Source organism: Arthrobacter sp. HLT1-20, from assembly GCF_054510895.1.
Map to the genome: position 1 here is coordinate 1 of NZ_JBTNDR010000012.1, position 106,123 is coordinate 106,123.

Consider the following 106,123-nt stretch of genomic DNA (forward strand, 5'->3'; position numbering starts at 1 on the left):
AGCAATTGCGCCCTTAGCCATCTTGTTCATATCAGATCCCCTTGTTCGTGTTCTCCTCAGCAGGCCTTCCTGCCGATGAGTTCAACAATGCCGCCCCCAACTCAAGAAACAGCACCAAAAACCCGGAAGATTACAACAAGAAAAACACAAGATTAAGGTGGCTCTTGTGGACGCTGCCCCAACTCAAGAAACTCTCAAGCTGGCGGGAGAAATATGCCCCGCTAGGAGGGTGTCACCGGTTACAGTGGGGCTCTAAGAATCATTGGATCGCGTTTTTTGGGGGACTGCGAATCATGCCATTTCAAGGACTGCCTTTGGTGAGTATTGCCGTGCTCCACGAGCTTGAAGAGTCTCTGGACGGGGAGATCTCACTGTGCCAGGGCTTTGTGGTTACGTTCATCAGCATGTGGGGCCCTCGGTTTGATCGGCTGTCCACGGCCATTGCCGAGCAGGACACGGACCGGGCCATGGATGCAGCCTTGAGCCTTTGCACCTCCAGCCACATGGTTGGTGCCCAGCGACTCAATCTCTTGACCCTGGATCTCATCCAGGTACTCAAGAGCAGCCAGCCGAATCAGGCAACAATGGCGTTGCCTACCCTAGGACATTGCGGGGAGCAGACCATGGGGGAACTTTCCAGGTGCTACCTCAAGCCCCAATGAGCTGGCCCAAGCAACCCCCAGGCTGGTCACTAAACTTCTCATATTCCCAAATATGGCATTATCGGTACATGCAACGCGATGCCTGACGGTTGCCATGTTGAAGGATGGAAGCCCCCATGAGCAACCCCGGTAATCCGCAGAGACCTTTCCGCTTCTTGGGCTCGCTGCAGCCCCTGCGCCGGCGGGTGTTCCTCACCCAGTTGCCGCTGACACTTGTCATGGTGGTTTCCGTAGTCATTGCCGCAGTCTTCTACCCTTCTTCCTTCCGTGAGCCTTTGTTCATCGCCTCCTTGGCCATGCACGTGTTATTGTTGGCGGCAGCCTTCGGAGTCCCGTGGGAGAGGCTGCCGCGGGGGGCTTTTTTGATCATCCCGTACCTTGATTTTGTGGCGATTGGCCTTTTCAGGGGCGGCAACCAACAATTCCTGACAGCCGTGGGCTTGTTGATCTTCTTCCCCGTGTTCTGGCTCGCTTCCTCGGGGATCGCCCGCAGAACCGCCGTGGTGGTCAGTGTGACGGCAGCGTTGCTGATCGTGTGGCTTCCTGTGCTTCTGACTCCTGGTGGTTTCACGCTGGAGCAGTTGGCCAAGCCTCTGCTGTTTCCGCTGGTGGTCCTTGCTTACGCCACCACTGTGGTTGCCGTGACCAACACAGTCAACGTGCAGCGCAAGGCATTGGAAGCCAAGGATGTGGAATTGCGTGCAGCCTTGCATGCCAGCCAGCAGCGCGAACGGCTGCTGGCAACAGTTGTGGACACCGTGGCCGTTGGTGTGGTGGTGGTTGACGCCGAGGGCAATGACATGCTGATGAACGCCACCCAAAAAACTCTGCACACCCATGCACTTCCTGCGGATATTGCCGATCCGGAGGAAAAGGAGCTGCTGGTATTCTCCGTGGACGCTGTCACCTCCTTGGAGGCAGAGGAGCGCCCCGTTCGCCGGGCTATTCGGGGCGAGGCATTCACCAACTTTCAAGTGTGGCTGGGCACGGGAGACAAAGCCAGGGCAGTCTCCACCGCCGCTCGGCCCATCCTGGATGAAGATGGCTCCTTCGACGGCGCGGTAATTGCCTTCCATGACATCACTGAGATGATGGCAGCCTTGGAGGCCAAGAATGACTTTGTGGCGAACGTTTCGCACGAATTCCGCACTCCGCTGACGTCCATCCAGGGCTACTTGGACATGGTGTTGGAGGAGCCGGAGCAGCTCTCTGCCGAGGTACGCAGCTACCTGACCGTCGCATCACGCAATGTGGACCGCCTCAGTTCGCTGGTCTCTGATCTGCTGACCACGGATTCGGTGACGCTTCAGCTGAGCCGGACGGATTTTGCATCACTGATCTCAGAAAGTGTGTTCTCCGCGGCACCGGCTGCGGAGATGAACAAGCTCACGCTGCGATCGGAGGTGGAAGGGCCGCTGGAGGCTTTCATCGATGTCAGGAGAATTGGACAGGTCTTGGATAACTTTGTCTCCAATGCCGTCAAGTACTCCCCCGACGGCGGAACAATCACCGTGCGTGCGTGGGCCGATGGTGCGGATTTGTGGTGCCAGGTTCAGGACACTGGCATGGGCATGAACACCGAGGAACAGGCCGAGGCTTTTACCAAGTTCTTCCGGGCCAGGTCCGCCATGGCGCGGTCCATTCCGGGCATTGGGTTGGGGTTGATGATTTCCCGAACCATTGTTGCCAAGCATGGGGGCACCATTAGTCTGCACAGTGAGCCAGGATCGGGTACCACCATCGGCTTTGTACTGCCAGGAGCCCTGTCAGTGGGGAAGGGCACTCGTGGCATGCAGACAGGCTATGTCCCCCATATCGCTTCCTGACATCTCCGCTGGCAGCCGTCGCCACAACTGATCCGGTCAAGGGGTGGTGGTGTGTTGGAATGGGGGGATATCCAACACACCACCGGATGGGGCATGGTCGCCGGGGCAGCAACATGCCCCCGTCTCAGGGGTCTGTGGTGCTGTGTGGTTTAGAGGCCGTTGCTGCCGGCCGGGGCCAGCTGCGTGAGCTCGTAGCCGATGGCGGAGAAGTCGTAGTTGGAGTTCACCGAGTCACGGTTCGCCGTTGATTCCTTGAACGCGAACGTGGTGGTCGCAGTCACCGTGCCGGTATCGGCAGCGTGAAGGGTGGTGGCCGGCAGAACCGCACCATTAGCAGCGTTCTTCAGGGCAGTGGTGGAAACAACAGCGTTCGCATCAAAGCCGTTATTGGCGGTGTCGCCAGTAACCTTCAACGTGGCAGCCATCAAGTCACCGCTGAGTGTCACATCCAACTGCTGGGTGTACGTCAACGTCTCACCGGGAACAACCTTGTAAGCGGCAATATTCGTGATGGTCTCACCAGCGGAGTCCGTCCACGCACCAGCAGAAACCGGAACCAGGTTCAAATCACCGGAAACAACCGAGCCCATAGAGGAATTCTGCGCCTGGTTCCAGGTAGCCAACGTCCCGCCACCACCTGCCAGCAAAATAACGCCTACAGCAGTAGCAATTGCGCCCTTAGCCATCTTGTTCATATCAGATCCCCTTGTTCGTGTTCTCCTCAGCAGGCCTTCCTGCCGATGAGTTCAACAATGCCGCCCCCAACTCAAGAAACAACACCAAAAACCCGGAAGATTACAACAAGAAAAACACAAGATTAACCTTCAGCTCACATCCAGACTCAAACCTCAAGTTGGGGTGCGGATCTGAAAAAATCCCCGCCGTTCCGGGAGTACGGCCTCATCACGCCGGCGGCTGCGGACCCAAAGACTGTCCGTTTGTATAAGGTTTGGTCAAGTTTCCATGATTTGAGCAAAAACCCCACAAATTCCCGCAGGCTGGCGATAGTCTTGAAAAGGAATCCGGCAGCAGCTGGGTCAGCAAACACCGGCAGGAGGCAGGAGCAAAGCATGAGTGTTACAGCATTGCCACTAGTCTGCACCGCAACGTTGCACTCCCTTGAGGAGTCCCTCGACGGTGAAACTGCGCTCTGCCGCAACTTTGTGTGCCGCTATGTAGATATGTGGCCCGGACGTTTTACCCGGATACATGAAGCTGTCTCGGCTGGCCAAAGCGAGGCCGCCATGGATGCAGCACTGAGTCTGCGCAGCTCCAGCATGATGGTGGGCGCCGCGCGGCTCGGAGAGCTGACCAGCGATCTCATCAGGGCGCTGGAAGCGGGTTGCAACTCAGCAGCCTCAAAAAAACTTGCGGCATTGCGCCGCTGTGGGAACCAAACCGCGGGCCAGTTGTCTGCAAGCTACGTCAATGTGGCGTAACGTTTCAATGTGACCCGCACCAATAAAACTCTCCACCGCTTGGCTGTTGGCCTCATGGCCGCCTATTTGGTTGCGCTTGCCCTCATAGTCTTTTGGCCCACGCCCGTGGATAGGCCCGCGGCCGGATCACTTCATCGGGTCATTGCCTGGCTTCATCTCCATGGCATGCCAGCATTCATTGACTATGCGCAGATCGAGTTTTCCGCGAACATCCTCCTCTTTGTGCCCATGGGCATCATTGCCGCTGTGTGGACCAAGAAAGCTTTGTGGGGACTGGTCATAGGATTCCTGACCTCCTGCACCATTGAGCTGAGCCAGTCGCTTTTCCTCGCGGCAAGGTTCCCCTCCATGCTGGACGTCCTGGCAAATACCCTAGGCGCCGGCATCGGTGCGGGGATTTACTACTTAGCCCACCGCAGCCCGGTGGTCGAGCCCGGAACGTTGGTCGAGCCCGTCGAGACCCCGGTGGTCGAGGCGCCGGAAGGATCATCGAAAAAATGAGCACCTCTCCCCCGTTCCGGATATTAACCGTATGCACCGGCAACATCTGCCGCTCGCCCATGGCCGAGCGGCTCCTGCAGCACGGTCTTGACCAGGTTTCGCCCGGAGCGTTCCAGGTGACCAGTGCTGGCACCAGCGCCATGGTGGGCCACGGCATCGAGCCTCATGTGGAGGGCTTCATCCGGGTCATGGGAGCACCGGCGGATAACTTTGCTTCTCGCCAGCTGACATCTGCGATCCTGAAGGAACAGGATCTGGTACTGGCACTTACCCGAAGGCACCGCAGCCGGATTGTGGAGATGCACCCGGCATTGTTGAAGAGGACGTTCACTCTTCGTGAGCTAGCCAGAATTTTGCCTCACATCGAGGTTCCACCAGGATTGGGCCCGGCTGAACGCTGGGAAGCCATGATTCCGCTGGCAATGCGTGCACGCAGCCAGTTCCGTTCTGCTCCTGAGGATGACGACGTGGTGGATCCATACAGGCGGCCGGATGACATTTATGAGCAGATGAGGCGGGACATCGCATTGGCTTTGCGGGCCGTGGAGAAGTGGCACTTCGACGGGAGCCGCTTCCATCCGCAAGCAAGTCCGCCAATTTGGTGAAACACCATTCTCCAACTTTCCTCCATTGGCGGTAAGGCATCAGGGAGCGACACGAAGAAGCCTCATCCATAGGTCATACCGTCCCGATTTCCGTAGGGAACATATGCGGCTGCAAGCGCACGGAGCAATGCCAGAAGTCATAGAATAGTCGCGGCAACAATGGCCGCCACGACTAAACATTCGTCTAGATATCATGAGTCCTTGCGACTCAATTTAATTATTCCCTTAGACTTGAGCACCAACACTCGAAAATCATTTAGTCGCGGTATGTAGAAGTCCATGGCGTGAATTTTCAGCAGGCGCATTGCAAAGTATATATTCATATTTGAAGCCACCAAGTTGCCAATCAGAGTCGCGAAGGCTGCACCAAAGGCGCCAAAAGGGGGAAGAAGAAACACCAACAGGACAATATTGATCACGGCAGCAATGAGCAATGATGTACTGCGTTTCCCAGGGTGCCCTCGCGAGCTCAAAACAGCGCCAGCGACTGATCCGGGAACACCGGCCACGTTTGCAAACACCAGCATCGCCACCAATGCCATGGCCGGCGCGAACTCTTCGCCGAAGAGAGATGTAAACCAGAATGGCATGCTCCCGACAATTACAATGCCCATTGCTGCCGATATCAAGAGGCTGCAACGAGCACTCAGAGTCGCCCGATCGGTACGTTGTTGGGCTGAATCCGAAGCCAACGTCACGTCTCTCACGGCATTGTTTGCAAGTAGCGATGCATCCGAGACGTTCACGGCGACCACGTAGTATCCCAATTGTGAAACACTGGATAACGGCGTCATAATGACCTGCGCCATACGTGTCAAAAGAACGCCGGACAGTGAACCAACCCATATTCGCATCCCATAGCTCAGGACCTCCTTCAGCGGGAGTCGCGGGAGATCAGTTTGTTTCCAGGTTGACCGATCACGCAGTAGCACCGTGTAGGTGAAACCGCTCGCTACCGCCGACACAACAGTTACAACCACGGCAGTCAATACTGTGAGATTACCTGTCCACATAAGGACGACAAACGAAACGAGCTTTAGAAACTCCGTCAGGCACCTCTCTATAGTGACCAACGTCCAACGATGGAGCCCGGATGCGAGACCACGTAACACACCGACGATGAGTGTCGCTGGGAGCATCGGCGCAACCAAGAGCACTAAACTTGTCAGCCCCGGATCGGACCCTGCAAGAATAGACGCCGTCAACATGATCAATAGAGAGCCGAGTAACCCAACAAGAAGCTGAATAGTAATTATGGGCCGCAATAGATATGCAACTGCGCTGGGAGTCGAAGCCACGAAATGAACTACTGCCTGTGGGAGTCCTAGTGCGAAAATCGATACAGCCAAGAGCAGCGGGGCAGTCGAAGCAGCTACAGCTCCACGTCCGTCCACACCGAGGGTCTGGGCCAAGATTGGCGCAGAAACGAGTGCCGCCACAGGCACGAAAAGATAACTAAATGCGGTCAGGGCCATATGCCGACTGACATTTCCAGGATCGTTTGCTTTGATTAATGTCGCCATCTTAGAATTTCATCGCCAAATCGCTAGTTTCATGAACCTCATTATTACTTGGCCTACGGGCGACAGCCAAGGCGACAACGAGCCACAACAAAGAAGTAGCAGAACTCTGCAGTGTTCCGCCGCTGTAGGATTGAAAGATAATGAAAACCGCTATGAATGCAACGACCCCACCAGGCACAGCCCGAATTCCCCCCATACGTTTAGTCGTGACAAACACGATCATGGCTAGAAAGTAGAGAAGGGTCGGAACCACGCCAATTTCTACTGCATAGGTGAGCGCAGCGCTTTCGAAACTCGTCGTGAGACCCGCTGCTGCCAGCAGGTCGTAACTGTGCGTGGCGCCACCACCGACAATCAGATAGTCAGGCCATACCTGTCCAAAAAGGTCATAGGCCAGCAACCGTACTCTGGTGGATCCAGAGTCATCTGCAAAACGGCTGAATGCACCCCCGAGGACCCCACCCTTTAGCGTAAGTGTCACAGCAACACCGAGCACACCCATCAGTACCAGGCGAGGCACCCATCCGATCTTGCCAGCCAAAAGTATCCATGCAAGAACAATTGCACCAATGATGACCCCCAGCCTCGATCCTGTCATCACCACTGTCAGCAAGAACAACATTGGCAGGGTGACACGTAGAAATCGGCTGCGAATCCCAACAGTGAGCGCCATACCAGCGCACATCAGCATGGACAGCATCAATGGGTGATCGGTTGATCCAATAACTCTTTGAATCCCGGAAGACCACCAATATTGGCGCTCATAGTAGGACTCAAATAGGAGGACAGCCCCCGTCAAGGACTGCATCACTGCCAGCCCTGCCTGGGCCGTAGAGATCGCCAGTACCAAGTTCCGCAACCACCCGGCAAGAAAAGGCGATCTTTTTTGTTCCGCCAATACCAAGACAGCAAAGATTATTGGGCAAATGAAAATATACACAATGGAAGTAATTCCGCGGACACCTGAACCAGCGATGGTCGTTAAAAGTGCGACAAAGATTACTATACCAATAGTGGCGAAAGCTCCCCGGTTAGCACGCATGACCTCAGCAATCCCGTTGTTCGGCATAAGGGCTCGAAGGGCAAAAATCACCAAGACCAGCCAAGATGCGGGATGCATACTCGGAATGGGGCCAATTCCAGAACCAGGTATGCCAGTCACAAGATCGGATGCGATCCAGGGGATTGTGAACCATAAGGTCGGAACAAATAGCAGCGGGATATAAGAGCGACGACCACTCGCCACAACAATAAAGGCGCAAATCAATATCCAAATTACAAATTGCATATTTAGACTGAAGTTCCTGAACTAATGTCAATTGAAATAATCTCGGTCAATTCAGGAGAATAAGCTAACCGAATCATGGCGTCATTCCCATCTCCAACATGATTCTTCTTGAACAAGGCGTCTCGCTGCGACCGCAAGAGCATCAGATAGTGCTTGGGTGATGTTGACACTTGACGAGTACGCACGCCTACTGATAGAGCGGTGGCGTGTAGCCATATGTCGTCAGCACTCCAGAACGTGGGGCTGAATTGATCTCCGCGCCGACGAAGCTCCCTGAGTACAGACGGGGGATAGATCACACCGCCAGTCCCTGTGGAGAAGATGCCGAAGGATGGATCGCTTGTATCCGCAAGTTTCCACCTTGAGTAGGAGTCAAGGACCCTCGGAACGGCGGTAGAAGAAACCACCATCTGGCGGGCTCGATGAGAGACGATGCACTCATCGGAACTCAGATAGACAGAATACAGGCTCTCAAGCCAATCAGTCGGGTAGAACATGTCGTCATCTGCAGTAGCAAGCGGCGTCGTGCTCGTATCGCTACTGGAGGCGACATATGGGTAGTACTTCTTGTGAGGCCCAAAGTTGATACAGGGAAGAATTTCCAAGCCTCGAGATTGCAGCCGCCTGAGCGAGCCCGGAAGATTTTCCATTGCTTCCTTTTCGTCCAGCCACAGGATTATTCGGCTTGGACGGACCCGCCCTGCTGCAATGCTCTCTATAGTGAGAAAGACACTATTTACCCTTGCCCCGTATGAAGTCAGTGATACCACGACTTCTGCCGATCCATGGCAGGATTTTTTACTAATCCAGTTCTTCAAGGTGAACCGCATCGTTAGCCAAACCATGGCCGCTAGACGCTGTGCCCTCGACAATAGGCGGCGAATCCCGCGTTGTTTGATCCCCGCTGTCATCGTCCCACCCGGATCAAGTAGGCAGTGTGAAGAAAGGCCGATCGCATAGCGATGTTCACGAATCGAGGTCCTTTCACCAAATACCGAGGTGCAAGTCTCCCGAATTCCTGAGAAAGCCTCCACAACCATTCCAGCCCGGCCCGCTGGGCAAGAATCGGAGCCCGCTTCTTGGTCTCAGCCGCAAAGTCCACGGCAGCTCCAGCGCCAATGTATACGGCTGCCGGCAATGTGTCTCTCCAGTGGAGAAACCATGACTCCTGCTTTGGGGCACCAAGACATAAAAAGACCACGTCAGGCTTGTAGTCGTGCAGGATCCCAACCGCGTGACTGCCTTTCGGGTCTTTCGCGGAACTCAGCATTGGCATCGAAACAGCTTCAATCAATGCCTCAGGATAACGGCGGCGTAGGTTGCGTGTAGCGAGACCTAGCACCCGGTCGTCACCCCCTGTAATGGCCACGCGCCATTTTCGGTCTGCACTGACTGCCGAAACGGACTCGATAAGGTCCGCTCCCGTGACCCTATGCAGATTCTTGGCCCCAAGAGCGCGAAGGGCCCAGACAACAGGCATTCCGTCTATGACTCGCAGCGATGCATGCTCATAGGCAGGAGTCAAAGGGAATCCGTCATGAAGATCGATTACGTGGTCAATGTTGGCTGTGACCACAAGATGTGCCTGGTCGTCCATCGCCAAGATACTTATACGGTCCAAAGCCTTCTCCATGTTTCCCTGCAAGACGGGCCTATCAATCAGAAAGGGCTTTCCTTGGCGGACACTCAGGACGTTGCGCCGGTTCATCGTCGTTCACCTTCGGTGGCTTTGAACATGTTATTCAAGACAGGATCCAGCTGACCAGCGATCGCTTCAGTCTCACATGCGGTGTCTGAAATGAGGGTACTCAATGACTTCTCGGTCAAATTTCTGACAGCCATCCGTGACGGTTCGATAGAGAACATGGACAGGTAATCCTTGAACTTGAAATCAGGTTCCCCGCTATGGTCATCAAATGAGACTAAGGAAGTTGGCGTGCCGTACGAGTGTGCGAAGATAAAACCGTGCAGGCTGGATGTAGCGACAAAATCGGCTTGACTTACAGCCCTAGCAACGTCTGCAGGCGCTGAGTTCGGCAAGACCACGGACCAGCCATCATTGGAGAGCGCTTTGAGTGACTTCAGACCATTGCGATGATTCAAGACCTCGAAGTGCGGTATCAGTACGCCACCCCTCCTATGCCCGGTCGGCACTGGAGAAGATGAGAAGACGGTCCGCGCCAGGAGCCCCGGATCCCCAATCGCCAGATCTGAACTGAGGCCAAGCGACTCAGCCGTAAGCCTGCCGCGTACACCGACAATGTTGGCCACGGGGCTCAGTGAGGTCCCGTGAACGAGCGGGCGTCTGAGACCAGATCCGACAACGGTTCCATCGAAGCCAGCCCGGACGGCTGTGTTGAGAACAGAACCGACACCAAGGTATTCAGCGGACTTGGCAGTCGCCCTGGAAAATGTTTTTCCAGTCAACTCCTGAAGAAATGTGTGGCTGACTTCGTCACCAAAATTGGAAATCGATCCATTCTGCTTGGCTAGTCGTGTCCAGGCCAACCCATACTTGCTGCTGCTGATGGCAATGTCGCGAGGCGTTGAAAAAGGCCGCCACCAATAGAGAGAACTAGTGGCCTTCATCCGTTTTTATTCCCTTGCGCCTGAATCTTCAATCCGAGATCTGCGACAACAGAATCGGTCAGCAGCTGCAGTTCATCCAGGAAACCCTGCTCCCGGTGCTCAGGCGCAGCCGTGGCCCGGGGAAGGAACATCTTGCGAATTCGGAATCGCACCCGGTCAAGCAACGGTGATCTCAGGTCTGACTTGAGTGGCCCAGTGAAGTGACGGATATGGTCAGCCATGTCGCGGTCATAGGAGTTGTTCCAACGACCTTCAATGACATCGACGCCTCCGATTAGTGACTCGATATATATAATGTTGCCGTTCTCGAATCGAAGATTTGCACGCGCATCCGCCGGAATATCTTCAACCGCACTTGCTAGTACTCGTTCAAAGAAACTCCGACTGGCGTTCGCATTCGAAGCAAAAATGACACCGGAATTGAGACGACCACTTCGCCCGAGTGCCATGCAGATCTGCTCGTCGGATCCTGACAAAACGTCGACGAAGCTCGGCGCCGAAGTCGAAACTCTGCAGTCGGCGTCAATGTAGGCAACTGCATCGTAGCCTGCCTCCATCGAAGCCGACAGGAGCGTCACCTTTAGCCAAGCAGCTAGAGCGGGGTCGCCTACTGTCGGCTGAGTTGCCACACAATAGTCAGCTCCGATACGGGCTGCGTATTGCCGCTGCGACTCGAGGCAGGTGCGATATCCAATGTCGTACCCATTCAATGCGATACTGAACACAAGAATCTTCATTTATCTCCTCTGATAATGGACATCTACGGGTGTTCTGCGATGGTCAAACGAATTCATTACGAGCCGTCTCCAAGAACTACTAGATGGTCACGGATGGAAGACTTAATTTCTCTTCCAATCGAACACTCCGGCCCTAATACCTAGGCTGCAAAAATTGGTAATTGACAGCTCTAACATATCAATGCAGTCACACAATTGTGACCATACTCTTTATGGCTTAGGTGGCCGGCCACAAGTAGTTTGATTGCTGCAGGATATCCAGCTCGTCTTTGAATATTGTGAAACATGACTCCCCAGGGAAACGGGGGGATTTCCTTGCATCTATTGGGCACCTACCGCAGCAATCCGGATCAATTCAGCCCAGATGGATAGGATGTACTAGGAAGCTCGCCCATTTGGATAGGTCAAATAGTAGGAGTCCTATCCGAAAAGAGTGAATTGGATTCATTGCATCCCCGGGAATCTTACCCTAGCACCGCAGTCAAAAGTCAAACCGTTCCAGTAGGTGTCACGGCTTGGTCCTGTGGGCTGTATAATCGATCAAACGCCGCGGGGATTATTGATTCTTGAAATCACGCAACAAATTCGACGACAGCTTCTATTCGGGGGAACCCTTTCTTGGAACTACGGGATAATCTACTCATTCTGCGACGCAACTGGATTATAATAGTTGCATTCACCCTAGTTGGCTTGCTCCTAGGGGGGTTAACATCGGCACTCACGCACCCCGTTTACACAGCTAAGACGCAACTCTTCGTAGCAACCCATAATTCTGGCACTGTCCAAGATCTTCAAACTGGAAACTCTTTCATACAGGCAAGGGTTTCCTCGTACGTCAAGACGGCCACGACGCCAACTGTCTTGCAGCCTGTCATCGACACTCTTGGACTTGCCTATACACCAGATCAGCTGGCATCAAAAATTACAGCTGCGTCTGACCTAAAAACTGTCCTCATTTCCATATCAGTGGAGGACGGCTCCCCCGTTCAAGCTGCGGCGATTGCCCAGGCCGTTGCGAATAGCTTGGTAAAGACCGTCGACAGCCTTGAGAAGCCGAATGATGGAGGACTATCCCCAGTCCGGGTGTCTGTGGTGACACCCGCCACTGCGCCGGCCGCTCAGTCGGCGCCGAATACCAAGATAAGTCTGGCACTCGGTTTGGTAATTGGCTTGGCCGTTGGCGTGGTCACTGCCTTGCTACGAACCACGCTGGATACCCGCTTACGGAACGAGCGCGACCTAAAATTGATTACACAAGTTCCAGTCCTGGGCGGAATTGCCTTTGATCCGGCCGCTACCAAGAATCCGCTGCTGACCGATGGCTCGGGCCATGCCCAGAGGGCGGAGTCCTTCAGGCAGCTGCGCACCAACCTGCAGTTTGCGCACGTCAGCCACAAGAGCAAAACAGTTTTAGTTACCTCATCACTGCCTGGCGAAGGTAAGACCAGCACGGCAACCAACCTGGCCATTGCCATGGCAGAGTCCGGCCAGACAGTGGCACTGGTTGACGCAGATCTTCGCCGACCAATGGTGGCCACCTACTTGGGGCTGGAAGGCCAAGCTGGCCTCACCACCGCACTCATAGGTCTGGCGGACGTCCAGGATCTGATGCAACCGTGGGGTAAGAATGAACTTCATGTGCTGGCATCAGGACGAATCCCACCGAATCCAAGCGAACTTCTGGGTTCAGTAGAGATGAAGCAATTGATCGAACGTCTTGAGGGCGCCTTCGACGCTGTGGTTATAGATGCGCCGCCACTTCTGCCCGTCACAGATGCTGCTGTACTGGCGCAACAGGTGGGCGGCGTGCTCATGGTGATTGGCTGCCACTCAGCCAAGCGGCCAACGGTTGAGAAAGCCTTCTCAACATTGAAACTGGTGGATGCAGACGTTTTGGGAGTGGTCTTGAACCGAGTTCCCACCAAGGGTGCTGATGCCTACTCCTACAACTACTACGGCTACATCAGCAATCCTGCGGACACTGGGCAGCAAAAACCTCCTGTACCCAAGGAAACTGACGCTGAACCCGGCGATGCCTTCGATGAGATCTTGCAAGGCAGGTCAACGCGCCGCGCCAATCAAGACCGCGGCTAACAACCAGCCAGTCGATGAACCGATGCAACCGGCCTCGGCCGGTCTCATTTCCAACCAATTCCAAGTGTGGGGAAAATTGTTGAATAGCAGAAACTGGCGCGTGGACTACGTTCGCCGGATCGGCATTGTGGATGCTGCTGTTGTCATCTGGGCCATGGTGGGTGCGCATGTGATCCGTTTTGGCTTGGACGGTGACGTCCACATCTCGGGTGCGCCATACATCCTAATTACAGTCCTATTGCCATGCGCCTGGTGGTCCATGCTGGGAGCTTGGGGCAGCCGCGAACCCCGGATCCTCGGTTCAGGCCCAGACGAGTATAAGCGCGTCTTTGCCTCGAGCCTGTGGCTCTTTGGCTCCTTGGCCATATTCTCGTATGCCTTCCAGGTTGACCTGGCGCGCGGCTATGTAGGAATAGCGTTCCCCGTCGGTATTGTATTTCTGGTTGCCGGCCGGTGGATACTGCGCCAACACCTGAACTTTGAACGGACCAAGGGAGGCAGCGCCGCCACCGTCCTGTTGGTAGGCGGACCCCGAGCCGTTGGCCATCTTGTTGAAGCGCTGCGGCGTTCTCCCCAAGCTGGCTACTCTCCAGTGGCTGCATACCTCCAGGGACCGTCTGACCAGTCAATCGTGGAGGCCCCGGACTTTCCGGTCTATCGTGGCAACCCATCTGCCGGCGACATACTGGCAGCAGTGCACTCAAGCGGCGCGGATACTGTTGCGCTCACAGCAGGCCTGCACCTCAGCCCCGTGACGATGAGGGAGCTGGGCTGGGAATTGGCAGCGGCGAATATTGGACTTATTGTGGCGCCGGCACTGACGGATGTTGCCGGCCCGCGCATCCATACTCAGCCTGTAGCGGGGCTGCCCTTAATTCACGTCACCACGCCCAAGCTGGAGGGCGGCAAGAAGGTGGCCAAGCGTGCGTTTGATCTTGCCGCCTCATCGATCCTGCTGGCCATGTTGTCTCCTGTCATGCTGATTGTTGCCATCTGCATTAAATTGGACAGCACCGGGCCAATCTTTTTCCAGCAGGAAAGAGTTGGGCTGCTGGGCAATCCATTCATCATGCAGAAGTTCCGTTCAATGGGTGTTGATGCCGAGCAACGGCTGGAGGAACTGCAAGAACACAACCAGGGAAATGGGGTCTTGTTCAAACTGAAGGCCGATCCCCGGATTACCCGCGTTGGGGCCACCTTGCGCAAGTTCAGCCTTGACGAGCTCCCTCAACTCCTGAATGTGCTTTCAGGTTCCATGAGTCTGGTTGGCCCTAGGCCACCGTTGGCAGTTGAAGTCAATGCCTACGAGGAACACGTTCGCCGCCGCTTGTTAGTCAAACCGGGTTTGACCGGCCTGTGGCAGGTTAGCGGCCGCTCCAACCTGTCATGGCAGGATTCGGTTCGGCTTGACCTCTACTACGTGGAGAACTGGTCTCTGGCCGGCGATCTCATCATTCTCTTCCGCACCGTACAAGCCGTGGCAAAACGCGACGGCGCCTACTAAAAGTCCGCACAATCATTTGTCCCGAAGAAGGTAATGCAATGCAAGTATCTGTAATTGGCTGTGGCTACCTTGGCGCCGTCCACGCTGCCTGCATGGCCAAGTTGGGCCATGACGTGGTAGGCATCGACGTTGACGAGCGGAAAATCGCGGAACTGGCGGCCGGCAAAGCTCCGTTCTTTGAACCAAGCTTGGATGAGTTGCTGCTGGAAGTTCAAGCCACAGGCAGGCTGACGTTCACCACGGACATGTCCGCAGCACAGGGCCGTGAAGTGCACTTTATATGCGTAGGAACTCCCCAGAAAAAAGGGGAGAATGCGGCAGATATGAGTTACGTGTATGCTGCAACACGCGCATTACTCCCCCACCTCAGCGCCGGAGATGTGGTGGTTGGCAAGTCCACTGTGCCTGTTGGAACAGCCGCGCGTCTTGCCGAGCTGGTAGTTGAGCAACAGCCGGACGCCCACCTTGCCTGGAACCCCGAATTCCTGCGCGAGGGACATGCTGTGAAAGACACGCTCACGCCGGACAGATTTGTGTACGGTGTCCCCGGAGGGAACGAGGATCACCCGGCGGTGGCGGCCCTTGATGACGTCTATGCAACACCCTTGTCTATGGGTACACGCAGACTGGTTGCCGACTATGCAACAGCAGAATTGGTCAAGGCAGCCGCGAACTCCTTCCTAGCAACAAAGATCTCCTTCATCAACGCCATGGCTGAGGTTTGCGAGGCCGCTGGCGCTGATGTCACGGTCCTGGCCGATGCCATTGGCATGGATGACCGCATTGGCCGGAAGTTCCTCAACGCCGGCATTGGCTTTGGCGGCGGCTGCCTGCCCAAGGACATCAGGGCGTTTATGGCACGCGCCGGGGAACTCGGCGCTGACCAGGCGCTAACCTTCCTGCGTGAGGTTGACGCCATCAACATGCGCCGGCGTACCCGAACCGTGGAACTGACACGGGAGCTATGTGGCGGCGTCCTCATGGGCCAGCACATCACAGTTTTGGGTGCTGCCTTCAAGCCGGACAGCGACGATGTCCGGGACTCCCCAGCACTGAGTATTGCTGCCCAGCTACAGCTTCAAGGGGCCGTAGTGACAGTTGCAGACCCGGAATCCTTGCGCAACGCGGCCCGCCGCTTCCCTGAACTGAACTATGAGTCCGATACGGAAACGGCATTGCGCAATGCCGACGCCGTGCTGCTCCTGACCGAATGGCAGCAGTACCGTGGATTGGACCCGCATGAAACGCTCAACTTGGTGCGGAATCCGCGTATTTTGGATGGCCGGAACGTCCTTGACCCGCAAAAGTGGCGCGCGGCTGGCTGGACCTACCGAGGCGTAGGGCGGCCCTGACACCATGACAGAATCCTTGGAAACTGAAACAGATCCAACTGCCACCGATATGCGCAGGCGCCGGACTCGGCAGCCACAAGGCCAGGGCAAGTCCCGGCGTCGCCTAGTCAATGCGGGCATTGTTGCTGCCGTGTTGGCGCTTCTACTCGGCGGCGCCGTTGCATGGCTCGGTGTTCAAGGAGGCAATCTCAAGGATCATCTGCAGGCCACCACGGAGTTGCTACCTCAGTTGCAGAAACAGCTGGCTGACAATAATTCCACGGGAGCAGCCGCCACGGTGGACACCTTGGCGGCTCACACCGCAGCTGCCAAGGCTGCAGGCACTGATCCGCTGTGGAAGGCTGCAAGCGCACTGCCCTGGGTGGGCCCAAACCTTGAGGCGGCCACGACTGTTGCCGTCACGGCGGATGATGTGGTGCAACTTGCTGCCCGGCCGCTGCTGGGTGTGTTTGGCTCCTTGGATTGGAAGACTCTGACCCCTGCCAATGGCAAGGTTGGGCTCGAGGCCATTGATGCAGCAGCCCCCAGCGTGGTTTTGGCCGCCAATACTGTGCAGCTCTCCCATGAGCGGCTCGCCCAGATCGACAAATCCCGGATTATGCCCCAGATAGCTGAGCCATTGGTTGCCGCTCAGGACCAATTGGCGCAGTTGCGGGGAACACTCAATGTGGCGTCCAAAACTGTTCGCCTGCTGCCCGCCATGATGGGCGGGCAGGAATCCAGGAACTATCTGCTCCTGATCCAGAACAGTGCTGAAGTCCGGGCCACCGGTGGCATCCCTGGCGCATTGGCCGTGCTCAATGTTGACCATGGCACCCTGAAGTTGACCAGCCAGGACTCAGCCTCGGCAATGGGTGCTTTTGATCCCGCACTCAAAGTAGATACGGCCCAAGAAGCCATCTACACGAACCGGCTGGGCAGCTATATGCAGAACGTCAATATGACGCCGGACTTCCCCACCGCTGCCACCACGGCCAAAGCCATGTGGGAAAAGAAACATCAAGGTCAGGTCATCGACGGTGTCATTGCGTTGGATCCCTCGGCACTGGCCTTGGTCATGAGGGCAACGGGGCCAGTTGACGTTGGCTCCGCCATTCCCACGGGCGTGGATGTTGGCAACCTGCCCACAAAGCTAACCAGCGTCAACCTGGTGCAGGCGCTCCTCTCCGATGTGTATGCAAACATTGAGGAGCCGGCGCTGCAGGACGCCTACTTCGCTGAAGTGGCCAAACGAATATTCTCAGAGTTGTCCTCCGGGAAAACTTCTGGGGAGAAGCTCGTTTCCGCATTGGGCGAAGGCGTAGCGGAAAACAGGATTAAGATATGGTCGTCCCGCGCTGACGAGCAAAATCTTCTGGGCACACAGCGAATTGGCGGAGCCATTTCCGGTCCCAGTGTTGCGCCGGCATCCTTTGGCGTGTACTTCAATGATGGAACCGGCGCCAAAATGGACTATTACGTGAAGCGAACCGTTCAGCTGCAGCAGCACTGCACGGGCGGTGGGTACGGTAAATACACTGCAAAGATCACCCTGACCAACACTGCCCCGGCGGATGCCGCAACATCCTTGCCTAAGTACGTCACAGGTGACGGCGTGTTCGGCGTGACCCGCGGTCATGTAGCAAGCAATGTGATTGCCTACGGCCCAGCTCAGGCCCGCGTAGAGGTGGCCCGTGTTGACGGCAAGCTCAAAGGGCTGGGATCCTTCACGCACGCCGACCGCCCCGTGGGCATTGTCCGGGTGGAACTTGCTCCCGGCCAAAGCACCACCGTGGAGTTCGACTTTGCCAAGGTAGTTCAGTCGAGTAAGGCTCAGTTAGACGTCACACCCACTGTCCAATCGTACAAAGATGTGCTCCTGCCAACGGTGGAAGCTACCAGCTGCGGAGCCGAAAAGCCGTGATCCACCGCGAAAAAGGTGCATTTACGCGGCAACTTTAATATCACCATTTTTGAAAAGATGAAAATCAGCCAAAAGTCAGTTCGTGGGGGTCACCCGGAACTGATACGCTCGAAAAAGATTTATGGTCTCCGGGGGGAGATTATAGGCATAAATCACCATTCCAAGTGGGGGAATACTCAATGAAAAAAACCTTGTCCGCTCTGGCGCTTGCCGGAATTCTAACCTTCTCGTTGGGCACTGCAGCGGCTCAGGCTGCTCCCGACTACCCGGCCCCGGCTCCACCCGTCGTCTCAGGCGGAACAGTGGCTCCGGGCCAACCGTTTACCTTTGCAGCAGCCGGCTTTACACCCGGTGAAATTGTTGATGTAACCGTCACCCAGACCAGCCCCGTTGCTGGCGGGGCCCTGGGCTCCTTGGGTGGCGGCGTGTCAATGGCTGTGCCAATGATCGTCCGCCCGGCAGCTCCGCAGCAGTTCACAACAACGGCAGCAGCTGACGGTTCCTTTGCAGTTCCCATCACCTTGAACGAGGGTGGCACGCACACCCTGACGGCCACGGGCCGCACCTCCGGCAAATCCGTCAGCCAGGTTGTCAAGGTTGTTGACCCTGCTGCTGGTGGTGGTACCGGAAACGGTGGCTCCGGCACGGGCAAAAACGTTGCCGACGGCGAAAAGGGTGGCCTAGCCAACACCGGTATTGATACCGGTGTTCTGGTGTGGTCCATTGTTGGCGCTGGCGCACTTGCCGCCGGTGTTGGCACCGTGGTGGTTTCACGCCGCCGCAGCCGCAGCACGATCGACGCGTAGCAGCACTAAATCATCTCCGGGTTCGCCCGGGAACATTGATGGCCCGGAGCCCCTGCTCCGGGCCATCAGTGTATTGAGGGCAAGTACTGCACAGAAGAGTTAGCTGGTCTGATTCAGCGCGTCCTCGGCGGCAACCCAGGCCAGCATGGCGCACTTGACCCTGGCCGGGAACTTGGACACTCCTGAGAGCGCTGCGGCATCGCCCAGTATTTCCTCGTCGGCCTGCAGTTTCCCGCGGGAACGCATCACCTCGCGGAAGCTCTCAATCAGGGAATGCACCTCGGCCCGTTCCAGGCCAACCACCATTTCACTGAGGATGGAGGCCGACGCCATGGAAATGGCGCACCCGTCCCCCGCCCAATGAATCCCGGACACCACATCATCGGCCGTTTCCAGGCGCAGTGTGATCTCATCCCCGCACACCGGGTTCAGCTGGTGGCACTGCCCCACGTTCTCCGGCAGGTGCAGTCCCTGCAAGTGCTCATCCGGCAGGTCGGCACCATAGCGGGCCTTGGACTGCTCCAAAATGATTTGCTGATACAGCGAATCCAACGAACTCATGGTGCCTATGCTCCGTTCACGCCGAAGTAGCCGCGCACCCCGGCCACGGCGGCCAGGAACGCGTCAACTTCTGCTGTGGTGTTGTACAAATATGTGCTGGCCCGGGTTGAGGAGTTCAAGCCCAGGCGCCTGTGCAGGGGTTGGGCGCAGTGGTGGCCCACGCGGACGGCGATCCCTGCAGCGTCAAGGTACTGGCCCACGTCGTGTGCGTGCACCCCTGCCACCTCGAAGGCGGCCAGGCCTGCCCGGGGGATGCCCGAGGGAGGACCCAGGACCCTGATGCCCTCGATGGCTTCAAGCCCGCGCACCAGGCGCTGGCCCAGTGCCGCTTCCCACTCGTGGATGCGTTCCATGCCCGTCTCGCGCAGGTAGTTGGTGGCGGCGGCCAGGGCAGCGGCCTGGGAGATGGGCTGAGTGCCAGCCTCGAAGCGCTGCGGCGCCGGCAGGTACCCGGCCTCTTCCATGGTGACGGTGGTGATCATGGACCCGCCGGTGAGGAACGGCGGCATGGCATCGAGCAGTTCCGCACGGCCATACACACCGCCAATGCCTGTGGGGGCCAGCATCTTATGGCCGGAGAATACGGCGAAGTCCACGTCCAGCGCCTTCACATCCAGCGGCAGGTGTGGTGCCGATTGGCAGGCGTCCAGGACCACCAGCGCACCCACTTCATGGGCCATGGCGGCCAGCTGGGCCACGGGGTTGATGACGCCGGTGACGTTGGAGACGTGGGTGAAGGCCAAGACCTTGGTCTTAGCCCCGATGAGTTCAGCTGCGGCACCCATGTCCAGGGTGCCGTCGTCGTGAATGGGGATGAAGCGCAAGGTGGCACCCGTGCGGCGGCACAGCTCCTGCCAAGGGATCAGGTTGGCGTGGTGTTCCATCTCGGTCACCAGCACCTCATCCCCCGGGGCCAGGGCAAACTTTTGAGCGGCAGCGGAAACCTTGCCAACGCTGGCGTTGCCAAAGGAGTATGCAATCAGGTTGAGCCCGGCAGTGGCGTTTTGGGTCCAGACCAGTTCGTTGTCAGCGGCGCCAATGAACGCGGCAACCGTGCTGCGGGCGTCCTCAAACACATCAGTGGCGGCAACGGCCAGGGTGTGGGCGCCGCGGTGCACGGCGGAATTACGCTGCTCGTAGTATTCCTGCTCTGCCTCCATGACGCTGAGCGGATTTTGTGAGGTGGCACCGGAGTCAAGGTACACCAGCGGCTGGCCGTTGACTTCTTGGTCCAGGATGGGGAAGTCGTTGCGGATGCGCAGAACCTCGTCATTGCCCAAGGGGACCAGGTGATCATGTTGCGTGGATCCTGTCACCAAAATTGTGCTCCTTCACTAGCGCAGCAGGCCGGTGTTCGGCCGGCAGGGGACACAACTGAATACGTCACATCCATCTCACCTAATTGTTGCACTCTTGGGCGGGTCAGGCATCTCAGGTTCGGCTTACTCGAGCAGGGTCAGCAGGTAGCTCCCATAGCCGCTCTTCATGAGGTGCCCGGCCCTTTCCCGCAGCTCGTCATCGCTGAGGAATCCCATGCGCCAAGCCACTTCCTCCGGAGCCCCAATCTTGAGCCCCTGCCGGTTTTCTACTGTTCGCACAAACGTTGAGGCGTCATTGAGGTCGCTGAAGGTACCCGTATCCAGCCACGCCGTGCCGCGCGGCAACAATTCCACATGCAAATCACCGCGCCGCAGGTACTCACTGTTGACGTCGGTGATCTCCAGCTCGCCCCGGGCAGAGGGCTTGAGGTTCTTGGCAATCTGGATCACGTCATTGTCATAAAAGTACAGGCCGGGCACCGCGTAGTTACTGCGGGGCGCAGTGGGCTTTTCCTCGAGTGAAATGACAGTCCCGTGGGCATCAAACTCCACAACACCGTAAGCGGTGGGGTCCTTGACCCAGTACCCAAAGATGGAACCGCCGGTGAGGTACTCGTGCTTTTGCAGCTCGGCCCCCCAGCCCCTGCCCCTGCCCGTGCCCGTGCCCGTAGAAGATGTTGTCCCCCAGCACCAACGCAACCGTGTCATTGCCAATGTGGTCCTCACCCAAGATGAATGCTTGGGCCAGGCCGTCGGGCGATGGCTGTTCCATGTACGTGAGGTTCACACCAAATTGGGAACCGTCACCCAACAGCCTGTGGAAGTCGGCGGCGTCGTGCGGGGTGGTGATGAGCAGGATGTCCCGGATGCCCGCCAGGATCAGTGTGGACAGGGGGTAGTAGATCATGGGCTTGTCATACACCGGCACAAGCTGCTTGCTGATGCCCAAGGTGATGGGATGCAGCCTGCTGCCCGTGCCTCCGGCGAGAATGATGCCACGCATTTTTACCGTCCTAACACCAATTGCTGCGTTGATGGAACTACGCTGGGGTCATGATGAGACTTCTGGTTACCGGTGGTGCTGGTTTCATTGGGGCTAACTTTGTCCACTATGTCATAGCTCACACCGATTTTCAGGTGACTGTACTGGATAAATTGACCTATGCGGGGCACAAATCCTCGCTGGCCGGGCTGCCGGCGGACCGGCTGGCATTTGTCCACGGCGATATTTGCGATTCCGGGCTGGTGGATTCGCTGGTGTCCACGGTTGATGCCGTGGTCCACTACGCCGCCGAGTCCCACAATGACAACTCGCTGGCTGACCCCTCCCCCTTCCTGGCCACCAACATCATGGGCACGTACACGCTGCTGGAATCAGTGCGCAGGCACGGGAAGCGGTTCCACCACATCTCCACCGACGAGGTCTATGGCGACCTGGCCCTGAATGATCCCCAACGCTTCACCGAAGACACCCCGTACAACCCCTCCAGCCCGTACTCCTCCACCAAAGCCGGCTCCGATCTGCTGGTGCGTGCCTGGGTGCGGTCCTTCGGGGTGGCGGCCACCATCAGCAACTGCTCCAACAACTACGGGCCGTTCCAGCATGTGGAGAAGTTCATTCCCCGCCAAATCACCAACATCATGGACGGCATCCGGCCCAGGCTCTACGGATCCGGGGAAAATGTGCGGGACTGGATCCACGCCAACGACCACTCCTCCGCCGTGCTGACCATCCTGGAACGTGGGGTTCCCGGGGAAACATACTTGATTGGCGCGGACGGCGAGCGCAGCAACCAGGACGTCATCGAGGCCATCCTGACGGGCATGGGTCAGCCGGCCGACGCCTACGATCTGGTCACGGACCGGCCCGGCCATGACCTGCGCTACGCCATCGATTCCACCAAACTGCGCACTGAGCTGGGCTGGGCCCCTGCCCACCAGGACTTTGCCGCCGGTTTGGCCTCCACCATTGACTGGTACAGATCCAACGAGCCCTGGTGGCGCGGCCAAAAATCTGCCACCGAAGCCAGATACGCCGCCGCCGGAGAGCAACTGCGCTCATTAGATGCCGGGCAAGTGCCGGCTGAGCATGTGCCGTCAGGGCATGTGCCGGCTGTGCATGTGCCGTCAGGGCAGGGATCCTAGATGGCGGCCCCGGGATTCGGCAAGCAGCTTGGCTGCGCCACAACGCCCATTGCCGGAGTACTGCTTTTTGACCTCCCGGTCCATGGGGACAACCGGGGATGGTTCAAGGAGAACTGGCAGAGGGAGAAGATGGTGGCCTGTGGCTTGCCGGATTTTGGTCCCGTACAAAACAATGTCTCGTTCAATGAAAAGGCTGGCACCACCCGCGGCATCCACGCCGAACCCTGGGACAAGTTCATCTCCGTGGCAACAGGGAGCGTTTTTGGTGCGTGGGTGGACCTGCGGCCCGGCTCCGCTTTCGGCACGGTCTTCACCGCCGTGCTGGACCCGTCCACGGCCATCTTCATCCCGCGGGGTGTGGGAAACGCCTTCCAAACCTTGACCGACGGAACGGCGTACAGCTATTTGGTCAACTGCCATTGGTCCGCCGCGGCGCAGGACCGCTACACCTTCCTGAACCTGGCCGATCCCACGGTGGACATTCCGTGGCCCATACCGCTGGCGCAGGCCGAACTCTCTGAGAAGGACCGCAGCCACCCCTTCCTGTCCGGGGTCACACCCATGCCGCCAAAGAAAACTCTTGTCCTCGGAGCCAACGGCCAGTTGGGCATGGCCCTGCGGGGGATGTACGGTGAAGATCCGTCCGTGGAGTTTGCCACGCGTACGGACCTTGACCTGGCCGGGCCTGATCCGTTCGCGGGCACCGATTTCAGCGACTACGGCACCATCATCAATGCCGCCGCCTACACCTCCGTGGACGCGGCGGAGACCCCCTCAGGGCGGGCGGCAGCCTGGGCCGTCAATGCCACAGCCGTGGCAGCCCTGGCCCGGCACTGCACCCAAAACCGCATCACACTGGTGCACATTTCCAGTGACTACGTTTTTGACGGCAGCGTCCCGCTGCACTCTGAGGATGAGCCGTTTTCTCCGCTGGGTGTCTACGGGCAGAGCAAGGCCGCCGGCGACGCCGTGGTGGCCACAGTCCCCCGGCATTACCTCCTGCGTACCAGCTGGGTCATCGGGGACGGTAACAACTTTGTCGCCACCATGGCCTCCCTGGCCGGGCAGGGCATCAACCCCAGCGTGGTCAACGACCAATTTGGCCGGCTGACCTTCACCTGTGACATTGCCGCGGCCATTGCGCACCTGCTCACCACTGGCGCCGCCTACGGCAGCTACAACGTCAGCAACGAAGGTCCCGTTCAGAGCTGGGCGGACATTGCAGCAGACGTCTATGAACTCATGGGCCTACCCCGGGGCTCCGTCACGGGCGTCAGCACCGCCGACTACTTTGCCGGCAAACAAGCTGCACCCCGCCCCCACCACAGCGCCTTGTCACTGGCCAAGATCGCGGCCACCGGCTTTGAACCGCCGGTAGCCCGCAACCGGCTCATTGAATTTCTGGGCGTCCAAACGCCCTGACACCACGGCTGCACAGGGATACACTTGCCACGTAGCACCACTTAACAGAAGTCGCTGGCAGGCCTAAGGGGTCTCTCTATGTACATTTCAGTCATTGGTTGTGGTTACCTGGGTGCCGTGCATGCCGCGTGCATGGCGGACTTGGGGCACCGCGTCGTCGGAATTGACGTGGATGCCGCCAAGATTGACTCCCTCAACGAGGGCAATGCGCCCTTCTTTGAGCCGGACATGCCGGAGATGCTGGCCAAGGGGCTGGCCACGGGCAGGCTGAGCTTCACCACGGACGTGTCAGCCGCCGCGGAGTGCGACGTTCATTTTCTGGCGGTGGGCACACCGCAGCGCAAGAATGAAAAGGCTGCGGACCTGCGCTTTGTGGACAGCGCCATTGAGAACCTGATCCCGCACCTGCGCCCAGGCGCCATTGTGGTGGGCAAGTCCACTGTTCCCGTGGGCACTGCGGCCCGGCTCACCGAACGGATCCACCAGGACTCTCCCGATACGGTGGTGATCTGGAATCCCGAATTTCTGCGCGAGGGATTCGCCGTGGCAGACACCTTGGCACCGGACCGGCTCGTTTACGGTCTGCAGCCCGGCAACGAGGACGCCGCCTTGGTGTTGGATGAGATTTACGCTTCCGCACTGAACGCCGGGACGCCACGGATCATGACCGATTTTGCCACGGCTGAACTGGTCAAGGTGGCGGCCAACGCCTTCCTCGCCACCAAGATTTCCTTCATCAACGCCATGGCGGAGGTGTGCGAGGTGGCCGGGGCCGACGTGGTCCAGCTGGCCGACGCCATCGGGCACGATCCACGCATTGGGCGCCGCTTCCTCAACGCCGGGCTGGGATTTGGTGGAGGCTGCCTACCCAAGGACATCCGCGCGTTCATGGCCCGGGCCGGTGAGCTGGGTGCGGACCAGGCCCTGACATTCCTGCGTGAAGTTGACTCCATCAATATGCGGCGCAGGTCGCGCACCATCGATCTGGCCCGGGAAGTGTGCGGGGGCAGCTTGCTGGGCAAACGCATCGCCGTGCTGGGACTTGCGTTCAAACCCAATTCCGACGACGTGCGGGACTCCCCAGCCCTGAGTGTGGCCGCACAGCTGCAGCTTCAGGGCGCCTCGGTGGTGGCCACGGATCCCAAGGCGGTAGCCAATTCGGCCAAACGGTTCCCGGAACTGGTGTTTTCCGAGTCGCTGGAGGAGGCCGTCACGGGTGCCGATGTCATCATGCTCCTGACCGAGTGGCAGGAGTATGTTGAGCTGGATCCGTTTGAGCTGGCGGCATTGGTTGCGGATCCGGTCATTGTTGATGGCCGCAACTGCCTGGATCCAGCCAAGTGGCGGGTGGCCGGCTGGACGTACCGCGCCTTGGGCCGCCCCTAGCCTTCGCTGCTGGCTAGTCTTCTCTGACAGAGACGCTCCGGAACTGCGTGGCGGGCCCGTCGTCGTAGTTCCTGCAGAGGGAAAAATAGCCGCCCCGGTACTTGGTGTCCTGTGCCGTGAGCAGCCACCCTGTGGCATCATCGCGCTCTACTCTCAACTCCGTGTCGCTGACCTGGATCCGGAACCGCATCCAATTTCCGGCTTTGGGCGGGTCAGTTTGCACCTGCCTGATCAGTTTGCCGGAAACCTGACCGGCAGGTCTGGAGAAGAGTTCCAGTGATCCGCTGCCGCGCAGGATCATGTGATATCCGCTCACCTTACTGGGTTCGCGTACCAGGTAGACCGAATCATTCGCCAGGCCGAAAGCAACTCCCGCGTGCTCAAAGTCAGCCGGCACCTTGTCCGGCCAGGCCATATGGAAACTGATGGTGTAGTTGCGTGGCTGGATGGGACACAACGATCCCATGCTGTAGCTGGACTTTTCCTTTTGTTCCATGCGCACCGATGCGGCACCCGGGATGAGGAGCGGCTGCCCACTCCAGGTCAGGGCGGACGGCAGGTCCCCGGCTGCCCGGAGCCCCGTGGAGAATTGGTCCAGTTTGCTCTGTGGCCCATCCGAGGTGACGTAGGGGAAATTGGAGCACATCATGCCCTGAACGCCCCAAGAAACCATGGTGTCCCGGAGCGATCGGGTGTGGATTTCCCAGCATATGACGGGTTTTCCGGTGGCCACCAGTTCTTGAACAATGTCCCTCGGTGCCGTGTGGTAGATACCCAGATAGTCAAAATCTCCCGCAAATTCGGCTATTTTCTCGAAGTCCTCCGGTGCAAAATATCCCCAGCTGGTGTACCCCTTCGCCTTGAGTACGTTGAACCGTCTGGACGGGGCGGGTTGTTTCCAAATGAAATGCTCCGTCGGGTTGGGGTAGGTTTCCATCAAGGCAAGCAGGGCATCGGTATTGGTTCCCTGCTTGTCCTCGAGGAAGATGACCCGGTGGGCGGCATGCTCATCAAGAACGTCCTTGAGCCGCGGAATGGGCAGCAAACTGCTGTGCGGCCCCAGCCACTGCCGGGCATTGTTGTTCAAGGTTTCCAGCTCTGCAAAACTGCTGGTGGCAATGTCCAGATCCACGCCCGTCATCCGCAAGGTGCTGAGGTCGTGGTGGCACAGCAGCACCCCATCACTGCTTGCCTGGACAGATACCTCAATGGCCTTCGCTCCAGCTTCCACCGCTCGGTGGTAGGCGGATTGGGTGTGTTCTGGCCAGTTGTCGCCTGAGCCGCGGTGGGCAATATAGAACGGCGTGGTGGCAAACAAGTCCCGGATGGTGTAATCGGGCGGGGGTTTTTCGGGGACGCAGGCGCTCAGGGCAAGCAGAGCAGTGCCTAGGACGAGAAACTGTCGGCGGCTTACTGCTGGGGTCATTTCAAGCTTCGCCCTGGTTGATAGTCTTCGGCTAGTTCACCAACACCCATGCCACGGCTGCCTGGTGCCGACCGTGCGTCGGTGGCCAGCACAATCAAGGCCAAGATGGTCCAGACAATGATCCCCGCCACCGACCGAGTGGCCAGTGAACTGTACGTTTGCGGGATGGCCACGGCCAGGATGCCGGCAAGCACCAGCCCTCCCCCGATCTTGGCCACCGCTCCGCGCAGCACAATGAAAATCATGGTGCCAAAGTACATGAGGGCAAAGAGCACGCCAACATCGATTGAGTACATCAGGATGGAGCTTTCCAGGCTGGTGCCCAGGCCAGCGGTCTGCCCCACCTGGTAGCTGGATGTCATCCCCTGCCCGGTGAGGACAAACTGTGGCCACGTATCCAGGAAGAATCTGGTGGCTGCCTCCCGTGCCTGGCCCGATCCCGTGTCATCGACAAACCGGCCCAAAACGCCCGCAGCAAGCGGCGAATCGTAAAAGAGGTAGCCGGCCCCAATCAGCACTGACAGCATGAAGGCCTTGGCCAAGAATTTCGCCGTGGACCGCATCACCACCAACAGCGCCACCGCAAGGAAGATGAGAATTCCTACGCGTGACTGCGTGGTGAGGACGGCCGTGGCAAACAGTGCCAGGAGCGGAAGCTGGATGGCTAGCCGCCGGATTCCGGCCAACAGGGCACCCACCGTGCACAGGGCGAAGGATAGCGCCAGTGGCTGATCAAAAGTCCCCATCCACCGCGACTGTTCCGGGGTGAACCAATACTGCGTTTCAAAACCCTTTTCATAGAACAGCACGCTGTGGGTGCTCCATTGAATGATGGCAATGATGCTCACAATGGCAGCCAGGGTTAGCAGCACGGCCCTAATTTTGCCCACCAACGCCGGATCACCCGGGCCCATGGAAACGATCAGGATGAACAGCATGACAGGTGCCATGACCTGGTCCACCAACACCACCAAACCGCCGCCACCGCCCTCACGCGTAGCGAGCACACCGGCCGCGAACACCACGGCCAGTATGAGGAACAGGAAAATGTCCTTGGAGATGACCTTGAATACTGTCTCGGAATAGAACATGAACTGGACCAGGAGCGTCAGAAAAATGAGCCACGTGCCTGCGTGAAGGGACAACGGCCCCGCGCTTTGGCCTGTGATGAGGGGACTGCCCACGGTGGGGACCAGGAACATCAACGCAAGCGCCGCCACGACCAGGATGAATGGTTTGCGGCGCAAGCCGAAGGCGGCTGCCCCGCACAGACCAATCCATAATCCTAGTTGCAGCACGGCAACCGACTCCTAAATTTTGGTTCCTGATGTGCGCCGTTTCGAATCGGGGTTGGCATGGGCGGGCGTGGTTGGCGGCTTCGGCCCGCGTGGTGCCTGTTCGCCGGACCCCGGCTGTACATCCTGGCTCCGGTCATCGGAAGGCCCCTTGTCCACCAGGACCTGGTGGCCTTGCGAACGCTTGATGGGCTGGGCGTTCAATACTGTGCCCAGAACCTCCGCACTCACGGATCCCAGGGAGTGCAGTGCCGCCTCCAGCAAGGCGGGGGTGGTCTTGCCATGCCGCGCCACCACTATGGTGCCGTCGGCCGCCGCCGCCACCAGGGACGCGTCCGTCCAGGTGGACAACGCGGCTGTGTCAACCACGACGACGTCGTAGAGCCCCCGCAGCTTTTCCATCAGCTCCGAGATGCCACCGCTCAACAATTCCGCCGGACGGTCCGTGTGCCTGCCGGCCACCAGAATGTCAAGGCTGTGGTTGGCTGTTTTTTGGATGGCATCGCCCACTGCGCAGGATCCCGACAGGACTTCTGTGAGGCCGGGTTCTGAATTCAGTCCCAGATTCGCCGCCACCTCTGGCATCCTCAAATTCGCTTCCACCAAAAGCACCCGCCGGTTCGTCTCGGAAACGGCCTTGGCCAGAATCAGGGCCGTGGTTGTGGTGCCATCACCCGATTGCGACGCCGTGACGGCCAGTAGGTGCAGTTCTTGGGACCGGGGGTGGAATTGGATGCTGGTTCGCAGCCGTCTGGCCGCCTCATCCAACACGGAATTGGCGCGCGGGACCATCATGGAGGCGGCGTCCTTGGCCACTTTGTCCCGGGGCATGGTGGCCAGCACCGGCAATGACATTCCCTCGCTAAGCTGCTCTTCCCTACGGATGGTCTTGTCTCCACGTTGCAGGGCAATGGCGATCCCGATGCCAACCCCCAGTCCCAGAAGAATGCCCAGGCCAAGGTTCAAGGTCTTGCGTGGTTCCACGGGAGTTGGCGAGAGCGTGGGGCCGGAGACCACATTGAGGACAGTTTCAGTATCCGAGGTTTTGGATCTGCCCTCGAGTTCGTTGACCAGGGTGCCAAAGTGGGTGGCAACAGCCGTGGCCATGGCCAGGGACCTGTCCGGGTCCACGTTGTTCACCTCAACTTTGAGCAACAACGTGGTGGGGTCGCCAAAGGCGCTAATACTGCTCGCAGCCTGCGCCTTCGTGACGCCGTCGCCCGTGGCGGAGACAATCTGTTCCAGGAATCGGTCACTGGTCACCAGGCTGGCGTAGGAGGTGATGCGCCCTCGCACCAAATTGTCAGCCTCCAAAGCGGAGAGCCGATCGGCTGTGGGTGCAACCACAAAGAACCCCACCGAACTCTGGTACACGGGCGCGGTGACGGCAATGGAACCCAAGGCGATGGCTATGCCAGCTACCAGGGTGATGGCCACAATCCACCACCGTCGGGCCAGAGCACGGACAAATTCTGAAAGCTCCACAGCGTCACATCGCTTTCGACTTCCGAAGCCACCCAGCTCTGGTGGTGATTGCACCGGCGAAGAAATCTTTGGATCGCCTGAGCGCGTAGCCTCCGTTTCATCCCCATTCTTACATACCGAGTCAACAATAAACCTGTTTATTTCCTGGCAAAGATTGGGACAGGATTTTAGGCTGCCCAGCACCAAAGTATGGGCAGGTGGACTACTCTACAAATACCTGTGAAATTCTTTTATTGGAACGGCACGGAAAGGGGATGCGCATGCGCCACCGCCACGGTAGATCCTCCTTTGCTGGCAAAAACCGTCATCCCGGTGTGGGGCGTAGCCGTGGTGCGCTGATGTGAGCGTGGATCGCAAGGGCACAGCGTCTGGCGAGGAGCAGAGTCTGGCCTCGCAACCACGCTTTGAAGGCGCCACCGCCGTGCAGGGCGTCCGCTGGAGTCTGCTTGCCGTCCTGTCGCGGCAAGGCCTGCAAATACTCAGCGCCTTGGTGCTGGCCCGAATTTTGGGCCCCAGCAGCTACGGTGTTATCAGTGCCGCCAGCATCTATGTCACCTTTGTTTCCCTGCTCCTTGATCAGGGACTATCCTCAGCCCTGATACAACGCCCAACACTAACCAGAGCCATGCCGGGGGCCGCAACCACGCTGAACGTGACCATGTCGTTGGCTTTAGCGGCCGCCACCTGGTTCTTAGCTCCGGTCCTTTCTGACTTCTTTCATGCCCCGGAGCTGGCCCCCGTGTTGCTCTTGCTGGGTTTGGGCCTGCCCTTGAAGGCACTGGCCATCACTCCGCGGTCCATGCTCACCCGGGAACTTCGATTCGTGGGCGTAGCCTGGGCGGACATTGTGGGGGCAGCCTGCGGGGCCGTGGCCGGAATTGTGGCAGCACTCTGGGGGGCAAGCTATTTCGCCATAGTTTTCCAGGTTGTGGCAACTGACTTGTTGACGGCCATCATTGTGCTGGCGGCCGCTCGTGGGCCACTGCCCAATTTTCATTTCAAGAGCCTGGGCCCACTGCTGTCATTTAGCGCGCATGTGCTGGCAACCAATTTTCTTGCGTATTTCTCAAGAAATATCGACAACATTTTGGTTGGCCGGTATTTGGGCCTAACCTCACTGTCCCTTTATGGCATGGCCTACCGAATACTGGTGGTGCCTGTTCAGCTGCTCGGGCAAACGGTGAACCGGGTCATGTTCCCGGCATTTTCCCGCATGGCGCAGGACCGCGCTTTGGTGGCAGAAAACCTGCTGAAATCCACACGAATCCTAGCGTTCGCCGTCATTCCCGTCATGAGCGCTGTTGCAGTGGCCGCCCCTGAATTGGTCCACGTGGTTTTGGGCGATCAATGGCTGCCGGCAGCTCCCTTGATCACGGTCCTCGCCATTGGCGGTGCGCGCGAGACCATCTTCTACATCACCCCCACGCTGATGAAAGGCATGGGGCACGCGAAAATGAACTTTCTGTATGAGATCCTCGCGGGTTTGGTACAGGTGGGCGGCATAGTGATTGGTCTTCAGTTTGGCATTTTAGGTGTGGCCCTGGGACTGACTACCGCTGGTTTCCTTTTGGCCCCCGTACTATTCATCATTCAGCGAAAGATGTGCGGGATTCGGATCCGCTCTCAACTACGCGCACTATTGCCTGCCCTGCACGCGAGCCTGTGGGGGGTTTTGGCCTACTTCGCGGTGTCATTGCTTCCGCTCCAGGATCCCTTGATCATTTTGCTTGGCTTCCTTGCCTTTGCCGCCGTGGCCACGGCCGTGTTCCTCTTGTTCCACCGCACAGCCACCCGATGGGTGCTGTCCCAGTTGCACGTATTAATAAGGAAACCAAAAGCCAACAGCAATTAGCACTTTCATATTCTTCAGGAGGCCGCAGTGGACAGCATCAACAGCATGAAGGTCGTCATAGCCGTCTTGACCTATAAGCGCCCCGAGGATATTGGTGTTGCCCTGCCCCGGCTCCTGGAGCAGGCCCGGGCGAGCACTGCGGATTGTTCGGTGCTGGTGATTGACAACGATCCCGAAGGCAGCGCCCGGTCCATGGTGGAATCATTCAACGCCCCGAACCTCCACTACGCCCATGAGACCCAGCCGGGCATTGCCGCCGCCCGCAACCGTGCCCTGAGTGAATCCGCTGGCCATGACGTCCTGGTTTTCATCGACGACGACGAGGTGCCGGTGGAGGACTGGCTCAAGTTTTTGCTGGGGCAATACCTGCCAACCCGGCCCGCCGCCGTGGCCGGCCCCGTCATCTCCGAATATGAGCGAGAGCCCTCCGCCTGGATTGCCGCAGGCGAATTCTTCAAGCGGCGGCGCATGGCCTCGGGGACTCCCCTGACAGTTGCGGCCACTAACAATTTGCTCTTGGACTTGCATCAGATCCGTGCTCTGGGGCTGGTCTTCGACGAGCGGTTCGGCCTCAGCGGCGGCTCCGACACCTTGTTCACCCGGCAGCTGGTCAAAAGTGGAGCCCGGATGGAGTGGTGTGATGAGGCAATAGTCATCGACAGGGTGCCCGTGAGTCGCCTGTCCAAGGACTGGGTGCTGAGGCGATCCTTGCGCAGCGGAAACTCCTGGAGCCGGGTGGCCTTGGAACTCGCCACGGGCCCCAAAGAACAACTGGTGGCACGGACTGTCCTTTCCGCCCGTGGCGGCCTGCGACTGGCCGGCGGTCTTGGCAGGTACTCACTGGGTGTTCTCACACAGGCCCCCAATCACCGTGCCAAGGGTTTGCGAACAACAGCCCGGGGCGCTGGTATGCTTTCCGGCGCGTTCGGCTATGTGTACAGCGAGTACCGACGAAAGCCCCAGTGAGGTCCAATATCTTCCCGTAAGTCCACTCGAACATGCGCAAATCTGATTGACTTGCGTCACATGCGGACCATTATTGCGTCATGAGCTTGCTCAATAATCACGATTCGATTACATTTTAAAAATGCCCGCCGGGGTCGAAGTGCTCTGGCGATGATTCCTCTATGGACTCGACTTGTAGGGACTATGAGGATTAAAGCCGCAGAACCATTGCGCAAAAATCGTCTAATTCTTGGCCAGTGCCCCCGCGCCTGGCTCCTGTCCGTGTGCTCATCGCCATCTTCGTGCCCGGACTCTCTAATATCGGCGAGAATCAGTGAACACAACTCCCCCCATGCCCCGTAACTTTTCAAAAACCAAGCAGCGCGCAGCCACCATTGCGATCGGCTCCCTGCTCTTGACCGCAGCAGCGGCAGGCGTAGGCGGCTCCGCAGCCAGCGCAGCGCCGTCGTCCCAGATCACCAGCACCCCGGGCTCCTACAAGCCGGCCCCGGCAACAACGGGCGTTCCGGCTGGGACCAAGCTGACACCGTACAACACCAGCGGCGCAGACTTGATCATCACCAAGGACAACACTGTACTGAGCGGCTTGATGATCTATGGGGACATCAAGGTACGCGCAAAGAATGTTGTCATCAAGGACAGCTACCTGCGCGGCGGCAAGAGCAAACCAGCCTCGAACACCGGAATTGTCGACGCCAATGACGCGAAGGTAGTCAATCTTGTTGTCTCCGGCAACACCATTGCCCCTGACGCTCCGTCGACCACCCGTGACGGCATTGTTGGCCACGACTACAAGGCCACCAACAACCACATCTACGGCACCAATGACGGTCTGGGCATCTTCAACAAGCCCGGCGGCTCACTCAACGCCAATGTCACCGCCACCGGCAACTACATTCACTCGCTGACGCAGTTCGTCAACGACACCACCCAGCCCCGCGCCACCGGAAACGACGGCATTCAGGTTCAGGGCGGCACCAACATCAACATCACCGGCAACACGATTGTTGCCTCCGTACTGCAGCGCGGCCCCGGCATCACCACCGGCACCCCCTCCTACGGAAACTCCGGCATCACCTTGCAGCAAAACGTCTCAAAACTTGCCAACGTTGTAGTTGCCAAGAACTGGGTTGACAACGGCAAGGCCAGCATCAACATTGACCACACGGCCAACAAGTTCCCCAGCGTTGCCGCCACCGTGAAGGACAACTTCCTGGGCCGCAACCAGTTCGACTACGGCAACGGCTCCAAGTACGTCATTCGCATCAAGAGCCAGAAGGCCAGCACCATCACGGGCCTCTCTACCAACAAGTGGGCTGACAACAGCACCCTGCTGGCCGTGGGCCGAGATTCAGGCATCCGCTTTGACGACGTTGCCTCCTCAAACGTGGTTCCCCCGGTAGCTCCCACACCGACGCCGACGCCCACACCCACCCCCACGCCGTCGCCCACTCCTACACCGACGCCGACGCCGACGCCTCCGGTTGTGGCCCCCACGCCTCCTCCCGTGACTCAGCCCAGCACGGGCAAGCCCAATGCCAGCAACACGGGTGTTCCGGCCGGCCTGAAGCTCACTCCGTACAACACCAGCGGGGCAGATCTGATCATCGACAAGGACAATACGGTTCTTGACGGTTTGATGATCTACGGTGACATCAAGGTTCGCGCGAAGAACGTTGTCATCAAGAACAGCTACCTGCGCGGTGGCAAGTACATTCCCAAGAGCAACACGGGAATCATTGACGCCAATAACGTGGCAGTTGTGAACCTGGTGGTGGAAAACAACACGATCACTCCGGACCAGGCGTCCTACTACCGTGACGGCATTGTTGGCCACGACTACACGGCAACACGCAACCACATCTACCACACGAACGACGGGCTGGGCATTTTCAACAAGCCCGGTGGTTCCGTGAAGGCGAATGTCACAGCGTCAGGCAACTACATTCACTCCTTGACGTTCTGGAGCAATGACCCCGCGCACTCCGACGGAACGCACAATGACGGTGTCCAGATTCAGGGTGGCGAAAACATCCACCTGTTTGGCAACACGGTTGTGTCAAACATTGTTCTGGGTGCGGGCAGTGCCCCGAGCTCCCGCGGCGACCACGGTGGCATTGGCATCATGATCCAGCAGAACGTAGCCAAGCTGGCCAACGTGGTCATTGAAAAGAACTGGGTGGACGACGGCCAGACCAGCATCAACATTGACCACACCGCGAAGAACTACTCCAACATCACGGTGACGGTGCGCAACAACTACCTGGGCCGCAACCAGCTGGACTTTGGCAACGGCTCCAAGTACCCGATCCGCATCATCAGCCAGTCCGCCAGCACCGTTCCCGGCCTGACCACCAATGTGTGGGAAGACTCCGGAGTCAACCTGGCAGTGGGACGCGATCTCGGTATTCGCTACAACAGCTAGTAACACGCCTTCCTAGTTCTGGCCTTGCCCACGCCTTGCGTGCGGGCAGGGCCAGAGCTCTTTAAGCGGCTCCGCACATCATGGGGTGCTGACGCTCAAGCTGTCCACCCCCACCACCAGCGGGGCATTGTTGGCCCCGCCGGAAATGTAGGTCACGATCCCCACTCCGCCCCCGGATTGCAGCGCCGAGGAGTTGTCCGTGGATTGGAGCGCCCATGCTCCCGGTTCCGCCGCGCCCGCAACCCACGCCTTGGCCCGGACGGTGGTGGGCGATGTCCCGGTGACCTCAATCCGGATCTGGAGTTTGGTATTGGCCGTGTACACAATCCCGGCCAGCACCACCTGGCCCAGCGTGGTTTCGGTGGAACCCACCACCCTGGTGGTGGACAGGGTGACCTGCCCGCCGGCGTCGAACCTCAGCTTGGCCCGGTACTCCCCCGCCCCACTGATGCTGCGTCCCGCCAGTGACGTGTACACCGGCCCGCCGGATGCGGCCTTGTTCAGGGACACCACTGCGGTGGAGTTCGCGCTGGTGAGCGAAACGCCGCGCAGGTAGGCCGAGGGGCCAGATCCTGCCGAGAGCAGCTTCCACTGCCCGGCCCCGGAGGCTACCGCAAAGTATTGCGGCCCACCGTTCAGTGTCCAGCTGCCGCCCAGATCGGCGCTGCCCAGGCCCGAACTGAGGGTCCGGTTGAAGTCGTCGCTGATCACCACCCCACCCACGGGAGGCGTGGTGGAGACTTGAACGGTCCTGCTGGTGGTGGCGGTGGCCCCTGAATTGTCGGTGACTGTCAGCGTCACCTGATACGTGCCGGCTTGGGCGTACGTGTGGGTAGTCTGCTGCCCCGTGCCGGTGGTGGAGTCGCCAAAGTTCCACGCGTAGCTGCTGATGTTCCCATCCGGATCGGAGGAGGCTGAGGCATTGACGGAGATCTGCAGGGCGTTGTTGGTGACGTTGAACGCCGCAGTGGGTGGCGAATTCCCGGTCCCGCCCACAGGGACGTTGACATTGACGGTGGCCGTGTTCACAGTATTCCCGAAGGGGTCGCTGGTGATGATGCGGTAGCTGTGGTTTCCTGCCGAGAGCCCGCTGTCCGTGAAGTTCAGGGTGGGCAATTGCCAGAACGTGGAAATCTGGTTGACCTGATACACCGGGGATCCGGTGTTTCCATCCCTGATCACGGAATAGCTGAGGTTGGTGTTGTCGCGATCCCAGTAGGTCTGCCACGTGACCCTTGCCCTCCCCGGACTGACGTAGCTGGCCGTGGGCACCACAGTGTTCCGGGGACCCTGTTTGTTGGGGGCGATGCTGCTGACAGCAAACCTGACCAGGCCTTGCTGGGCCGTGCCATTGACGTTCCTGAACTCGCCGGCCAACGCCACGTAATCGTCATTGCCGGTGACCGTCCACGGTCCCTGGCTCTGTCCGGTGTAGCTTCCGGCGTCCAGGTCCGGGTACCAGTTCAACAACGACGGCGATGCCACTCCCGTGAAGCTGGGGTAGCCTTGCGTGTCCTTGGTCATGACACCCGTGGCGCCATTACTGAACGCCAGAGCCCGGTGGTAGCTGCGCGGGGTGGTCTCGGGGAAGCCGCCAATGTTGAGGCAGTAGTGTGCGTGGCCCACCATGTACACCGCGGTGGGTGAGGCCCAGGCACCATAGCTGTCGCCATGACAGTCCTGCACCCACCGGATCTTCCCGTCGGACCAGTTGGCAGAGAAGCCGCCCTCCAGGTTTCCACCGGTTCCGTAAATGTAGCCGGTCCCGTAGAAGTTGTTGCCGTCACTGGAGAGCGACAGTATGGCCGATTGCGGCCCGGCGTCGCGCACCACATTGTTCGCATCCAAGGGCAACGTGGCACCGGTGACGGCATCCACCCTGCCCAGCCCGTAGCCGGGCCTGTTGGAGCCGTTGAGCTCCGTGAAGACGCCGCCAATCACCACTTGGTCGGCATTGGGCGAGAGCACCATGGCGTTGACCCGCTGGTTGGCGCTGGGAGCCCAGGGCAGCAGAACGCCGTCGGATGCCCGGACGGCCGCGAGCCGGTTCCTCGTCACTGACCCAACGTTGGGGAACAGCCCGCCCATATAGACGGTGGAGTTGCTGACCGTGATGGCCCGCACCGATGCGCCCATCCGCGGCAGGAAAGATGTGATCACAGCGCCCGTGGTCGGATTCAGCGCAGCGACACGCCACACCTGGGTTCCGCTGATGGAGGTGAAATCACCGCCAACATAAAGCCTGGAACCGTCAGGGGATGCCGTAATGGAGTACGCCTGGGCGTTCAGGCTCGGGGCGAAGGAGGTGATGAGCGCACCGGTGCTCAGATTGTAGGCGAGCAGGTTATTTCTGGTGACCGTCTGGGTGTTCGGCGCCGCCCCCGACGGCCGTGCCGTGCTAAAGCTGCCAGCGGCGTAGACCGTGTTGCCAATGATGGTCTGGTTCCAGACCACCCCGTTGATCTGGACAGTGGGCAAAACATCCGCCGAAACGGTGACGGGTGTTTTGGGGTCATTGGGATTGGGCGGGGCCGTATCGGCAGTTGCTGCCCCCGCACCGGCCACCATGGTGGAGGCAATCAACGCAGCACTGGCCAAAACAGCCATGACTCCGCGGATCCGTTGCCTGGATTTGACTCCCGCGCGCCGCAGCGGCGTCATGGCAGTCTGGCGAATGGTTCGTAATGGTGTCATAGCTGCATCTCCTACTCGTGGGCCACGGGGTGGCTGCCAAATGACTGGCTTTGAGACCCAAACGCGACTAAAGGAGACCGGCTTGGTCGCACACTGAGGTGTTTCTGGGGCGAGGCAATCTACCTCGCCAGCTGTTCTGTGGTGGCAACATTCAAGGCCTTGATGTCTCCTTCCGAGTAGATCTGCGCAATACACGCATTATTTCCACCGTTGGCAACGTTGGCGTTGTTCAAGCAGGTGGCCTGCGTGCCAACAATCATGGGGAAATGACGCGCCACTGATCTGATTTGGCGGATGTTCACGCCAAGTTGCAGGGCCGTCCAGTGCAACCAAATGTCGTCGGCCTTGGGACAGCTGCTCTGAAACGATGTGCCTCGCCTGGCAAGTTCATTGAGCATCACCGCGGGGTAGATGACCCCTGAGACGCCGAGCGCAAAATTGCCCGGCTGGGCCGTGGTGTCCCGCACCACGGGCCACTCGGCGTAGGGGTCCAGGCGGCCGGAGCTGGTGGTCATGCGCTTGGCCCAATGGCAGTTGATCTCCCCCGGGTGCATACGGTGGGCGGTGTAGAGGCTGGCCAACCAATGCCGGGGATACATGATGTCGTCGTCGGCTGTCACCAACGGAAGTTCGTGGCGGGGAAGGGACATGGCATAGCCAAAGTACTTTCCGTGCGGGCCCACGTTCCGGGCCCGGCAAATCTCCAAGCCCCGGCGTTGCAGGCGCCGCAACGCCTTAGGCAACCCGCCGGGGGGTACGTGGTAGTCGTCGTCGAGCCAGAGAATCAGGCGGGCCGGTTTGGCACTGCCGGCGGCGATGGACTCGATGGCCAAGGCCACTGACTGCACACGGTCGCCATAGCTTGTCAGGGAAACGGCCACGGGGGTCTCCCCCACCACGGCACTGCGAGCCAGCACGTTTCGCATCCGCAGCTGCCCGGCTGTAGCTAGGCTGCGGGCTTTTTTAAGCTTTTTTCGCCACCGACTGGCCAAGGTTCGCACCGGCCGCCCCAATGATTCTGCTGTCATGGCTGGCAGTGACACCTCGATTCCGTAGCTTGTGGTCCTGGGCAGCTGCCAGGCTGCCCAGGACCGAGTGAGCAAAAAACAACTGCTGCCCTTGCGGGGACCGTGGGGTCCCCGCAAGGGTTCCCTGCTAGGGGATTTGGTTCACCAGCAGCCCATCAAACTTCACGGAAACCGGGAAGTTCGTTGACGATCCCGACATGTAGGTAAACAGTCCCACTGCTCCGGGCACCTGCAACGCCGCCGTGGTGTCCGTACCGGTGGCTTGCCAGGTGGCGGGTTCGGTTGTTGCTGTCCTCCACAACTTCGCTTGGATGGTGGTGGTGCCTGTGCCAAACACCTGCAGCCGAAGCGACATCTCCTGGTTGTTCACCAACTTGAAGCCGGTGATGTTGACGGTCCTCAGGGTGGTCTCAACACCGCCAACAATGCGGGTTGTGTACAGCGTCAGGGTGCCGTCGGCTGCAACTTTCACCTTGGCCCGGTAGTCACCGGCACCGGAGACCGAACGTCCCAGAAGGTAAACGTACGATCCACCGCCGTTGGCGATCTTGTCGAAGGAGAACCGAACCACGGAGTCCGCACTGCTGGAGGACACGGAGTTCAAGTAAGCCCCAGGACCCGCACCGGCCTTGGTCAGCGATATTCCGGCTTGATCGCCGGACACTGAGTACAGGGAAGCGGTGCCACTGAGGGTCCAGGCTCCGCCAACATCGGCCGAACCCAACCCGCCCGTGACAGTCCTGCCAAAGTCATCCTGTGCCAAGACTCCCGCCGGTGCTGCCACGGGCGTGACATCCTGCGTCACACTCGCGGTGCCGCCGGAGTTGTCGGTGACTGTCAAGACCACCTGGTAAGTTCCGGCTGCGGCGTAGCTGTGGTTCAGGGTTGCCCCTGTCCCGTGCGCCGTCCCGTCGCCGAAGTCCCAATCGTAGGAAGCAACGGTGCCGTCACTGTCCGAGGAGGAGGAACCATCCAGTGAAACCTGCAGGAAATTCACCGAAGAGGTGAACGCCGCCACAGGGTTCACGTTGGGCGGCGACACCGTGACGGGGTGCGTCACGCTGTCTGTGCCACCGGAGTTGTCAGTGACAGTCAAGGTCACCTGATAGGTGCCGCCAGCAGCGTACGTGTGACTGTTGTTTGCGACGGAGCTGTGAGGCGAGCCATCACCAAAGTCCCAGTCGTAGGCGACTATGGTGCCGTCGCTGTCCGTTGACGTGGAGTCCAGCGTTGCAGTCAAATCAACCACCGAAGGGGTAAACGCTGCCACCGGCACCACGTTGGGAGCCGGTGCCACCGTGACGGGGTGCGTCACAGTGCCGGTGCCGCCTGCGTTGTCAGTGACAGTCAGGACCACCTGGTAGGTTCCGCCCGCTGCGTAGATGTGATCCAGGGTTGCCCCCGAACCGTGTGCCGTCCCGTCACCAAAGTCCCAATCGTAGGAAGCAACTGTGCCGTCACTGTCCGTGGAGGTGGAACCGTCCAGTGATGCCTTCAGCGCGGCCGTCGACGACGTGAACGCCGCCACCGGAACCACATTTGCCGGCGCACCGGTGCTACCCAGTGCGTAGTGGTTGGCAACCGTGGCTGCTGATATTGCCGTGGGGTAGACAGCCACCTCATCGATGGAGCCAGCAAAGTACGGCTGCGGGCCCCACGTGGTGTCACTGCCAACACGCCAGTATCCGTTGTAGTTCTGCGCCGCTGTTTGCGGGTTGGACGCCACCTGGGCGCCATCAACGTACAGCTTCATGCCGTCGGCGCCTTGTGTTGCCACCATGTGGTGCCATTGGCCGTTGTTGTAGGAGTTCACGGAGGTGGCCAGGTTGGTCACCCCCGTGTAGGTGCCAAACGTCAGGCGCCCGTTGGTCTCCATGTATACGTGCCTGTCGTAGCTACTGGACAGGGTTGCAGTCCTGGAGCTTCCGAATCCGATCAGCTTTCCGCCAGTTGTTGTGGTGGTCTTGAACCACAGCTCCTCCGAGTAGGTGGTGGGGTTGGAGAACTGATCGTTGCTGGAGAGCAGCCCCGTGCTGGTCCCGTTGAAGGTGACAGCGGTATTGCTGACCCCGTTCAGCGCTCCCGCGGCTCCCTTGCTGACACCGGTGAAGTAGGTGCCGAGCCGAGAGGATGCGCCCGAATCGGCCGCCGTGGTGCCAGCAGCTTCGCCCACCCGCCAGTACAGCAGCGGGTCGCTGTCATACACGGCCTTGCCATAGGCATCGGCCGGGATGTTCAACGTCCGTCCCGAGAGCAGGTAGTGGCTTTGCAGCTGTGCCCGGCTCAGGGTGGTGTTGTACACGGCCACCTCGTCGATGGAGCCGGCGAAGTACGTGTTGCGCGGCCTATTGGTCCAGCCGCTGAGGTTGTCCCCGCCAACACGCCAGTAGCCGTTGTACACCTGGCCAGTGGTCACGCTTGGCCTCGTGGCAACCTGCACGCCGTCAACCCAGAGGCTCATGCCGCCAGCGCCCAGGCTGGCAACAATGTGATGCCATTGGCCGTTGTTGTAGCTCCCTGGCGAGTTCACTGTCTGAACGCTGCCGTTGTACACACCGAAGTAGATGCGCCCGGAGTTGTCCATGTACACGTGCCTGTCGTAGCTCGTGGAGAGCCCGCTGGCGGCGTTGCCATAACCGAGGATCTTCCCGCCACGGGTTGTGGTGGTGTTGATCCACATCTCGGCGCTGAAGGTGTCAGGAGCAGGCAGTGCCGACTGTGTGGCGGCGATGCCGTTGGTGGTGGCATCGAAGGTGCTGGCCGTGTTGGGGTCATTGGCCAATGCCCCCGCTGCTCCGCGGGTAACACCGGTTCCCACAATCAGGTCATCCCACCCAGCCCAGTCCAGGGATGAGGTGGACCCTGCGGCTTCGCCCAGGCGCCAGTAATTCTTGGCCCCATCAGCTATCACCTTGTCGCCGTAGGCGCTTGCCGTGGCCGCATCAGCCACTGTCACGTAGATCGTTTCCGATCTGACCTCGTTATTGAAGGGGTCGGTGACAAAGAGTCTGTACCGGTACTCCTGCCCCGGCACCAGCCCCGTGTCCACGTATCCCATGGTGGGCCGGTTCCAGAAGGTGGATGACTGCGTCACGGTGTAGATGGGTGCGGGAATGATCCCGTCCCGGATGACCCTGTATGTCAGGCGCTCGTTGTCACGGTCCCAGTTGGCCTGCCAGCCAATGCGCACGGTGCCCGGCGAAAGTGAAACCACCGAGGGGTTGATGCGTGAACCCGAGAGTCGCGGGCCTTGCGTATTGGGTGCTATCTCCTTCTTGGCAAAACGCACCAAACCTTGTTGGGGGGCATTGTTGACGTTCAGGAACTCTCCGGCCAGGACCACATAGCTGCTGTTTCCAGTCACTGTCCACGGCCCTTGGCTCTGCCCTGAAGCTGTTCCCGTGTCCATATCCGGGTACCAGTTCAGCAGCGACGGGCGAGGATTGCCGGCGTAGTTGAAGTAGCCGTACGGGTCCGGGGTAATGGTGCCCGTCACCGCCTTGGTGAAGGCCAGCCCGCGGTGGAAGCCCCACGGATCGGTTTGCGGGAACCCGCCAATATTTCCGCAGTAGTGGGCGTGGCCCACAGCGTAGACAGCCTTTTCATCGGGATAGACGTCGTACGTGTCACCGTGGCAGTCCTGCACCCACTTGATGGCGCCGTCGTTCCAGTTGGCTGAGAAGACACCTTCAAGGTTTCCGCCGGAGCCAAACACAAACCCGGAGCCGTACACTTGGTCTCCGTCGGCAGCCAAACTGACGATGGCCGCATTGGGTCCGGCGTCACGCACCAGTGCCGAGTTGGCGGCAAAGGGCATCAGCGCCCCTGTCACTGCGTCAACCGCCCCCAGGCCATAGCCGGGGTTGGAGGAGCCGTTGAGGGTGGTGAATTGTCCACCCACCACCACCTTGGTCTTGTCCGGGGACAGCACCATGGCGTTGACCCGTCCACCCACCGCCTGTGGCGCCCAGCCCAGCAGTGACCCGTCAACGGCACTGAAGGCGGCCAGTTGATCGCGGGCCACAGCACCAACGGCCTTAAACAGGCCACCCATGTAGACGGTGGTGTCAGTGGCAATAATTGAATAGACGGTTGATCCTGGTTTGGGCAGGAAGCTTGTAATGAGGGCGCCAGTGGTGGCATTGAGGGCCGCGACCCGCCACACGGTGGCACCGTTGACGGCGGTGAACTGCCCGCCAACATAGATTCGGGTTCCGTCAGGGGAGGCGGCAATGGCCGTGGCCTGTGCGTTCAAACTTGGAGCAAAAGTGGTGATGAGGTTACCGGTTCGGATGTCGTAGGCCAGAATGTTGTTGCGCACCACTGTGTTGGCGCCAGCTGCTGACCCTGCCGGACGTGCCGTGGTGAAGGCGCCCACCACATAGACGGTGTTGCCCACCACCAGTTGGCGCCAAGCGACGCCATTGATCTGGACGGTGGGGAGGGAGTCTGCGGAGACGGTTTCCGGCGTGGCCGGATTGTTGGGGTCCACGGGGGCGGTGTCAGCAACTGCCGATACCGCGCCAAGGACTCCCAAGGACATGACAAGGCTTGCACCCAAGAGGGTGGCCACGGTTTGCCGGCCGAGCGCACGAATGCGGTGTCGCATTCCTGCTGGGCCGAACAGGCTACCTGAGACCGTGTATTCCCGTTTTTTCATGGCGTTCCTTTACTAACTGACACAGCACCTTCAAAGGCTGCGATGGGTGAGGAAGCATTCAAGCTGGTGAGGATGCGCACCTGTTGGCGTTGGTCCAATGGCACGTTAAAGACAAAGGTGGCTGTGGCGGTTTGTTTGTTCGCAATGACGGCAGGGAAGGCTACCGTGCCCGGTCCGCTCAACTGGACGGCAGGACTCTTGTCCTTGCCAAACTCCACCGTCACGGCAATGTTGTTGCCCGGGACGTCTTGGCCGGAATTGTTGACAACCACCACAGTGAACTGAATGGAAGGTCCGGCAATCTCCCCGACACCCTGGGCAACTCCGTCCACTGCGGCGATGTTGCTGACTTTCACGTCCAGCCCGGGCTCCACGGTGACGACCTTATCGAGGGGCACCGGCGCTGCAATGGGCTGGGCCACGGCGGCCAGGGCTGCCTCCTTGGTGACCTCCGCGGGAGATTTGCTGGGGATCACTGCAGCCGGCGTCTTTGCCGGCTCCGGCGCCCCCGACTGTGCCGGTGGACTGGGCGACGGCGGTGCGCTGGGGTTGGCGGCTGCCGAACCGGATGCGCTTGTGCTGGGTGTGGCTTGTTGCGACTGTGTGCCCGCCAGTCCCACGTCGTTGCCTGCTGGCGTGCCGCCGAGGGCCGCCGCAATGGCCCAGGCAGCTAGGGCGAGCGCACCTACCAGCACAACCACCATGATCTTCTTGGTCCAGCGGCGGTTCTCTTCCACCACGGCCGGCCCTGGTTGTTGATTTGTCATTTTTCCTCTTTGGGGAGCCGGGTTTGCGTTGCGGTGACCTGCGTTGCAGCGGCCCGCGCAGGCGAGATCCGGCTACCCGGGGGCCCCTTTCGCGTGGCGAATTGCACCCGGCTACCCGATTCCAAGATCCATGTACTACCCATGGTGTGAGACCACCCTTGATAATTGGCTTCCACTGCGCCTGACGTAGCTGGCGTCTTGACTTTGACTCTAGGTTTCTCCACGGGCGAGCGCCCGAGTGGTCTCTACTTCACTTCCGAAACAAGAAATTGAGTATTCTGTGCGTATGTACTCGATTGGTCCGCGATCTTGGGCGAATGTGAGCCGTTTACTACTTGCTTCGGCTACTGCCAATACTCGGTTCTTGGTGAATTCCTCGAGTGGAGTTTCGTTTTACCGCGGTATTGAAGGCTTCCCAGCATGCTTGTCCTCGCCTAGACTGGCGAACAATGCGCGGGGCTCAGGATCAGTTGGGCCCCTGAAAACTGACTGATGGAGGTTGCCCATGGTCCGGCCTGCCACGTCTCCGCCCGCCAAAGACACGCCCGCCCACGCCATGGTGGTAGTCGCCGCCCACCCGAACCCTGAAATGTATGGGGCGGACCGGGTGTTCCTCGAGACCGTGGCAGGACTGGTGGCCCAGGGCCACCAGGTGGTGGCAACGCTGCCCGAAGAGGGCCCGCTGTGGGCCGAGCTGGTCCAGCGGGGCGCCCAGGTAATCTTGTGCCCCACTCCTGTGTTGCGCAAATCTTCACGTACGCCACTGGGGCTTCTGCGCCTTGCCGCGGAATCCCTGCGTGATCTGATCACGGGGATGGTGTTTTTGCGCCGGATCCGACCCGACGCCGTATATGTCAGCACCGTGACCATACCCCTGTGGCTGCTGCTCGCGCGGCTGTCCCGAATTCCCGTTCTGGCGCATGTGCATGAAGCCGAAAAATCTGTCGCACGACTGTCCAAGCTGGCTTTGGCTGCCCCGCTGCTGATGGCGAACTCGATCGTGGCCAACAGCCGCTTCAGCGCCGATGTCCTCACAGGCACGATTCCGCGCTTGGGGCCCAAAATTTCTGTTGTGTACAACGGGGTGCCCGGCCCCTTGACCATGGCTCAGGCCCGAGTGGGAGCGGAGCCCCCTGTCCAGGTGCTGTATGTTGGCCGGCTGTCGAACCGAAAGGGTGTTGACACCCTCATTGCGGCCATGAAACAAGTGAAGGACCGCAATATTGCGGCCCGTTTGGACATTGTGGGGGCCGTATACCCGGGCTATGAATGGTATGAAACGCAGCTTCGGGACCAAACCCTGGCCCTGGGCCTGGCGGACTCGGTGACCTTTCACGGCTTCTGCCCGGACGTGTGGCCGTTCCTGGAACGCACGGACATCTCAGTGGTTCCCTCGCGCATTGACGAGCCGTTTGGCAATACGGCCGTGGAGGCCATCATGGCAGGCCGTCCCTTGGTGGTCAGCAATTCGGCCGGGTTGCGGGAAGCTGCCGGTGGCTACCTGTCCCCCCAGTATGTGGCAGTGGATAACCCCGGGGAGATAGCTGATGCTATTGAGAGAATCGGCAAGGATTGGGGCCGGTTTCGCGAGGATGCCGCGGCCGACGCCGCAACAGCCGCGGACCGCCACAGCCCCAGCACTTACCAAGACCACATGGTGCAGGCCCTGGCACAGCTAGTATGCCGCCGCTAGTTTAGGCCCGGCTGGTTGGGTCCCGCTAGTTGGGCACGGCCGCCAGTGTCCGGATTTCCTCAGCCAAACGAACCGTTGCTTCTATGTGGGATTTGGACGATGCGCCGAAGACGATGGCTTCGATGGACTCATGGCCCAAGACCCATTCGAGGGCTTCCCGGGGCGCAATGGCACCAGAAGCCAGCACGGACATGGCCACGGGCCGGAACTTGCGGTGTGCCAGGACGTCCTCGTAGCCTTCAATGCCGCCTGACATCCGGAACCCCAATTTGTTGATGTTGGAGCAGACAATGGGATTCTCGATCCCTTGTTCCTCCAACGCGTCCAGAAGCATGGGCAGGTTCATGGTGATGAATCCCGGCTCCGCCCCGTACTTGCTGCGAACATGGTCGGCAAAGATTTTGAATGCCTCGTTGAAGCCCAAACCAAGGAGCAGGTCCACCACCACGTTCTGCAGGAAAACAACTGGGGTTGACAGTCCGTGGAACATTTTCATTTCAGCATCGATCAATAAGGTGATGATGCCCTCCACATCCTTGCGGGCCATGGATCTCCCGCCCACCAGGGCCGCATTGAGCAGTCCGGTGTCCGGCAGGAATTTCTTCAGGGCCCCCATCATCCCGGATTCGGTGACGGCGTTAGCGTACTTGTGCGCGTACGGCATGCAGGGATAGAAGACGAAGCCCCGGTACCGTTCCGGATGGCTGCGCACATGATCGCAAACCTCCTCAATCCGGTCATGGGTGGTGCACATGAAGGTGCGCAGCCCGGCGTCGTAGGCGCTGTCCAGCACGGCAATCACCTCATCGATTGACTGAAATTTCAGGGCCTGTGCCCGCGCCTTCTCCTCGGACATGTGGTTGACGCCAAAGAATTGGTTGTCGCCAAATAGCAGTTTGTCCATCGTGCTCTCCTCATGATCCAAGTACGTCAGCTGCCCAGCAGCTTGCTCAGGGAGGCAAGGCGCCGCCATGAGAACTTCGGGTTGGCCGCGAGCGGCGAGAGCGCTGCCAGCTGTTCGCTGGGAGCCGGCTTGGTGGCGGCATCCCTGATGAGCATGTCAATGACTTTGTCAGCCTCGGTGGCACTGGCGAACGAATTTTGGTGGCTGGCAGGATTGTCCTCCCCCTCGCTGACGCTGCCAATGAAGTAATCCAGCTCGGAGCTGTACTCCTCCCCCCGCAGGTAAAACCAGGTGGGTTGCGTCAGCTCGGTGGTGTAGCGGACATTCCAGCCCTGCACGTAGCCCTCAGGCACGATTGCCGTATCACGCAGATACACTTGGCATTCTTGGCGGTCCACCGTGATCCGCCCGGCCTCCCCCCAGAGGGTGACCTTGGTGGTCATCTTGCGGTACGACTCATCCGACCAGTCCACCGACAGCTGGGCCGACCGACCGTCGGCGTAGTTCAGCGTGCCGTAGACCTCATCCTCGGTCTGGGCTGAGAAGACGCTACCGAAGATGGTGCCGCTGACACCGGAAGGCGTGCCCATGTACCAGTTCACCAGATCGATGGTGTGGGCCGCATAGTCATACAAGCAGCCTCCCCCGGTTTCCCTGCGGTTACGCCAGGTGCCGCCCTTAGGGGCCAGCACCACAGGACCGTATGATTCGGCGAGCGCGTGCGACACCTTGCCGATGGCGCCGGCGTCCAAGAGCCGCTTGACCTCCGTGAAAGCACCCACAAAACGGTTGTGATAGCCCACCTGGGTCACCACGCCGTGTTGTGCTGCAAGCTCAGCTAGATGCGTGGACTCGGCCAGGCTGAGGGTGAGCGGCTTTTCACAAAAAACGTTCAGCCCCTGTTTGATGGCCTTCTCGGCCATGGGAAAGTGTGTGGCGGTGGGCGTTGCAATGACCACAGTCTCCGCCCCCGATTGGGCCAACATGGTGTCATAGTCGGTGAACGTTTTTATGCCGGTATATTTTTCCAGGACATCCAGAACGTATTTGACGGAATCGCACACGCCAACAAGTTCAACGTTGGGGTGTGCCCGCAACATCGACAGGTGGGACAGCCCCATTTTGCCTACACCAACTACGGCTACCTTTGTCATTTTCACTCCTTGTGCTTGGTCGGCAGGGGCTTGGTCGGCCTGGTTGCCAAGAAATTTAGGGTTGTTGGGCCGGAGGCGATGTTCTCAATTCCCGAAACCACTTCACCAGGGCCAGAACGGTAAAGCCGGCCGTGGCCACCACGGTGAGCAGGTACAGGCCCATGAACAGTGGCACGGCACCCAGGAACAGGAACGTCAGGCAGAGCACACCGTAGTCCATGGGCAAGACCATGACGGACCGCGCCCAGGACGCTGGCCCGTGGACACCCTGGACCTGAGGCAGTTTGGTGCCCAAAGACCTGCGCAGCTGCTCGGTGAGGATCATGGCGAAGAAGAGGACGGGGCCCACGATGGCCGAGAACAGCGGCACCAGCAGCCACGGGACGGGAACCGCCTCAAAGCGGAAGAGCCCCACGGCAAGAAACACAGGCATGGCGGAGATCTTCACGGCGTCGGCAATGTGGTCAAGCCACTCCCCTGACGGGCTTCCGCCTCCCGTCAGCCGGGCAAGCTGCCCGTCTGCTGAATCAAAGGCGTAACCTGTGATCAGCAAAAAACCCACCACCACTCCCAACCACGGGCTGGGCGGAAACATCACCAGCAGGGCAATGCCTGAGTAGGTGAACAGGGCACTGATCACCGTCACCATGTTGGGGCTCAGCCCTGCCTTGTACGCCGCGGCGGCCAGGACCCTGCCCAACCTGCGGTTAATGAACCGCGAATAGGCGGGGGCGTGGACACCGGCACCCTTTTGAGCTTGCTGCAGGCGACGGTAGGCGGCGGTGAAGGAATCCTTGTCCGCGCGCACGGTGGTTGCCCGCTTGGCCGCGGTGGTCACGACGCACCAATCTTCTTCAGGTCGCCAAAGGACGGCGCCTGGTCCGGCGCGCGGCGGCGGCTCTTGAACAGCGCCCTGCTGGATTCACCGGCCACAATGCGCCGGCACATGGCCTCATATCCTAGGGCGATGTCATCCCAGTCGTAGTGGCGGGCCCGGACCACGGAGGCGGCACCCCGCGCATTCACACCCCCAATATTCGCTTCGGCCCCCTCGGCGAGCGCGGGTATGTCAGCGGCCGAGCCAAAGTACTGCCCCGCCTCCCCCAGCACCTCGCGATTGAACCGCACATCAAAGGCGTTCGTTGCGGCGCCGGCACCCATGGCCCGTAGCAGGCTGGGGTTGGTTCCACCCACCGAGTGGCCGTGCCAGTAGACAAAGGCATTGGCGTACAGCTCGTCGAGAAGGTCCTGGTCCCAGACCCCGCCAACGAACTTGACCCGCTCATCGCCCATGGCATGGAGAGTGGCTGTGTACTCCTCCGCGTAGGGATGCGAGCCCACCACTATGAGCGGCAGTTTGGCGTTGCTTTGGGTGTACCCTTCCACGATCACGTGGACATGGTTTTCCGGGAGGAAGCGCGCCACCACCAGATGGTATCCCCGGGGCGTCAGGCCCATCCCGGAGATTCGCGAGCTTCCACTCTCCTCAAGGATCGGGGCACCGTACGCCAGCAGGGTGGTCGCAACGTCAAATTCTTCGGTGTAATAGTCTTGGATGCCCTCGGCGTCGGCGATGAGTGCATCGGAGAGCCGGACAGCAAGTGACTCGGCGGCCCGGTAGTACTTGCGCCCAAGGTTTCCCCACCGGGCCCGCTGCCATTCAAGGCCGTCCACGTGGGTGGCCACGGGGATGCGGGCCGCCTTGAGCACCGGTAGCCACGGCGAATTTGCGGCGTTGAAGACGATGGCGGCATCCACACGGTGGGTGAGGATGTGCCCCACTGACTTCCCGGAGTGGACAAGAGTTTCTAAGGACTTCTTGCGTGGGGCCGAGTAGTGCACCAGCTCCATGCCCAAATAGTGGGTGGGGCCGGGTTGTTCGGACTTGGCCGTGCGGCAATACACCACCACTTCGTGGCCCATGGCGGCGAGGCGTTGACCTACCTCTTCGACGCACGTTTCAAAGCCGCCATACCTGGCCGGAACCCCCCGGGTTCCCACCAGAGCAATTCTCATGGTGCCGCTGGCAACTGGACTTGATTTCATGTGAGACCTCCCCCGAAGGATGATGGTTGCAGTACCGATTTCTGTGTAGCTGGCTAGAATGAGCGGCGGGCCCGCCCCGATTCGAGATATTCGCTGTCAATGAGTTCTAAGGTCTTTCGCAGCACGGTGCTGGAGGTGTGCACCGTGTAGGGGAAGTAGATGACATCCACACCCACGGCGGCAAAGTCCCGTTCAAGGGCGCGCCCCTGCGGAGTTCCCTTCCAGTCATCTCCCTTGAAGAAAATGTCGAACGGGGTCTGGTGCCAGGTTTGCAGCCTGTCTGGCAGGACTTCCGCAATGGCCTGGTCCACAAAGGAAATGTTGGAGACAATTTCAAGCCGCTCGGCCAGGGGGATAACTGGTGGCCGGCCCTTGTTCTCGACCAGAAGCTCATCCGAAACCACACCTGCGATCAGAAAGTCGCACTGTGAGCGGGCCTGACGCAGGAGGTTGAGGTGGCCAACGTGAAAGAGGTCGAAGGCACCGGCGGCATAGCCAATCTTGATACTCATGCTAGCTCCCTTAATATGCACCACTAGGTTTGACGACGGCCTTGAACGTCCGCCACAAAATAATGAAATCTCCTGTCAGAGACCAGTTCTCCACGTAGTACAAATCCAGCCGGACTGCCTCATCCCAGACCAGGTTTGACCTGCCGCTCACCTGCCACAGGCCTGTGATTCCGGGCTTGATGAGCAGCCTGCGGTGGGTGGGCTTCTCATAGTTCTCCACTTCCGATTTCAGCGGCGGCCGTGGCCCCACCAGGCTCATGTCACCCATCAGTACGTTCCAGAACTGTGGGAGTTCATCCAGGGAGTACTTGCGCATCCACCGGCCACAGCTGGTGACGCGGGGATCGTTGGGCATCTTGAACAACACCCCGGCACCCTGATTCTGCGTGGCGAGTTCGGAAAGCTGGGCCTCTGCGTCCGTCACCATGGAGCGGAACTTGGCCATTTTGAAGGGCTCACCGTTGCGACCCACCCGATCCTGAAAGAACAGCACCGGCCCCTTGCTGTCGAGCCTGACAATCAGCGCAAGTACCAGCAGGAGCGGGAGGATGAGGATCAGGGTACAAGCGCTCACCGCCACGTCCATGGCCCGCTTGACCATGTGCCGCCCACCGGAATATTGGGGCAGTTCCACGTGCATGAGCGGCAACCCTTCCACGGGGCGAAAATGAATGCGGGGCCCGGCCACATTGGTCAGGTTCGAGGCCAGGACCAGTTCGGTGGACATGTCCTCCAACCGCCACCCGAGTTCACGGATGGCGCTGGGCCCACCCGGCAGCGGTCCGGCCACGATCACCGTCTGCGCACCCGTGATGGCAATCACGCGGCCAATGTCAGCCATGGTGGACATGACGGGGATCTTGTGCCACGGCGGTCGCAGCTCCGTACCTTCAGTCAATGACGTCAGCGCCACACCCACCACCTTGTAGCCGGCGGAAAGGTTGTTCTTGAGTTGGGCAATGACGTAACCGACGTCGTCGGCCGCCCCAAGAATGACAACGTCACTGAGGCACCTACCGGCCTGGCGTTCCCGCGCCAACCAGCGGCGCCACCCCCACCGTGTGCTCAGCAGCAATAGCGCCCCCAGCGGAAAGGCGAGGGCGAAGAAGCCGCGCACAATTTCCACATTCAGGGCCACCATCATGATGGCCAGGGCACCAAACACCCGCAATGTTGAGTGGAGCACCCGCTTGTATTCGGTGGCACCAATGCCCACCACGCCTGTCTCGCGGGTGCGGCAAAATTCCAAATCCAGGGTCCAGAGCAACAGCAGCAGCAGTCCTGACACAAGATAGTTGCCCTGCTCACCGGCGCGGCCAGAGTTTGCAACGCCCATACCAAACCACACCAGGTATGAAATGGCTATGACGGCGGTGATGGTGATGGAGTCGGTGATCCGCAGCTTCCACCTATAGGATCCTGACCAGGATTCATGCGCACCACCTGCAGTACCGCTGCGGTCCACGGGCAACGCGTCCCAGACGGCGTGTTTTGGGCCCTTGCTGCGCGAGGTGAAGGGACCGGATGCGGTGCCGCTGACAAGTCGCTTGCCGAAGGGGGCATGAATTCTGGGGGACGTCATGAGGTTCTCCCTTGTTCGCTGCAAATGCTCAAGTAGGGAGCCGACGACGGCTGGGGGAAAGCCTTGGTCTCAGAAGGCTTTTCCGCCGCCGGCTCCGAATGTGGAGTCCACCTAGGGTTCATGGACAGTGATTGCTTGGGCAATTGGCATTGGAGAGCTGCGCGATTAGAACAAAACATGTGAGACCTTCTCGGATTGCAGTCCGCTGTGATGTTCTAAGTAAAGAAGAAACGCGGCCCAAGAACACCAGTGGCGACTACTCGAATCATTGGCCCGTGCACGCGCTTTAGCTACGCGTTGTACTCATAAAGTAGGCGGTCTCTACTCGATTCGCGGCCCAAGTACTTAGGCGCTGAGTGGTCACGGCTGGTTCGAATGGCGAGGGGTCCCAGGGCAGGGTCACAGGGCAGCGGCCAAGCTGCTGCCAGGCGCAGGTCCTAGAAAAAGAGCTCGGCGGTCAGCTCGTCACGGCCGGAAATGCCCAATTTGGCATAGCACCTGTAGAGGTGGCCGCCCACGGTTCGGGCGGACAGGTACAGCTTTTCAGCGATGGCGCGGTCGGAGAGACCCTCCACCGCCAGCATGGCTATCTCCCGCTCCCTGCGGGTGAGCTGTACCGGGGCACCCTTGGCCACAACGGCTGAGCCAAGGGCCAGCGCGGACCGCGCGGCCGGTCGCGGCACAGCCGGCGGTGCATCATTGGGCGTCAGCGGTGCTGCATCAAACACGGTAGCCGTGAACCAGGAATCCTGGCTCATCTGTGGCGAACTTCCCTGGGTCAATGTGGATGTTTGGCTGGCAGCGTGGTTCTTGGTCGGAGCAGAGAGCTGTTGGCCAAATTCCATGATGGCCTCGGACCAGGCGCCTTCCACCGTCTGGGAAATCTGCAGCAGGCGGTCCAGAACAGACTTTTCGCCCAGTTCGGCCGCGATGGCCAGCGCGTTGAGTTCAAGGAGGGGCGCCTGCTGGTCCCGGGCGACGTCGGCCAGGGCAAGCAGTGCCGCCAGCCCGGCGCCGTCACGGGCATGGTACTCGTGCGCCGCCGCCATGTAGGCCCGTTCGTGGGCTGTCACCAGGAACATAGCAGGCTTTTCCTCATGTTCGCCAATGAGGCGTGCCGCCAGATCCCGCTGGCCCAGTTTGGCGGCAGTGTAGGCGGCCATCGAGGTGCAGAAGCCCAGCAGTTGCTGCGGGTCGCTGTCCCGGAGGGATTCAATGGCCGGAAGCAGCGCATCCACGGCGTCCTGCAGGAGTCCCTGCCGGATGAGACCCATGCCGCGGGCTACGTTGGCGCCGCCGCCAAAGGTGATAATGACTGGCCCCGCATCCACAAAGAACTGGTCAAGCAGCGAGGCGGCGAAGGGCAGGTCACCGGAGCAGAGGGCCGTGGTCAGCTGGCGGAACACGATCATTTCGGGGATGAAAAAGACGTCGTACAGTTCCGAATGTTCTATGGCGAACGCCTCGGCTGAACGTTGTTGGCTTTGTGTCGCGAGCCCCAGGGCGCACAGCCGCTCGGCATCCATGGCCAAGGCAATCGATGTATTCACGCGCATTTCGTCGTCCGAAAGCGCCGGGCTGCCGGCCAGCACGGTTTCTATGAGCGGCAACATGCGACCGTAGTCACCCTTGTGGGAGAGCACCATGAGTTCCAACAGCGCAGTCTTGTGCAAAACGTTGTCCCGGATGGTGTCAGCCTGCTCCGGCAGCGTCGCCATGAGCCGTTTGCTGGCGTCCTGGAGTTTGTTGATATCCGCTTCCATGCTGGCGGCCGGCATGCCCAAGGCCAGGCGGGTGGTGGCGCGCAGGAGTGCACCAAACAGCAGCTCGTCCAGGTTGCTGGCCGCATCAAAGGCGTCGTCGAGCAGCCCCGCAGCTTTTTCATAGCGGCCCAACATGTAGTGGGCCCTGGCCTGGACCGCCCGCACCTTCAATGCGGGGTCGGTCGCTGTGATGCCGTCAAGCAGTTCCAGCGCCAACGTGGGTTGGGACAGCTTGCACGCAATCAGGGCAGCGCGCAACAGTTGCTCCGGCGGAACTTCCAAGCCGCTGTCCACGGCCCAACTGACCCTGCGCAGGAGGGCCTCGGTTCCCATGGGCCGGGTCTGCAGCTTCTCCAGCAAACTGTCGTGCAAAATGCGGCTGTGGGCGGGGGGCACCATCTGCCTGATGACCTCCCCGTAGATGGGGTTGGCAAGCCTGAGCACGTTCTCTTCCAGGAACTGTGACTGGACAAGCTGGCGGCCAAGCAGTTCATCAACGGCCTCTTTGCCGCTGATTTGTTCCACCATGTCCCGCGACACCGGTTCGGCCAGCGCAACAAGGTCCAGTGCCGATTCGGCTGCCCCGCTCAAGCCACGAATCTGCGCCCGGACAACGTCGCGGAGGTTTCGCCCCACCCGATGGTGTCCCAAGCGGTACACCCAAATCCCACGGCTCTGGGTGAGCAGTTCGTCGTCGAACGCCTCAGCGACGAGCATCTTGAGCAGCATGGGATTGCCGCCGGAGCAAGACCAGAAATACCAGCTGGTTGGCAGCGCCACCGGCGCACCCAGCATGGCCTGGAGGAACTCGTGCCCCTGGTCGCGGGTGAGCGGATAGAGGTCTATGGTCTCGGCGCTGCCGCCGCTCCACAGCCTGGGCAGGGGCTCGGGCAGCTGGAGGTTGCGCCGGTGTGAGGCAAGCAGTTTGATGGTCCCGGAGAGCACCAGGGTCACCAGAAGTTCAGCCGTAGAGCGGTCAACGGCGTGCGCATCGTCAACGATGACCAGAGGGAGCCCGGACCCATGGGCCACCTCACGGCTCGCCGCGATGGCCCCCAACACCGCCCGGAAAACATTGGTGCGGATGCTGAGGTCATCACTGGTGACGTCACCGAGCAGCGGCGCGAATGCCCCATAGGGCACGGCGCTCAGGGAGGGTGTGCCGTGGATGGTCAGCACGGCCCGCGCCGCCGAGATTTCTACGGCCAGGTGGCGCAGAATGCTGGAGGCGCCCAGTCCGGTGTCATAACGCAAAATGACAGCCTGGCAGTCCTCATTGCCAAGGGCAAATTCAATGTCGGCGAGTTCGCTCTGGCGCACGAACGGAGATTGGGCAGGCAGGGGAAACGATGCGCCACCGTGCTCCTGATCATCATGGCTCATCAGCGTCACCACCTAAAGCAACTCGTTGCGGGAGCTGAGGCCAAGCTTGGAAAATATTTGGTAGAGGTGCCCCTCAACCGTCCGGATGGATACTCCCATCCGTTCCGCAATGGCCTTGTTCGTCATGCCCCGGCCCGCCAGCTTGGCAACCTGCATTTCGCGTTGGGTCAGTTTGACCCCCTCGGTGGCTGGCGACAGCGGGACGACTGTGGAGCTGGGGGTCAGGCGGTCAATGCGCGCCTCGGCTTCCTTGGCTTGCCGCGTATACCCGCCTGCATGGGCAAGGTCCAGGGCCAGAAGGGCGCAGCGCAGTTCAACGGCGGCCAGCTCAAGATCCTGCGCCACCGCCGCCGCCAACAACGCCTTTTCCGCATCCTTGCCCAGAAATGCCTGTGCCATCAGCCCGGACAGCTCAGCCATGGGCCCCTGCCCCTGGGCGGCCGCGGCTTCCATGAGCGCCAAGTCCTTCTCGCGCGCACTGATGGAGGCGCCAAAAAGACTCAGGTAGGCCAGGGTGTACCTGCCGGCCTCGAAGTCTTCCTGCGCAGAAGCGGCCAACGCCTCCGTTGCCTCCGGGTCTCCCAGCCACCGTTCTGCCATGAGGGTAAAGAACCGGGTCACAGCCAGATTGACCCACGCGGTGGTGGGCGCCAAATTTTTAGCGAGGGCAAGGTACTTGGCTGCTTCGGCATCGTTTTCAACCTGGGCCAGGGCGTAGGCCAAGGCGGAATAGGCCAGCTGGGTGCAGTTGTAGGTATCGCGGATTTCCAGTTGTGCCACGGCTGCCAGAAGGATATCAGCCGCCTCCAGACCCTTGCCCGCACAAACGTAGGCGATGCCCAGGCCCAATTCAATGATTCCACCGTGATACTCCGAGCGGCGTCCCATGGTCACGAGCATGTCGGTCAGTATCTCAGCACTCGCCCGCCATTGCCCGGACCAGACCAGGGCCAGGACCAAACCATGCAGGTGGACATCCGGCTGCCGAATTAGCCGGGAAACCCCCTTGAACTGCGGGGCAATCTCACGCGCCAAATCAACAGCATCGAGTTCCCTGCCCGTGGCCGCCCACACAATAACTAGCAGGCTCCCGCAGTAAAGGCTGTAGTCAGCATCAACCATCTCCAGGTAGCCGGCCTCCAGCGCCTCCGCCGATTCGCGCAGCAAGCCAATGTGGACTTGGTACTCCCACTGGGCCAGGTTGATGTTTCGTATGGCTTGTTCCACGTGGGCGGGCTCATGGCCGGGCTCATTGACTCTTTCCGACTCAGCCCGCAGCAGATCCGGTACTTGTGCCAATCCCCCGTCCACCCAAAGCAGCGCGCAGCACAATTCCCCCACCCACCCGGAATGGTCGGCAATGTTCAGGCACTGATCCGCGACTTCCTTGGTTTCAAGAATCTCAGCCAGTGCCCTGGGATAGTCGGCCAGCAGAGCATAGGCGGCGCTTCGTTCAAGGGCGGCGTAGACGGAGTATGCTGTGCCGCCATCCACGGCGTCGGCGAATGTTATGGCCAGCAAGGGGTCGGAGTATAGGAGTGCCGTCCTGGCCACTGACAGTGCCACCTCGGGTATCAGGGGGATCCCGGCGTCGTTGGCCCACGTGGCAAACACCAAAAGTTCCTGCCGCGAGAACTTCTGCGAATCCAGTGAAACCACATCAGTCAACTTGCGGTAGAGGCGGGCCTTTTCCTCCCGGCCCAGCATGCCCCGGACAGTCTCAGCCATAAACGGTTCCGCAAGGGTGGTGTAGCGCCCGGCGTTCGCGCTGATGGCGAGATACTTGCGTTCTTCCATCTCATACAGCGTGTCTGCGCCCAGAACCTCCAACGCCATTGACAGCGGGACCCGCTGAACCAGCGACATCATTTCAACGCCGTGGCGAATCTGGGCGGACTCCCGCTCCAGCCTGGCCTGGACCAATTCCGCCAACAGGCTGGTGGGTTCGGCGGAACGTTCGCCGCTGAGCACCCACGTGTCATGGTGCTGCACCAGGTGTCCGCGGTTGATCTCTTCATGGACCAGAGTGTGCAGGACCAGCGGATTCCCGCCACTGGATTCGTGCAACGCGGCCACCGACGCTGACGCTACTGAACCACCCAGTGCCTTGGTGATGAGAGTCCGCACTTCATCCTTGGTGAATTGACCCAGGACCAGCTCCGAGAGCAGGTCGTCCTTGAGCAACCACATTAAGTCCTCGGGCAGGTCGTTGGTGGCCCGGGCTAAAACCAGCACCTTGGCCACCCCGCTGAAGACCAGGTGCATCAGGACGCCCATGCTGGACGTGTCAATGGTTTGCAGGTCATCCAGGACCAGGACCACCCGCCGTCCTTTCGCGTCCAAGTGCACCAGCTCGGCAATTCCCTGGATGATGGAATTTGCTGATTGCATGCTGCTGTTTTCCAACCGCGCCAAGTGCAGGCCCCAGATCCCGAACGGGATGGTCGTTTCGGTGTCCAGGCCAAACAGCTTGACGAAATGCGTGGTGCTGGCGATGCGCGCTTCAACCGACCGTGCCAGAGTGGTTTTTCCCACGCCGCGCGGCCCGATGACCACCAGGCCGTGCGTATGAGGGTCAGCAAGCCGTTCAACAGCCATGTCAATGAGGTCTTGTCGGATAAAGGATGACCAGCGACGGCGTTCGGCTGCGCCCATGTCGCGGCGGCCAGACCTTTGCTCGGCCGGATCGCCCCGCGCGGGAGACCAATCACCCCAGACGCTTGTCATAGCCCTTTCCCTTACATCACGAGAGACCTGACGGGTACCAAGAGGTACCTCAGTCGCAATTAGGGAGATTCTAACAGCGTTTCAAGCGTGCTTGGCCAAGATTGCGGATCACTTTGCCGTGGCGGATTCAGGCAATGCACCCAACGCTGACTACGCTTGCGCGTTTTAGTTGAATTTGTCCTGCGCAGCCAGGAGCCCGCCGCTCACCAGAAGTTCCACGGCGTCGGCCGCGTTGTCGATCAGGAAAGGGAGGGCCTTGTTCTCCGCGGTGGAGAAATCGCGCAGCACGTGGCTTGCGGCGTCGGCGCGGCCGGGGGGACGCCCCACACCGGCACGGACACGGTAGTAGTCCTTGGTGCCCAAGGTTTTGGAGATGTCGCGCAGGCCGTTGTGGCCGCCTTCGCCGCCGCCGAGTTTCACCTTGACCGTGTCAAAGGGGATGTCAATCTCGTCATGGATGGCAATCACATGATCGGGGGTGAGGTTGTAGAACTTCGCCAGTGACGCCGTCGGGCCTCCACTGAGGTTCATGAAGGTTGTTGGCTTGGCGAGGATCACCTTGTGCCCGCCCACGGACAGCCTGCCCGTGGCCACCAGCGCCTTGGCTTTGTGGGTCTTGAAAGTGGCGTCCATGCGGGAGGCCAATTCCTCCACCACCATGTAACCAATATTGTGCCTATTACGGCTGTAGCCGGGCCCGGGGTTCCCGAGCCCGACTACAAGCCAAGTTTCACTCATAAGTGATTATTACTCTGCAGCTGCTTCAGCTTCAGTGACAACGGCGGGCTCAGCGAAGTGAACGATCAGCACGGTGCCTTCGGTAACCAGCAAGGAGTTGGCCGGCAGGACCAAGTCGGATGCGTGGATGTGCGCGCCAGCGGTGCGGCCTGCAATGTCAACCTCAACCTTGACAGGTACGTGGGTTGCATCAGCGGAGAGGCTGATGGTCATGGTTTCCTGGTTGACAACTACCGAGGCAGCAGCTTCGCCAACGATGACCACGGGAACGTCAACGTCAACCTTCTCGCCCTTCTGGACGGTCAACAGGTCGATGTGCTCAACGATCTGCAGTACGGGATCCTTCTGGACATCCTTCACCAGGGCGAGGTGCTCAACGCCATCAACCGTGACGGTCAACAGGGCGTTGGCGCCGCGGATGGCGCGAACGGTTTCGCGCTCCGGCAGAACGATGTGCAAGGGAGCAACACCGTGGCCGTAGATTACTGCGGGGATCTGCTTGGCGCGGCGGATGCGGCGTGCGGCGCCCTTGCCGAACTCGTTGCGTGCTTCACCGATCAGGTTCAATTCAGTCATGAAAAAAGCTCCTTCATTCTTTAGTGTGGGCGTGGACTAAACAGGTCAACACAATCCACCACACGAATGCAAGGAGCGTAGAAGACCTAGTCGATCACGGACGTGTTGCTTTCGCAAGCGTCCCTCGCCAAGGTTTACTGCATAATCCTACCAGAACGACGCCGTACCACTAACCTCCCGCTGGGCGCAGCCGCTGGCTTTGGCCATGCGCCTCGGTGGAGGCCAGCACCGCGCATACGCAAAGTGTTCTTGGGCTATGCGCAGCCGCAGACTCCCCCGCTGCGCCCGTGTGACAGCTGCGCCGCGGTGGAGGCCAGCGAAGCGCATAGGCAAAGTGCTCTTGGGGCATGCGCCACGGTGGAGGCCAGCGAAGCGCATAGACAAAGCAAAATGGGTCGCATGACAGGCCAGATGGTCACTTTGTTTCCGAGCTGATGGTTGCAAGTGCCTGGCGCACCCAGTCGCAGAGGAGGTCGGGCCGGTGGAGCACCATTTGTGCGCTCACTCGTAGGCACTTCCGGCCCTCGATGACCAGCATGTTGTTCCGCACCAAATCGTCGGCCCACCCGGACGGCGTGTTGTGGTATTTTTCCCCATCAGTTTCTAAGCCAAGCAGGCCTTCTATGAGCAGGTCCAAGTGCCCCACGTTCTTGACGTAGAACTGGCTCTGGACGTTGTAGCCTTGCTGGCGCAAGTAGTACCTGGCCATGGTTTCCACAATGGACATGGACTGTGGATCAAGCATCTCGATGATGGCTCGCCCCTTGGCCCCCGTCCGTCCCGTGAACGCAGCCCGCAGTTGGGGAATGGTGCATTTTTTGAGGACTACCGCCGACTCCAAAACAACCAGCGCTTCCACTTCGGTGCCACACTGGACGCATTGACGCAGGATGTCCATCAGCGTTTGGGGGCCACTGACCCGGTGGACAACACATCCAGGAACTGGCCGTCCATGGGCTGCGGCCACATGTGGCGATTCTGGTGCCTGGATGATCCACAACCCCAGTTGTTCAGCTTTGCTGAAACAGGTCCGCCTCGCCTGGTGCTTGGCAAGCCGAACATCCAGAGGGTCTGCATCTGGCAGTGCCACATAACCGCGGCCAACCCTTCTGATCAATCCCTTGCTCTCCGCCACGCTGATGGCCCAGTCAGTGCAGCCGCTGACCAACAGATCCTTCCGCCGCGCAACTTTGCCCCGCCGAGCAATTTCGGCCACCACCGTGCCGCCATTTAGGTCTTCTTGATGTGCCATGCCCCCATGGTGTCCAAACAGCGTTGGCCGCGGTAGCCCCGGCGTCGTCAATGTGGACAAGGGGCTGCCCAGCATCGATTGTGGATGAGTCAAATCGGCAAATTATGCGCCGCGGCAGGCACCAGCGCTGCGCATCCGCAAAGTGTTCTTGGGCTATGCGCAGCCGTCAAGGCCAGCGCTGCGCCCGTGTGACAGCTGCGCCACGGTGGAGGCCAGCGCGGCGCATACGCAAACGGCCGCCTCCCAAAAAGGAAGCGGCCGTCTGTTGTTAGAGCTAAGTGTTATGCGTTGCCGTCGAACAGGCTGGTCACGGAGCCGTCCTCGAAGACTTCCTTGATGGCGCGTGCCAGCAACGGCGCAATGGAGAGCACCGTCAGTGTTGGGAAACGCTTCTCTTCCGGGATGGGCAGCGTGTTGGTGACAACCACTTCGCGTGCACCACAGTTGGCCAGGCGCTCGGCGGCCGGATCGGAGAAGATGGCGTGCGTTGCGGCGATGATGACATCCTTGGCGCCGGCATCCTTCAGGACGCGAACGGCGCCGGCAATGGTTCCACCCGTGTCGATCATGTCATCGATCAAAACGCAGGTGCGTCCCTCAACCTGCCCCACAACAGTCTTGGAAACGGCCTGGTTGGGCACTGTCAGATCGCGTGACTTGTGCACGAAGGCCAGCGGCGCCCCACCCAGGCGCTCGGCCCACTGCTCAGCCACACGCACACGGCCGGTGTCGGGAGAGACCACAGTGACCTCGTCGTCGCCCACGATGGTGCGGATGTGATCAGCCAGCAACGGAATCGCGAACAAGTGATCAACGGGGCCGTCGAAGAAGCCCTGGATCTGCGCGGTGTGCAGGTCAACGCTCATGATGCGGTCCGCACCGGCAGTCTTGTACAGGTCCGCCACCAGACGTGCCGAGATCGGCTCGCGGCCGCGGCCCTTCTTGTCCTGGCGTGAGTACGGGTAGAACGGCGCCACCACTGTGATGCCGCGGGCGGAGGCGCGCTTCATGGAGTCAACCATGATGAGCTGCTCCATGAGCCAGTTGTTCAACGGGGCCGGGTGGGCCTGGATGATGAACACTTCCTTGCCGCGCACGCTCTCGCCGGAACGGACGTAGATTTCCCCGTTGGCGAAGTCGTAGGCAGACATCGGCAGCAGCTCGGTGCCCAGGCAGCGCGCCACTTCTTCAGCCAGTTCAGGGTGGGCGCGGCCGGAGGCCAGGACCAGTTTCTTGTCGACGTTGTGGCTAAGTTCGCTCATGGGTTCGCTTTCTCGCAATGGTGGGGTAGTTGAGAAGTCTTAGTTGCCGGCATTTTGCGCCGCTTGCGCGGGAATGCTGCCGGGCCGGTTGGCCAGAGTCCAGCCCTCGGCGTTGCGCTGGGGTGCCACGGTCAGGCTCAAGGCACCCGCCGGAACGTCCTTGCGCACAATGGCGCCGGCACCCGTGAAGGCGCCGTCGCCCACAGTCACCGGAGCCACGAACACCGTGTTGGAACCCGTGCGCACACCCGAGCCGATGATGGTGCGGTGCTTGTTTACGCCGTCGAAGTTGGCCGTTATATTGCCGCAGCCAATGTTGGTGTCCTCGCCGATCTCGGCATCCCCGGCATAGCCCAGGTGGCTGAGCTTGGAGCCGCGGCCGATGGTGACGTTCTTGGTTTCGTAGAACGCGCCAATCTTGCCGTCGGCACCCAGCACGGTGCCCGGACGCAGGTAGGTGAAGGGGCCAACGTGGGCGCCCTCGCCGATGATGGCGCCGGAGCCGTGGGTGCGGGCAACTTCCGCCCCTGCCGCGATCTGCACGTCTGTCAGGGTGGAATCGGGACCGACGACGGCGTCGCGCGCCACTGTGGTTTTTCCGTGCAGTTGGGTGCCGGGCAGGATGGTGACGTCTTCGGCGAGCTGCACAGTGGAATCGATCCAGGTGGAGGCGGGGTCAATGATGCTGACGCCTGCACGCATCCAGGCCTCAACGATCCGGCGGTTGTGCTCGGCACCCAGCGCTGAGAGCTGCACGCGGTCGTTGGCGCCTTCAACCTGCCAACGGTCCGTGGTGGAGACTGCGGCGACCCGGCCGCCGTCGGCCCGGGCCAAAGCCAAAACATCCGTCAGGTACATTTCGCCCTGGTTGTTGTCAGTGGTGACGCTCTTCAGCGCCGTGCGCAGGACGGCCGCATTGAAGGCGTAAATGCCTGAGTTGATCTCGCGGATTTCGCGTTCGGCATCCGTGGCGTCCTTGTGCTCGCGAATGCCCAGCACGGTGCCGTCCTCGTGGCGCATGATGCGGCCGTAGCCGGCGGCGTCGTCGAGAACTGCTGTCAAAACGGTGACGGCGTTGTGGTCTGCCGCGTGTGTGGCAACAAGCTCGGCCAGCAGCTCGGTGGTCAGCAGGGGAACATCGCCATAGGTGACAACCACTGTCCCGCTGACTTCTTCACCGGCGTCCAGGGCATCCAGGGCCTGCTGGACTGCGCGGCCGGTGCCGGGGATTTCATCCTGATCCACGATCTGGGCGTCGGCGTCAAGGGCTGCAATGTGACCGGCCACCAGATCGCGCTCGTGGCGGACCACCACAGCGAGCTTGGCGGGGTTCAGGCCCTTGGCTGCTGCCAGGGCGTGGCCCACCATGGAAATCCCGCCGAGGGGATGGAGGATCTTGGGTGTGCGCGACTTCATTCTGGTGCCAGCGCCGGCAGCCAAAACAATGACAGCTGCTGGTGTATCGGTGGGGATGTCTTGGGGGCTCACTAAGTGGCACTCCTGCCCGGACCAGAGTCCGTTTAAAACGTACGCAATGGGAAACTATTCCATGGTACCTGCTCGGGCCTTATGCCAGATCGCGTCCAAAAGTGGTTCCGCCCATAGGATTCGAACCTATACTCCACAGCTCCAAAGGCTGGGGTGCTGCCATTACACCAGGGCGGACCGTGCGCTACATGCTCTCACGTGTTGCTCACGAGAATATAGTGTGCCACGCCCGGGGCATATTTCGCGACTTGAGAGCAACCGTGGCGGGCAAATTTGCGCCGCCACGTGTCAAAGGTCACAGCGCTTTAGGTGCCGGGCGCAGGGTGCTACGACTTCCGCGCACCGTTGTTGACGGATGTGGCGCAGCTTTGAAAGTGGCGCCACATCCGGCACTAACCGCGTGCAGAAGCAATAGTCTTGAGGGCATTGCGGACCCACTGGAGCAACTCCTCGGGGTAATACATGGCCACGGCGGCTTTGAAATGCAGGGTGGGGATGCCTTGGACAGTGAGCACATTGCCTCGCCGCAGATCTTCCTCCCACGCCTTGGGGTCATTGTGGTACTTCTCCCCATCGATTTCCAGCCCCAACACCCCGTCCACCAGTGCGTCAAGGTGCCCCATTCCGCGAATCGCCGCCTGCCCCTGAACATTGTGGCCAGCTTCGAGGAGATGGTACCGGGCGCACGTTTCCGCAATGGACTGGGATTGCGGGTCAATCATGGCCACAATTCTTCGAATGCGGGCGTCCTTCCGCCGAGTAAACACCCGCCGCAGTTGCGCAATTGTGCAGTGTTTCAGCACAACCGCCGATTCGAAGACACACAGTGCTTCCAACTCGGTGCCACACTGTGCACAGTGCCGCAGGAAGTCCCAAAATGACAGTTTTCCCTGCGCCCTGTGCACAACGCAGCCGGGGACGTCCCTGCCATGTGCGGTTGCAACATGCGGGCGCACAGGACGGTGCAGCACCCACAAACCGAGTTGCTCAGCGCGGCTGTAACAGTCCAATGCGCCCTGGTGCGTTGCCAGCAACTCGTCTATGGCGCTCGCTTCCGGTACCGCGAACACTCCGCGACCGATTTTATGGATGGTGCCGGCGGCCAAGGACTTGCCAATGGCCCAATCCGTGATGCCGCGGGCCACCAGGTCCTTGCGCCGCACAGCCCCGCCCAGCTTGGCAATGAGTGACTCCACTGACGGCGGGCTTGGGCTGATCCGTGTGTTCATGGCACCATGGTGGGCCAAAAGGTCGGCTCGCAACAGCCCCGCCGTCGTCAATGTGAATAAGTCAGCCTCCCGAGCAGCTGTGGAGGAACCACCGACTTTGTATGTGCGTGCCGTTGTCGAGGGATGTGGCGCCACTTTGAAAGCTGCGCCACATCCCTGCGTAACGGTGCGCAGGACTAGAAAATTCAGCCGCGGGCTACTCCAGGACGGCCGACGCGTCCAGCCACTCCAGTTCCAGGCCCTCGCGCTCCACGGCAAGCTTGGCCAGCTTCGCTTGGAGGTCGGCCAGGACGTCGTACTCGCCCACGTGCGCAGCCATCTTCTCGTGCAGCTTGGCCTCGGCGGCGGAGTTCTTGCCCAGCTGGCGCTCCAAACGGTTCAGCACCTTGCGGGCATCACGCTTTTCGCCCTCCGTGGGGCCCGACGGCGCAGCGACCGCGGCAGGGCTGCCAGAGGAAGGTGCCAATCCGGCGTTCTCACGCAGTTCCAGGTACTGGTCCACACCTCCCGGCAGGCCGCGCAGCTTGCCGTCGCCCAGGAGTGCCATCTGGTGATCGGTGACGCGCTCCAGCAGGTACCTGTCATGCGAGACCACAACCAGGGTGCCGGGCCAGCCGTCGAGCACATCCTCCACGGCGGCCAGGGTATCGGTGTCCAGGTCATTGGTGGGCTCATCGAGCATGAGCACGTTGGGCTCCCCCACCAGCAGGCGCAACAGCTGCAAACGCCTGCGCTCACCGCCGGAGAGATCCTTGACCATGGTCCACTGCTTGTCCTTGGTGAAGCCGAGCTGCTCCACGAGCTGTCCGGCGGTCATGTCCTTGCCGCCCACCTCGAAGGAACGCTTCTCGCGCTCGATGACCTCAATGACGCGCATGTTCAGGACATCATCGAGCTCCTTGACTTCCTGCGTCAGCACGGCGGTCTTGACAGTGCTTCCGCGCTTGACCTTGCCGGACGACGGCGGGACCTCGCCGTTGAGCAGCTGGAGCAAGGTGGTCTTACCCGCACCATTGACGCCGACCAGGCCAAGCCGCTCCCCCGGAGCCAGGCGCAGGGTGATGTTGTTAAACAGTTCCTTCTCCCCATAGCTCAGGGAGACGTTCTCCAAGTCAATGACGTCCTTGCCCAGGCGGGCCGTGGCCATCTTGGACAGCGCCACAGTGTCGCGCGGCTCCGGAACGTCGGCAATGAGAACGTTGGCGGCCTCAATGCGGAACTTGGGCTTGGCCGTGCGGGCCGGCGCCCCGCGGCGCAGCCAGGCCAGTTCCTTCTTCACCAGTTGCACGCGTTTGGACTCCATGACGGATGCAGAGCGGTCGCGCTCGGCGCGGGCCAGAACATAGGCGGCGTAACCGCCGTCGAACGGGTCAATGATGCCGTCGTGAACTTCCCAGGTGCGGGTACACACTTCATCCAGGAACCAGCGATCGTGGGTGACCACCACGAAAGCGCCTTCGTTGGCCCGCCAGCGCTGCTTGAGGTGCCTGGCCAGCCAGGCCACGCCCTCAACGTCCAGGTGGTTGGTGGGCTCATCGAGCATGATGACGTCGTCATCACCAATGAGCAGCTTGGCCAGGGCCACGCGGCGCTTCTGCCCGCCGGAGAGCGAGTGGATGTTGGCATGCCAGTCCACCTCGCCCACCAGCGCGCCCATGATTTCGCGGATCTTGGGGTTGGAGGCCCACTCGTGATCGGCCGCCTCACCCACAATCGCGAAGCCAACGGTGTCGTCGCCGTCGAGCACGTCGGTCTGATCCAGGTAGCTGACCTGGACGCCGCCGCGCACCGTGACACGGCCGGAATCCGGGCTCTGCCGCCCGGCCAACAGGCGCATCAGCGTGGACTTGCCGTCGCCGTTGCGCCCCACGATGCCAATGCGGTCCCCTTCTTCCAGGCCGACACTGACACCGTCGAGGACGGTTCGGGTGGCGAAGGCGACGCTAAGATTTTCCCCGCCAAGCAAATGAGCCACGTGGTACCACTTTCCTTACAACAATGATTAAGAGGACAAAAAATTTAGGGAATGATTGCGGCGCCGTGCACGGGGCCTTCCACGGCCCACGCCTGGTGGCCGTGCTCCAGCAAGGCGGACGCGAGGTCACCGGCGTCGTCGGCACTGGCCGCGAGGAACGCCAGGGTGGGGCCGGAACCGGACACCAGGGACGCCAGCGCACCGAGCTCGTCCCCCAAGGCCAGCACCTGCGTCAGGGACGGCGCCAAACTTTCCGCCGCGGCTTGGAGATCGTTGCGCAGGTGGGGTGCCAGCGCGTGCGGATCCCCCGCCCGCAAGGCCGCCAAAACCCCGGCCTCAACCTGCTCCGGTTCGCGCACCTCTTGCCCGGCCTCTGTCCGCAGCGCATCGAGAGTGCCATACACAACGGGCGTGGACAGCCCAAAACCTGCCGGCACCAAAACCCAGTGCAGGGGGGTGGGCGCCAAGGCTGCCGTGAGCCTGTCACCAATTCCAAGCCCGACGGCGGCACCCCCCAAAAGCGCGAACGGCACGTCGGCGCCCAGTTCGGAGCCCAGTTGTGAGAGTTCCTCGCGGGACAGGCCGGTATGCCAGAGGGCGTCGCAGGCCACCAGGGTTGCTGCGGCATCCGCCGAGCCGCCACCCATGCCGCCGGCGATGGGGACATGCTTGGTAATTTCTATGTGGACGCCGCTGGGGTTGGCGCTGATGTCCGCCACCAGCAGTGCGGCCTGGACGGCAAGGTTGCCTTTGTCCAGCGGAATATTCGCCAGGTCCGCGGGATTCAACGAGCTTCCCGCACCGATGCTCACCGAAATGTCGGCAGCGTCCGTGCCTGGCTTGGCCGTCACCACGACTTCTTCATAGCGTGAAACAGCCAAGTACGTGCTGGCCACGGAATGGTAGCCGTCCGGCCGGAGCGGTCCCACCTGGAAGAAGGCGTTGATTTTGCCCGGCGCCCGCACCTTCACCCGGCGCGGGTGGGGAGCCCACAAGGGGTCGTTGGCAAAGTAGTCAGCCTCGGACGACTTATTCGGCCCACCTGCCGTGCCGGCAGCCTTGTTGGAGGGATCCATAACTAAACCGTGGCGGAAATCTTGGCTTCGGCAATACGCGCATAGGCGCTCACGTCGATGACTTCGCCGCGGGCACTGGGGTCAACCCCGGCGTGGCGCAGGTACGCCTCAGCCTGCGCGGCACCGCCGGCCCACCCGGCCAGAGCCGCGCGCAAGGTCTTGCGGCGCTGGGCGAAGGCTGCGTCGATGACGGCAAAAACTTCTTCACGGCTGGCGTGAGTCACGGGTGGTTCGCGGCGGGTGAATTCCACCAGGCCGGAGGAGATCTTCGGTGCCGGCCAGAACACGTTCATGCCAATGACGCCGGCCTTGCGCATCTGCGAGTACCAGGCGCCCTTGACCGACGGCACGCCATAGGTCTTGGAGCCGGGGCCGGCCACCATGCGGTCGGCCACCTCATCCTGGACCATGACCAGCCCGTGCTTCAGCGAGGGGAAGTGCTCCAGCAGGTGCAGCACCACAGGCACCGCCACGTTGTACGGCAGGTTGGCCACCAGGGCTGTGGGCTCGGCTGGAAGTTCGGTGACACGCATGGCGTCGGAAAGAACCACGTCCAGGTTTCCCGCCAGTGCGGGGCGGAACGCGGCAACCGTGGAGGGCAGCTTCGCCGCCAGGACCGGATCAATTTCAACGGCCACCACGCGGGCGGCGGCATCCAGCAGGCCCAGGGTCAATGAGCCAAGGCCGGGACCCACCTCCAGGACCGTCTCGTTGGGGTCCACCTTGGCTGCGGCAACGATGCGCCGGATGGTGTTGCCATCAATGACAAAGTTCTGTCCCAGTGTTTTGGTGGGACGGACGCCAATCTCCTCCGCTAGGCGGCGGATCTCGGTGGCACCCAGCAGTGGCTGGGTTGCGGGGCTGGGCTCGGGTGCGGTCACTAAATAATCGTAGCCGCTATTAACGCACTCACTCCCCTGCTGGCATGAAAACCGGCAAGGGAGTGTGTGATTAGAACTGTATTTGGGTGCCCGGCGTCAGCCTGCGGCGTGTGCGCAGCCCCACGGCTGCAGGCCGCGGTCGGCGTAAACCTTGTTGGCGATGTCAATCTGCTGGGCCTTGGTGGCCAGGCTGGCGTTGGGGGCGTACGCTCCGCCGCCGGCACCAATCCAGGTGCCGATGTCGAACTGCAGGCCACCGTAGTAGCCGTTGCCATTGTTGATGGACCAGTTGCCGGTTGACTCACACTGGGCGATGGCATCCCACATGGCTTCGTTGGACATGGCCGGTGCCTTGGCTCCGGTGTTGCTGCCGGCGGTTGCCTCGGCCTTGGGCGCGGGGCGTTCCTTGCTGCCGACAGTGATTTGGGCGGCTACGGGGGCCACAACAATCTTGGACCCGGTCTCGGTGCGGCTGACCACTGCACCGTCAATGGTGACAGTCCGGAAAGTCTTTTCCAAGCTGCCGGCAACGCCTTCGCGGGTGGTCTTCTTCTCATCCTTGAACAGTGTTGCGTCCACTTTTTGCTCGGACTCAAAAGGCACGGCCTCGGTGGCCTTGGCCGTGCCGCTGGTGTTCACCCGGGTCACCTTGACCACCATGTTTTCCACCACCGGGGCCACGCCCGGTACGGAAACCTGATCCGTGGCGGCAACTTTCAGGCCCGCCTCGGACAGCACGGCGGAAACATCCTGCGCCGTGGTGGTCTTGACGGTCTTCTTGCCGTCGGCCACCAGGGTGACCTGCTTGGGAGTGATGATGCTGATGTCACTGGAGTTTGCCAGCAGGGTGTCGGCAGGAACCGACAGGCGCGCATTGGCTTCGATGCCCAATTGGCTGATCAATCCGCTGATCTTGGTGGAGGTGGTGGTGACGGTCTTTTCCGCACCGTCCAGGCTCACGGTAATGTTTTTGGCCGTATTGACGGTGACGACTTCACCGTCGGCAACAGCCTTGTCCAGCTCGGGGCTGACGTGGTCTTCTCCGGTCACGCTCACATTTGCGCCCTTGAGCACATCTGCCACGGACCCGCCGAAGGCTTGAACTGAACTGCTCTGGCCATCCACCACCAGGGTGACTGACTTGCTGGCACCGGCGAAGGTGAACAGTCCGGCCACCAGGGCCACCAGGACGGCAGCTTGGCCGGCAAGCTTCAAAAAGCTCAGTTTGCCGTCGGTTTTGTAGAGAAAATTCACTTGTTCCCGTAACTACTAGAGCACCCGGGCACGGAGAAGTTAGGAAGCAATCCTGAACAGATTTACTCCGCAAACCACCGCGGAGGGCACTGCACAAAATTGTTCTTGCGAACAGGCGCCCCGGATCACGAACAAGGCGTGACTCCGGCAGCATTTGATCCGTTGGCCTTCCCCGACCACGGCTAATAGTTCCCCAGCGTAACCTAATCGTGATCAAGTGGACAAGACTTGATAACGAAAAAGTGAGGAACGGTACAGCCTTAATCAGCCCAGGACCCGTAGACGGCCTCCGTATTTTCACGGATGGAAAGGCTCAGTTCGTTGACGTCCCGGCCCAGAATCTGTCCCATGCTTTGCACCGTGTAGGGCAGCATGTAGCTGGCATTGGGCCGCCCACGGAAGGGGTGCGGCGTCAGGAAGGGGGCGTCCGTCTCTGCCAGGATCAGTGCCGGATCGGCAACCGCAAGCGCCTCGCGAAGATTCTTTGCATTCTTAAACGTCACCGTGCCCGAAAAGGACATGTACCAGCCGTTCTCATTGCAGATCCTTGCCAGTTCGGCGTCCCCGGAGAAGCAGTGAAAAACCAGGCGCGACGGCGCACCCACCTGTGCCAAAATGCTCAAGACGTCCTCATGGGCGTCACGGCAGTGGATTTGCAGCGCCAGGCCGCGCCGCTTGGCCATGTCAAGGTGTTCGCGGAAGGAGTGATGCTGGGCCGCCACACCGTCCTCCCCGGTGCGGAAGTAGTCCAGGCCGGTCTCGCCAATGGCCCTGATCCGGGGGTGCGCGGCCATGGCATCAATCTGCGCCAGCGCATCATCCAGGGCGCCGTCCTTGGCGAGCAAAGGGGCGTCATTGGGGTGGATGGCCACGGCACCCAACAGGCGGGGATCGGCGTCGACCGCCTGCACCGTGAAGCGGGAGGACTCCAGGTCGCAGCCCACCTGCACGGCGCCCGCAATGCCCACAGCCTGCGCCGCGTCGAGGGCTGCACTCAATTCAACGGGCGAGTCGCCAAAGTCAAAGTGGGTGTGATTGTCATAGACAGGCACCTCCAAGGCCATGGGCGCCGGAGCAAAATCGCCCTTGTGCGTGCCGCCACGGGAGGCGGTCTGTTCGGGGCGGTAGGGGCGGGGAATATGGTCAGTGCACATAGCCCACCACTTTACCGTTTGGAGAATTTTGCACGCGGTGGGGCGAAAAGGCGTTCAGGATAGTAGCGTAGGTCACAATAGTGGTGGCGGGGAGCGCATTGGTGATGAATGTTTGAAAGGCGGAGCATGCACGCGCAGGAGACTTTCACGGCGGCCTCGCCGGCACCGCCTGGCAATCCGCCGGCTGCACCGTTTCACGCGCCGCGCGCCATGGACAGCGAGCGCTTTGCCCAGCTGAGCCAGAGCATCATGACAGTCATGAACACCGTCATTGATGGCAAGGAAGAGGCCGTCAAGCTGGCGTTGACTGTGATGCTGGCCGGCGGGCACCTGCTCCTGGAGGACGTGCCCGGGGTGGGCAAGACCCTGCTGGCCAAGGCGCTGGCCCGCACGGTTGATTGCACGGTGAACCGGATCCAGTTCACCCCCGATCTGCTGCCCAGCGACATCACGGGCGTGTCCATTTTCAACCAGTCAACCCAGACGTTCGAATTCCGTCCCGGGGCCATTTTTGCCAATCTGGTCATTGGGGATGAGATCAACAGGGCCTCGGCCAAGACACAGTCGGCACTGCTGGAATCCATGGCGGAGCACCAGGTCAGTGTTGACGGCACCAGCTATACCCTGGAAGAACCGTTCATGGTGATTGCCACCCAGAATCCCATTGAAATGGAGGGCACCTACCCCCTGCCGGAGGCGCAAAGGGACCGTTTCATGGCCCGCATTTCCATGGGCTACCCGGACACCACGGCGGAACTGGCCATGCTGGAAACCCACCAGTCGGTCAATCCCCTGGACTCGGTGCAGCCGGTGGCCTCGGCGCAGCAGGTGGCGGCGATGATCGAGCTGGTCACGGAGATCCACGTATCGGCCGCCGTCAAGGCGTACACGGTGGACATTGGCCAGGCCACCCGGGCACACCCTGACCTGCGCCTGGGCGCCAGCCCGCGGGCGCTGCTGCAGCTATTGCGTGCTGCCAAGGCCGCCTCGGCCCTTGCCGGACGCGGCTTTGTGCTCCCTGACGACATCCATGACCTTGCCCAGCACGTCCTGGCCCACAGGTTGATCGTTGAGCGCAGGGCGGCCAGCCAGGGTGTCACGGCGGCCAGCATCATCACCGACGTGCTGGCGGCCATTGCCGTCCCCGGAATGCCCGACGGGCGTGCCGCAAAGGACGCCCGAAACCGCTAGGAGCCCCAGTGTTTGCGCTACGTCCCTTGCGGCCCCGCGGCTGGTTGTTGGTCATTTTTGGCGTCCTGGCGCTGCTGCTGGCCGCATATTTTGGCCGGCGCGACCTCTTGCTGGTGGCAGTGTTTTGCTTCCTGCTGCCGGTGGCGGCCTGCCTGGGCATTTACGCCATCCGGCCCGGCCTGAGCGTGCAGCGCCGGATCTCCCCGTCCCTGGCCCAGGTGGGTCTGGGCGTCAGCGTGACATTGGAGGTGCGCGGCAGCAATCCAGGCGGGTCGCGGATCCGCTTGGTGGAATCGGTGCCGCCTGGTTTTTACGGCTCCCGGCCCTTCACCTTTCCCCAGCCCGTGGTCCCGCACGGACGGTTGAGCCGCTACCACTATGAGCTGCACCCGCGCCACCGCGGCGTGTTCACCCTCGGCCCGTTGAAGGGGCACTTCACCGACCCGTTTGATGTGGCGTTTGCCCAGCGAACCCTCGGCACCGGGGACCGTCTCACGGTTGCCCCGGCGGCCGTGGAGCTACCGGCCATTTCGCTGGGAGATTCACGCGGCAATGACGGCTCCCAGGTGAGCCGCTCCCCTGCCCATGCCAGCCACGACGACGCCATGGCCCGTGAATACCGTCAGGGGGATCCGCTGCGCCGGGTGCACTGGCCCGTCACAGCCAGGGCCGGCAAGCTCATGGTCCGCGCCGAAGAGGCTGTCACCACACCCGAGGCCGCCCTGATCCTCGACCAGCGCCCGGGCGCATACGGCCCGGTGCTGGCGGCCAACCCCGGCGAGGCCGACTCGTCAGGCTCCTTGCGGACCACGGCACTTTTTGAAACGGCCGTGGTGGCAGCCGTCTCCGTGGCCGCCCACCTGCTGGAGCGCGGGTACACCATGCGCATCCTCGACCAGCTGGGCCAGCCTGCCTTCAACGCCTCACCGTCCGCGGCCAACCCGGAGCAGGAGGACTTTGCCGGGCCCACAGCCGCCCTTGAGGTCTCGGCCGCCCTGGCCGCCCTCGAACTGGCCGGGGCCCAACCCGCGCCGCTGCCCCACCGCGAACCCTTCGCCGAGCCGCTCGCCCACAAATTGCTGCAGTCCCGGCGCCGTGGCCCGCTCGTTGCCATCACGGGCACGCTCAGCGCCCAGGAGGCCCTGCTGCTCGCAGGCGCGTCCGAACAGTCGGCCGGCGCCTACGCCCTGGTGCTCTGCCGGGACAGGGCCGACGCCGCCGAAGCCCTGGAAATCCTGCACCGAGCGGGTTGGCAGGCCGCCGCCCTGACCCACAACTCCCCCATGGCAGATGCCTGGGCCCAGCTGGAATCAACCCCAACGCATTTGGGCGGTGGGCGATGAGCCGTGTGGAGAGTGGCAGGGCAACACCCGGGCACGACGCCGGCCAGACAGGCCCCAGCGCGCCGGCACCCAGGCGCCTGGGCACGCCCCAGACGGGGCCGGCGCGCTGGGTTTTGGCGTTCGCTGTCTTTGCCGCCGTCATGGGGACCTCACTGAGCTTGCGCGGGTTGGTGGTGGATTTCAGCTGGTTCCCGCCGGCGGCACTGGTGGTGGCGTGTACCCTGTTTTTCCCCGCCTTGTTGCGCCGCTACCTGCCGCTGAGTCCCTTCGCACCAGTGGGGGCGTTGCTGGGTTGGTTCCTGGGACTGACACTGGTGTTCTTTCCCGGAACGGCACTGCTGGGGTTTTTGCCCACCCCCGCCACGGTGGGCGCAGCCCTGGAACTGGCCTCACGCGCGTCGACCTTGATCATGACCAACACGGCACCTGTTCCGTCGGCGCCGGCCATTTTCTTCCTGATCTGCGCGGGGCTGGGTTTTGCCGCGCTGCTCATTGACACGGTTGCCATCACCGTGGCCATGCCCGCGGCCAGCGCCCTGGGGCTGGTACTGATCATGCTACCGGCGGCGCTGACCACTAGGGCGGGCGTTGGCACCCTTGGCTTTGTGGCAGCCGGGGCCGGTTTCCTGCTGGTCCTGGGCTGTTGCAACTGGTACGCCCCCGAAGGAAAAATCCGCTCGGGCAGCATTGTGCAGCCCACCGGGATCCTGTCCCGGGCCATGGCCTTGGGCGCGGCCGTGATGCTGCTGACAGCCCTGCTGCCGGCCGCCATCCCGGGCTTCACCCAGGGCTCGTTCCCGCAAGGCTCGCGGCTCAACGGACCCTCTGGTGTTTCCGAACTCGATCCGATGATCTCCCTCGGGGCGAATCTGCGCCAGCAGTCCAATCAGGTGGCACTTTCTTATTTGAGCAACACCTCCAGTGCCCAATACTTGCGCCTGAGCACCCTGGAAGACTTCACCGGCAAGACCTGGCAGCCGGCACCAGTTGACCGCAGCCTCCCACCGGGACTGACCCAGCTGGCCCCCGCACCCAGTGCCGCGGACTCGGTGCCCTCCACCGAAACTCTGACTGTCCTTTCCACCCCCAGCCTTGCCAGCGAATGGCTGCCGGCCCCGCTCTCCGCGACGGAGGTGACGGGCCTCAACGGCAGCTGGTTGTGGGATCCCGCCCGGCAAACCATCAGGAGCAGCACCTCCAGCACAGCCGGGCAGCGTTACACAGTGCGCAGCAAGACGCCGCAGCTGACCCGGTCGGTGCTCGCCACCGCCACGGCAGCACCACGCCCCGAACTGGACCCCATTTTTACTTCGCTGCCACCGAACGTGCCGGCCATCGTTGGCACCACGGCCAGGAACGTGGCAGGACAGCAGCCCACCCCCTACGCCCAGGCAGTGGCGCTGCAGGATTATCTGCGCTCCGGCGCCTTCACCTACAGCCTGGACACCCCCGTCCAGGACGGCTACGACGGTTCCGGCATGGACGTGCTGGCCAAGTTCCTAGACGTCAAAAGCGGTTACTGCATTCACTTCTCCGCCGCCATGGCCGTCATGGCCCGTGAGCTGGGCATCCCCTCACGCATTGCCGTGGGCTACGCTCCGGGCAGTTCCACCTCAGCGCGCGGCGAGCTGGAGGGCCAGGCCCTGAACGGTTTCCAGGCCACAGGGCGGGACGCGCATGCGTGGACCGAACTGTACTTCCAGGGCTTGGGCTGGGTTCCCTTCGAGCCAACCCCTTCACGCGGCCTGGTGCCCGACTACACCCGAGACACCACCGCAGCAACCCCGCAAGCCAGCGCCGGACCCACAGCTGCCACCTCGGCGGACCCAACGTCCACTGACACCGCAACAGCTACTGCCACCGCCGCGGTGGCGGGAGGGGCATCCTCGGGATCCAACCGCGGGACGCTGGTGACTGGTGTTTCCGTGGCAGTCCTGCTGTTGCTGGCCACGCCCGCGCTGGCCCGGATGCTGGTTCGACGCCGGCGCCTGGGCCAGGTGGGCGGCTCACGGGGTTCGGGTCTGGGCATTGGTGGCTTGGATGGCAGGGGCGCTGCGCTTGTGGCGTGGCGTGAATTGGTGGCGACGGCCGTGGACTACGGCTACGACTACGACCCCGCCCTGACCCCGGCCCGCCATGCCGAAAGGATCTCCCGGCTGCTGGGGCGCAGCAACCCGGCCGGTTTGGCCCTGGTGTTGCGCTCCTACGAACAGGCCGCGTACGGCAAGGCAGGCAGTAGCGCCGAGCCGGGCAATGAGGAGCTGGCCGCTGCCCTGCAGACGCTGATTGTTCGTCTGAAAACCGCTGCGACCCCGTGGCAACGGTTGCGGGCAACGCTCCTGCCGCCGTCGTTCCTCACCCGCCCCTAACCTTAAAATGCCAACTGACCCGCAGAAAACGGCGAAAATACACGGTTTTACCGTGATTTTCGCCGTTTTCTGCGGGTCAGTTGGCGGGGGTGGGGTTAGGCGTTGTTCGGGTTCGGGAAGCCGATGTACTGGGTGTACTGGTATTCCTCGATGCCCTCCAGGCTGCCTTCACGGCCCAGGCCGGACTGCTTCACGCCGCCAAACGGGGCAGCCGCGTTGGAGATGACGCCGGCGTTCAGGCCCATCATGCCCGTCTCGATCCGGTTGGCCATGCGCAGGCCGCGGTTGTGGTCCTTGGTGAACATATAAGCCACCAGGCCGTATTCGGTGTCGTTGGCCAGGGCTACGGCTTCGTCCTCGTTCTTGAACGTGACGATGGGGGCCACCGGGCCAAAGATCTCCTCGCTGAGGATGCGTGAGCCGGGCTCAACCCCCTGCAGGACTGTGGGCTGGTAGAAGTAGCCGGGGCCTTCGGCGTGGGCGCCGCCGGTGATGGCACGGGCGCCGTCGGCCAGGGCGTCGGTCACCAGGGAGTGAACCTTGTCGCGGCTCTTGGCATCGATCAACGGGCCCAGCTTGGTGGCCGGATCGGTGCCGCGGCCGGTGGTCATGGCACCCATCTTGGCAGCGAACTTGGTGGCGAATTCGTCGGCGACGGATTCGTGCACCAGGAAGCGGTTCGCGGCTGTGCAAGCTTCGCCCATGTTCCGCAACTTGGCGGCCATGGCACCGTCCACGGCTGCATCGATGTCAGCGTCCTCGAAGACCAGGAACGGGGCGTTGCCGCCAAGCTCCATGGAGGTGCGCAGCACGTTGGTGGAGGCATCGGCCAGCAGGCGGCGGCCCACAGGTGTGGAACCCGTGAAGGAAAGCTTGCGCAGGCGGGTGTCCTGGATCAGCGGTCCGGTGACGTCGCCGGCCTTGGTGGTGGAAACCACGTTCAGCACGCCTGCCGGCAGACCGGCCTCCATCATGACCTGAGCGAACAGGTGGCTCGTGAGGGGTGTCAGGTTGGCCGGCTTGAGCACCATGGTGCAACCCGCCGCGATGGCCGGGGCAATCTTGCGGGTTGCCATGGCCAGCGGGAAGTTCCAGGGGGTGATCAGCAGGCAGGGGCCAACCGGCTTCTTCTGCACCAGGATCTGGGCAGTACCTTCCGGGTTGGTTGAGTAGCGGCCAAAGGAGCGGACAGCTTCCTCGGAGAACCAGCGCAGGAATTCAGCACCGTAGGCCACTTCGCCACGGGCTTCAGCCAGCGGCTTGCCCATTTCCAGTGTCATGAGCAGGGCAAAGTCCTCGGCGCGGGCCGTGACCAGCTCGAAGCCGCGGCGCAGGATCTCGGCGCGGACGCGAGGTGCCGTGGCGGCCCATTCCTCCTGGACGGCGACGGCGGCGTCCAGGGCTGCGGCGCCGTCTTCGGCCCCGGCGTCGGCAATCTCAAGAAGAACGTTTCCGGTGGAGGGGTCCTCAACCTTGAACGTCTTCCCCGAGGCTGAACTGCGCCATTGACCATTGATCAGCAGTCCTGTGGGAACGCTTGCCAGCAAAGCACTTTCGCGCTCAGTAAGTTCGGTGGCAGCTGTCACGGTCATGATGACTCCTTAGTTGCTTGGACGACTGTATCGAGGGCCGATGTGTCGTGTGCTTTTGCATGGCCTCCGACGCTTGGCCGGGCCGGATTCATTCCGGCTCGGCGCAGGCAATGCAGCGGTCCACTGTGCTTTAGTTCACGGTAGTTCTCAGCTGATAAAAGTGTCTACGCATGTACGCACTACCAACAGTGCATTCGCTGTGCATTTGTACAACAGAAGGGCAGCGCCGGGTTGGGAACCTAAGAAATTATGCGCAAAACCCGCCCCGGGTTCAACGCATGAGTGTCTATGCGCGGAACTCGGCACAGGTTCGGTGCATAAATTCAGGATCAGCCGCGGGCGGCGAGCACGGCGCTGTACAGTTCACGCTTGCTGACGTGGACGTCGTGCGCAATGACGGCCACGGCCTCCTTCATGCGCATGCCCTGGGACATGAGCTCATTGACGGCAGCAACATGGTCCTCGGGGGTGCCGGGAGCCTTGTCCGGGGAACCGGCCACCACAATGGCGATCTCGCCGCGGATCTGGGTTGTCTCGGCCCACTCCAACAGTCCGGACAGCGGTTTGCGGACTACTTCCTCGTACGTCTTGGTCAGCTCGCGGCACACGGCGCCGGCCCGGGCGGGGCCAAAGGCAGTGTGCAGGGCGCGCAGCATGGCTTCGAGGCGGTGCGGGGCCTCAAAGAACACCATGGTTCGCTTTTCCACGGCAAGGTCATGCAGGCGGCTGGCGCGTTCGCCGGACTTGCGCGGCAGGAAACCCTCAAAGCAGAACCTGTCCGTGGGTAGCCCCGACAACGCCAATGCTGTCAGCACGGCCGAAGGCCCGGGCGCCGCGGTCACGCGAACGCCGGCCTCAACGGCTGCGGCCACCAGGCGGAAGCCGGGGTCGGAGACGGAGGGCATACCGGCGTCGGTCACCATGAGGAGCACCTTGCCGGACTGGACCTGGGTGAGCAGTTCGGCGGTCTTGGTGGCCTCGTTGTGCTCGTGGTAGCTGATGACCTGCCCACCCACCTTGACGTTGAGGCTGGTGACCAGGCGGTGCAGTCGGCGGGTGTCCTCGGCCGCAACAATGTCCGCAGCCCCCAACCAGGCGATCAGGCGGGCAGAGGCGTCGCCCATGTTTCCAATGGGCGTTGCAGCCAAAATAATGTAGCCCTCCCCCTCACGCACGGGAGGCGCCATGGACGTGTCAAGGGCTTCCTCGGCCAAGGGGGCGCCGTCTTCGTCAATATCTACTGCTTCTGCATCTTCGTTGCCGGCGTTTTGGCCAAAGTCATCTTCCATGACACCAGCGTAGTGCGCCACAGCATCAGCGGCCCACTTGGGTAGCATTGGCAGGGTGCAATCCCAAGCTATGGATACCGCCCCGGCGGCCCCGGACCTCCCTGCCCACGATGAGCCGCCCGCGCCGAACCCCGGCGACGGCGGGGCCCCGGCCGAGCCCGTAAAGGCGCCCTCGGCTGACCCCGTCAAAGGCTGGCTGCGTGATCCGGCACGCGCGTTCACGGAATCAAGTTTGCGGGCAAGGCTTCTGGGAGCACGCCGGCCAGCCGCTCCGGTCAATGTGCGCCTCTGGTTTTGGCTGGCACCGGCACTGACCGCCGTGGTTGCCGGCCTGTTGCGGTTCATCCGCCTGGGCCAGCCGCCGTCGCTGGTCTTTGATGAGACCTACTACATCAAGGATGCCTACAGCTATTTGCAGAGCGGCTATGAGCGCAATTGGGCGGAGAAGGCCAACGACCTCTTCAACCAGGGCATCTTCACTAGCTTGGAAAACACGGCCGAGTATGTGGTGCACCCGCCGGTGGGCAAGTGGATGATCGCCTTCGGCATGTGGATTTTTGGCCCCGACAGCACCTTCGGCTGGCGGTTCACGGCCGCCCTGGTGGGCACGCTTTCGGTGTTCCTGATCGCCCTGATCGCCCAGAAAATGTTCGGCTCAACCATTTTGGGCGCCATGGCCGGGCTCCTGTTTGCTGTTGACGGCCACGCCATTGTGCAGTCGCGGACCTCGCTGCTGGATATTTTTGTCATGTTCTTTGCCCTGCTGGCCTTTGGCGCGGTCATCATGGACAGGGATGATGGACGACGCCGGCTGGCGGCAAGGCTCGCAGCCCTCGCCGGCCCCGATGGCCGGGTTCCGGCCAAGGAACTGCTGTACGGGCCCTGGCTGGGGATCCGCTGGTGGCGCCTGGCCGCGGGCATTGCGCTGGGCCTGTGCATCGGCACCAAATGGTCCGGCCTGTTCTTCCTGGCCGCCTTTGGCCTGATGAGCGTCATCTGGGACATGAACGCCCGCCGCATTGCCGGCATCAAGTACTGGATCCTGGGCGCCGTCTGGAAGGACGGGATCGTGGCGTTCGTCAGCATGGTTCCGGTTGCTGCCCTGACGTACCTTGCCACCTGGACCGGCTGGTTTCTGTCCAAGGACGCGTACGACAGAAACTGGGGGGCTGAGAATCCTTCCAGCACTTGGGGCTGGATCCCGGACTCCCTGCGCTCCCTGTGGCATTATCACTCCACGGCGTACAACTTCCATACCGGTTTGGGGTCCGACCACCCGTACAAGTCCAACGCCTGGTCCTGGCTGGTCATGGGCCGGCCCACCTCCTTCTACGTGCAGAACTACGAGGCAGGCCAGGCCGGCTGCGCCGCGGAGAAGTGCACGGCCGCCATCACCAGCGTGGGCAACCCGCTCATCTGGTGGGGCGGCACCCTGGCCATCCTGTTCCTGATTGGCTACTGGATTGCCAAGCGCGACTGGCGTGCCGGTGCCATTCTGGCCGGTTTTGCCGCCGGCTTCCTGCCGTGGATCTTCTACCCCACCCGCACCATCTTCTTCTTCTACGCGATCGCCTACGAGCCCTTCATCATCCTGGCCATGGTGCTGGTCCTGGGGCTGATCCTGGGCAAGGTGGGCGATCCGCCGTGGCGCCGTCAGCAAGGGGCCGTGATTGTGGGGATCTTCCTGGCCCTGGTGGTTGCGGTCAGCGCCTACTTCTACCCGCTCTGGGCCGGGGAAATCATCTCCCAGGACTATTGGCGCCAACATATGTGGCTCCCCAGCTGGATCTAATCCCCACGCCCTCCCCAACCTCGCAAGCTCGGCCGGGGCCCCTCGGGCGCGTGGGCCCATCCACCGCCCCCCTAGCCTCGCAAGCTCGGCCGGGGCCCCTCGGGCGCGTGGGCCCATCCACCGCCTTTAAAGTACGACGGCGCCCAAGCCGGGCGCCGTCGTACTTTCGTTTTAATGCCCCACGCTGGCTCAGGCTGCGCGGCGCCCCGGCCGTTGTGCGGCCGCCACGGCTTGGCGGCGGTCCTTGGTGGGCCAGGTGAAGGCCAGCGTCAGGGAGGAAACAATGAGCACAAACGCGCCGATGAAGATGCCCGAATCCATCCAGAACTGGCTGGGGAAGAGCCTGATCAGGGTGTCGTCGGTGTAGAACGTCCAGGTCCCGTCGGCAAAGAAGATCTTGTGGAATTCGGTGAAGAACGCTTCCCAGCCCGTTACGGCAAAGATGCCCAGGCCCACAATGAGCGCAAGGGTGGCGATGGAGCCGGCAAACAGGGCCCTGCGGATCCCGCCGAAGCTCCTCTTGGCCAGGTAGATCATGCCGATTGCCATGACGATAGCCAGGACAAGCCCCACCAAAAACGCCATGACGATGACGCCCTTGACGTCCGCCATGTGGCCAACCTCCCGGGCTAGGAACAGCGGATCGCCGTTGGGCTGCACCAGATCGCCCAGGTACCGCGGCGGGGCAAAGTTCAACAGGTAGTCCACCGTGTGGGAGCCGTAGGTGGTCCTGTCCTCGGTGCTGAAGCCAAAGGAATCGGCGGGAAAGCCGGGGCGGTGGTATTCGACCCATAGGAACACCGATGTTGTGACCAGGCGGATGGAGAGCACCAGCAGGACAATGGGGTAGAACGCGGCAATCAGCACCTGGAACACGCGGGTCAGCACAGGCTTGGTGTTGGCCGCCTTCTCCCGGGCTGCCTGGCGCTTGGCCACTTCTTCCGCGGGCGGGCGCATCTGGATCATGGTGGTGGGGCTCGCCTCAACGTGCACGCCGGAGCTGTCCGCCGCAGGCTGGCTGTCGCCTGTGCCAGCCGGTGCTGCGTTGTCCAGTTCAGCGGCGATTTCCTCATCACTGGGCAGTTGGGGGAACCTGCCGGCAGGGCGCATGGGTTCGTTGTCCTCACCGGCGGCACCGGCTTCGAGCTTGATCCTGGCGGCGGAGGGTCCCGGACCGGCAGCCAGGCGGCGTGCGCCGGCCCGCTCGGGCGCGACACTTTTTTCCACTACGACGGCGTCCCGGTGGGGGTCCGCTGTCTTCCGCAACGGGGGCTGGCCCACAGCAGGGCTCTTGGCTGAGTCTGGGTGCTCTGGATTCTCGCTCACAAGACGAAAGAATACCGGCACGCCAGCATGGGCCGGGACTGCCACCCCGTGCCGATGCCAAACTGTCACCGGATCCTTAGGCTCCGTCCCCGCTGCGTCAATCCTGCGCTGGCGGGAGGCTGTTGCCGAACAGGGGCGCGGCCAGGGGCCGTTTCGGTTCAAAGCCCAGGCTGGGTGACTGTCGCTTGATGCCGCGCAGCACCCAGGGCACCAGGTATTCCCGTGCCCACAGAATGTCGTCAGTACGTGCCTCGCGCCAGCTCTTCTCGGGAAGCGGTTTTGGCGAGAGCGGCAGCAGCGAGTGCCGCACATTCAGGGTGTCCAGCACCATGATGGCCACCGCGTGGTGGCCCATGGCGGAGGGATGCAGCCTGTCCTTGCTCCACATGCGGGTGTCGTGCAGCTCGGTCATGGCCCACAGATCGGCAACCACGGCGTCGTGCCGGTCCGCGATGGTGCGCAGGTTCTCATTGTAGATGGCTATTTTGGTGCGAAACTGGCCCAGCACAGTGGACTTGCCCGAGTCTGGACCCACAAAGAGCACCACGCCGATGCCCTGGCCGCGCAGAACTTCCACAGCAGCTTCCATGATGCCGGCGAGTTTGTCCGGATCGGCGCCAGGGTGCAAGAGGTCGTTGCCGCCAGCCTGGAGGGAGACAAGGTCGGGGGCAAGGCGTACGGCCTGGCCAAGCTGAGTGTCCACCACCTGATGCAGCACCTGCCCGCGGACTGCCAGATTGGCATAGGCAAAGTCAGGCACCCCCACGCTGAGCTCCTCGGCCACCCGGTCCGCCCAGCCGCGGTAGCCGTCCGGGCTGCTGGGCTCCGGATCATCAATACCCTCACTGAACGAGTCCCCCATGGCCACGAACCGGCGCCAAGGGTGGGGCGGCTCGGCCTGCTCCGTTGAGGCCTGCTCCGTCACGGACTTCAGCGGCAGGGCATACGGCACGCCGTCCAGCCGGTTGCCGCGTTGCAAGTCCATACCCCCATAGTGCACCCATGACAGCGAATTGGCACGCGGTGAATTGGTGCGGCGCCAACTCACGGCGCCAATTCGCGCAGGCCCTTCGCGGGCAGCCAGCGCCGCACAGGCGCCTCCCTGTTGCGAAGCGGAAGTCTAGACTGAGCGGACGGAGGCTCCGGCGTCGTCCTCGGAAAGATCGCCCGACTCCCCCGCCAGCACGGCCCTGCGCCCTAAGATCAGGGTGTACGCCCAGTAGGCGGCGAGCACCAGGGCGCCGATGCTGATCTTGGCCCATACGGGCAGCGGGCTGGGGGTGACAAACGCTTCCACCAGTCCCGAGACAAACAGCACCAGCACCAGACCCACGGCGACCGTGATGAGGGAGCGGCCCTCGGCGGCCAGCGAGTCCAGCCGGGTGCGCGGGCCGGGGCTGACCCAGGACCAGAAGATGCGCAGGCCGGCGGCGGCGGCAATGAAGATGGCTGAGAGCTCCATGAGCCCGTGCGGGAGGATGTAGCTGAAGAAGACGTCGCCGCGGTCGTAGGCGAACATGACACCGGCGGTCATGCCAACGTTTTGGGCGTTCATGAAGATTTGGTAGGGGATGAAGACTCCCGTGACGCCGAACGCCACGCATTGGGCGGCGATCCAGGCGTTGTTGGTCCAGACGGCGCCGGCAAAGGACGCTGCAGGGTTTTCCGAGTAGTAGTTCACGAAGTCGTGGTCCACCAGTTGCTGCAATTGGCCGTCACTGCCCATGGCCGCCAATACGCCTGGGTTCCCCGCCGTCCACACGGCAAAGAGGGACGCGATGGCCACGAAGACGGCGCCAATGATGACTGTCAGCCAGCGCAGGCGGTAAAACGCTGCGGGCAGGGAAACCACAAAGAACTGGGCGGTGTCCACAAAAATGTTGGATCTGGCCCCCGTGAAGCGTGTGCGGGCCTGGGCCAGAATGGCCGACAACGACGCGGAGAGGGCGCTCTCCGCCGTGACCGAGCGGATCAGCGAGAGTTGTGCGGACACGCTTTGGTACAGCTCCAGCAGCTCGTCCGCCTCCGCCCCGCTCAGGCGCCGTTTCCGGGCAAGGGACTTCAACCGCTCCCATTGCGGGCGGTGCACGGCAGTAAAGGCATCCATGTCCATTGTGCCCAAGCATATAGGCCCCGCCGGGCGCAGTGAGGCATTGGCGGCGCCCCGGTGCGGGGTGGCTAGACTGTTCCCATGTCCGCGATCATCACCGGCGAAGCCGTTGTCCTTGAGCTGCGCCCCGCGTCTTTTGCCGCCCGCTCGGTGGGCACCGCCATCGATGTCCTGGCCACGCTGGTTGTGGCCGTGGGCCTTTTCCTGCTGCTGGGAGCCCTGCCGTTCACCCTTGATCCGGCAGCCTCGCGGGCCATTATCCTGCTGACGCTGGTCACGCTCTTTGTGATCGTCCCCATCACGGTGGAGACGCTGACTCGCGGGAAATCGCTGGGGAAGCTGGTTATGGGCTTGCGCATAGTGCGCGACGACGGCGGCTCCATCCGCTTCAGGCAAGCCTTGATTCGTGGGATCCTGGCGGTGCTGGAGATCTATATGACCTTGGGTTCCGTGGCGTGCCTGGTTTCCTTGTTCAACAGTAAGTCCAAGCGCCTAGGTGACATGCTTGCTGGCACCTATGCGATTAGGGACCGCGCCCCAGAGCCCAAGCCGTTGCAGGTTTTTGTGGCCCCGCCCCTGGCTCAGTGGGCCGCGGTGGCGGACATTGGCCGACTGCCGGACCCCTTGGCCCGGCGAATATCCCTGTTCCTGCGCCAGGGTGGCGCGATGGCGGCCGACTCTCGCTTTTCCCTGGCGGTGGAACTTGCCAGCGAGGCCAGTCACTACGTGGCGCCGCTGCCGGCGCCGGGCACTCCCCCTGACGTATTCCTGGCCGCCCTCATTGCCGAGCGCAGGGACCGCGAGTTTGAACGCATGAGTGCTGCAGCTCAGCGGGCCGCACAGGTGCGGGGGCAGCTGCAACGTTTTGGGGCGGGCGGCAAGCAGACTGACTGAGCAGTGCCATCGGCTGTCCGTCAGCCGGCGGGACACTGCCAGGTGCTATTCGGCGTCCGGCTCATCCTGAATGGTAGAGCGGTCAATGTAGGCGTCAAGTGCCGCCTGCGGCACTCTGTACAGGCGGCCAAAGCGGACGGCTTCAATTTCGTGGGTCTGCACTAATCGGTACACAGTCATCTTTGAGACGCGCAGTTGTTGAGCCACTTCATCAATGGTGAGGTAGTTCGATGATGATGGTTTGGGGGTTGACATCGAACTCATCCTTTCAGTCTCGGTGGTGCATGAGCGTGGGCTGCGGCGGGATCACCACAAGGCTCCTTGTCTCTCTAACCTCCAACGCTGATGAACTGCACATTAGTTCCCCAATCACCATAGGCGCAACAATTTATTTTTAACGTCTGACGTCTTGCCGAGCTTGATATTTATCATTGCATAAATCTTAAGTAAAAATTAGGGATAAATTCCTTGACTGTCAACCTATTTTTGTCCTAACCCAGAATGGGCGTAAGAATGCCCACCATTGCGGCCAGCACTCCCCTAATACTTTCTAGGATGGCGTACGAGCTTGCAGCCGGTTTGGCCATCGCTTTGCGACCGCGGCCTGGCGCTGAGTGCCCTGCACCGGATACTGCTGGCGCCCCGTCACCCTCGGCGGACGGCACGATTCCGGCCAGGATTGGTCCGCGGATGGCCGGATCGGCCGTGGTGTCCGAGACTTTTTCCAATCTTGGCAAATATTTTTCCCCGCGGATCCGCCATGCGTGGCCTCAAGCACCCGGTATCGCACGGCACTACTTGGTTTGTACTCGGGAGACCTCTCCGTGGGACTGATGGTACTGGATAGGTTCCCTGGGCTTGCTGTTTGTTCTGTGACTTTTGGTGCTCCTGTGATGGCCGGATTTGCAGGTCAAAATGGCCCCTTTGCGCTCAGGTCCGCCTCGTATCCACGTGCTCTTGAGGGCTTTGAGAGCGGCCCGCAGATACAGTGCACTGTGAAGCTAGTAAGGATTACCTAATCGGCGAAACTGAGTAATCAAACAAGTAGTAAGTAGCATTAAAAACAAGTGGTGAAATGCCAAACTGCGATAAAGCGAGTGTTGACCAACCATTGAACAACTCTGTATTCATTAGGTATCGAACTTCCAAGACCGCCTAACTGGGGGGCAGCGGAAATGTCGACATGTACTTATTGACAAGTACATAGCTTGGGAAAATTCAAAAGAATGCTTTTCAACTATTTCTAGGAGTACGCCATGTTGAAGTTCTTCGTTACCATGCAGACCCTGTTCATCGCCGGCACCGACCGCCTCAAGGGCGACAACGAGAAGGGTGCAACCGCCGTTGAGTACGGCATCATGGTGGCCCTCATCGCAGCCGTCATCGTCGTCGTCGTTGGCTTCGTCGGACAGGACGTCCTCCGAGCCTTCCAGACGGTCGATGGCGCTCTTCCGTGACCCCTGTTCCTCCGTGAATCCTGCCAAGCAGGCCTCAGCTGGCGGCCTTGGTTTCTGACCAAGGCCGCCAACTCCATTAATTGCACAAGTTTTCTTGACCACCCCTGGGGGAGCGTCGCATGAAAAACAAAGACAGCGAACGCGGTGCAGCAGCCGTCGAAGCAGCATTCATTTTGCCGGTCCTGCTGCTGCTACTCATGGGAATCATGGAATTTGGTTTCCTGTTCAACCAGCAGATCTCCGCCACCAATGCTGCGCGGGAGGGTGCCAGGAACGCAGCCATCCACTACGCGGACCCCGGCTATCCTGCCAGCGTCGCGACAGCGGCCACCGCTGCGGCACCCACACTCAATTTCGCCGGATCGCCGGCCATCAGCTACAGCTCAGGATCCGCCTGCGGTGCAGGGGTCAAGGTCACAGTCACAGTCACAGTCCAGCCGGGGTCCGCCCGTGGCTGGCTCATTGGTTTCATCCCGGGCAACGCGCCAGCCATTTACGGAGTAGGGGTCATGCAATGCGGCGGATAACTAGAGGCACCAAAACCGGCGGAACGCAGAATGAGCGGGGGGCAACGGCTGTCGTCACGGCCATCCTGATGGTGGTGCTGCTGGGCTTTGCCGCCATCTCCATCGACGTTGGGCTGCTGTACGCCAACCGGGCACAGTTGCAAAATGGCGCCGACGCCGCAGCCCTGGCCATTGCCAACAACTGTGCCAAGGGAAGCTGCGTGCAGGCTGCCAATGAAGGTATTGCCGCAGACCTGGCAAAAGTGAACTCCAATGACAAGTTGGCCAAGTTCAAGAGCGTCACCCGGCCCACAAGCAATAGCGTGACGGTTGTGGTCAGCAAGGATGCCGCCGGCGGCAACCCTGTGCAACTCGTCTTTGCGAACATCTTTGGCCAAAGCCAGTCGGATGTCAGCGCCGCCGCCACTGCGGCCTGGGGGCCACCAAAATCCGGCACCACGCTGCCCTGGACCTTTGGCAAGTGTGTCTTTGACCAAAGCCTGACCGCCGCACAAAAAACAGAGCTCGCGTCAACAGGAAATTTCACCGGCAATCCAAGCGACGCCCACATCTTGCTTCGCTCAGATACCAACGCCAACTATCCCGGCTGCACGGCCGCGCTTGGCTATGCAACAGGCGGCTTTGGATGGCTTGACCTTGAGGGCGGCAAATGCGAAGCCACCATCGATGTTGGCACCGGAGAGGCCGGCAGCAAGCCTGGAAACAGCATCGACAATCTCTGCAAGCCGCTGTTGGACGGCATGCTTGACGAGCCAGTCCTGATCCCCATCTTCTCCGCATCAAGTGACCAGGGCGGCCAACATGCCAAGTACACAATCTACGGATTCGCAGCGTTTCAGGTGACCGGGTGGAAGTTCAATCCGATGACCCATGCCGATCCAGCGGCACCGGCCTGCTCCGGCAATTGCAGGGGCTTCATGGGCTACTTCACCCGATTTGTTTCACTCGAGGAAGGCCTAACGGTGGGAACCGGGCCAAACCTTGGTGGATCCATATACCGACTCACCGACTAGATCTAAGGAGCAAGAAGTGAAAACACGCCTACTGGGGGGCGTTGTCGCACTGGTGCTAGCCATTGTGGGCGCAATCCTCCTCTCCTCATACGTTCAAGCAGCCGACAAACGTGCCCAAGCTGGCATGGAGCCGGTGGATGTACTCGTTGTCCAACAGCCAATCGCAGCTGGCACCACCGTCGATGACCTCAAGTCATTGGTGACGTTGCAATCGTTCCCCAAGACAGCAGTGGCGGACGGTGCCGTGAGCCGGCTCGATGACTTCGCCGGCAGAGTCGCCGCCGCGGATCTGGTGCCCGGGGAACAACTTCTGGCGGCACGCCTCATCGATCCGAAGGCTCTGGCGGCACCCAACAGGGTTGACGTGCCCAAGGGCATGGCGGAAATCAGTCTGGAACTGCCGTTGGACCGGGTTCTGGGTGGCGACCTCCAGGCCGGTGACACAGTGGGTGTTTTCATCTCCTACAACAGCGGTGTTGCCCCGGGTACTTCCGAAGTTCCCGCCACCAAGCTGCAATTCCACAAGGTGCTGGTCACCAAGGTTGGCACCGGGGACGGCACAGTCGAAAGCTCCGATTCAAAAACCGAGGCACCTTCCCAGCCCGGCACCACTGTCATGGTGACCTTGGCCCAAAGCGGCACCGACGCCGCAAAGACAGTCCACGGCGTCGAGTTTGGGCACATTTACCTCTCCAAAGAAAATGCCGAGACCGACACAGCTCCCGTGGGAACGCTACTTAAGGACCAGGTGTTGAGATGAGCCGCTTCGTCATCATCACAACCGACACCAGCTTTGAACAACGGGTCCGTGCGGCGGTGGCGGGAGGACTGCACGGAAATGTGCAAAGCCTCCCCGAATCAGCCATCAACGGCGCACCGCACGGCATCATCCATCAGGACCCGGCTGAACCACCCGAAGTGGTCATTCTGGGTCCGGGGGTGTCCACCGACGAGGCGCTGAAACTGGCAACAGTCCTGGACCTCCAATTCCCCGAGGTCAGCGTCATTCTGGCGGCGGAGACGTCACCGGAGCTGGTACTGACAGCCATGCGGTCGGGCATTCGCGACATCGTCAGCCCGGGGGCCGACATGGCCGAGATCCGGGTCCTGCTGGAACGGGCCTGCCTGTCGGCAGCCGGACGCCGGCGCGGATTGTCAAGCCCCGCCAATCCCGAGAGCGAATCCGGCCGTGTCATTGCCGTCATGTCGCCCAAGGGCGGCGTGGGAAAGACCACTGTGGCCACCAACTTGGCCATGGGGCTTGGCAAGATGGCTCCCATGGGCGTGGTGATAGTTGACTTGGATGTGCAATTTGGGGACGTGGCCTCTGCCCTGTCCCTGGAGCCGGAGCACACCCTGGTAGATGCTGTCACAGGGGCTGCGGCCCACGATGCAATGGTCCTGAAGGCTTTCCTGACCGTTCACAATGGGGGCATCTACGCACTCTGTGCTCCGACCAACCCCAACGAAGCTGATCTGGTGACCGCCGACCATGTAAGCCACCTGGTCGCGCAACTGGCCACTGAGTTCAAATACGTTGTGGTGGACACGGCCCCCGGTTTGGGTGAGCTGGCACTTGCCACCCTGGAACAGGCAAGCGACGCCGTGTGGGTGGTGGGGATGGACATCCCCAGCATCAAGGGGCTGCGCACAGGTTTCAGCGTGCTACACGAGTTGGGACTGGTCCCGCAAGGCCGCCACGTTGTGCTTAACTTTGCCAACCGCCACACCGGCTTGAGCGTCCAGGACATCGAAGCCACACTGCGGGTTCCTGTGGATGTGGTGTTGCCGCTTTCGCCGGCGGTGTCCTTTGCCACGAACAAGGGCGTGCCACTGCTCCAAGAGGGGCCGCGAAGCGCCGTCTCAAAGAATCTCAGAAAGCTCGTTGACCGCTTCTCCCCGGCTTCCGGGACGGAAACGCACAAGAAGCTGCACAGAAGGGTGGTTGTATCATGAATCTCACAGACCGGCTGAACGCAGCCCGTGGCAATGCCCCGGCTGCGCATGTGGACACCATGCCAACGCCCGCACCTGCACACTATGCCCAGGCCGAAACTCCCGCCGATGACTATCTGGCGGTCAATGGCACGGGAACCGCCCTCGCCGGGCTCAAGCAGCGGGCGGGGGAGGCCCTTTTTGAAAGGATGGGTTCCCGGCTCGTGGATCCCAATATCTCGGAGGACGAGCTGCGCAAGAACGCAAGGGAGGAACTGAGCCAAGTCATCGACGAGGAACAGGTTCCCCTCACCCCGGAAGAGCGCCGCCGTCTCATTCGCGAGATTGGTGACGACGTCCTGGGGCTGGGGCCCTTGCAGCGCTTCCTGGACGACGACTCAGTCACTGAAATCATGGTCAACAAGCCCGACCAGATTTACATTGAGCGTGGCGGACAGCTGACACTGACGGGTGCCAGATTTGCAACGGAAAACCACCTTCGGAGGGTCATCGAGCGGATCGTTACCCGAATCGGGCGGCGCATTGATGAGTCCTCCCCCATGGTCGATGCCAGGCTTGAGGATGGGTCCCGTGTCAATGCCATCATCCCCCCGCTCGCCGTCAGCGGTCCCTCTCTGACCATCAGAAAATTCAGCAGAGTTCCCCTGACGGTTGAGGACCTGGCCCGCTACGGCACGCTGACCCCGGACATGGCCACCTTGTTGGATGCCTGTGTCCGGGCCAGGCTGAACATCCTTGTCACAGGAGGTACAGGCACAGGAAAGACCACCCTGCTGAATGTGCTCTCCGGTTTCCTGCCTGCGGAAGACCGCATCGTAACCATTGAGGACGCCGTGGAACTGCAATTGCAGCAACGACACATAGTCCGGTTGGAAAGCCGCCCCGCCAACATCGAGGGCCGTGGCGAAGTCTCCATCAGGGACCTCCTGCGCAACTCCCTGCGCATGCGCCCTGACCGCATAGTCATTGGCGAGGTCCGTGGCGGGGAAGCCCTGGACATGCTCCAAGCCATGAACACCGGTCATGACGGTTCGTTGTCCACCGTCCACGCAAACTCGCCCCGTGATGCCATTGCCCGGTTGGAGACCCTTGTGTTGATGGCGGGCATGGACCTGCCGCTGCGTGCCATCCGCGAACAAGTGTCGTCAGCGATAAACCTCATAGTCCATTTGTCCAGGCTCCGGGATGGAACCCGCAGGGTCACCCACATCACAGAGGTTCAGGGGATGGAGGGCGACGTTGTCACGCTTCAGGACGCCTTCGTTTTCGACTACTCCGCAGGAGTGGACAGCAACGGAAGGTTTCTGGGCCAGCCAATTTCTACCGGGGTCCGGCCACGCTTTGTGGACCATTTTGCTGAATTGGGCATCAACGTCCCCAGCCACATCTTTGCTGTTCCTGCACCACCCAAGGGAAAGAGATAGTCATGGACGTTGTACTGCCCATCCTGGGATTCACGTTCTGCATTGCCTCCCTCGTAGTAATGTTCTTGATGGTAGTCAATCCATGGGGCGCCTCTATCGCAGAGGCGCGGCGGAGGCCCTTCGGGGACACTAACAAGTCCTCGCTCACCAGCTTCACGGATTCCACGGTTGCAGTTTTGGACAAGACCGTGGGCGGCGGGCCGTACAGCCGCAGCAGGCTTGAGAATGCCGGGCTGCGCATGCCACCCTCAAATTTCCTCATTCTTGTGGTGGCGGCCGGTTCGGTCATGGCACTGCTGGGGCTACTGCTCAACGGCCCAGCCTTGGCAGTCATCCTGGCTGTGGCCACCCCAGTGATCGCCTGGCTGGGGCTGACGGTGCTGGCTGAGAAGAGGCGCGCGAAATTTGATCAGCAGCTCGGTGACAACTTGCAGTTGATCACCGGCGGTCTCCGGGCAGGGCACAGCGTCCTGGTCGCCATTGACGCGGCCGCCAAGGAAGCAGCCGCCCCCACGTCCGAGGAGTTTGCCAGAGTTGTCAACGAGGTCAGAATTGGCCGCGACCTAGATGCGGCCTTGACCGAGACGGCCAGCCGGATGCGCAGCGATGACTTCTCCTGGATCAGCCAAGCAATCCAGATCAACCGTGAAGTGGGTGGGGATTTGGCCGAAGTACTTGACCATGTGGCGGAAACAATTCGCGAACGTGGCGAGATCAAGGCACAGGTCAAGGCCCTCAGTGCCGAAGGAAAAATGTCAGGAATCATCCTTGTGGTGCTGCCGTTCGCCATGGCACTGATGCTCATGGTGGTCAGCCCCTCGTATCTGGGCGTTCTCTTTACCAACCCGATCGGCCTAGTCATGCTGGGAGTCGGAGCCGTCATGATGATCATTGGCTCCCTGTGGATGCACAAGACCATCCAAATCAAGTTTTGAAAGGTGTGGACGCCATGACATTAGTGCCCTGGATTATCATCGCCACGATTGTATTGCCCATCTGCTACCTGATGTGGTCCTTTGTCAGCGTGGATTCCAAGTCGTTGCTGACCATTCGCAATAACCTGGGCCGCACTGACCAAAACAGCCAGGGAGCACCTGCCTTCAGCGACAAGAGCTGGCTGGCCTTGGCCAAGAAGGTCACGCCCGCCGGCTACGTCGCCAAATTGGACACGCTGCTGGCCCGTGCTGGCAGGCCTGCAAACCTGCCATTGTCCAGACTACTGATTGGCAAGCCCCTGCTGGCCCTAGGTGCCGCCGCCGTCGGATTGATGTTTGTAGCCCTCCGGCCAGGACCTCCCACAGTGTTGCTGGCCCTGTTCCTCACGGTGCTGTGCTACTTTATCCCCGACTTGATGATTCACAGCAAAGGGCAGGAACGCCAAAAATCCATGCAGCTGGAGCTACCGGACACCCTGGACCAGATGCTGATTGCAGTTGAGGCGGGGCTTGGTTTCGAAAGCGCCATGGCGCGTGCGGCAGCCAACGGCAAGGGGCCCATGGCTGAGGAACTGAAACGGACCCTGCAGGACATGCAGATGGGCCGTCCTCGCCGAGACGCCTACCAGGCCATGGCAAACCGGAGCACGGTGCCGGAGTTGAAGAGTTTTGTCCGGGCCGTGGTTCAGGCGGAAATGTACGGCATCAGCATTGGCAAGGTGCTGCGGGTCCAGGCCAGCCAGCTTCGAGTGAAGCGCCGGCAGCGCGCCGAGGAAAAGGCCATGAAGCTTCCCGTCCTGGTGCTCTTTCCGCTGCTGCTTTTCATCTTCCCCACACTGTTCATCATCATTGTGGGACCCGCCGTTATCAACATCTTTGCCGTCTTTGGCCCCGGCGGAGGCTTGGGCTAGCTGGATAGTCCGCCACCAGCGCAATCAGGGAGCCTGCCAGCGTGAAAGGCCAAAGGGGGATCTGGGTTTCCAGGTCCCCTTTGGCATCTTCGCAGACAGCTCACCCCGCAAGTGGATCGCAGCAGCTGCGAATGCTTCCATCACGAAGCCGGGCGCCATACTATGAGTACATGGCCCGAATGACGCCGAAGGAAGCGACCGCAGTAAACGTATTGCTGGGATACTTTGCCGGTCGAGCTGAACAGCCACCGCAAGAGGTTGTGCGGTCGTTTGAAACGTTGGCGAGCAGAGCTCACAACCGTCTGCAGGCAGGCTGGGATGAAGTTGCTGTGCGACGCCAGTGGCCCCACGCCTACCACGACGAAAACGAAGGCAAAAGCTGAGGCCAATCGGGCTGGGTGGGCCCCGCAATCCTGCCGCCAGCGTGGCAAGCACGGACAATGTGTCATAGTTGGCGTTCCGAGCCAACTAAATCTTCGGCTACTCGAAACCGCCAATCGCAACAGTGATCTTGGCAGTCACGAGACAGTGAGTTCATGTGGCAGGGATACTCTGTGTCTGAAACCCTTTAGCCCACCACCAGCACAATCAGCGCACCCGCCAGCATGAACGGGCCAAAGGGGATCTGGGTTTTCCCGGTCCCCTTTTTGGTGGCCATAAGCGCCAGCCCCCACAGCGCACCGAGCACGAACGCCAGGAATGTCCCCCACAGCACTGCTGACCAGCCAACAAAGCCAAGGTACAAGCCCAGCACAAACGCCAACTTTACGTCCCCGTAGCCCATGCTGGACGGCGAGACCAGCCTGAGCACCACATACACAGCCCAGAGCACCGCTCCCCCCAGCAGGGTGCGCAAGGCGGTTCCGGCGTCGTGCATGAAGAATGACGCTGAGAGCAGCAGCACCCCGGCAATGGCCGCGGAGGGAAAAACAATCCGGTTGGGCAGCAGCTGGTGCCTGATGTCGATCACGCTCAGCCAACTTGCCATGACCAGGTAGTACAGCCCGGCCGCAAGCACCAGCCAAAAAGCCACCGGCGCATCTACCCACAAGTCACTCAGCACATTGATCATAGGGCGATGCTACGGCACGGCCTAGGCGGCTTGGGACTGTTACAGCTGGCCCGGGCTAGCGCGAGGCGTACTGCGCGAAGGGGATGTTCCAGTCGCCAAAACCGTCGGTGGGTGCAATGGTTTCATTGGGCGTTCCCACGGTGTGGACGATGTCACCGGCACCCATGTTGTTGAACACCCAGCCGGCACCCTCCGCCGACAGGCCAATGCAACCATGGGAGAGGTTGGCAGCGCCCAGGAACGGCATGGCGGACGGTGTTGCCTGGTGGATAAAAATGCCACTGTAGGAAAGCCGCGTGGCAAACTCCACGTCTACCGAACCGTAGTCACCGGGATCGCCCGGCTTCAGGCCAATGGTGGAGGCCTTGAACGTTGCGTAGCGTTGCTTGTCATTGGTGAGCACAATGAAGCCGGAAGCCGACGGGAAGTCCTTGTCTCCCAACGTTGCCGGGAACACCTTGGCAACTTGGTCGTTGACCAGGACAGTCACGCTGTGGGCTGCGGCATCAGCTTCCATGACAACCTTGTTGCCGATGTTGACGTTGTAGTTCTTGTTGAAATTGCCCACCATGCCGTTGCCAATGTCCAGGCCGAACAGCTTAACGTCAACATTGATTTTTGAGTTTGCGGGCCAGTAGTCAGCCGCACGGTAGCGCACCAAGGTGTCCGAGTACCAGCGGAAGGCACCCTTTTGACCCGTGCTGGTGGTGATCTTGATGGCCTTTTCCACGGCCTCCTTGTTCACCACGGGTTCGCTGAATTTGAACTCCAGCGGCTGAGCCACACCCACGGTGGAATCAGCACCCGGGTACAGGACGGCGTCTGCCTCATGCGAGGCGGGAACAGTTGAGAAGGTGCTGATGTGGGTGGACCTGGCGCCTGCCTCATCCACGGCCGTCACGTTGAACGTGTAGTCGGTGGCGAACTTGAGGGGGGTCTTGGAAATCCACTTGCGCCCGCTGACCACCAGCTCGCCCTCGGAAACTTCACCCGTGGCGGTTTCCTTCAAGACGGCGTGAAAAACTGTGCCATTGGTGACCTCAGCAGCCACTTCGGAGCTTGGATTGACTGAGGTGGCGCCAGTCTTGGGCGACACGGCAACGGTGGCCGGGTTGGCGGCAACAGTTGGTGTTGGCGGGGTGGCGGCTGTGGCCGAGGCGGAGGGAGCTGACGCCTGCCCGAGTACCTGGGCAAGGGGCAATATGCCAGTTGCTGCTGCGAGGGCAATGCCACCGGCAACTACAACAAAAGCGACCAAGGAAATCAAAGCGATCTTCCAACCACGGGAAGGTCTCTTGGTCTCTTCCACTTCAGCCATTCAAACTCCCCATTCGGTGGATTAACTCCACAATCTTGACTCACAACACGTAATTCGGTATTAGCTCATTTTACGGCATGATTACAAACACACCGCCCACAATGGGCTGGCAGGGGAAGGCGTGCAAGGGACGCAAGTTGAGGGTGTCTGGTGGGACTCTGTTACACGAATCCAGCTGGTGGCGGGTCCGGCAGTACGTGCGCCGGGTCGGCATGATGCCAATGCATCACAGCCATCATCTTTTCACCGGTCCGAACCACCCGGATTTCCGTTCCCCCGAGTGCCTCTTGGAGGGCCAGATGAAGCAGCGGGAACCCGGCATCTGCGGAACTGAACCCACCAATTTCCTCCCTCAGGTGCGCCGAAACCTGACCCAAGTGCAGGCCGTCGATTCTCTGGGCCCGGACCAGCTGGCCCAGCTCGCCATCCGTGAAGAGTGACCGCACCGAGGAAATGAACTCCTCACGATTGGTGACCTGCAGTTCCGGCAGCTTCACGTGTTTCGCGGGAGCCTTCTGCACCGTTTTGATCTTCGGCGCCACAGTCCGCTGGGCAACCAGCCCGCAGTGCTTCTCAACAAAGCCACCCAGGTTCGTCGCTTGATAGGAGGTGTATTTCAATCCCGGCCATTTCTTGCTGACGAGCGCACCGAGCGGTTGAGTCTTCACCTGGCCGTTTTTTGAGAGCTGCGGCTGTTTCGCCACGAGGTCAAGGATGAATTTTCGCAGGACCGCCAAGCTTGGGCGGGCCGTCAGGCTTGGGCATTGCCGAAACCTGTACCGAAGGCGCCTTGACCACCACGCGCCCAACGCCAGGCGGGGCCCCACCAACCCCATCCTGGACATCTATCTGGCGATACTCATCCGCCACCGACTTCAGCAGCGCTTTCACGATTCCCGAGTTCGGGGCGGTGGTGGAGACGACCACAACGTACTTGTTCAGGAAGTGGAGCCTGCGGACCAACGGGACAAATCCGCCGTCGCCCGTGACTGTGGACTTCGGCGCTCTATGGCGGCGTTCTGCGATCGCTCTGTGTCGTAGTTCTAGTTTCGCCTTCGTCCTGCATTTCATGCGCTGCGGACGGCTCATCAGATGCCACTCCCTCAGAAGCAATCTACATAGCCCTCATGTGCCCACTTGGGAACCCCCAGCGGGACAGTGCGTGCTGTCCGGTAGGGGATGGCGAGCGGGACGCCGTCCTCACGCTGCCGTTTGAACCCTCCTGTACTGGCGCTGGATTGCGCGGAGACTGGTGAGGGATCCAAACCGGTCGACCAACCTCGGCCTTCGAGGCCAAGAGCCCGGGCGCATCCGACGGCACCGAAGCCCTTCCCGGACACGTCCCAACGCTCAGGATGAGTCACTGTAGCGGAGGGCGATCGCGGCGGCGCGATCGCGCAGGGAGGCGCGCAGCGCCTGCGGGGCCAGGGCTTCGGCGCCAGTGCCGAGCTGCCACAGCGCCCATTCGGCGTGTCTCGAATCCTGGAAGGTCACCTCCAGCCGCAGCCAGCCGTCATGGTCGGATTCTTCGGTGAGGACGGCCAGCGCGGTGCCCACCAGTTCCTCCCGCCGCGCCGGGTCCATCCGCAGCAGCACGATGGCTTGCTCGCCGTCGGCCCGAAACCGGGTGTTGCGTTCCCTCCAGAGCTGATCCAGGTCGACCCTGTCCGGTCGCTGTGCCCGTTCGGGGAGCTCCTCGGCGGCCACGATCCGGGACAGCCGGTAGGTGCGATCTGCGCCGGAGGTCGTGGCCAGCAAGTAACCCTTCTCGCGCACGGTGACGAGGCCGACCGGGTCCACCGTGCGCCACTGTGGTGTCTGGCCTGTGGCCGCGTAGTGGATGCGCAACTTGTGCCCGGCGAGCACCGCGCGCCGGACCTCGATCATTGTGGTGTCGGGGACCTCCTCGGTGGCCAGCCGGCGTGAGAGCAGGTCGGTCTCCGGGTCGACGAGGATCCGCTGGGCCGCGTCGCCCGCGGTGGCCCGGTCGCCTTCGGGCATGGCGTCGACCACCTTGCGCATGGCCGAGGCAAGTGCCGGGCCGAGGCCGAATACCTGCCCGCTGCGCCCCGATCCGGCGGCCAGTAAGGCAAGGGCCTCGTCGTGGTTCAGTCCGGTGAGCTCGGTCCGGAAACCGGGCAGCAAGGCGAATCCGCCGTGCCGGCCGCGTTCGGCGTAGACCGGGACGCCGGCCGCGGACAGCGCCTCGATGTCGCGCAGCACGGTGCGGGTGGATACCTCCAGCTCGCGGGCCAGCGTGTCCGCGGACAGCCGGCCGCGATGGCGCAGCAGCAGCACCATCGAGACCAGCCGATCGGCGCGCATACAAAAATTCTACCGAAATACACGACACAAGGTGTCGTGATTTGCCGGGAAACTCGTTAACACGACGCCAGAACCGGTGGACGTGCGCACTTCCAATGAAACGAATGGAGTTGAGATGGAAATGGAACGAACAGCAGTGAACCCGGTGGTGTGGTCGGTGGAGCTGGGATTCAATCAGGGTGAGGTCGTCTCCGGGCACTCCCGGACCCTTTATATCTCGGGGCAGACATCGATGGGCGGCGACGGCACGCCCCGGCATGACGGTGACATGGCGGCACAGCTGGCGCTGAGCCTGGAGAACCTTGAGGCAGTGCTCGGCGAGGCCGGCATGTCCTTGACAGACCTTGTCCGACTCAACGTCTACACCACCGATGTCGATCTGCTGTTCCAGCACTACGGCGTACTGGCGTCGCGCTTGGGTACCGCCGGGGTCGCGCCGACCACCACGATGCTCGGGGTGACTCGGCTGGCAATTCCCGGCCAGCTGGTCGAACTCGAGGGAACCGCCGTCGCGTGATGCGACCTCGCAGCCTCCGCCTCCCGCGCCGGTCCAACCGGCATGGGTAGGAGGCAGATGGGAGATTCTCGATGCCCGGAATGGTGACGATCGGCGTCTATGGCTTCGACGGCGACTCTTTCCTGCAAAGCCTGCGGCAGGCAAACATCCACCTGCTGCTCGACGTGCGCCAGCGCCGTGGTGTCCGCGGTCCCGAGTATGCCTGGGCGAACTCGCTCCGGCTGCAGGAGGCCCTGGCCCGGGCCCGGATCGCCTACGAACACCATCCCGAGCTGGCCCCCACCACCGAGCTGCGCCAGCTCCAGTACGCGGAGGATCACCGTCAGGGGGTCGGTAAGCGCTCACGCCGCGAACTGGCCACCGAGTACACGCGCCGCTACACCGCGGAGATCCTCGACCTTGCCGACCTCGCGCCGGTCCTCTCGGCACTGTCGGGCGGAGGAACCGCGGCGCTGCTCTGCGTTGAACGCGATCCGGAGGCCTGCCACCGCTCGCTGATCGCCTGGCGACTGGCCGAGCAGTACCACGTCACGATCGATCACCTGGTCCCGTGATGGACGAGTTGGATGCCAGGTTGCACCGGATCGGGCAGCACCACTTCCGCGCAAAGTTTCGGTTCTACGGCCGAGACCGTGCGGTGGTCGACCTGCGAGGAATGGCAACGTTGCGCAGGCACGCTAGGGAGCTTATCGAGCGCAGGCTCGCCCCGGCGCAACCGCTCACCGACAGCCGCCAGCCGCCCTATCGCGGGCATCCCGTGTTCGTCGCCCAGCACGCCACCGCGACATGCTGCCGCAGCTGCTTGAAACGCTGGCACGGCCTCCCCGCCAGCCGGGCGCTCGAGGTCGCCGAGCAAGACTATGTCGTGGAAGCGATCTGCCGATGGATCGCGGGGCAGTACGCTCCCGGCAGCCCGCCGCCGTGACCGGATCGAGGCTGCCCGACCACCGAGCCTCCTGCGGGGGCGGGGTCGTCCACTTTTTTTGGGGGTGTTAATCCACTTAAAACGTCAAAAAGTGGACGGTTTCACCGAAAAAGTGGATGAAATCCTGCCATCTTGGACGAAAATTGGATGGTTGTAGGATCCCAAGCTGATTGACACTTGTCCCGATTTCGTGACTGCGGGTCACAAGTTTCTTGGAAACCAGGTCCCTCCCAGTGGTGGGTTACGTCATATCCGTTGCTGGACACCATTTGATGGCAGGAGCTATATTCGACGCAGGAACCTCAGTGTTAGTTGCCTAAGGAAATGGCAGGTGCCGAGTCGCCCGGCCACGGTCTCAGGATTGTCAGGAGATTTTGCGATGACTATCGATCCGTCCGCCAAACGTGATGCCCCTGCCGCCAGAGCCATGGAACCGCCCTTGGAATGCATAGGATGCCAGTCGGCAGAGTATCTGACCATCGAATCCATTCAAGGCCTGAACCCCAGAATTCCCGGACGGGTTGCTGTGGAATACAGCTGTGGCCGCTGTGAAGCATTCTATGCCCACGACGCATCCGTCGAGACTATTGCCAAAGTTCTCACCAACACCCCCATGGCAGCGGGTGTTCTCAAGTTCGGGCGTCACTACATTCATTGCGGCGAGCCCATGGAGCGTGTGGACTATCGTCTTCCTGCTCTCATGGCGCAGGAGTCCACTGGGCAGGATAACCCGCCGATCACGTGGCGACCGGCCCAGCTTCGATGCCGCTGCGGTTTCCGCATCGCTGTGCCTATGTGAGCTTGCTGGTCTCCGCGGCAAGCTGACAGCAGCACGTGGTGACCCCAATACACCGGCCAGCCCGCCCTGGACAGCACGGCACGGCACCATCGGTACGCCGATCACTATCACGCCAGAATTTCCACCCTCAGCAGGAGATCGCGTCATCCCGTCCTCCGATGCCCACCGGACAACGGGTAAATTGGCTGGAACCATGAAAAGAACCGCTACAGCATTCACTTTGGCAGTCGGCGCCGTTTTCCTTTTGAGCGCCTGCAACACTGGTGTCAACGGCAATGAAAACGACAAACAAGAAACCAAGTCCTTTGCCACCGGAAAGGCCGGTGCAGGGGTACTATCCAGTTGGATCCCAGAGAAGGCCACAGACATTTACGAAGTGCTCCGCACCACCGGCTCCGAACGAATCATCGTGATGAAAAACGCGACGCTCCCCAACAGCTGCAAAGCTATCCCGACCGGCCAAAAGCCGGCCCCCGCCGATGACGAAGAGAGCAATATCAAAGCCTCTGACTACAGCACGGGCCCGGCGACTCTGAAAGCGGCATGGTGGCCCGATGGGACAGAGCAGAAAGCCAGCTTCCTCTGCGGCAAGTGGTGGGTAACCGTCGACGGCGAGACCACTTACGTCTACTCCCCCGAACTGAAAACCGTCATGAAAACCATCGACAACGCAAAGAAGTAGACCCAGGGAAGTAGACCCGGGCCCTGGCAGCTTGCAGTGCTGCCCCAACCGGGTCTGCAGGGCCATTAGGCAGGGTTCTCACTAGGAACTTCCCACAGATGCTTTGCGGGAGAGACTGCTTCTAGGTGTGGACCACACCTACCTGTCAAAGGTCCCCCCAGGTTGAGAATATCCGCCCCCATATGACCACTACCGTTCTGTTTTGCATTGCATCATTCGCTACTGAAGCTATAGCAGCCAAGAACGCGAAACAGGCTGCACCAGCTGTACAAGGGGCTCCAAATACGAGCTAGGTTCTTTCATCGCGGGGTATTTCCGGTTGAAACCCGCACCGGCATGAAGGACTCTGGTTCGCAACGGGGTTACAAGCCCCATGGCTCACCCTCCCTAATCAGCGGCACACCACATCGATGTCAAAGCTGGTTTGGTCCGCAGCCAGAAGTCGTCCGTCCGCATCCAGGGGTCAGTGCACGGGCGGATCTGGCGGCAGGAAGGGATCCGGAGGATAGGGTGCCGGCGGCATAGGCTCTGTCGGGTCCGGCTCCGGGTCCGGGTGACGGTTCGGGCTGACCGGTTCGGTTGGATCCAGCGAGCGTTTGGGAGGCGGTTCTGATGGTGACCCGGTAGGCTCCGGTTCAGTCGCTGGCTGCTCCGGCACCGTCGCTTGCATTTTGTTCATGATTGTGGCGGCCTTTCTCATAAACCATTTTGCTCGTTGGTGACGACCGTGCGTCGTCACGGTAGTGATGGGGTGGCGGTTCCTGCTCTATCGGCGTCAATGTGGGCGGATTGATGCCCCTCGGAACTCTTATCTGGTCGATGGCCACCCCAGACGGCACTCATCATGGAGTGCTGGGCCGTTCGTCCTGCCTTGGCGGGCGGACGGTCTGGCGATGAGCGCTACTGCATGTCAGTGCTTTTTGAAGGCGTGCTTGACTTTATCTGTGGCCTGTTTCAGTTCAGCCTTGACTTGTTCGGTTTTGCCTTCAGCTTTCAACCGGTCGTTGTCGGTTGCTTCGCCGGCGGCTTCCTTGGTTTTTCCGCCAGCCTTTTCGGCGGCGTGCTTGATCTTGTCACCCAAACCCATGACGCTGCCTCCTCCCCTGCTAAGTCTGCCGGTCCGTGTCGGCAGGATGACTTCAGGATAGCCCCGGAATCACGGGGCTATCAGAGGTGGGATCGACCATCCGGGAAAATCACGAGGGGGTGTCCCGGCTGGCCGAGCTTGTCAATTTTTCTGTGTAAGTGGTTCATTGTCTGTTTAGTTCAGGTAGCCGTTGATCCGGTCTGGGTAGGCCAGGGCGAGTGCTCCTAGGGCTGCTTTCCAGCCGAGGCTGGAGACGCCTTCAAGGAGGTGTCTGCCGTTGGATTCGCGGATGGTTTTTCGTTCCTTGTTGTGGTCTCGGGCGCGTTTGTCCTCGATATCGCGGATGGCTAGCCACAGCAGTTTCACCACGGCCGTATCGTTGGGGAAATGGCCACGGTTCTTGATGATTTTCCGTAGCTGGTAGTTCAGCGACTCGATCGCGTTCGTGGTGTAGATGATCCGCCGGACGGACTCGGGGAAGGCCAGGAAGGGGGTGAAACGCTCCCACGAGCGTTCCCAGACACCGACAGCGGCCGGGTACTTAGGACCCAGCGTGGAGCCGGCAAGAGCCTCCAGTTCCATCCTGGCCACATCGGGGCTCGGTGCGGTGTAGATCGGGCGCAACGCGGCGGCGACCTTCTTCCGGTCCCCGTAGGAGACGAACCGCATGGCGGCCCGGATCAGGTGCACCACGCAGGTCTGCACCGTGCTGCGGGGCCAGGTTGCCTCGATCGCCTCGGGGAAGCCGGTAAGCCCGTCACAGCACACAATGAGCACGTCCTTCACGCCGCGGTTGGCCAGCTCGGCGCAGACCCCGGCCCAGAACTTTGCCCCTTCATTGGCCTGAACCCAGATGCCCAACACATGCTTGATGCCTTCCAGATCGATACCCACGGCGATGTAGGCGGAGCGGTTCATCACGTGGTGGACATCAAGGACCTTCACGACCAAGGCGTCGAGGTAGATGATCGGGTAGATCTCCTCCAACGGCCGGTTTTGCCACTGTTGGACTTCCTCCAGCACGGCGTCGGTGATGTGGGCGATCGTCTCATGGGAGAGCTCCGTGCCCAGAGTCCGGGCTAGGTGGTGTTGGATGTCGCGCACCGTCATTCCGCCGGCATAGAGGGAGATGATCATCTCGCTGAGCCCGCCTATACGGCGGGAGCCCTTGGGCACCAGCGCGGGCTGGAAGGACCCGTCGCGATCCCGCGGCGTCGCCAGGGCAATGTTGCCGATCTCAGAAGCCACCATTTTCGGTGTGCTGCCGTTGCGGGAGTTGTTCGGCGAAGCGTCCGACCGCTCGCCCTTCTTATAGCCCAAATGGCCGGCCATTTCGGCCTGCAAGCCACGCTCCAGCACGGCCTTGACCATCTCCGGCAGGAACCCGCCCTCACCCGTGAGCTGCAGCGTGCCGTGGTCAATCCGGGACATCAAATCATCAAACAAACCCGCGTCAACCATCTCGTTGATCACCGACCGGGCAGACTCCGGTTCCGGCTCTCCTTCACCAAAGGAAGACCCGTCCTGCTCATGTCCCTTCAAAGTAGTCATCACAATTCCTCATCTCAAATCAGGAACCCCATACACAATTAATTAGACACCCCGGCTGGCCGCCCACACACGCAAGACGAGCCTTTTGGTCGGACACCGAATCACCCTTCAAGAGCGGCTTGGACAAATACCGGCCCTCTTCTGTTCTGGCCACGTAGCACCGGCGTAAACTGGTCGAAGACGAACAAGCGGGAGGTTCAAATGTCTGATGTGAAGCTGAACAGAGGGATCCATCAGGCACAGAAAATTACGGCGGCCGGGGTGAAGCAGGTCCTGGAAGATCCCTCAAAAGTCTTAGGCCCTGGTATCAGGTGGGTTCAAACTTTCCTGGAGAAGAGCAAAGCGCCGCAAACGGTGGCAGATATCATCGATAGCGCAGCGGATCGGGTGAAGCTCCCGCGTCGAGTCCGGAAACACTCCGTGAAAGCCCTCAAACATGCAGCGCGCAACTTGCGCCTTCAGGCCAACCGCCGCCACAGGAACCAGCAGAGGTGGCTCATCGGCGGCAGTCTTCTAGCAGCCGCCGTAGCGGGGACCATCATCACGGTTCGACTGTTGCGCCGCCAGCAAGAGGCCGCCGAACTGGCAGCAAAAATCGACGGACCGCTAGCCCCGCCACTGGACCACGAACCTGACAATTTCAGCGAACAGCCCGAAACACCAGCCCGGAAAGATACCGGATCCGATCAGGCTGAGAACCCCACCATATCCCCTGCAGTTCCATCGGAAAGGACAGAGTCCCCATGAGTGAAGAACCGGTCACACCCGAAAACACACCGTTACGCACCCGCAGTGACACCTCTCCGTCCAAGCCCCCTATCGGAGTGACGCGCGCCAGCATGATGTGGGTCGCCACCGCCGCGGGTTTACTGGTCCTCATCTTATTGATCACCTTCATCTTGCAGAATCAGGACTCCGTCACCCTGCACTACTTCGGACTCAACGGCACCGTATCCCTAGGCGTAGGGCTGTTCATTGGAGCCGTCGGCGGCGGGATCATCGTCGCCATCGCGGGCACTGCCCGCATCATTCAACTACGCTCACGCACCCGCCGCGACAAACTCAGGCCCTGAGACCAATAGCTCGCGTTCCATAGCGTCACGCTTTCGGATAATAGTCCCCCACTCCCGGCTCGCCCGCACAGGCTGAGAGCTCGGAGGTGAGACGAAGAAGTGGCCAACCCATGAACTGCTCCCCGAAAGTTGGACTGAATAATTCAGTTCCATCACTTCCGGGGAGTTTTTCATGCGTCCACAAAGTTCCTTGACCGCCGCTCAGCGGTTGGCCGCCCTTGATCTATTCGAGGAGGGATTCGGGTACTACGCGGTAGCCTCAAAATTGAACGTTAGCGCCAAGGCCACTCGGAGTCTTCGGGAACGCTTCATGATTTGGGGTAGATCGACGTTGGAAAGTAAACCGACCAGACCGATGTACAGCTTCGAGTTCAAACTCGCGCTTGTTCGCCAGTTCCTGAATGGCGAAGGAACCCAGTCCGAGCTAGCCCTCAAGCACGAGCTCAGTTCTCCAACGCTCTTGCGCACGTGGATCCACACCTATCGAATCCATGGCGAAGACGGTTTGCGACCCAAGGCCAAGGGTCGACCCAAATCTGCCACTCCCACCCCATCGGGTGAAGTCAGCGAGTTGGAGAAGTTGCGTCTAGAGAATCAGCGTTTGCGGGCGGAGAATGCCTACCTAAGAAAAGTACGAGCCTTGAGGAACTGACCACGGCGTTGAAAGTTGGCGCCGTGATTGCCCTCAAGGCATCCCATTCCCTGCCCCTGTTGTTACTGGCAGCTGGGTTGGCTCGTTCTACGTTCTTCTACCGCCAAGCGGCCCTGACGACTCCGGACCGGCACGCTGAGCTTCGAGCCCAGATCCACGAGGTCTTCACCGGAGCCAAGAGCCGCTATGGGCACCGGCGCATCCACGCAGTCCTGACGCGCCAAGGCTGGCAGATCGCACGGAAGACCGTGCTGAAGGTGATGCGTGAGGAGAACCTGGTCTGCAAGGTCCGCACCCGCAGCAAATATTCTTCCTACAAGGGCCAAGTCGGCAAGATCGCCGACAACCTGCTCAAGCGCGAGTTCGACGCTGAGGTCCCGAACACCAAATGGGTGACCGACGTGACCGAGTTCAAAACCGCTGAGCGCAAGGTCTACCTCTCACCGGTCCTAGACCTGTTCGACCGCTCAATCGTTTCCTACTCGGTTTCCGAGTCACCGAGCGTTGCGTTCACCAACGAATCACTGATCGAGGCAATCGGAACCCTGACCCCAGGCGAGACCCCAATGATGCACTCAGACCAAGGATTTCAATACCAGCACACCAGCTGGCAAAAACTCCTCAGCAACGCCAACATGGCCCAATCCATGTCCCGCAAGGGCAACTGCCTAGATAATTCGGTGATGGAAAACTTCTTCGGTCACCTGAAGGAAGAAATGTTCCACCGCCAAGACTTCACCGATATAAGTGGGTTCCTCACCGAGCTGGACGACTACATCCACTGGTACAACTACGAGCGGATCTCGTTAACGCTCCAGTGCCTGAGCCCAATGGAATATCGGGCACTGGCACTGGCTGCGTAGATTCGGGGTCTGCAGATGATCCCTACGGAAATTCAAGCTAAGAGGTTCAGTCCTGGCAAGTCCGTCCTTGCTCTGAACATACCGATTCCCGCATGGGGAACGTCCTGTGGGACAAAAAGCCCATGCTGGCCAGTTACTGGGTAGCATCAGACTCAGCAGTGACCAGGAGGTGGCGAAATGTTTGAGCGCTTTACGGATCGAGCACGGCGTGTTCTTGCGCT

The 106,123-nt window shown here is 61.0% G+C and carries 86 protein-coding genes, 1 tRNA gene and 3 pseudogenes; 40 read left to right on the top strand and 50 right to left on the bottom strand.

From position 1 onward, the window contains the following. The first annotated feature begins 293 nt into the window (after positions 1 to 293). Together ACX80Q_RS08390 and ACX80Q_RS08395 are read left to right on the top strand one after the other, a co-directional pair. Positions 294 to 662 (top strand): hypothetical protein, encoded by a 369-nt coding sequence (locus tag ACX80Q_RS08390; RefSeq protein ID WP_459330076.1) that lies wholly within the window; start codon positions 294 to 296, stop codon positions 660 to 662. A gap of 116 nt (positions 663 to 778) precedes the next feature. Beyond that, positions 779 to 2,488 carry a sensor histidine kinase gene (locus ACX80Q_RS08395; protein ID WP_459330077.1) on the top strand — a complete coding sequence of 570 codons (1,710 nt, stop codon included), beginning with the start codon at positions 779 to 781 and terminating at the stop codon, positions 2,486 to 2,488. A gap of 149 nt (positions 2,489 to 2,637) precedes the next feature. Here the strand turns inward: ACX80Q_RS08395 and ACX80Q_RS08400 are convergent, their stop codons facing one another. Next, the gene (locus tag ACX80Q_RS08400) at positions 2,638 to 3,183 is read right to left on the bottom strand and encodes an alternate-type signal peptide domain-containing protein (RefSeq protein ID WP_459330078.1); all 546 of its coding nucleotides are present in this window, start codon (positions 3,181 to 3,183) and stop codon (positions 2,638 to 2,640) included. Between the two features lie 375 nt (positions 3,184 to 3,558). Here ACX80Q_RS08400 and ACX80Q_RS08405 point away from each other — a divergent pair, with 375 nt between their 5' ends. Genes ACX80Q_RS08405 through ACX80Q_RS08415 form a run of 3 tightly spaced genes read left to right on the top strand, consistent with a single transcriptional unit; the run spans position 3,559 to position 5,033 of the window. After that, a complete protein-coding gene (locus ACX80Q_RS08405; protein ID WP_459330079.1) occupies positions 3,559 to 3,927 on the top strand; it encodes a hypothetical protein in 369 nt (122 codons plus the stop codon). A gap of 9 nt (positions 3,928 to 3,936) precedes the next feature. After that, a complete protein-coding gene (locus ACX80Q_RS08410) occupies positions 3,937 to 4,428 on the top strand; it encodes a VanZ family protein (RefSeq protein ID WP_459330080.1) in 492 nt (163 codons plus the stop codon). Next, positions 4,425 to 5,033, top strand: a complete 609-nt coding sequence (locus ACX80Q_RS08415) for an arsenate reductase/protein-tyrosine-phosphatase family protein (RefSeq protein WP_459330081.1) — start codon at positions 4,425 to 4,427, stop codon at positions 5,031 to 5,033. The genes ACX80Q_RS08410 and ACX80Q_RS08415 overlap by 4 nt, the downstream gene beginning before the upstream one ends. Positions 5,034 to 5,224: 191 nt before the next feature. On the opposite strand, the gene ACX80Q_RS08420 is transcribed toward ACX80Q_RS08415, so the two are convergent. From ACX80Q_RS08420 to ACX80Q_RS08445, 6 genes and pseudogenes are all read right to left on the bottom strand, one after another. Then, the gene (locus ACX80Q_RS08420) at positions 5,225 to 6,556 is read right to left on the bottom strand and encodes an oligosaccharide flippase family protein (protein ID WP_459330082.1); all 1,332 of its coding nucleotides are present in this window, start codon (positions 6,554 to 6,556) and stop codon (positions 5,225 to 5,227) included. Position 6,557: 1 nt separating this feature from the next. Continuing rightward, entirely contained in the window at positions 6,558 to 7,844 is a 1,287-nt protein-coding gene (locus ACX80Q_RS08425; protein WP_459330083.1) for a hypothetical protein, read from the bottom strand. 2 nt (positions 7,845 to 7,846) lie between these two features. Next, positions 7,847 to 8,878, bottom strand: a complete 1,032-nt coding sequence (locus ACX80Q_RS08430; RefSeq protein WP_459330161.1) for a hypothetical protein — start codon at positions 8,876 to 8,878, stop codon at positions 7,847 to 7,849. Between the two features lie 11 nt (positions 8,879 to 8,889). Then, positions 8,890 to 9,552 (bottom strand): annotated as a pseudogene (locus ACX80Q_RS08435) (WecB/TagA/CpsF family glycosyltransferase); the annotation flags it as partial. Continuing rightward, positions 9,549 to 10,433: a polysaccharide pyruvyl transferase family protein gene (locus tag ACX80Q_RS08440; protein WP_459330084.1), complete on the bottom strand. Its 885-nt coding sequence runs from the start codon at positions 10,431 to 10,433 to the stop codon at positions 9,549 to 9,551. The pseudogene ACX80Q_RS08435 and the gene ACX80Q_RS08440, both read right to left, overlap by 4 nt. Continuing rightward, positions 10,430 to 11,170, bottom strand: a complete 741-nt coding sequence (locus ACX80Q_RS08445) for a hypothetical protein (RefSeq protein ID WP_459330085.1) — start codon at positions 11,168 to 11,170, stop codon at positions 10,430 to 10,432. Before ACX80Q_RS08445 ends, ACX80Q_RS08440 begins: the two co-directional genes overlap by 4 nt. A gap of 618 nt (positions 11,171 to 11,788) precedes the next feature. On the opposite strand from ACX80Q_RS08445, the pseudogene ACX80Q_RS08450 reads away from it, so the two are divergent. The 6 genes and pseudogenes from ACX80Q_RS08450 to ACX80Q_RS08475 all read left to right on the top strand — a co-directional run. After that, positions 11,789 to 12,040 (top strand): annotated as a pseudogene (locus ACX80Q_RS08450) (Wzz/FepE/Etk N-terminal domain-containing protein); the annotation flags it as partial. 375 nt (positions 12,041 to 12,415) lie between these two features. Beyond that, positions 12,416 to 13,264, top strand: coding sequence for a CpsD/CapB family tyrosine-protein kinase (locus ACX80Q_RS08455; protein WP_459330155.1), 849 nt, complete (start codon positions 12,416 to 12,418; stop codon positions 13,262 to 13,264). A gap of 100 nt (positions 13,265 to 13,364) precedes the next feature. Beyond that, positions 13,365 to 14,768: a sugar transferase gene (locus ACX80Q_RS08460; RefSeq protein ID WP_459330086.1), complete on the top strand. Its 1,404-nt coding sequence runs from the start codon at positions 13,365 to 13,367 to the stop codon at positions 14,766 to 14,768. A gap of 38 nt (positions 14,769 to 14,806) precedes the next feature. Then, positions 14,807 to 16,120 carry a UDP-glucose dehydrogenase family protein gene (locus ACX80Q_RS08465; RefSeq protein ID WP_459330087.1) on the top strand — a complete coding sequence of 438 codons (1,314 nt, stop codon included), beginning with the start codon at positions 14,807 to 14,809 and terminating at the stop codon, positions 16,118 to 16,120. A gap of 4 nt (positions 16,121 to 16,124) precedes the next feature. Further along, a complete protein-coding gene (locus tag ACX80Q_RS08470) occupies positions 16,125 to 18,023 on the top strand; it encodes a DUF4012 domain-containing protein (RefSeq protein WP_459330088.1) in 1,899 nt (632 codons plus the stop codon). A gap of 179 nt (positions 18,024 to 18,202) precedes the next feature. Continuing rightward, positions 18,203 to 18,829: an LPXTG cell wall anchor domain-containing protein gene (locus ACX80Q_RS08475; RefSeq protein WP_459330089.1), complete on the top strand. Its 627-nt coding sequence runs from the start codon at positions 18,203 to 18,205 to the stop codon at positions 18,827 to 18,829. A 99-nt stretch (positions 18,830 to 18,928) separates the two neighbouring features. Here the strand turns inward: ACX80Q_RS08475 and sufU are convergent, their stop codons facing one another. The 3 genes and pseudogenes from sufU to rfbA form a co-directional block, all read right to left on the bottom strand. After that, entirely contained in the window at positions 18,929 to 19,390 is a 462-nt protein-coding gene (gene sufU, locus ACX80Q_RS08480; protein ID WP_459330090.1) for a Fe-S cluster assembly sulfur transfer protein SufU, read from the bottom strand. Positions 19,391 to 19,395: 5 nt separating this feature from the next. Further along, on the bottom strand, positions 19,396 to 20,706 hold the full coding sequence (locus ACX80Q_RS08485; RefSeq protein ID WP_459330091.1) for a SufS family cysteine desulfurase: 1,311 nt from the start codon (positions 20,704 to 20,706) through the stop codon (positions 19,396 to 19,398). A 126-nt stretch (positions 20,707 to 20,832) separates the two neighbouring features. Continuing rightward, positions 20,833 to 21,712, bottom strand: a pseudogene (gene rfbA / locus ACX80Q_RS08490) (glucose-1-phosphate thymidylyltransferase RfbA). Positions 21,713 to 21,762: 50 nt separating this feature from the next. Here rfbA and rfbB point away from each other — a divergent pair. The 3 genes from rfbB (at position 21,763) to ACX80Q_RS08505 (ending at position 25,662) form a co-directional block, all read left to right on the top strand. Further along, positions 21,763 to 22,854 carry a dTDP-glucose 4,6-dehydratase gene (gene rfbB, locus ACX80Q_RS08495; RefSeq protein WP_459330092.1) on the top strand — a complete coding sequence of 364 codons (1,092 nt, stop codon included), beginning with the start codon at positions 21,763 to 21,765 and terminating at the stop codon, positions 22,852 to 22,854. Beyond that, positions 22,855 to 24,276 carry a sugar nucleotide-binding protein gene (locus ACX80Q_RS08500; protein ID WP_459330093.1) on the top strand — a complete coding sequence of 474 codons (1,422 nt, stop codon included), beginning with the start codon at positions 22,855 to 22,857 and terminating at the stop codon, positions 24,274 to 24,276. A 78-nt stretch (positions 24,277 to 24,354) separates the two neighbouring features. Further along, entirely contained in the window at positions 24,355 to 25,662 is a 1,308-nt protein-coding gene (locus ACX80Q_RS08505) for a UDP-glucose dehydrogenase family protein (RefSeq protein ID WP_459330094.1), read from the top strand. A gap of 13 nt (positions 25,663 to 25,675) precedes the next feature. Here ACX80Q_RS08505 and ACX80Q_RS08510 read toward each other — a convergent pair whose 3' ends face one another. Genes ACX80Q_RS08510 through ACX80Q_RS08520 form a run of 3 tightly spaced genes read right to left on the bottom strand, consistent with a single transcriptional unit; the run spans position 25,676 to position 29,868 of the window. Further along, positions 25,676 to 27,088, bottom strand: coding sequence for a glycerophosphodiester phosphodiesterase (locus tag ACX80Q_RS08510; RefSeq protein WP_459330095.1), 1,413 nt, complete (start codon positions 27,086 to 27,088; stop codon positions 25,676 to 25,678). Beyond that, positions 27,085 to 28,386: a hypothetical protein gene (locus tag ACX80Q_RS08515; RefSeq protein WP_459330096.1), complete on the bottom strand. Its 1,302-nt coding sequence runs from the start codon at positions 28,384 to 28,386 to the stop codon at positions 27,085 to 27,087. Before ACX80Q_RS08515 ends, ACX80Q_RS08510 begins: the two co-directional genes overlap by 4 nt. A 12-nt stretch (positions 28,387 to 28,398) precedes the next feature. Next, on the bottom strand, positions 28,399 to 29,868 hold the full coding sequence (locus ACX80Q_RS08520; protein WP_459330097.1) for a tyrosine-protein kinase domain-containing protein: 1,470 nt from the start codon (positions 29,866 to 29,868) through the stop codon (positions 28,399 to 28,401). A gap of 340 nt (positions 29,869 to 30,208) precedes the next feature. Here ACX80Q_RS08520 and ACX80Q_RS08525 point away from each other — a divergent pair, with 340 nt between their 5' ends. From ACX80Q_RS08525 to ACX80Q_RS08535, 3 genes are all read left to right on the top strand, one after another. After that, positions 30,209 to 31,720, top strand: a complete 1,512-nt coding sequence (locus ACX80Q_RS08525) for a lipopolysaccharide biosynthesis protein (RefSeq protein WP_459330098.1) — start codon at positions 30,209 to 30,211, stop codon at positions 31,718 to 31,720. Between the two features lie 27 nt (positions 31,721 to 31,747). Next, positions 31,748 to 32,686, top strand: coding sequence for a glycosyltransferase family 2 protein (locus tag ACX80Q_RS08530; RefSeq protein ID WP_459330099.1), 939 nt, complete (start codon positions 31,748 to 31,750; stop codon positions 32,684 to 32,686). A gap of 331 nt (positions 32,687 to 33,017) precedes the next feature. Continuing rightward, a complete protein-coding gene (locus tag ACX80Q_RS08535) occupies positions 33,018 to 35,111 on the top strand; it encodes a hypothetical protein (RefSeq protein WP_459330100.1) in 2,094 nt (697 codons plus the stop codon). A 78-nt stretch (positions 35,112 to 35,189) separates the two neighbouring features. Here ACX80Q_RS08535 and ACX80Q_RS08540 read toward each other — a convergent pair whose 3' ends face one another. The 4 genes from ACX80Q_RS08540 to ACX80Q_RS08555 form a co-directional block, all read right to left on the bottom strand. Then, entirely contained in the window at positions 35,190 to 37,805 is a 2,616-nt protein-coding gene (locus ACX80Q_RS08540; protein WP_459330101.1) for a PKD domain-containing protein, read from the bottom strand. A gap of 119 nt (positions 37,806 to 37,924) precedes the next feature. Continuing rightward, on the bottom strand, positions 37,925 to 38,722 hold the full coding sequence (locus ACX80Q_RS08545; RefSeq protein ID WP_459330102.1) for a hypothetical protein: 798 nt from the start codon (positions 38,720 to 38,722) through the stop codon (positions 37,925 to 37,927). Positions 38,723 to 38,960: 238 nt separating this feature from the next. Then, on the bottom strand, positions 38,961 to 43,493 hold the full coding sequence (locus tag ACX80Q_RS08550; protein WP_459330103.1) for a PKD domain-containing protein: 4,533 nt from the start codon (positions 43,491 to 43,493) through the stop codon (positions 38,961 to 38,963). Continuing rightward, positions 43,490 to 44,260, bottom strand: coding sequence for a hypothetical protein (locus ACX80Q_RS08555; RefSeq protein WP_459330104.1), 771 nt, complete (start codon positions 44,258 to 44,260; stop codon positions 43,490 to 43,492). The genes ACX80Q_RS08550 and ACX80Q_RS08555 overlap by 4 nt, the downstream gene beginning before the upstream one ends. Positions 44,261 to 44,765: 505 nt before the next feature. Between ACX80Q_RS08555 and ACX80Q_RS08560 the strand changes: the two genes are divergently transcribed. Next, the gene (locus ACX80Q_RS08560) at positions 44,766 to 45,953 is read left to right on the top strand and encodes a glycosyltransferase family 4 protein (protein WP_459330105.1); all 1,188 of its coding nucleotides are present in this window, start codon (positions 44,766 to 44,768) and stop codon (positions 45,951 to 45,953) included. Between the two features lie 25 nt (positions 45,954 to 45,978). Here the strand turns inward: ACX80Q_RS08560 and ACX80Q_RS08565 are convergent, their stop codons facing one another. The 20 genes from ACX80Q_RS08565 to ACX80Q_RS08660 form a co-directional block, all read right to left on the bottom strand. Then, positions 45,979 to 46,857 (bottom strand): hypothetical protein, encoded by an 879-nt coding sequence (locus ACX80Q_RS08565; protein ID WP_459330106.1) that lies wholly within the window; start codon positions 46,855 to 46,857, stop codon positions 45,979 to 45,981. A gap of 26 nt (positions 46,858 to 46,883) precedes the next feature. After that, positions 46,884 to 48,011: a Gfo/Idh/MocA family protein gene (locus ACX80Q_RS08570; RefSeq protein WP_459330107.1), complete on the bottom strand. Its 1,128-nt coding sequence runs from the start codon at positions 48,009 to 48,011 to the stop codon at positions 46,884 to 46,886. Positions 48,012 to 48,066: 55 nt separating this feature from the next. After that, a complete protein-coding gene (locus ACX80Q_RS08575; RefSeq protein WP_459330108.1) occupies positions 48,067 to 48,849 on the bottom strand; it encodes a CDP-alcohol phosphatidyltransferase family protein in 783 nt (260 codons plus the stop codon). Then, positions 48,846 to 50,057, bottom strand: a complete 1,212-nt coding sequence (locus ACX80Q_RS08580; protein WP_459330109.1) for a DUF1972 domain-containing protein — start codon at positions 50,055 to 50,057, stop codon at positions 48,846 to 48,848. The genes ACX80Q_RS08575 and ACX80Q_RS08580 overlap by 4 nt, the downstream gene beginning before the upstream one ends. A gap of 53 nt (positions 50,058 to 50,110) precedes the next feature. Beyond that, the gene (locus ACX80Q_RS08585) at positions 50,111 to 50,569 is read right to left on the bottom strand and encodes an adenylyltransferase/cytidyltransferase family protein (RefSeq protein WP_459330110.1); all 459 of its coding nucleotides are present in this window, start codon (positions 50,567 to 50,569) and stop codon (positions 50,111 to 50,113) included. A 10-nt stretch (positions 50,570 to 50,579) separates the two neighbouring features. Next, positions 50,580 to 52,151: a sugar transferase gene (locus ACX80Q_RS08590; RefSeq protein WP_459330111.1), complete on the bottom strand. Its 1,572-nt coding sequence runs from the start codon at positions 52,149 to 52,151 to the stop codon at positions 50,580 to 50,582. A 437-nt stretch (positions 52,152 to 52,588) separates the two neighbouring features. Then, positions 52,589 to 55,297, bottom strand: a complete 2,709-nt coding sequence (locus tag ACX80Q_RS08595) for a LuxR C-terminal-related transcriptional regulator (RefSeq protein ID WP_459330112.1) — start codon at positions 55,295 to 55,297, stop codon at positions 52,589 to 52,591. Between the two features lie 12 nt (positions 55,298 to 55,309). Next, on the bottom strand, positions 55,310 to 58,024 hold the full coding sequence (locus ACX80Q_RS08600; protein WP_459330113.1) for a helix-turn-helix transcriptional regulator: 2,715 nt from the start codon (positions 58,022 to 58,024) through the stop codon (positions 55,310 to 55,312). Positions 58,025 to 58,189: 165 nt separating this feature from the next. Continuing rightward, positions 58,190 to 58,762, bottom strand: coding sequence for an aminoacyl-tRNA hydrolase (gene pth / locus ACX80Q_RS08605; protein ID WP_459330114.1), 573 nt, complete (start codon positions 58,760 to 58,762; stop codon positions 58,190 to 58,192). A gap of 9 nt (positions 58,763 to 58,771) precedes the next feature. Further along, a complete protein-coding gene (locus ACX80Q_RS08610) occupies positions 58,772 to 59,338 on the bottom strand; it encodes a 50S ribosomal protein L25/general stress protein Ctc (RefSeq protein ID WP_459330115.1) in 567 nt (188 codons plus the stop codon). Between the two features lie 415 nt (positions 59,339 to 59,753). Beyond that, the gene (locus ACX80Q_RS08615; protein ID WP_459330116.1) at positions 59,754 to 60,590 is read right to left on the bottom strand and encodes a hypothetical protein; all 837 of its coding nucleotides are present in this window, start codon (positions 60,588 to 60,590) and stop codon (positions 59,754 to 59,756) included. Between the two features lie 281 nt (positions 60,591 to 60,871). Further along, complete coding sequence (locus ACX80Q_RS08620; protein WP_459330117.1) at positions 60,872 to 61,852, bottom strand: ribose-phosphate diphosphokinase; 981 nt, start codon at positions 61,850 to 61,852, stop codon at positions 60,872 to 60,874. A 39-nt stretch (positions 61,853 to 61,891) separates the two neighbouring features. Beyond that, positions 61,892 to 63,340 (bottom strand): bifunctional UDP-N-acetylglucosamine diphosphorylase/glucosamine-1-phosphate N-acetyltransferase GlmU, encoded by a 1,449-nt coding sequence (glmU, locus tag ACX80Q_RS08625; protein ID WP_459330118.1) that lies wholly within the window; start codon positions 63,338 to 63,340, stop codon positions 61,892 to 61,894. 102 nt (positions 63,341 to 63,442) lie between these two features. Then, a tRNA-Gln gene (locus ACX80Q_RS08630) sits at positions 63,443 to 63,517 on the bottom strand. A gap of 215 nt (positions 63,518 to 63,732) precedes the next feature. Next, positions 63,733 to 64,569, bottom strand: a complete 837-nt coding sequence (locus ACX80Q_RS08635; protein ID WP_459330119.1) for a hypothetical protein — start codon at positions 64,567 to 64,569, stop codon at positions 63,733 to 63,735. A gap of 196 nt (positions 64,570 to 64,765) precedes the next feature. Continuing rightward, positions 64,766 to 66,544, bottom strand: a complete 1,779-nt coding sequence (locus ACX80Q_RS08640; protein ID WP_459330120.1) for an ABC-F family ATP-binding cassette domain-containing protein — start codon at positions 66,542 to 66,544, stop codon at positions 64,766 to 64,768. Positions 66,545 to 66,588: 44 nt separating this feature from the next. Continuing rightward, positions 66,589 to 67,620 (bottom strand): 4-(cytidine 5'-diphospho)-2-C-methyl-D-erythritol kinase, encoded by a 1,032-nt coding sequence (locus ACX80Q_RS08645; RefSeq protein WP_459330121.1) that lies wholly within the window; start codon positions 67,618 to 67,620, stop codon positions 66,589 to 66,591. A gap of 2 nt (positions 67,621 to 67,622) precedes the next feature. Continuing rightward, positions 67,623 to 68,501 carry a 16S rRNA (adenine(1518)-N(6)/adenine(1519)-N(6))-dimethyltransferase RsmA gene (gene rsmA / locus ACX80Q_RS08650; protein WP_459330122.1) on the bottom strand — a complete coding sequence of 293 codons (879 nt, stop codon included), beginning with the start codon at positions 68,499 to 68,501 and terminating at the stop codon, positions 67,623 to 67,625. 96 nt (positions 68,502 to 68,597) lie between these two features. Continuing rightward, positions 68,598 to 69,755, bottom strand: a complete 1,158-nt coding sequence (locus ACX80Q_RS08655; protein ID WP_459330123.1) for a transglycosylase family protein — start codon at positions 69,753 to 69,755, stop codon at positions 68,598 to 68,600. A gap of 260 nt (positions 69,756 to 70,015) precedes the next feature. Then, a complete protein-coding gene (locus ACX80Q_RS08660) occupies positions 70,016 to 70,909 on the bottom strand; it encodes a TatD family hydrolase (protein ID WP_459330124.1) in 894 nt (297 codons plus the stop codon). A gap of 126 nt (positions 70,910 to 71,035) precedes the next feature. Between ACX80Q_RS08660 and ACX80Q_RS08665 the strand changes: the two genes are divergently transcribed. Genes ACX80Q_RS08665 through ACX80Q_RS08675 form a run of 3 tightly spaced genes read left to right on the top strand, consistent with a single transcriptional unit; the run spans position 71,036 to position 75,812 of the window. After that, entirely contained in the window at positions 71,036 to 72,100 is a 1,065-nt protein-coding gene (locus ACX80Q_RS08665; protein ID WP_459330125.1) for an AAA family ATPase, read from the top strand. An 8-nt stretch (positions 72,101 to 72,108) separates the two neighbouring features. Then, positions 72,109 to 73,443 carry a DUF58 domain-containing protein gene (locus tag ACX80Q_RS08670; protein WP_459330126.1) on the top strand — a complete coding sequence of 445 codons (1,335 nt, stop codon included), beginning with the start codon at positions 72,109 to 72,111 and terminating at the stop codon, positions 73,441 to 73,443. Beyond that, positions 73,440 to 75,812 (top strand): transglutaminase TgpA family protein, encoded by a 2,373-nt coding sequence (locus ACX80Q_RS08675; protein WP_459330127.1) that lies wholly within the window; start codon positions 73,440 to 73,442, stop codon positions 75,810 to 75,812. The genes ACX80Q_RS08670 and ACX80Q_RS08675 overlap by 4 nt, the downstream gene beginning before the upstream one ends. 95 nt (positions 75,813 to 75,907) lie before the next feature. On the opposite strand, the gene ACX80Q_RS08680 is transcribed toward ACX80Q_RS08675, so the two are convergent. Both ACX80Q_RS08680 and rsmI read right to left on the bottom strand, forming a co-directional pair. Then, positions 75,908 to 77,404, bottom strand: coding sequence for an NAD-dependent succinate-semialdehyde dehydrogenase (locus tag ACX80Q_RS08680; protein WP_459330128.1), 1,497 nt, complete (start codon positions 77,402 to 77,404; stop codon positions 75,908 to 75,910). 329 nt (positions 77,405 to 77,733) lie between these two features. Beyond that, positions 77,734 to 78,591: a 16S rRNA (cytidine(1402)-2'-O)-methyltransferase gene (rsmI, locus tag ACX80Q_RS08685; RefSeq protein WP_459330156.1), complete on the bottom strand. Its 858-nt coding sequence runs from the start codon at positions 78,589 to 78,591 to the stop codon at positions 77,734 to 77,736. A 172-nt stretch (positions 78,592 to 78,763) separates the two neighbouring features. Here rsmI and ACX80Q_RS08690 point away from each other — a divergent pair, with 172 nt between their 5' ends. Next, the gene (locus ACX80Q_RS08690; RefSeq protein ID WP_459330157.1) at positions 78,764 to 80,485 is read left to right on the top strand and encodes a dolichyl-phosphate-mannose--protein mannosyltransferase; all 1,722 of its coding nucleotides are present in this window, start codon (positions 78,764 to 78,766) and stop codon (positions 80,483 to 80,485) included. 189 nt (positions 80,486 to 80,674) lie between these two features. On the opposite strand, the gene ACX80Q_RS08695 is transcribed toward ACX80Q_RS08690, so the two are convergent. The 3 genes from ACX80Q_RS08695 to ACX80Q_RS08705 all read right to left on the bottom strand — a co-directional run bounded on the left by ACX80Q_RS08695 (position 80,675) and on the right by ACX80Q_RS08705 (position 83,924). Further along, entirely contained in the window at positions 80,675 to 81,811 is a 1,137-nt protein-coding gene (locus tag ACX80Q_RS08695) for a TIGR01906 family membrane protein (protein WP_459330129.1), read from the bottom strand. 97 nt (positions 81,812 to 81,908) lie between these two features. Then, positions 81,909 to 82,796, bottom strand: a complete 888-nt coding sequence (locus tag ACX80Q_RS08700; RefSeq protein WP_459330130.1) for an SGNH/GDSL hydrolase family protein — start codon at positions 82,794 to 82,796, stop codon at positions 81,909 to 81,911. A 135-nt stretch (positions 82,797 to 82,931) separates the two neighbouring features. Then, positions 82,932 to 83,924 carry a stage II sporulation protein M gene (locus tag ACX80Q_RS08705; protein ID WP_459330131.1) on the bottom strand — a complete coding sequence of 331 codons (993 nt, stop codon included), beginning with the start codon at positions 83,922 to 83,924 and terminating at the stop codon, positions 82,932 to 82,934. A 78-nt stretch (positions 83,925 to 84,002) separates the two neighbouring features. On the opposite strand from ACX80Q_RS08705, the gene ACX80Q_RS08710 reads away from it, so the two are divergent. Beyond that, positions 84,003 to 84,815, top strand: a complete 813-nt coding sequence (locus tag ACX80Q_RS08710; RefSeq protein WP_459330132.1) for an RDD family protein — start codon at positions 84,003 to 84,005, stop codon at positions 84,813 to 84,815. A 45-nt stretch (positions 84,816 to 84,860) separates the two neighbouring features. On the opposite strand, the gene ACX80Q_RS08715 is transcribed toward ACX80Q_RS08710, so the two are convergent. Together ACX80Q_RS08715 and ACX80Q_RS08720 are read right to left on the bottom strand one after the other, a co-directional pair. Beyond that, positions 84,861 to 85,079, bottom strand: a complete 219-nt coding sequence (locus ACX80Q_RS08715) for a helix-turn-helix domain-containing protein (protein ID WP_459330133.1) — start codon at positions 85,077 to 85,079, stop codon at positions 84,861 to 84,863. Between the two features lie 227 nt (positions 85,080 to 85,306). Beyond that, positions 85,307 to 85,552 carry a hypothetical protein gene (locus ACX80Q_RS08720; RefSeq protein WP_459330134.1) on the bottom strand — a complete coding sequence of 82 codons (246 nt, stop codon included), beginning with the start codon at positions 85,550 to 85,552 and terminating at the stop codon, positions 85,307 to 85,309. Positions 85,553 to 86,071: 519 nt separating this feature from the next. On the opposite strand from ACX80Q_RS08720, the gene ACX80Q_RS08725 reads away from it, so the two are divergent. From ACX80Q_RS08725 to ACX80Q_RS08760, 8 genes are all read left to right on the top strand, one after another. Beyond that, complete coding sequence (locus ACX80Q_RS08725) at positions 86,072 to 86,272, top strand: Flp family type IVb pilin (protein ID WP_459330135.1); 201 nt, start codon at positions 86,072 to 86,074, stop codon at positions 86,270 to 86,272. A gap of 119 nt (positions 86,273 to 86,391) precedes the next feature. Next, positions 86,392 to 86,799: a TadE family protein gene (locus tag ACX80Q_RS08730; RefSeq protein WP_459330136.1), complete on the top strand. Its 408-nt coding sequence runs from the start codon at positions 86,392 to 86,394 to the stop codon at positions 86,797 to 86,799. Continuing rightward, entirely contained in the window at positions 86,787 to 87,812 is a 1,026-nt protein-coding gene (locus tag ACX80Q_RS08735; protein ID WP_459330137.1) for a pilus assembly protein TadG-related protein, read from the top strand. Before ACX80Q_RS08730 ends, ACX80Q_RS08735 begins: the two co-directional genes overlap by 13 nt. A gap of 16 nt (positions 87,813 to 87,828) precedes the next feature. Then, the gene (gene cpaB / locus ACX80Q_RS08740; protein ID WP_459330138.1) at positions 87,829 to 88,572 is read left to right on the top strand and encodes a Flp pilus assembly protein CpaB; all 744 of its coding nucleotides are present in this window, start codon (positions 87,829 to 87,831) and stop codon (positions 88,570 to 88,572) included. Further along, the gene (locus tag ACX80Q_RS08745; RefSeq protein ID WP_459330139.1) at positions 88,569 to 89,768 is read left to right on the top strand and encodes an AAA family ATPase; all 1,200 of its coding nucleotides are present in this window, start codon (positions 88,569 to 88,571) and stop codon (positions 89,766 to 89,768) included. The genes cpaB and ACX80Q_RS08745 overlap by 4 nt, the downstream gene beginning before the upstream one ends. Then, positions 89,765 to 91,192 (top strand): CpaF family protein, encoded by a 1,428-nt coding sequence (locus ACX80Q_RS08750; RefSeq protein ID WP_459330140.1) that lies wholly within the window; start codon positions 89,765 to 89,767, stop codon positions 91,190 to 91,192. The genes ACX80Q_RS08745 and ACX80Q_RS08750 overlap by 4 nt, the downstream gene beginning before the upstream one ends. Before the next feature lie 2 nt (positions 91,193 to 91,194). Beyond that, positions 91,195 to 92,127 (top strand): type II secretion system F family protein, encoded by a 933-nt coding sequence (locus ACX80Q_RS08755; RefSeq protein WP_459330141.1) that lies wholly within the window; start codon positions 91,195 to 91,197, stop codon positions 92,125 to 92,127. Between the two features lie 14 nt (positions 92,128 to 92,141). Next, complete coding sequence (locus tag ACX80Q_RS08760; protein ID WP_459330142.1) at positions 92,142 to 93,038, top strand: type II secretion system F family protein; 897 nt, start codon at positions 92,142 to 92,144, stop codon at positions 93,036 to 93,038. A gap of 568 nt (positions 93,039 to 93,606) precedes the next feature. Here the strand turns inward: ACX80Q_RS08760 and ACX80Q_RS08765 are convergent. The 4 genes from ACX80Q_RS08765 to ACX80Q_RS08780 form a co-directional block, all read right to left on the bottom strand. Next, entirely contained in the window at positions 93,607 to 94,110 is a 504-nt protein-coding gene (locus ACX80Q_RS08765) for a prepilin peptidase (protein ID WP_459330143.1), read from the bottom strand. 55 nt (positions 94,111 to 94,165) lie between these two features. Further along, positions 94,166 to 95,428: a L,D-transpeptidase gene (locus ACX80Q_RS08770; RefSeq protein WP_459330144.1), complete on the bottom strand. Its 1,263-nt coding sequence runs from the start codon at positions 95,426 to 95,428 to the stop codon at positions 94,166 to 94,168. A 161-nt stretch (positions 95,429 to 95,589) separates the two neighbouring features. After that, positions 95,590 to 96,096 carry a hypothetical protein gene (locus ACX80Q_RS08775; RefSeq protein ID WP_459330145.1) on the bottom strand — a complete coding sequence of 169 codons (507 nt, stop codon included), beginning with the start codon at positions 96,094 to 96,096 and terminating at the stop codon, positions 95,590 to 95,592. Between the two features lie 682 nt (positions 96,097 to 96,778). Beyond that, positions 96,779 to 97,753 carry a helix-turn-helix transcriptional regulator gene (locus tag ACX80Q_RS08780; RefSeq protein ID WP_459330146.1) on the bottom strand — a complete coding sequence of 325 codons (975 nt, stop codon included), beginning with the start codon at positions 97,751 to 97,753 and terminating at the stop codon, positions 96,779 to 96,781. 121 nt (positions 97,754 to 97,874) lie between these two features. Between ACX80Q_RS08780 and ACX80Q_RS08785 the strand changes: the two genes are divergently transcribed. The 5 genes from ACX80Q_RS08785 (at position 97,875) to ACX80Q_RS08805 (ending at position 100,676) form a co-directional block, all read left to right on the top strand. After that, the gene (locus ACX80Q_RS08785; RefSeq protein WP_459330158.1) at positions 97,875 to 98,270 is read left to right on the top strand and encodes a RidA family protein; all 396 of its coding nucleotides are present in this window, start codon (positions 97,875 to 97,877) and stop codon (positions 98,268 to 98,270) included. Positions 98,271 to 98,341: 71 nt separating this feature from the next. Beyond that, positions 98,342 to 98,824, top strand: a complete 483-nt coding sequence (locus ACX80Q_RS08790) for a DUF488 family protein, N3 subclade (protein WP_459330147.1) — start codon at positions 98,342 to 98,344, stop codon at positions 98,822 to 98,824. Continuing rightward, entirely contained in the window at positions 98,824 to 99,195 is a 372-nt protein-coding gene (locus tag ACX80Q_RS08795) for a DUF4186 domain-containing protein (protein ID WP_459330148.1), read from the top strand. The genes ACX80Q_RS08790 and ACX80Q_RS08795 overlap by 1 nt, the downstream gene beginning before the upstream one ends. A gap of 379 nt (positions 99,196 to 99,574) precedes the next feature. Beyond that, positions 99,575 to 99,994, top strand: coding sequence for a hypothetical protein (locus tag ACX80Q_RS08800; RefSeq protein WP_459330149.1), 420 nt, complete (start codon positions 99,575 to 99,577; stop codon positions 99,992 to 99,994). Positions 99,995 to 100,187: 193 nt separating this feature from the next. Then, positions 100,188 to 100,676 carry a hypothetical protein gene (locus ACX80Q_RS08805; protein ID WP_459330150.1) on the top strand — a complete coding sequence of 163 codons (489 nt, stop codon included), beginning with the start codon at positions 100,188 to 100,190 and terminating at the stop codon, positions 100,674 to 100,676. 910 nt (positions 100,677 to 101,586) lie between these two features. Here the strand turns inward: ACX80Q_RS08805 and ACX80Q_RS08810 are convergent. Further along, positions 101,587 to 101,763 carry a CsbD family protein gene (locus tag ACX80Q_RS08810; RefSeq protein ID WP_459330151.1) on the bottom strand — a complete coding sequence of 59 codons (177 nt, stop codon included), beginning with the start codon at positions 101,761 to 101,763 and terminating at the stop codon, positions 101,587 to 101,589. Between the two features lie 174 nt (positions 101,764 to 101,937). Next, on the bottom strand, positions 101,938 to 103,314 hold the full coding sequence (locus ACX80Q_RS08815; RefSeq protein ID WP_459330152.1) for an IS256 family transposase: 1,377 nt from the start codon (positions 103,312 to 103,314) through the stop codon (positions 101,938 to 101,940). Positions 103,315 to 103,515: 201 nt separating this feature from the next. Between ACX80Q_RS08815 and ACX80Q_RS08820 the strand changes: the two genes are divergently transcribed. The 4 genes from ACX80Q_RS08820 to ACX80Q_RS08835 all read left to right on the top strand — a co-directional run bounded on the left by ACX80Q_RS08820 (position 103,516) and on the right by ACX80Q_RS08835 (position 105,902). Then, positions 103,516 to 104,061, top strand: coding sequence for a hypothetical protein (locus ACX80Q_RS08820; protein WP_459330153.1), 546 nt, complete (start codon positions 103,516 to 103,518; stop codon positions 104,059 to 104,061). Beyond that, positions 104,058 to 104,387: a LapA family protein gene (locus ACX80Q_RS08825; protein WP_459330154.1), complete on the top strand. Its 330-nt coding sequence runs from the start codon at positions 104,058 to 104,060 to the stop codon at positions 104,385 to 104,387. Before ACX80Q_RS08820 ends, ACX80Q_RS08825 begins: the two co-directional genes overlap by 4 nt. Positions 104,388 to 104,742: 355 nt before the next feature. Then, the gene (locus ACX80Q_RS08830) at positions 104,743 to 105,039 is read left to right on the top strand and encodes a helix-turn-helix domain-containing protein (RefSeq protein WP_459330159.1); all 297 of its coding nucleotides are present in this window, start codon (positions 104,743 to 104,745) and stop codon (positions 105,037 to 105,039) included. Further along, on the top strand, positions 105,036 to 105,902 hold the full coding sequence (locus ACX80Q_RS08835) for an IS3 family transposase (RefSeq protein WP_459330160.1): 867 nt from the start codon (positions 105,036 to 105,038) through the stop codon (positions 105,900 to 105,902). Before ACX80Q_RS08830 ends, ACX80Q_RS08835 begins: the two co-directional genes overlap by 4 nt. The last annotated feature ends 221 nt before the right edge of the window (positions 105,903 to 106,123 follow it).

Coding starts and splice junctions, on each gene's coding strand:
- ACX80Q_RS08690 (WP_459330157.1), top strand. CDS start 78,764: ATGGATACCGCCCCGGCGGCCCCGGACCTCCCTGCCCACGATGAGCCG.
- ACX80Q_RS08590 (WP_459330111.1), bottom strand. CDS start 52,151: ATGACGTCCCCCAGAATTCATGCCCCCTTCGGCAAGCGACTTGTCAGC.
- ACX80Q_RS08400 (WP_459330078.1), bottom strand. CDS start 3,183: ATGAACAAGATGGCTAAGGGCGCAATTGCTACTGCTGTAGGCGTTATT.
- ACX80Q_RS08780 (WP_459330146.1), bottom strand. CDS start 97,753: ATGCGCGCCGATCGGCTGGTCTCGATGGTGCTGCTGCTGCGCCATCGC.
- ACX80Q_RS08645 (WP_459330121.1), bottom strand. CDS start 67,620: ATGGATCCCTCCAACAAGGCTGCCGGCACGGCAGGTGGGCCGAATAAG.
- ACX80Q_RS08825 (WP_459330154.1), top strand. CDS start 104,058: ATGAGTGAAGAACCGGTCACACCCGAAAACACACCGTTACGCACCCGC.
- ACX80Q_RS08585 (WP_459330110.1), bottom strand. CDS start 50,569: ATGAGTATCAAGATTGGCTATGCCGCCGGTGCCTTCGACCTCTTTCAC.
- ACX80Q_RS08765 (WP_459330143.1), bottom strand. CDS start 94,110: ATGATCAATGTGCTGAGTGACTTGTGGGTAGATGCGCCGGTGGCTTTT.
- ACX80Q_RS08795 (WP_459330148.1), top strand. CDS start 98,824: ATGGACGAGTTGGATGCCAGGTTGCACCGGATCGGGCAGCACCACTTC.
- ACX80Q_RS08675 (WP_459330127.1), top strand. CDS start 73,440: ATGAGCCGTGTGGAGAGTGGCAGGGCAACACCCGGGCACGACGCCGGC.
- ACX80Q_RS08405 (WP_459330079.1), top strand. CDS start 3,559: ATGAGTGTTACAGCATTGCCACTAGTCTGCACCGCAACGTTGCACTCC.
- ACX80Q_RS08505 (WP_459330094.1), top strand. CDS start 24,355: ATGTACATTTCAGTCATTGGTTGTGGTTACCTGGGTGCCGTGCATGCC.
- ACX80Q_RS08500 (WP_459330093.1), top strand. CDS start 22,855: ATGGCGGCCCCGGGATTCGGCAAGCAGCTTGGCTGCGCCACAACGCCC.
- ACX80Q_RS08770 (WP_459330144.1), bottom strand. CDS start 95,428: ATGGCTGAAGTGGAAGAGACCAAGAGACCTTCCCGTGGTTGGAAGATC.
- ACX80Q_RS08830 (WP_459330159.1), top strand. CDS start 104,743: ATGTACAGCTTCGAGTTCAAACTCGCGCTTGTTCGCCAGTTCCTGAAT.
- ACX80Q_RS08580 (WP_459330109.1), bottom strand. CDS start 50,057: ATGAAATCAAGTCCAGTTGCCAGCGGCACCATGAGAATTGCTCTGGTG.
- ACX80Q_RS08565 (WP_459330106.1), bottom strand. CDS start 46,857: ATGGACAAACTGCTATTTGGCGACAACCAATTCTTTGGCGTCAACCAC.
- ACX80Q_RS08425 (WP_459330083.1), bottom strand. CDS start 7,844: ATGCAATTTGTAATTTGGATATTGATTTGCGCCTTTATTGTTGTGGCG.
- pth (WP_459330114.1), bottom strand. CDS start 58,762: ATGAGTGAAACTTGGCTTGTAGTCGGGCTCGGGAACCCCGGGCCCGGC.
- ACX80Q_RS08815 (WP_459330152.1), bottom strand. CDS start 103,314: ATGACTACTTTGAAGGGACATGAGCAGGACGGGTCTTCCTTTGGTGAA.
- ACX80Q_RS08395 (WP_459330077.1), top strand. CDS start 779: ATGAGCAACCCCGGTAATCCGCAGAGACCTTTCCGCTTCTTGGGCTCG.
- ACX80Q_RS08635 (WP_459330119.1), bottom strand. CDS start 64,569: ATGAACACACGGATCAGCCCAAGCCCGCCGTCAGTGGAGTCACTCATT.
- ACX80Q_RS08745 (WP_459330139.1), top strand. CDS start 88,569: ATGAGCCGCTTCGTCATCATCACAACCGACACCAGCTTTGAACAACGG.
- ACX80Q_RS08475 (WP_459330089.1), top strand. CDS start 18,203: ATGAAAAAAACCTTGTCCGCTCTGGCGCTTGCCGGAATTCTAACCTTC.
- ACX80Q_RS08665 (WP_459330125.1), top strand. CDS start 71,036: ATGCACGCGCAGGAGACTTTCACGGCGGCCTCGCCGGCACCGCCTGGC.
- ACX80Q_RS08510 (WP_459330095.1), bottom strand. CDS start 27,088: ATGACCCCAGCAGTAAGCCGCCGACAGTTTCTCGTCCTAGGCACTGCT.
- ACX80Q_RS08415 (WP_459330081.1), top strand. CDS start 4,425: ATGAGCACCTCTCCCCCGTTCCGGATATTAACCGTATGCACCGGCAAC.
- rsmI (WP_459330156.1), bottom strand. CDS start 78,591: ATGGCGCCTCCCGTGCGTGAGGGGGAGGGCTACATTATTTTGGCTGCA.
- ACX80Q_RS08610 (WP_459330115.1), bottom strand. CDS start 59,338: ATGACTGAATTGAACCTGATCGGTGAAGCACGCAACGAGTTCGGCAAG.
- ACX80Q_RS08470 (WP_459330088.1), top strand. CDS start 16,125: ATGACAGAATCCTTGGAAACTGAAACAGATCCAACTGCCACCGATATG.
- ACX80Q_RS08800 (WP_459330149.1), top strand. CDS start 99,575: ATGACTATCGATCCGTCCGCCAAACGTGATGCCCCTGCCGCCAGAGCC.
- ACX80Q_RS08445 (WP_459330085.1), bottom strand. CDS start 11,170: ATGAAGATTCTTGTGTTCAGTATCGCATTGAATGGGTACGACATTGGA.
- ACX80Q_RS08440 (WP_459330084.1), bottom strand. CDS start 10,433: ATGAAGGCCACTAGTTCTCTCTATTGGTGGCGGCCTTTTTCAACGCCT.
- ACX80Q_RS08810 (WP_459330151.1), bottom strand. CDS start 101,763: ATGGGTTTGGGTGACAAGATCAAGCACGCCGCCGAAAAGGCTGGCGGA.
- ACX80Q_RS08550 (WP_459330103.1), bottom strand. CDS start 43,493: ATGAAAAAACGGGAATACACGGTCTCAGGTAGCCTGTTCGGCCCAGCA.
- ACX80Q_RS08595 (WP_459330112.1), bottom strand. CDS start 55,297: ATGAGCCATGATGATCAGGAGCACGGTGGCGCATCGTTTCCCCTGCCT.
- ACX80Q_RS08805 (WP_459330150.1), top strand. CDS start 100,188: ATGAAAAGAACCGCTACAGCATTCACTTTGGCAGTCGGCGCCGTTTTC.
- ACX80Q_RS08390 (WP_459330076.1), top strand. CDS start 294: ATGCCATTTCAAGGACTGCCTTTGGTGAGTATTGCCGTGCTCCACGAG.
- ACX80Q_RS08570 (WP_459330107.1), bottom strand. CDS start 48,011: ATGACAAAGGTAGCCGTAGTTGGTGTAGGCAAAATGGGGCTGTCCCAC.
- ACX80Q_RS08420 (WP_459330082.1), bottom strand. CDS start 6,556: ATGGCGACATTAATCAAAGCAAACGATCCTGGAAATGTCAGTCGGCAT.
- ACX80Q_RS08725 (WP_459330135.1), top strand. CDS start 86,072: ATGTTGAAGTTCTTCGTTACCATGCAGACCCTGTTCATCGCCGGCACC.
- ACX80Q_RS08710 (WP_459330132.1), top strand. CDS start 84,003: ATGTCCGCGATCATCACCGGCGAAGCCGTTGTCCTTGAGCTGCGCCCC.
- ACX80Q_RS08715 (WP_459330133.1), bottom strand. CDS start 85,079: ATGAGTTCGATGTCAACCCCCAAACCATCATCATCGAACTACCTCACC.
- rfbB (WP_459330092.1), top strand. CDS start 21,763: ATGATGAGACTTCTGGTTACCGGTGGTGCTGGTTTCATTGGGGCTAAC.
- ACX80Q_RS08560 (WP_459330105.1), top strand. CDS start 44,766: ATGGTCCGGCCTGCCACGTCTCCGCCCGCCAAAGACACGCCCGCCCAC.
- ACX80Q_RS08785 (WP_459330158.1), top strand. CDS start 97,875: ATGGAACGAACAGCAGTGAACCCGGTGGTGTGGTCGGTGGAGCTGGGA.
- sufU (WP_459330090.1), bottom strand. CDS start 19,390: ATGAGTTCGTTGGATTCGCTGTATCAGCAAATCATTTTGGAGCAGTCC.
- ACX80Q_RS08750 (WP_459330140.1), top strand. CDS start 89,765: ATGAATCTCACAGACCGGCTGAACGCAGCCCGTGGCAATGCCCCGGCT.
- ACX80Q_RS08535 (WP_459330100.1), top strand. CDS start 33,018: ATGCCCCGTAACTTTTCAAAAACCAAGCAGCGCGCAGCCACCATTGCG.
- ACX80Q_RS08705 (WP_459330131.1), bottom strand. CDS start 83,924: ATGGACATGGATGCCTTTACTGCCGTGCACCGCCCGCAATGGGAGCGG.
- ACX80Q_RS08615 (WP_459330116.1), bottom strand. CDS start 60,590: ATGGCACATCAAGAAGACCTAAATGGCGGCACGGTGGTGGCCGAAATT.
- ACX80Q_RS08660 (WP_459330124.1), bottom strand. CDS start 70,909: ATGTGCACTGACCATATTCCCCGCCCCTACCGCCCCGAACAGACCGCC.
- ACX80Q_RS08540 (WP_459330101.1), bottom strand. CDS start 37,805: ATGACACCATTACGAACCATTCGCCAGACTGCCATGACGCCGCTGCGG.
- ACX80Q_RS08760 (WP_459330142.1), top strand. CDS start 92,142: ATGACATTAGTGCCCTGGATTATCATCGCCACGATTGTATTGCCCATC.
- ACX80Q_RS08600 (WP_459330113.1), bottom strand. CDS start 58,024: ATGACAAGCGTCTGGGGTGATTGGTCTCCCGCGCGGGGCGATCCGGCC.
- ACX80Q_RS08790 (WP_459330147.1), top strand. CDS start 98,342: ATGCCCGGAATGGTGACGATCGGCGTCTATGGCTTCGACGGCGACTCT.
- ACX80Q_RS08755 (WP_459330141.1), top strand. CDS start 91,195: ATGGACGTTGTACTGCCCATCCTGGGATTCACGTTCTGCATTGCCTCC.
- ACX80Q_RS08680 (WP_459330128.1), bottom strand. CDS start 77,404: ATGACCGTGACAGCTGCCACCGAACTTACTGAGCGCGAAAGTGCTTTG.
- ACX80Q_RS08735 (WP_459330137.1), top strand. CDS start 86,787: ATGCGGCGGATAACTAGAGGCACCAAAACCGGCGGAACGCAGAATGAG.
- ACX80Q_RS08730 (WP_459330136.1), top strand. CDS start 86,392: ATGAAAAACAAAGACAGCGAACGCGGTGCAGCAGCCGTCGAAGCAGCA.
- ACX80Q_RS08465 (WP_459330087.1), top strand. CDS start 14,807: ATGCAAGTATCTGTAATTGGCTGTGGCTACCTTGGCGCCGTCCACGCT.
- ACX80Q_RS08555 (WP_459330104.1), bottom strand. CDS start 44,260: ATGACAAATCAACAACCAGGGCCGGCCGTGGTGGAAGAGAACCGCCGC.
- ACX80Q_RS08700 (WP_459330130.1), bottom strand. CDS start 82,796: ATGGACTTGCAACGCGGCAACCGGCTGGACGGCGTGCCGTATGCCCTG.
- ACX80Q_RS08620 (WP_459330117.1), bottom strand. CDS start 61,852: ATGAGCGAACTTAGCCACAACGTCGACAAGAAACTGGTCCTGGCCTCC.
- ACX80Q_RS08820 (WP_459330153.1), top strand. CDS start 103,516: ATGTCTGATGTGAAGCTGAACAGAGGGATCCATCAGGCACAGAAAATT.